The organism is Pseudomonas sp. Irchel s3h9 (assembly GCF_900187475.1).
GTDB lineage: Bacteria > Pseudomonadota > Gammaproteobacteria > Pseudomonadales > Pseudomonadaceae > Aquipseudomonas > Aquipseudomonas neuropathica.
On the sequence record NZ_FYDH01000004.1, the window covers coordinates 345,045 to 460,387 of the forward strand.

90 protein-coding genes, 1 tRNA gene and 1 pseudogene (2 of these 92 cut by a window edge) are annotated in these 115,343 nt (G+C 57.7%); 41 read left to right on the top strand and 51 right to left on the bottom strand.

The genetic code is table 11. The annotated features are described in order from the left end of the window. Positions 1-462 carry the 3' end of an ATP-binding protein gene (locus tag CKW26_RS09005; RefSeq protein ID WP_095048309.1) on the top strand. 942 nt of this gene lie to the left of the window's left edge, so 462 of the gene's 1,404 nt are visible here — the last part of the coding sequence; the start codon falls outside the window, past its left edge; the stop codon is at positions 460-462. A gap of 3 nt (positions 463-465) precedes the next feature. On the opposite strand, the gene CKW26_RS09010 is transcribed toward CKW26_RS09005, so the two are convergent. Beyond that, positions 466-1,791 carry an APC family permease gene (locus CKW26_RS09010; protein ID WP_095048310.1) on the bottom strand — a complete coding sequence of 442 codons (1,326 nt, stop codon included), beginning with the start codon at positions 1,789-1,791 and terminating at the stop codon, positions 466-468. A gap of 296 nt (positions 1,792-2,087) precedes the next feature. Further along, a complete protein-coding gene (locus CKW26_RS09015; RefSeq protein WP_095048311.1) occupies positions 2,088-2,909 on the bottom strand; it encodes a carbon-nitrogen hydrolase family protein in 822 nt (273 codons plus the stop codon). A gap of 125 nt (positions 2,910-3,034) precedes the next feature. On the opposite strand from CKW26_RS09015, the gene CKW26_RS09020 reads away from it, so the two are divergent. Continuing rightward, positions 3,035-3,835, top strand: coding sequence for a LuxR C-terminal-related transcriptional regulator (locus CKW26_RS09020; RefSeq protein ID WP_095048312.1), 801 nt, complete (start codon positions 3,035-3,037; stop codon positions 3,833-3,835). 171 nt (positions 3,836-4,006) lie between these two features. Beyond that, a complete protein-coding gene (locus CKW26_RS09025) occupies positions 4,007-5,626 on the top strand; it encodes an FMN-binding glutamate synthase family protein (RefSeq protein WP_095048313.1) in 1,620 nt (539 codons plus the stop codon). Here CKW26_RS09025 and CKW26_RS09030 read toward each other — a convergent pair. From CKW26_RS09030 to CKW26_RS09040, 3 genes are all read right to left on the bottom strand, one after another. Further along, on the bottom strand, positions 5,535-6,977 hold the full coding sequence (locus CKW26_RS09030; RefSeq protein ID WP_095048314.1) for a hypothetical protein: 1,443 nt from the start codon (positions 6,975-6,977) through the stop codon (positions 5,535-5,537). The two genes, CKW26_RS09025 and CKW26_RS09030, sit on opposite strands and share 92 nt — an antisense overlap. A 223-nt stretch (positions 6,978-7,200) precedes the next feature. Continuing rightward, positions 7,201-7,563 (bottom strand): GtrA family protein, encoded by a 363-nt coding sequence (locus CKW26_RS09035; protein WP_095048315.1) that lies wholly within the window; start codon positions 7,561-7,563, stop codon positions 7,201-7,203. 224 nt (positions 7,564-7,787) lie between these two features. Continuing rightward, the gene (locus CKW26_RS09040) at positions 7,788-9,209 is read right to left on the bottom strand and encodes an amino acid permease (protein ID WP_095048316.1); all 1,422 of its coding nucleotides are present in this window, start codon (positions 9,207-9,209) and stop codon (positions 7,788-7,790) included. Between the two features lie 526 nt (positions 9,210-9,735). Here CKW26_RS09040 and CKW26_RS09045 point away from each other — a divergent pair. Next, positions 9,736-12,879 carry a transglycosylase domain-containing protein gene (locus CKW26_RS09045; RefSeq protein ID WP_095048317.1) on the top strand — a complete coding sequence of 1,048 codons (3,144 nt, stop codon included), beginning with the start codon at positions 9,736-9,738 and terminating at the stop codon, positions 12,877-12,879. A gap of 192 nt (positions 12,880-13,071) precedes the next feature. Next, entirely contained in the window at positions 13,072-18,198 is a 5,127-nt protein-coding gene (locus CKW26_RS09050; protein ID WP_095048318.1) for a dermonecrotic toxin domain-containing protein, read from the top strand. Positions 18,199-18,308: 110 nt separating this feature from the next. On the opposite strand, the gene CKW26_RS09055 is transcribed toward CKW26_RS09050, so the two are convergent. The 5 genes from CKW26_RS09055 to CKW26_RS09075 form a co-directional block, all read right to left on the bottom strand. After that, entirely contained in the window at positions 18,309-18,812 is a 504-nt protein-coding gene (locus tag CKW26_RS09055; RefSeq protein WP_176471310.1) for a CS1 type fimbrial major subunit, read from the bottom strand. A gap of 33 nt (positions 18,813-18,845) precedes the next feature. After that, on the bottom strand, positions 18,846-19,589 hold the full coding sequence (locus CKW26_RS09060; protein WP_095048320.1) for a pilus assembly protein: 744 nt from the start codon (positions 19,587-19,589) through the stop codon (positions 18,846-18,848). A 44-nt stretch (positions 19,590-19,633) separates the two neighbouring features. Next, entirely contained in the window at positions 19,634-20,848 is a 1,215-nt protein-coding gene (locus CKW26_RS09065; RefSeq protein ID WP_095048321.1) for a hypothetical protein, read from the bottom strand. A 4-nt stretch (positions 20,849-20,852) separates the two neighbouring features. Next, positions 20,853-23,375 carry a CS1-pili formation C-terminal domain-containing protein gene (locus tag CKW26_RS09070; protein ID WP_095048322.1) on the bottom strand — a complete coding sequence of 841 codons (2,523 nt, stop codon included), beginning with the start codon at positions 23,373-23,375 and terminating at the stop codon, positions 20,853-20,855. Between the two features lie 123 nt (positions 23,376-23,498). After that, on the bottom strand, positions 23,499-23,978 hold the full coding sequence (locus CKW26_RS09075) for a CS1 type fimbrial major subunit (protein WP_095048323.1): 480 nt from the start codon (positions 23,976-23,978) through the stop codon (positions 23,499-23,501). A 499-nt stretch (positions 23,979-24,477) separates the two neighbouring features. Between CKW26_RS09075 and CKW26_RS09080 the strand changes: the two genes are divergently transcribed. Continuing rightward, positions 24,478-25,053: a PadR family transcriptional regulator gene (locus CKW26_RS09080; RefSeq protein ID WP_093430616.1), complete on the top strand. Its 576-nt coding sequence runs from the start codon at positions 24,478-24,480 to the stop codon at positions 25,051-25,053. Then, positions 25,050-25,838 (top strand): siderophore-interacting protein, encoded by a 789-nt coding sequence (locus tag CKW26_RS09085; RefSeq protein ID WP_095048324.1) that lies wholly within the window; start codon positions 25,050-25,052, stop codon positions 25,836-25,838. Before CKW26_RS09080 ends, CKW26_RS09085 begins: the two co-directional genes overlap by 4 nt. Positions 25,839-25,937: 99 nt before the next feature. Here CKW26_RS09085 and CKW26_RS09090 read toward each other — a convergent pair whose 3' ends face one another. Continuing rightward, on the bottom strand, positions 25,938-26,579 hold the full coding sequence (locus tag CKW26_RS09090; RefSeq protein WP_095048325.1) for a Pr6Pr family membrane protein: 642 nt from the start codon (positions 26,577-26,579) through the stop codon (positions 25,938-25,940). Position 26,580: 1 nt separating this feature from the next. Further along, positions 26,581-26,811, bottom strand: a complete 231-nt coding sequence (locus tag CKW26_RS09095; RefSeq protein WP_007916799.1) for a VF530 family DNA-binding protein — start codon at positions 26,809-26,811, stop codon at positions 26,581-26,583. 300 nt (positions 26,812-27,111) lie between these two features. Between CKW26_RS09095 and CKW26_RS09100 the strand changes: the two genes are divergently transcribed. The 10 genes from CKW26_RS09100 to cmoB all read left to right on the top strand — a co-directional run bounded on the left by CKW26_RS09100 (position 27,112) and on the right by cmoB (position 44,512). Then, entirely contained in the window at positions 27,112-28,473 is a 1,362-nt protein-coding gene (locus CKW26_RS09100) for a carbohydrate porin (RefSeq protein ID WP_095048326.1), read from the top strand. Between the two features lie 219 nt (positions 28,474-28,692). Then, positions 28,693-31,104 (top strand): glucose/quinate/shikimate family membrane-bound PQQ-dependent dehydrogenase, encoded by a 2,412-nt coding sequence (locus CKW26_RS09105; RefSeq protein ID WP_095048327.1) that lies wholly within the window; start codon positions 28,693-28,695, stop codon positions 31,102-31,104. Positions 31,105-31,630: 526 nt separating this feature from the next. After that, a complete protein-coding gene (locus tag CKW26_RS09110; RefSeq protein WP_095048328.1) occupies positions 31,631-32,005 on the top strand; it encodes a DUF6124 family protein in 375 nt (124 codons plus the stop codon). 243 nt (positions 32,006-32,248) lie between these two features. Continuing rightward, the gene (locus tag CKW26_RS09115; RefSeq protein ID WP_095048329.1) at positions 32,249-32,701 is read left to right on the top strand and encodes a hypothetical protein; all 453 of its coding nucleotides are present in this window, start codon (positions 32,249-32,251) and stop codon (positions 32,699-32,701) included. Between the two features lie 201 nt (positions 32,702-32,902). Further along, positions 32,903-38,629 (top strand): membrane-targeted effector domain-containing toxin, encoded by a 5,727-nt coding sequence (locus CKW26_RS09120; RefSeq protein WP_095048330.1) that lies wholly within the window; start codon positions 32,903-32,905, stop codon positions 38,627-38,629. 276 nt (positions 38,630-38,905) lie between these two features. Continuing rightward, a complete protein-coding gene (gene lon, locus CKW26_RS09125) occupies positions 38,906-41,323 on the top strand; it encodes an endopeptidase La (protein WP_095048331.1) in 2,418 nt (805 codons plus the stop codon). Positions 41,324-41,581: 258 nt separating this feature from the next. After that, positions 41,582-41,974, top strand: coding sequence for a protease inhibitor I42 family protein (locus CKW26_RS09130; protein WP_093430626.1), 393 nt, complete (start codon positions 41,582-41,584; stop codon positions 41,972-41,974). Positions 41,975-41,976: 2 nt separating this feature from the next. Continuing rightward, entirely contained in the window at positions 41,977-42,615 is a 639-nt protein-coding gene (locus CKW26_RS09135; RefSeq protein WP_177409236.1) for a lysoplasmalogenase, read from the top strand. A gap of 200 nt (positions 42,616-42,815) precedes the next feature. Beyond that, positions 42,816-43,559 carry a carboxy-S-adenosyl-L-methionine synthase CmoA gene (gene cmoA / locus CKW26_RS09140; RefSeq protein ID WP_007916813.1) on the top strand — a complete coding sequence of 248 codons (744 nt, stop codon included), beginning with the start codon at positions 42,816-42,818 and terminating at the stop codon, positions 43,557-43,559. Continuing rightward, positions 43,556-44,512, top strand: a complete 957-nt coding sequence (cmoB, locus tag CKW26_RS09145; protein WP_095048333.1) for a tRNA 5-methoxyuridine(34)/uridine 5-oxyacetic acid(34) synthase CmoB — start codon at positions 43,556-43,558, stop codon at positions 44,510-44,512. The genes cmoA and cmoB overlap by 4 nt, the downstream gene beginning before the upstream one ends. 474 nt (positions 44,513-44,986) lie before the next feature. Here cmoB and tadA read toward each other — a convergent pair whose 3' ends face one another. From tadA to treP, 7 genes and pseudogenes are all read right to left on the bottom strand, one after another. Next, a complete protein-coding gene (tadA, locus tag CKW26_RS09150; protein WP_095048334.1) occupies positions 44,987-45,487 on the bottom strand; it encodes a tRNA adenosine(34) deaminase TadA in 501 nt (166 codons plus the stop codon). Continuing rightward, positions 45,487-46,863, bottom strand: a complete 1,377-nt coding sequence (locus CKW26_RS09155; RefSeq protein ID WP_095048335.1) for a multicopper oxidase family protein — start codon at positions 46,861-46,863, stop codon at positions 45,487-45,489. Before CKW26_RS09155 ends, tadA begins: the two co-directional genes overlap by 1 nt. 117 nt (positions 46,864-46,980) lie before the next feature. After that, positions 46,981-47,271, bottom strand: coding sequence for a PTS transporter subunit EIIB (locus CKW26_RS09160; protein WP_095048336.1), 291 nt, complete (start codon positions 47,269-47,271; stop codon positions 46,981-46,983). Between the two features lie 2 nt (positions 47,272-47,273). Then, the gene (ptsP, locus tag CKW26_RS09165; protein ID WP_095048394.1) at positions 47,274-49,802 is read right to left on the bottom strand and encodes a phosphoenolpyruvate--protein phosphotransferase; all 2,529 of its coding nucleotides are present in this window, start codon (positions 49,800-49,802) and stop codon (positions 47,274-47,276) included. Between the two features lie 62 nt (positions 49,803-49,864). Continuing rightward, a complete protein-coding gene (locus tag CKW26_RS09170) occupies positions 49,865-51,088 on the bottom strand; it encodes a carbohydrate porin (RefSeq protein WP_095048337.1) in 1,224 nt (407 codons plus the stop codon). 105 nt (positions 51,089-51,193) lie between these two features. Further along, positions 51,194-52,843, bottom strand: a complete 1,650-nt coding sequence (gene treC / locus CKW26_RS09175) for an alpha,alpha-phosphotrehalase (RefSeq protein ID WP_095048338.1) — start codon at positions 52,841-52,843, stop codon at positions 51,194-51,196. 90 nt (positions 52,844-52,933) lie between these two features. Continuing rightward, positions 52,934-54,376 (bottom strand): annotated as a pseudogene (gene treP, locus CKW26_RS09180) (PTS system trehalose-specific EIIBC component). Between the two features lie 235 nt (positions 54,377-54,611). Between treP and treR the strand changes: the two are divergent. The 3 genes from treR to CKW26_RS09195 all read left to right on the top strand — a co-directional run bounded on the left by treR (position 54,612) and on the right by CKW26_RS09195 (position 61,899). Continuing rightward, complete coding sequence (treR, locus tag CKW26_RS09185) at positions 54,612-55,316, top strand: trehalose operon repressor (protein WP_095048339.1); 705 nt, start codon at positions 54,612-54,614, stop codon at positions 55,314-55,316. Between the two features lie 101 nt (positions 55,317-55,417). Continuing rightward, positions 55,418-58,504: a membrane-targeted effector domain-containing toxin gene (locus CKW26_RS09190; RefSeq protein ID WP_095048340.1), complete on the top strand. Its 3,087-nt coding sequence runs from the start codon at positions 55,418-55,420 to the stop codon at positions 58,502-58,504. 254 nt (positions 58,505-58,758) lie between these two features. Then, on the top strand, positions 58,759-61,899 hold the full coding sequence (locus tag CKW26_RS09195; RefSeq protein WP_095048341.1) for a membrane-targeted effector domain-containing toxin: 3,141 nt from the start codon (positions 58,759-58,761) through the stop codon (positions 61,897-61,899). A 76-nt stretch (positions 61,900-61,975) separates the two neighbouring features. Here CKW26_RS09195 and guaA read toward each other — a convergent pair whose 3' ends face one another. The 4 genes from guaA to CKW26_RS09215 form a co-directional block, all read right to left on the bottom strand. Further along, a complete protein-coding gene (guaA, locus tag CKW26_RS09200) occupies positions 61,976-63,553 on the bottom strand; it encodes a glutamine-hydrolyzing GMP synthase (RefSeq protein WP_095048342.1) in 1,578 nt (525 codons plus the stop codon). Positions 63,554-63,652: 99 nt separating this feature from the next. Next, the gene (gene guaB / locus CKW26_RS09205; protein ID WP_034156270.1) at positions 63,653-65,122 is read right to left on the bottom strand and encodes an IMP dehydrogenase; all 1,470 of its coding nucleotides are present in this window, start codon (positions 65,120-65,122) and stop codon (positions 63,653-63,655) included. Between the two features lie 116 nt (positions 65,123-65,238). After that, complete coding sequence (locus tag CKW26_RS09210) at positions 65,239-65,787, bottom strand: sugar ABC transporter ATPase (protein WP_095048343.1); 549 nt, start codon at positions 65,785-65,787, stop codon at positions 65,239-65,241. A 136-nt stretch (positions 65,788-65,923) separates the two neighbouring features. Beyond that, on the bottom strand, positions 65,924-66,691 hold the full coding sequence (locus tag CKW26_RS09215; protein ID WP_095048344.1) for a sulfite exporter TauE/SafE family protein: 768 nt from the start codon (positions 66,689-66,691) through the stop codon (positions 65,924-65,926). Between the two features lie 100 nt (positions 66,692-66,791). On the opposite strand from CKW26_RS09215, the gene CKW26_RS09220 reads away from it, so the two are divergent. The 4 genes from CKW26_RS09220 (at position 66,792) to leuA (ending at position 72,169) form a co-directional block, all read left to right on the top strand. Beyond that, entirely contained in the window at positions 66,792-67,736 is a 945-nt protein-coding gene (locus CKW26_RS09220; protein ID WP_095048345.1) for a LysR family transcriptional regulator, read from the top strand. Between the two features lie 85 nt (positions 67,737-67,821). Next, complete coding sequence (gene xseA, locus CKW26_RS09225; protein WP_016984362.1) at positions 67,822-69,201, top strand: exodeoxyribonuclease VII large subunit; 1,380 nt, start codon at positions 67,822-67,824, stop codon at positions 69,199-69,201. A 3-nt stretch (positions 69,202-69,204) separates the two neighbouring features. After that, entirely contained in the window at positions 69,205-70,026 is an 822-nt protein-coding gene (locus tag CKW26_RS09230) for a M23 family metallopeptidase (protein WP_095048346.1), read from the top strand. Positions 70,027-70,489: 463 nt separating this feature from the next. Then, positions 70,490-72,169 carry a 2-isopropylmalate synthase gene (gene leuA / locus CKW26_RS09240; protein ID WP_007916856.1) on the top strand — a complete coding sequence of 560 codons (1,680 nt, stop codon included), beginning with the start codon at positions 70,490-70,492 and terminating at the stop codon, positions 72,167-72,169. Between the two features lie 97 nt (positions 72,170-72,266). On the opposite strand, the gene CKW26_RS09245 is transcribed toward leuA, so the two are convergent. From CKW26_RS09245 to trmJ, 21 genes are all read right to left on the bottom strand, one after another. Next, a complete protein-coding gene (locus CKW26_RS09245) occupies positions 72,267-73,058 on the bottom strand; it encodes an amidohydrolase (protein WP_095048347.1) in 792 nt (263 codons plus the stop codon). Continuing rightward, entirely contained in the window at positions 73,046-74,194 is a 1,149-nt protein-coding gene (locus CKW26_RS09250) for a pyridoxal phosphate-dependent aminotransferase (RefSeq protein WP_095048348.1), read from the bottom strand. Before CKW26_RS09250 ends, CKW26_RS09245 begins: the two co-directional genes overlap by 13 nt. A 234-nt stretch (positions 74,195-74,428) precedes the next feature. Continuing rightward, positions 74,429-75,898 carry a ribosome biogenesis GTPase Der gene (gene der / locus CKW26_RS09255; RefSeq protein WP_095048349.1) on the bottom strand — a complete coding sequence of 490 codons (1,470 nt, stop codon included), beginning with the start codon at positions 75,896-75,898 and terminating at the stop codon, positions 74,429-74,431. A gap of 136 nt (positions 75,899-76,034) precedes the next feature. Continuing rightward, complete coding sequence (gene bamB / locus CKW26_RS09260; RefSeq protein ID WP_034156262.1) at positions 76,035-77,186, bottom strand: outer membrane protein assembly factor BamB; 1,152 nt, start codon at positions 77,184-77,186, stop codon at positions 76,035-76,037. Continuing rightward, positions 77,179-77,820 carry a tetratricopeptide repeat protein gene (locus CKW26_RS09265; protein ID WP_093430648.1) on the bottom strand — a complete coding sequence of 214 codons (642 nt, stop codon included), beginning with the start codon at positions 77,818-77,820 and terminating at the stop codon, positions 77,179-77,181. The genes bamB and CKW26_RS09265 overlap by 8 nt, the downstream gene beginning before the upstream one ends. 41 nt (positions 77,821-77,861) lie before the next feature. Next, positions 77,862-79,151 carry a histidine--tRNA ligase gene (gene hisS / locus CKW26_RS09270; protein ID WP_016984369.1) on the bottom strand — a complete coding sequence of 430 codons (1,290 nt, stop codon included), beginning with the start codon at positions 79,149-79,151 and terminating at the stop codon, positions 77,862-77,864. 37 nt (positions 79,152-79,188) lie between these two features. Next, positions 79,189-80,298 carry a flavodoxin-dependent (E)-4-hydroxy-3-methylbut-2-enyl-diphosphate synthase gene (gene ispG, locus CKW26_RS09275; RefSeq protein WP_003227888.1) on the bottom strand — a complete coding sequence of 370 codons (1,110 nt, stop codon included), beginning with the start codon at positions 80,296-80,298 and terminating at the stop codon, positions 79,189-79,191. Positions 80,299-80,301: 3 nt separating this feature from the next. Next, positions 80,302-81,345, bottom strand: a complete 1,044-nt coding sequence (locus CKW26_RS09280) for a RodZ family helix-turn-helix domain-containing protein (protein WP_095048350.1) — start codon at positions 81,343-81,345, stop codon at positions 80,302-80,304. After that, positions 81,345-82,103, bottom strand: a complete 759-nt coding sequence (pilW, locus tag CKW26_RS09285; protein ID WP_093430650.1) for a type IV pilus biogenesis/stability protein PilW — start codon at positions 82,101-82,103, stop codon at positions 81,345-81,347. Before pilW ends, CKW26_RS09280 begins: the two co-directional genes overlap by 1 nt. Positions 82,104-82,115: 12 nt before the next feature. After that, on the bottom strand, positions 82,116-83,264 hold the full coding sequence (rlmN, locus tag CKW26_RS09290; protein ID WP_016984373.1) for a 23S rRNA (adenine(2503)-C(2))-methyltransferase RlmN: 1,149 nt from the start codon (positions 83,262-83,264) through the stop codon (positions 82,116-82,118). Positions 83,265-83,292: 28 nt separating this feature from the next. Next, positions 83,293-83,718 (bottom strand): nucleoside-diphosphate kinase, encoded by a 426-nt coding sequence (ndk, locus tag CKW26_RS09295; RefSeq protein WP_007916882.1) that lies wholly within the window; start codon positions 83,716-83,718, stop codon positions 83,293-83,295. 88 nt (positions 83,719-83,806) lie between these two features. Then, positions 83,807-84,007, bottom strand: a complete 201-nt coding sequence (gene iscX, locus CKW26_RS09300; protein WP_008084655.1) for a Fe-S cluster assembly protein IscX — start codon at positions 84,005-84,007, stop codon at positions 83,807-83,809. A 14-nt stretch (positions 84,008-84,021) separates the two neighbouring features. Further along, positions 84,022-84,363 (bottom strand): ISC system 2Fe-2S type ferredoxin, encoded by a 342-nt coding sequence (gene fdx, locus CKW26_RS09305; RefSeq protein WP_007916885.1) that lies wholly within the window; start codon positions 84,361-84,363, stop codon positions 84,022-84,024. Next, entirely contained in the window at positions 84,363-86,228 is a 1,866-nt protein-coding gene (gene hscA, locus CKW26_RS09310; protein WP_093430652.1) for a Fe-S protein assembly chaperone HscA, read from the bottom strand. The genes fdx and hscA overlap by 1 nt, the downstream gene beginning before the upstream one ends. 51 nt (positions 86,229-86,279) lie before the next feature. After that, positions 86,280-86,801, bottom strand: a complete 522-nt coding sequence (hscB, locus tag CKW26_RS09315; RefSeq protein WP_095048351.1) for a co-chaperone HscB — start codon at positions 86,799-86,801, stop codon at positions 86,280-86,282. 8 nt (positions 86,802-86,809) lie between these two features. Beyond that, a complete protein-coding gene (iscA, locus tag CKW26_RS09320) occupies positions 86,810-87,133 on the bottom strand; it encodes an iron-sulfur cluster assembly protein IscA (RefSeq protein WP_003227904.1) in 324 nt (107 codons plus the stop codon). Positions 87,134-87,167: 34 nt separating this feature from the next. Beyond that, positions 87,168-87,554 carry a Fe-S cluster assembly scaffold IscU gene (gene iscU / locus CKW26_RS09325; RefSeq protein ID WP_007916892.1) on the bottom strand — a complete coding sequence of 129 codons (387 nt, stop codon included), beginning with the start codon at positions 87,552-87,554 and terminating at the stop codon, positions 87,168-87,170. 101 nt (positions 87,555-87,655) lie between these two features. Then, positions 87,656-88,870 carry an IscS subfamily cysteine desulfurase gene (locus tag CKW26_RS09330; protein WP_095048352.1) on the bottom strand — a complete coding sequence of 405 codons (1,215 nt, stop codon included), beginning with the start codon at positions 88,868-88,870 and terminating at the stop codon, positions 87,656-87,658. A 47-nt stretch (positions 88,871-88,917) separates the two neighbouring features. Continuing rightward, entirely contained in the window at positions 88,918-89,409 is a 492-nt protein-coding gene (iscR, locus tag CKW26_RS09335) for a Fe-S cluster assembly transcriptional regulator IscR (RefSeq protein WP_038362955.1), read from the bottom strand. Positions 89,410-89,575: 166 nt separating this feature from the next. Beyond that, entirely contained in the window at positions 89,576-90,352 is a 777-nt protein-coding gene (gene cysE, locus CKW26_RS09340; protein ID WP_007916901.1) for a serine O-acetyltransferase, read from the bottom strand. Between the two features lie 3 nt (positions 90,353-90,355). Continuing rightward, positions 90,356-91,126, bottom strand: coding sequence for a tRNA (cytosine(32)/uridine(32)-2'-O)-methyltransferase TrmJ (gene trmJ, locus CKW26_RS09345; RefSeq protein WP_007916903.1), 771 nt, complete (start codon positions 91,124-91,126; stop codon positions 90,356-90,358). Positions 91,127-91,271: 145 nt separating this feature from the next. Between trmJ and suhB the strand changes: the two genes are divergently transcribed. Next, positions 91,272-92,090 carry an inositol-phosphate phosphatase gene (gene suhB, locus CKW26_RS09350; protein WP_095048353.1) on the top strand — a complete coding sequence of 273 codons (819 nt, stop codon included), beginning with the start codon at positions 91,272-91,274 and terminating at the stop codon, positions 92,088-92,090. Positions 92,091-92,343: 253 nt separating this feature from the next. Here suhB and CKW26_RS09355 read toward each other — a convergent pair whose 3' ends face one another. From CKW26_RS09355 to queA, 6 genes are all read right to left on the bottom strand, one after another. Beyond that, positions 92,344-92,892, bottom strand: a complete 549-nt coding sequence (locus CKW26_RS09355) for a glycine zipper 2TM domain-containing protein (RefSeq protein ID WP_007916907.1) — start codon at positions 92,890-92,892, stop codon at positions 92,344-92,346. A 121-nt stretch (positions 92,893-93,013) separates the two neighbouring features. After that, positions 93,014-93,928, bottom strand: coding sequence for a protein translocase subunit SecF (gene secF, locus CKW26_RS09360; RefSeq protein ID WP_095048354.1), 915 nt, complete (start codon positions 93,926-93,928; stop codon positions 93,014-93,016). A 9-nt stretch (positions 93,929-93,937) separates the two neighbouring features. Continuing rightward, entirely contained in the window at positions 93,938-95,806 is a 1,869-nt protein-coding gene (gene secD / locus CKW26_RS09365) for a protein translocase subunit SecD (protein ID WP_095048355.1), read from the bottom strand. Positions 95,807-95,870: 64 nt separating this feature from the next. Further along, positions 95,871-96,209, bottom strand: coding sequence for a preprotein translocase subunit YajC (gene yajC / locus CKW26_RS09370; RefSeq protein ID WP_007916913.1), 339 nt, complete (start codon positions 96,207-96,209; stop codon positions 95,871-95,873). 43 nt (positions 96,210-96,252) lie between these two features. Further along, positions 96,253-97,368, bottom strand: a complete 1,116-nt coding sequence (gene tgt, locus CKW26_RS09375) for a tRNA guanosine(34) transglycosylase Tgt (RefSeq protein WP_163004798.1) — start codon at positions 97,366-97,368, stop codon at positions 96,253-96,255. Between the two features lie 14 nt (positions 97,369-97,382). Continuing rightward, positions 97,383-98,447 carry a tRNA preQ1(34) S-adenosylmethionine ribosyltransferase-isomerase QueA gene (queA, locus tag CKW26_RS09380; protein ID WP_095048356.1) on the bottom strand — a complete coding sequence of 355 codons (1,065 nt, stop codon included), beginning with the start codon at positions 98,445-98,447 and terminating at the stop codon, positions 97,383-97,385. A gap of 107 nt (positions 98,448-98,554) precedes the next feature. Here queA and CKW26_RS09385 point away from each other — a divergent pair. The 4 genes from CKW26_RS09385 to CKW26_RS09405 all read left to right on the top strand — a co-directional run bounded on the left by CKW26_RS09385 (position 98,555) and on the right by CKW26_RS09405 (position 102,297). Continuing rightward, positions 98,555-98,639 (top strand) — tRNA-Leu (locus CKW26_RS09385). Positions 98,640-98,804: 165 nt separating this feature from the next. Then, the gene (locus CKW26_RS09390) at positions 98,805-100,046 is read left to right on the top strand and encodes a tyrosine-type recombinase/integrase (protein WP_095048357.1); all 1,242 of its coding nucleotides are present in this window, start codon (positions 98,805-98,807) and stop codon (positions 100,044-100,046) included. A 264-nt stretch (positions 100,047-100,310) separates the two neighbouring features. Then, positions 100,311-101,189, top strand: a complete 879-nt coding sequence (locus tag CKW26_RS09400; RefSeq protein WP_095048359.1) for a hypothetical protein — start codon at positions 100,311-100,313, stop codon at positions 101,187-101,189. A 193-nt stretch (positions 101,190-101,382) separates the two neighbouring features. Further along, positions 101,383-102,297 (top strand): hypothetical protein, encoded by a 915-nt coding sequence (locus CKW26_RS09405; protein ID WP_256579888.1) that lies wholly within the window; start codon positions 101,383-101,385, stop codon positions 102,295-102,297. A 113-nt stretch (positions 102,298-102,410) separates the two neighbouring features. Here CKW26_RS09405 and CKW26_RS09410 read toward each other — a convergent pair whose 3' ends face one another. Next, positions 102,411-102,635, bottom strand: a complete 225-nt coding sequence (locus CKW26_RS09410; RefSeq protein ID WP_095048360.1) for a DUF2188 domain-containing protein — start codon at positions 102,633-102,635, stop codon at positions 102,411-102,413. Positions 102,636-102,978: 343 nt separating this feature from the next. Here CKW26_RS09410 and CKW26_RS09415 point away from each other — a divergent pair, with 343 nt between their 5' ends. From CKW26_RS09415 to CKW26_RS09470, 12 genes are all read left to right on the top strand, one after another. Beyond that, a complete protein-coding gene (locus CKW26_RS09415; protein WP_095048361.1) occupies positions 102,979-103,227 on the top strand; it encodes a helix-turn-helix domain-containing protein in 249 nt (82 codons plus the stop codon). Further along, entirely contained in the window at positions 103,224-103,493 is a 270-nt protein-coding gene (locus CKW26_RS09420) for an AlpA family transcriptional regulator (protein ID WP_095048362.1), read from the top strand. Before CKW26_RS09415 ends, CKW26_RS09420 begins: the two co-directional genes overlap by 4 nt. Beyond that, positions 103,490-103,795: a hypothetical protein gene (locus CKW26_RS09425; protein WP_095048363.1), complete on the top strand. Its 306-nt coding sequence runs from the start codon at positions 103,490-103,492 to the stop codon at positions 103,793-103,795. Before CKW26_RS09420 ends, CKW26_RS09425 begins: the two co-directional genes overlap by 4 nt. A 528-nt stretch (positions 103,796-104,323) precedes the next feature. Then, the gene (locus tag CKW26_RS09430; RefSeq protein WP_095048364.1) at positions 104,324-104,605 is read left to right on the top strand and encodes a hypothetical protein; all 282 of its coding nucleotides are present in this window, start codon (positions 104,324-104,326) and stop codon (positions 104,603-104,605) included. Next, complete coding sequence (locus CKW26_RS09435; protein ID WP_095048365.1) at positions 104,602-104,874, top strand: DUF3077 domain-containing protein; 273 nt, start codon at positions 104,602-104,604, stop codon at positions 104,872-104,874. Before CKW26_RS09430 ends, CKW26_RS09435 begins: the two co-directional genes overlap by 4 nt. Beyond that, positions 104,871-107,756 (top strand): DUF927 domain-containing protein, encoded by a 2,886-nt coding sequence (locus tag CKW26_RS09440; RefSeq protein WP_095048366.1) that lies wholly within the window; start codon positions 104,871-104,873, stop codon positions 107,754-107,756. Before CKW26_RS09435 ends, CKW26_RS09440 begins: the two co-directional genes overlap by 4 nt. A gap of 96 nt (positions 107,757-107,852) precedes the next feature. Further along, the gene (locus CKW26_RS09445; protein WP_095048367.1) at positions 107,853-108,707 is read left to right on the top strand and encodes a hypothetical protein; all 855 of its coding nucleotides are present in this window, start codon (positions 107,853-107,855) and stop codon (positions 108,705-108,707) included. A 662-nt stretch (positions 108,708-109,369) separates the two neighbouring features. Further along, complete coding sequence (locus CKW26_RS09450) at positions 109,370-112,687, top strand: hypothetical protein (protein ID WP_095048368.1); 3,318 nt, start codon at positions 109,370-109,372, stop codon at positions 112,685-112,687. Then, complete coding sequence (locus CKW26_RS09455) at positions 112,684-113,157, top strand: response regulator (protein WP_095048369.1); 474 nt, start codon at positions 112,684-112,686, stop codon at positions 113,155-113,157. The genes CKW26_RS09450 and CKW26_RS09455 overlap by 4 nt, the downstream gene beginning before the upstream one ends. Further along, positions 113,154-114,371: a response regulator gene (locus CKW26_RS09460; RefSeq protein WP_095048370.1), complete on the top strand. Its 1,218-nt coding sequence runs from the start codon at positions 113,154-113,156 to the stop codon at positions 114,369-114,371. The genes CKW26_RS09455 and CKW26_RS09460 overlap by 4 nt, the downstream gene beginning before the upstream one ends. Positions 114,372-114,635: 264 nt before the next feature. Further along, positions 114,636-114,866 carry a hypothetical protein gene (locus tag CKW26_RS09465; RefSeq protein WP_095048371.1) on the top strand — a complete coding sequence of 77 codons (231 nt, stop codon included), beginning with the start codon at positions 114,636-114,638 and terminating at the stop codon, positions 114,864-114,866. Then, on the top strand, positions 114,850-115,343 hold the 5' portion of the coding sequence (locus CKW26_RS09470) for a DUF2971 domain-containing protein (RefSeq protein ID WP_177409238.1). The gene runs 394 nt beyond the window's last position; the window shows 494 of its 888 coding nt (coding positions 1-494); the start codon lies at positions 114,850-114,852; its stop codon lies off the right edge, out of view. The genes CKW26_RS09465 and CKW26_RS09470 overlap by 17 nt, the downstream gene beginning before the upstream one ends.

Genomic DNA, 115,343 nt, shown 5'->3' on the forward strand with positions numbered 1-115,343 from the left:
TGGCAGTGGGCCAATCTGCAACAAGGCATCGAGTCGACCCTGAACATTGTCGCCAGTGAACTCAAGTACAAGGCCGACCTGATCAAGGAGTACCAGCCCCTGCCGGACATCGAATGCCTGCCGTCGCAAATCAATCAGGTGATCATGAATCTGGTGGTCAATGCGGCGCAGGCCATGGGCCCCGAACGCGGCACCATCACCTTGCGCACCGGGCAACAACAAGACACGGCGTGGGTGGAAGTCGCGGACACCGGCGCGGGGATTGCGCCGGAGATCCTGCAGAAAATCTTCGATCCGTTCTTCACCACCAAACCCGTCGGCCAGGGCACCGGGCTTGGCCTGTCCCTGTCCTACGGCATTGTGAAAAAGCACGGTGGCGACATTTCGGTACGCAGCAAACCGGGGGTGGGCACGACCTTTCGCATCGAGTTGCCGATGCGCCAGAACCGGCCCGCTGCCTGAGCCTCAAGTGGCTTCCTGAAAATCCATCTCCGGCGGCTGGCGACGGAAGCCACCGGTGAGCACGGCAAGATAAACCACGCCGATCGCCAGCCAGCTCAAGCCCAGATACACCGCCAAGTGATCAAGACTGACCATCAGCCATAAATCCGCCACCAGACCAATGAACGGGAAGAGCAAAAACAGCACCATCTCACGCAGTCCCTTTTTCTCGCCGCCGATCCAGTAATGAAAGATCACCGAGAGATTGACCAGGCTGAACGCCAGAAACGCGCCGAAGTTAATGAACGAGGTCGAGGTGGTCACGTCGAGTTTAAGTGCCAGTAACGCCACCACGGCGCAGAGCAGGATGCTGTTGACCGGTGTGCCGAAGCGCGCGTGCAAAGTGCCGAAGAACGACTTGGGCAACACGCCGTCGCGGCCCATGGCGAACAGCAGCCGAGAGCCACTGGCTTGCGCCGACAGCCCCGAGGCGAACTGACCGACAATCAGGCCGATGAGGAAGATCGAGACGAAAAGATCGCCGCCGATATTGCGCGCGATTTCATAGGCGGCGGAGTCGACGCTGTCGAACTGGAACGATGGATGGGCGATCTGCACAAAGTATGAAACGCCAACGAAGATCAGCCCGCCGATCAAGGTGATCAACATGATCGCGCGCGGGATGGTGCGGCGTGGATCGCGGGTTTCTTCGGTCAGCGTGCTGACCGCATCGAAGCCGAGGAACGAGTAGCAGGCGATGGCCGCGCCGCTCATGATCAGCGGCATCTGCATGTCGCCGTTGAAGAACGGTTTGATCGACCACAACGGCGTGTTCGCATCGCCACCGATGTAATGCACGCACAGCGCGACGAAAGCGATCAGCACCAGAAACTGCACCAGCATCAGCAAGGCGTTGATGCCGTTGGCCAGTTTCAGGCCAATGATATTGATCGCGCTGGTGATGCCGATGAAGGCCAGCACCCAGATCCATTGCGGGATCGACGGGAATGCCGAGGCCAGATACGCCGCACCGATCAGCCAGATCGCCATGGGCAGGAACAGGTAATCGAGCAACACCGCCCAACCGGCGATGAAGCCGAGTTTCGGGCTGATTGCCTTGCGCACGTAGCTATAGGCGGAACCGGCGACGGGGAATGCAGCGGCCATGCGCCCGTAACTCATAGCGGTGAAGAACATCGCCACCAGCGCCGCCAGATACGCGGCAGGCACCATGCCGGCGGTGGACTGGGCGAGGATGCCGAAGGTGCCGAGGACAATGATCGGCGTCATGTAGGCGATGCCGAACAGCACCACCGACCCTAATGAAAGGGTGCGTTGCAAACGAGCCATGGGCGACTTACTCCGAATGTTATTGGATTTATGGCAGAGCCGGGTTCGGCGAATGTTTTCGGGTGTGGCTGATCGTTCCCACGCTCTGCGTGGGAATGCCTCAATGGACGCTCTGCGTCCGCTCTTGGGACGCGGAGCGTCCCGGGCTGCATTCCCACGCAGAGCGTGGGAACGATCGGGTAAAACCTGAGTTCGACCCGTTGCTTCTGGTCGGCGTACCTCGAACAATCAACTCGGTCAGTCCCCTCTCCCTATGGGCGGTCCGACGTTTCGGGAGGGCTAGGGTGAGGCAGCGGTCAACGGCGTGGAATCAACAACTCACGAACACCATCGCCGCGCTCCACCACCTCCCCCGGCAACTTCAAACGCTGATCATCCAGATAGCGGTAATCCCTGCGCGCAATCTCCAACCGCGCGAAATCCAGCTCGACGCTGAACGTCCCTTCTTCCCGCCCGGCCTCGAACAACAGCGAGCCCAGCGGATCGACCAGCGCACTGCCACCGGCAAACATCAAGCCGTCGTCCCCCGCCTCCACGCGATTGACCATCAACGCAAAGGCCTGATTCTCCTGGGCACGGGCCATGATCGCGGTGCGGTGAGTCGGCGCGTACGGGTCCATGTTGCCGTTAGTCACGATCAGCAACTCGGCACCCAGTTGCGCCAAGGCACGGGCCGACTCCGGAAACTCGATGTCGTAGCAAATCAACAGGCCAATACGCACGCCGTTCCATTCGCAGGTGGTGTAACGGTCGCCGGCCTCGAACACGCCACGATCCGACGCCCACAGATGGGTCTTGCGGTATTTCAGGGCAATGCCTTCAGGGGTGATCAGCAACGTGGTGTTGTAGAAGCGACCGTTGTCGTTCTCGGCCATACCGATCACCACGGCGATGTTGTGTTCACGCGCGGCGGCCAGCACGGTGCTGACGGTCGGGCCGTCGAGCGGTTCGGCGGTTTGCGCCACGGTTTCGGCCGTCGGGAAGCCCATCAGGTGGGTTTCCGGGAACACGATCAATTGCGTGTCGGCCGCACACGCGGCAATCGCTGCCAGTGCGCGTTCGAGGTTGTAGACCGTGGCATTGTCACGGCCTGCCAATTGCGCGAGTTCGACTTTCATGGGAATTCCTTGTGATAAGCGGCGGGCGCTGAAAGATTGCCCGGTGGCTGTCTGTGGGCCAGTATGCGCAGCAAGCGAGCGGCCAGGGAATTACGCGGCCGGGGTAACCCGATAGGGGTAGATCGATGACACTTTCGTTTGACGACATCACCTGGCACCGCGCCGTCGGGCAATTGATCGACGCGCTCGACAAGCCGAATTTCTGGGCGCAACTGGTGCGACTGCTCGACCAATACGTGCCGTTCGATAGCTGGGTGGTGCTGCTGTTCAGCGCCGATCAACACCCGCAAGTCTTCGCCGAATGCCCGGGCGCAGACGGCAACCCTGACCCGTTGTTTCAGGATTACTTACGCGGCCTGTACCTGCTCGACCCGTTCTACATCGCCTGTCGCGAGCAAACGCGCACCGGTTTGTATCGCCTCTCGGAAGTGGCACCGGAGCATTTCGAACTGACCGAGTATTACCAGCGATACTTTCGTCTGAATGTCGTGGCCGACGAAATCCAGTTCAATTGTCAGCTCGAAGGCGATCGCACCTTGTGTCTGTCGCTGGGCAGTGAAAAACGTTTCACTGGCGAACATATCGCCTTGCTGTCATTGATCCAGCCTTGGGTGCTGGGCCTGCTGCGCCAGCGCCTGCCGTACGAGATCAACGAAACCGTGGCCCTCGCCGCCGCCCCTGTCCGGGCAGACTGGCGGGTGCAACTGGAGGCGTCGGTGCAGCAACTCAAGGGCGCGCAGCTGACTGCCCGGGAACTGGATGTCGGGCGTTTGATGCTCAGCGGTTGCTCCAGTAAAGAAATCGCCCGTAAGCTGGAAATCTCCGTAGAAACCGTGAAAGTCCATAAGAAACACATGTACAGCAAGCTGGGGATCAAATCCCAGTCCGAGCTGTTTTCGATTTTTCTTCAGGCACAAAACGCCTGATCGTTTGGTGAAGTTGCTTTTTGTGGGAGCGAGCCTGCTCGCGAATGTGTCGGATCAGACAATAATTTTTCTACTGACAGTTCGCTTTCGCGAGCAGGCTCGCTCCCACAGGGATTTTGTACATCCCTGAGCCTTTCGCCGAAATCTCTGAGTCCGAACCAAGGAAACCGTATGAGCCTGTCACTCCTGAGCCGCTACGCCTTCTTTGCCGTCTGTGTGATGTTCACCCTCGCCAGCCTGCCTTTCCTCGAACATGACTGGCTATGGCCAATCACCGCCGTCACCGGTGTACTGAGCCTGATCGGTCTGTTCGACCTGCTACAAAGCCCGCACGCGGTGCGCCGCAACTACCCGATCCTCGGCAATATCCGCTATCTGGTTGAAGGCATCCGCCCGGAGATCCGCCAGTACCTGCTGGAGTCCGACAGCGACGCCCTGCCCTTCTCCCGCGCGCAACGTTCGCTGGTTTATTCGCGAGCGAAAAACGAAACCGCCGACAAGCCGTTCGGTACGCTGATCGATGTCTATCAATCCGGATTCGAATTCATCGGCCACTCGATGCGTCCGGCGCCGCTGAGCGACCCGAGCAGTTTCCGCGTCACCGTCGGTGGCCCGCAGTGCAGTCAGCCGTACTCGGCCTCGGTATTCAACATCTCGGCGATGAGCTTCGGTTCGCTCAGCGCCAATGCCATTCGCGCGTTGAACCAAGGCGCGAAACTCGGCAACTTCGCCCACGACACCGGTGAAGGCAGCATCAGCCCGTATCACCGCGAACACGGCGGCGACCTGACCTGGGAACTGGGCAGCGGCTACTTCGGCTGCCGCACCAGCGACGGCCGTTTCGACCCGGAACGCTTCGCCACCCAGGCACAGAACCCGCAAGTGCGGATGATCGAAATCAAGATGAGCCAAGGCGCGAAACCCGGCCACGGCGGCATCCTGCCCAAACACAAAGTCACCAAGGAAATCGCCGAAACACGCGGCATCCTGATGGGCGAAGATTGCGTCTCGCCGTCACGTCACAGTGCGTTTTCCACGCCGATCGAAATGATGCAGTTCATCCAGCAACTGCGTGAACTGTCCGGCGGTAAACCGGTGGGCTTCAAGTTCTGCCTCGGCCATCCGTGGGAGTTCATGGGCATCGCCAAAGCCATGCTGGAAACCGGCATCCTCCCGGACTTTATCGTCGTCGACGGCAAGGAAGGTGGCACCGGCGCCGCACCGGTCGAGTTCACCGACCACATCGGCGTACCGATGCGCGAGGGCCTGCTGTTTGTCCACAACACCCTGGTCGGCCTGAACCTGCGCGACAAGATCAAACTCGGCGCCAGCGGCAAGATCGTCAGCGCCTTCGACATCGCCAGCGTACTGGCCATCGGTGCAGACTGGGCCAACTCCGCACGCGGCTTCATGTTCGCCATCGGCTGCATCCAGTCGCAAAGCTGCCACACCAACAAATGCCCGACCGGCGTGGCCACTCAGGATGCCTTGCGCCAACGCGCGCTGGTAGTGCCGGACAAGGCACAGCGCGTGTTCAACTTCCACCGCAATACCCTCAAGGCGCTGGCAGAAATGCTTGCCGCCGCCGGTCTTGAGCATCCGTCGCAACTGTCGGCCAAGCACTTGGTGCGGCGCATGTCGGCGACCGAGATCAAACTGTTCTCGCAGTTGCATGTGTTCCTGAAACCGGGGGAATTGCTCACCGGGGAAGTGAATGGCGAGTTCTATTCGCGGATGTGGCAGATGGCGCGGGCGGACAGTTTTGAGCCGCAGGAAGTGGCCGTGGCTTAAGTGTGCAATAGGTGCTGGCCTGCGCTGAAGCCGGCACCGAATCGGCAGTAAACAGATACGCAGAAATGTTTCCCCCGTGAATCGTCAACACGGGAGTCCGATCCTTTGCGAACTGTGGCCTGTCAGCATGCAAATCAGCATCTGTGATCCACCAGACTCTTTGGCTGCGGCAATCCAAAACCGTTATCCCATCAATATACATACTCGCTACGGGATCTTTGATCAGGCTCAAAAGACCACGACTGGTCAGCTTCAGGTAATCATCAATCGATGAGCGCACCTCAAACCGGGGATCAATACCAGTGGTGTCGTAATAAGTGAATGTCGGGTACCAGAACGGGTTAGCAATGATCACCTCATCACCTGGAAGGGCATTCTGATTGAGCCGCTTCACCAACTGACCAAACTCGGTATCTCTGCGGTAATTCGTTCCATTCAAGCCATCTGTCTGCCGGTAAACCGCAGTCAGACCATTTAATTGCACAACAACAAAAAGCAATAAACCAACAGTCGCCAACAACGCTCGACGTCTCCAGATGCCGTCAAGTGCCAACGCTGCAATCATCGCAATGGCGGGCGCCGAAAAAACCAGATATCTAGGAACGAATAGCGGAAGGAATAAGGCAAACACATAGAGCGTTGTCAGCGGAACAAAAAAATAACCAATCGGCAAAAAACGAAAAGGTCGCTTTAGGGAGTAGTCCGCGATGACTGTTGTGGCGCAGAACAGTAAAAGCGCCAGAGGCAGGAGATGCCACGCCGATGCTTGAAAAGCCCCATTTCCCATCAGCGTGAACTGCCAGACTAGCGACAACGCCTCCTGCAGCGTCACCGGTTTGATCCAACCCAAGCCCGTCGTATTCGCAAGTTGAGCAATCAGATGAGGTACCCAAGGCAAATACAGGACCACGATAGTCAGGTTAGCAAGTAGCCATTGCCCTAGGGTAATCGCCATCCCGGGACGGTTATTCCGGCTCAGCCACCAAAACAACCAATGCACCAGTACACACAAACCTGCGAAGTAGTGAGTGTAAAAAGCAGCGCTCATCAGGAGCACGTAGATCACCGCAAAACGGCCTTGCTCCGCAACCCTCGCCCAACAAACCAACGCAACAGTTGCAGCCATCAACCAGCACCCGAGCAGGCTGTACATCCTTACTTCCTGGCTATAGCGCACCGAAATCGGGAGTAACGCCAATAGCAGCGCGGCAATCCATGTCGCCCTGCGCGTTGAAATCAGGCTCATCAACTTGATACACAGTAAAAGAGTGCCGAGATCCGCGAGTGCACTCAAGGCCCGGGCAGACAACGCCGAGTCTCCCCACACCGACACCCAGTAGTGCAACAGCATGTAGTAAAGCGGTGGGTGCACATCCCGTGCCGTCAGCGCCCAGATGCGCTCCGGTGTTTCGCGTGCAAGCAGCAGACTATAGGCTTCATCGTTCCAGATGGCGGGTACTGAAATAGCGTAAACCGTACGAGTAGTGCGAGGATCAAAACGATAGCGAGCGCGAATCGATCAACGAGCACTGGCGTAAAGGCTCGTCTGACAAATGCAACGGCCGCAAAAGTCTTCATAGCCGTTGTCTGCGAAACAATACAAACCTGAAAAAGCTGTACCCCAGCAACAGATTCAGCAGTGTAAACACCGCCACCGTCAGCAATCCCGGCAGATCACGCGTATCGGCGATCGCACCGATGGCAAAACTGAGCGCGCCCATCACCACGATAAACAGCAGATAACCAAGCACCGACGTTCGGCTGTCAAAGGTGTACAGCATGTTCACGTAAAACGAGAACATGGCCGCTACGCAGAAAGCCGCGAAATTGCTGGCGGCTTGGGTCAGTTCGGCAGCCGTGCACAGGACGAAAAAGATCTGCCAATGGATCAATCCATCGGCGATTCCGATAACCGTCAATGCCGAGAATCCCTTCATGCCGGTGCCCCGCTCTTGCCACGTTTGGCGAAATTTCAACCTAGGCCAAGGCAGGTGCCAGGTCTACTGTCAGAAATTACAGGTGCGCGGCTACTTCCGACGAGTGGACATCACACTGCCGCTGCAGCAAGCGCAGGTGGCACAGCCTTGGAGACGATCCGCGGCACGGGCAATAAAAAGCCCCGGTCTCGCGACCGGGGCTTGGTTGATGCAGACGCTAAAACTTACGAAGCCGAACGCGCCGCACCTTGCGCCACGTTGCTCGGTTGCAGCTTGAACACGTAGAACAACACGGTCAGCAGCACCAGGAACGCAGGCCCCACATAGAGCGCCACGCGCGTGTCCGGGAAGTACGCCATCAGGCCGACCACCAGCACCAGAAACGCTAGCGCAAAGTACGAGCTGACCGGGTACAGCCACATCTTGTACTTGAGGCCGGCACGTTCGCTGGCGCTCAGGCCTTTGCGGAATTTCAGTTGCGCCAGCAGGATCATCACCCAGGTCCAGATCGCGCCGAAGGTGGCAATCGAGGTCACCCAGACAAAGACTTTTTCCGGCACCAGATAGTTGAGCAGCACGCCCAGCAACAACGCACCGATCGACAGCAACAGCGCTCGACGCGGTACACCGTTATTCGAAGTCTTGGCAAAACCGGCCGGCGCCTGGCCATTCTGCGCCAGGCTGTAGAGCATACGCCCGGTGCTGAAGATACCGCCGTTGCACGACGACAATGCTGCGGTAATCACCACGAAGTTGATGATGCCGGCGGCGGTCTTGATGCCCAGACGCTCAAAGGTCATCACGAACGGACTGCCCTGCGTGCCGATTTCGTTCCACGGGTAGATCGACAGAATCACGAACAGTGCGCCGACGTAGAACAGCAGAATCCGCCAGAACACCGAGCCGATCGCATCAGGAATGGTCTTCTGCGGGTTCTTCGCTTCACCGGCGGTCAGGCCGATCATCTCCACGCCGAGGTAGGCGAACATGACCATTTGCAGGGACATCAGCACGCCGGTCACGCCGTTGGGCATGAAGCCGCCGTGGGCCCACAGGTTGGAAATCCCCAGTGCCACGCCGTCATTGCCGAACCCGAAGGCGATGATGCCGACGCCGCCGATCACCATCGCAATGATGGTGACGATCTTGATCAGGGCGAACCAGAATTCGAACTCACCGAAGGCCTTTACCGCGATCAGATTGATCGAACCCATGCTGATCAGCGCCGCGAGGGCCCAGATCCAGCGCGGTACATCGGGAAACCAGATGCCCATGTACACGGCCACCGCGGTGATTTCCGCGACGCAGGTCACCAGCCACAGGAACCAGTAATTCCAGCCCGTGAGGAAGCCCGCCAACGGGCCGAGGTAGTCTTGCGCGTAACGGCTGAACGAGCCGGCGACCGGATTGTGCACGGCCATTTCGCCGAGAGCGCGCATGATCACCAGGATCGCCAGACCACCCAGAATGTACGACAGCATGATCGCCGGGCCGGCCATTTCGATGGCCTTGGCGGAACCTAAAAACAGACCGACGCCGATACAGGCACCGAGTGCCATCAGGCGAATATGCCGTTCGCCGAGTTCGCGTTTGAGCGGACCGCCCTGAGCGGTGTCGCCGTGAGGCAGTTGATTGCCGACTGGCATAGGGGTGCAACCTCGTCTTGTTATTGGATATGACCACCGAGTGTCGAAGCGTCGGCCGATAAGCCCTGGCTTGAAATGAAACCGCGCCTGCTTTGTGAGCAGACACGTCTTGCAGGACAGCCTGCAAGATCAGCGGGACGTGCAGTATAAAAAGCCTTTGGCAGGAGTTTTCACTCTATAAGCCACAACATTCAGCGACAACTCTCGGTAAAAGCCCGGTATGCCGAGAGGCATTCCCTGCTTTGCGTAGGAATATTCGCCGCCGAAAAAGCCGCCGAGTATTGCACAGCATTGGTGCATCGTCATGTGTCCGCTTGGTCAACTTTATTGCTGAACGGTTCTATTGCGGCCGCTCAGATCTCCCTCGCCGCAAAGTTTGCTTCAGGCTCATTTTCGCTCCGGCACCCGCCTTCCAGATTTATTCAGCAACTCCCCTCGCCCATCCCGCACATTTTTTTCACCAGCCCCAACCACCGTCTAAGCTTCAGACAAGTCCGATCAATCTGCGTGAATGGATCAATCGACTATGGGCGCTTTGTGGCAAACCGATTCGAGTAAAGCCGTGGTTCCGACTGAACGAGTGGATGAAGCGCCTGTCCCTGAAAAACCCCGCCGCAACCGGCATGGGTGGAAGGCTTTCTGGTTGTTGCTGGTGATTATCGCGATCGTCGTGGGGCTGGCTGCGTCCAAGGAAATGCGCACTTCGCGCTTCCAGGCGCGTGAGCTCAGCCAATACGCCGCGTCACTGACGTACACCCTCGAACCCGGCCCCAGCGAAGCCATTCGTTATCCGGGCAATGGCCCGTTCGATCTGCGCCTGGGTTACAGCTCGCTGGATGAATTCCTGCCGCGCCTGCTCAAACGCAACTACGTCATCACCGAACAGGCGCGGTTTTCCCCGGCACTGCTCAGCTACACCGACAAGGGCCTGTTCGTGCCGTATTCCGAAAAGATTCAGGCCGGGCTGTCGATCACCGATTGCCGGGCCGCACCGCTGTACAAGTACAACTACCCGCAACAGCTATATTCAAGCTTCGAATCCATCCCGCCAGTGGTGGTCAGCAGCCTGTTATTCATCGAAAACCGCTTCCTGCTCGACCCGAAACAGCCGCTGGCCAACCCGGCGGTGGACTGGCCGCGCTTCGGCATGGCCGCGTGGTCACAAGTGGCGAAATTGCTGCGCCTGCCGGGCCAGTCGGCGGGTGGCAGTACGTTAGCCACGCAATTAGAAAAGTACCGGCATTCCCCGGATGGCCTGACGGTGTCCGGTGCCGAGAAACTGCGGCAGATGATGTCGGCCAGCGTGCGTGCCTATCAGCCCGGCCCGCAAACCCTCGGGGCACGACAGAACATCGTGCGTGACTACCTCAACAGCGTGCCGCTGTCGGCGGTGCCAGGGCATGGCGAAGTACATGGCATGGCCGAAGGCCTGCGCGTCTGGTACGGCAGCGACTTCAACCAGGCCAACGAACAACTGAACAGCCCGGCCACCGATGCGAAGACCATGGCCGCCAAAGGCCTGGCCCTGCGCGAGATGTTGTCGCTGATGATCGCCCAGCGCCGCCCTTCGCGTTACCTGACCAAGGGCCGTGAAGAGCTTGCCGAGCTTACCGACAGCCATTTGCGCCTGCTCAAACAGAACGGTGTGATCGACAACGCGCTAGCCGATGCCGCCCTTGCCAGCAAAGTCACTTACCGCGACTGGCAGACCCAGCCGACCATTCAGCCGATCGAAACCAACAAGGGCATCAGCGTTGCCCGCAGTCGTCTGGCGAGCATGCTCAACCGGCCGCTGTACGACCTCGACCGCCTCGACCTCTCGGCCACCAGCACCCTGCAGGGCGAACTGCAAACCCAGGCCACCGCTTACCTGAAGAAACTCGCCGACCCGGCCTATGCCGCCGAAATCGGCTTGCTCGGTGAACGTTTGCTGACCCCGACCAGCACCACCCAAGTGCGCTACAGCTTTACCCTCTTCGAACTGACTCCGGACGGTTCCCGCGTGCGGGTGCAGACCGATAGCACTGACCAGCCGTTCGATATCAACGAAGGCAGCAAACTCGAACTCGGCTCCACCGCGAAAATGCGCGTGCTCACCACTTACCTGCAAATCATCGCCGAACTGCACGACAAGTACGGCGCCATGAGCGTGCCGGAACTGAAGAAAGTCGAAGTCCCCGATCAGGACCGCTTGAGCCAGTGGGTCATCGATTACCTGATCCAGAACAAGGATCACGACCTGTCGAAGACGCTCGGCGCAGCCCTCGACCGCAAATACTCGGCCAGCCCCGGCGAGGCGTTTTTCACCGGCGGCGGATTGCATACATTTCACAATTTTCGCAAAGAGGACAACGGTCGCATACCGACTCTGCGCGACGCCCTGCGCGAATCGATCAACCTGCCGTTTATTCGGCTGATGCGCGATGTGGTGCGTTATGTCACTTATTCAGGGCCCAATAGCAGTGCCGAACTGCTCAAGGACGATCGCGATCCGCGTCGGCAGGAATACCTGGCAAGTTTCGCCGACCGCGAAGGCACGGCGTTCCAGCTCAAGTTCTGGAAAAAATACAGGAACAAAGACACGCAGGCGCGTCTCGACACCTTCCTCGACAGCATGCGCCCGACGCCGATCCGCATGGCCGCCGTGCATCGCTACCTGCTACCCGATGCCAGCCAAGAAGACTTCAACACGTTCGTCCGCTCGCACCTTAAAGGCACCAAGCTCACCGAAAAACTCACTGATGATCGCCTGATCCGCCTCTACGATTCCTATGGTCCCGGCAGTTACGATTTGCCCGATCAAGGCTTCATCGCCAAGGTGCATCCGCTGGATCTGTGGATGATGGGCTACCTGTTGAACCACCCGGACGCGACCTTCAGCGAGATCGTCAAGGCCAGTCACTTCGAACGTCAGGAAGTCTACAGCTGGCTATTCAAGAGCAAGCACAAGGGCGCCCGCGACAGCCGTATTCGCACCATGCTCGAGATTGAAGCGTTCCTTGAAATTCACCAGCGCTGGCAGAAAGTCGGCTACCCGTTCGACCATCTGGTGCCGTCGCTGGCCACCGCGATTGGCAGCTCCGGTGACCGCCCTGCCGCTCTGGCCGAGTTGATCGGCACCATCCTCAATGACGGCGTGCGCATGCCGACGCTGCGCATCGACAGCCTGCATTTCGCCGCAGGCACGCCTTACGAAACGCAACTGGTCAATGACCCGCATGTCGGCAAACGGGTGATGCCGTCCGAGGTCGCCACAGCCATGCGCGAGGCACTGTCGCAAGTGGTCGACGCCGGCACGGCAAAACGTGTTTCCGGCAGTTTCAAACTGGCTGATGGCAGCCCACTGGCCATGGGTGGCAAAACCGGGACCGGCGACAACCGCATCGAAGCCATCGGTTCGGGCGGACGCATCCTCAGTTCGAAGTCGATCAACCGCACGGCGACGTTCGTTTTCTACATCGGCGATCACCACTTCGGCACCCTCACCGCGTTCGTTCCGGGGCGTTCGGCAGAGAACTTCAAGTTCACCTCGGCCCTGCCAGTGCAGGTGCTCAAGGGCATGGCGCCGATTCTGACGCCGTATCTGCAACCGGGCAGCGACTCACAGTGCAAACCGACGCAGACCGCCAGCGTGGCGATGCTCGAAGCGCTGCGCCCTACGGCGAGGTAACAAATCGTGTCGGGTTTTTCTGCATCAGGGTGACGAATTTTCAGTTTGGCGGGTGGTATTTATGTATTTTTCAGATTCGAATTTTCGTCGGGTTGGTGACCGGCAACGCGGTTTGCCTCCCGATCTTTGAACTTTTGTTTTGCCCTGCCCTGAGTAGGCTGATCACTCCTCAACAATCAAGGATGATTGGCCATGTCTCTCTCTCCCCTGCCTGCGGAAAACGCGGACAAAGGACGGCACTACGAATTCATCAAGTCCGCCGTCAACGACAATTTCAAAAGTGCCACCGTCAGCCGGAGCCTCGCCTTGGCAGCTTCGCCACTGAAGAATGAAGCCTGGTACACCAAAGCACCTTCCGCGTATCTGAACAAACTCGCTGCGGCCAACCTCAAGGCCTGGGGATCGCAGAACCAGGTTGATCATCTCTTGGCGAAAGTCGATCTCCATGCCTTCGCCGAGCCGCTGCTCAAGGCAAAAATCAAGGAGCGGCACGGCATCGAGCCGGACGTCAAAAGCACCTTTCTGCGCCTTTACCTGCCCAAGGACAAACCGTGGTACGCCATCGACCTTTCCGCAGGCGTCGTGACCCGCACCATCTCGCTGCTGGATGCCGCCCTGCACAATTTCGCCAGCAGTGAAACGGTCGGCCATGGCTCGGACTACATCAGCGAGCCCGATGAGCGCGGTCTGTTCGATGTCGTACCGATCAAAAGCGCCATGCCCATCAGCCAGTTTCAGGCGCTGTGCCGCGATCTGGATATCGGCGCGCAGTATAAAAAACACCTGGAAAGTTACCTGCTGCCCGGCGAACCGCTGGCCGAGAGCGTGCTGCAGTACAAGGTCAACCAGAGTCAGAAGGACGCCCTCGCCGTCGCCGCACATTTGGCGCTGATCAAGGACGATATCCAGTACGACGCCTACAAAATGCTCTTGAGCCTGACCGAGGAAAAACCGCAACTGCTGCTCAATGGCCGCGCGATGCAGTGCGCTGACCTGTCGCTGCTCGGCACCCGGCTGACCGGGATTCTGCTGCTGACGCACACGGCATCGGACAGCCGCGGTGTTCGACGCCTGATCGTCTACATTCCCCACGACCCGGATCACCCGGTCAAGGAGTACAACTCTCTGAAAGCCTTCCGGGAGGAGTTGGTGCGCCAGCTTCGTGAGGACCGATTCAGCGAGTGGACCGAACAGACCTACCGTCAGTTCTTCAGCCAGTTTGTCGACCATCAGCAGCGCGGGCATTTCTTTGCCGAGCTTGAGCAACGCCTGTTCATCGTCAGGTATCACCCGCGTCAGGATCCCACCGATCAGCAACCACCGTGGCGCAAGGACCCGCAGGACAATCCCAACCTACAGTTCGGTCGGGTGAAATTGCAGGGCGATTACTGGCGCCACGCCTATCAGCAAAAGCTCAACAAGATCCTCAACGACGCCCGGGAGATCGCCGTCTCCACCGCCGACACCGACAGCAAAGCGCGCTGGGCGTGGTGGGACAACTTCAAGAAAATCCTTTCGGACATTTTCAACGTGGCGCTGTTGATCGCCACACCATTCGTGCCGGGGCTGGGCGAACTGATGATGGCCTACACGGCCTACCAGCTAACCAGCGATGTGATCGAAGGCATCGTTGATCTGGCCGAAGGGCTTTGGCAGGACGCTGCCGGGCATGTCATCAGTGTGGTCACCGACATCATTCAGTTGGCCGCCTTCGCCGCCGGCGCGCAGATCGGCGAAACCTTTCGCGTCAAACTGTCGTCGCTGGTAGACGGCATGAAACCGGTCAAGCTGCCCAATGGCAAAAACAGCTTATGGCACCCGGACCTGAGTCCCTACGAACGTAACGAACTGATGCTCTCGCCCGGCGCCAAACCCGATCGCCATGGCCTGCATCAGTACCGCAACGAACACGTCCTGCCGCTGGAAGGCAAGCTGTACGTCGTCGAAAAGGCCACGACTGATGCGACGTCCAACACCCACCGCATCAAGCACCCGAGCCGCGCCAACGCCTACCGGCCGAAAATCGAACACAACGGCCACGGCGCCTGGGTGCATGAATCGGAGACCCCGCACAACTGGCCGAATGACGCGCTGATGCGACGACTGGGCCACAGCGTCGAACGCTTTTCGCCCGCGGAACTTGAGCAGATCCGCATCGGCAGCGGCACCGATCACGACGCCCTGCGTCAGATGCATATCGACAACAGCCCGCCTCCGCCGCTGTTGGCCGACACAGTCAAGCGCTTCAGCGCCTACGACGATGTACTCACGGCGACTGCCGACATCCGCGCGGGCCGCCCGATCGATCCACAGGCCGTCTGGCTGGAACCGGTGTTGACCGGTTTGCCGGGCTGGCCTTACAGCAAAGCGCTGGAGGTGTTTGCCGATGCCAGTCTGAGTGGTTACTCGCGCAAGTACGGCAATCCGCAGGCTGCGCCGGCGGAGACGTTGCGCATCAGCCTCAACGATCTGAATGCGGGACAGTTGCCGGATCGCGTGACGAACTTCCTCACCAATGAAGAATTCAACCACCTGCTGGGCCCGGAAATTCCTCGCGACGACCGTGCAGCGGTCTTGCGCAATCACCTCGCCAATGCCGTCGATGAACGTCGCGGGGACGTCTCCCGCCGTGTCTATCAAGCAGGGGAAAGAACCGACAAAACCGACATCAAAACCGTTAGACAGACCTTTCCCGATCTGCCGCTGCCGCTTGCCGAAAAACTCGTGGCCCAGGCCAGACCCGCCGAACTGCAAAGAATCGCCAAGGAAAAACGCCTACCGTTACGCCTCAAGGTCCAGGCCCGAGAACTGGATTTCGAAGCCTGCGCCGCCCGCGCCTATGAGGGTTTTTATCACGACGAATTGCTGACCGCGGACAGCGAACGCCTTGCGCTCAACACCCTCAAGCTCAACACCGACACCTTTGCCGATCTGCGTCTGGAGGTGCGCGATGGCACCTATGACGGCCCGCTGCGCTGCAGTGTCGGATCGGATGATGCAGCCGTCGTCAGGCGCCTGATCCGCGACGCACAGGGCCGCTATGAGGTGCTCGACGCAGGCAACCGCTCGCTGCATGACGCGGATGATTTCTATGAGTCGATTCTGCATGCCGTGCCTGCCGAAACACTGCCTGCCGTGGGTTACTCGCGCGGCCAGGGACGCCCGTTGAAACTGTGGATCATGGAAGAGGCCGCCGGCCCTGCGCAGCGCCGAACTGCGCTGGCAGAGCCGCCCATCCGTCCGGTGGCGACGATTGAAACCGAAACGCTGGTGCGCGGTTGGTCATGGCTTTGGGGTGAGCCGACGCTGGAAAAACGTATCGGCAAGCTCTACCCGAAAATGAATGAAAGGGAGGTGAACACGTTCATTGAAATATTGCAGCGCAAGAGCGAGGGCAATGCAGTCGATGCCATCGCAAAGCTGGAAAGCGAGCGCAAGGATTTGCACCGTAAATTACAGGCATCGCGTGAAAAACAACCCGCCGGCGTGGACGACGAGGGAAATCCGGGCTACGGAGCGTCCATGGATTACATGCAACTTGGCGGGAGGCACATAGAAGAAAGGTTAATTGAGTGTTTCGAGCGCAAAAGCGCTGGGTTCGACGAACAGATCCATCATCCAGAGCAAGGCTATACGCTGGACCTGACCACTGAGTTGAACCGATATGATCTCGAATACTGGTGGGAAGAATTGCGCAAGCAACCCGGCATGAAGCAACACCTTGATCAGATCACCGCACTTAGGCTCAACAAGACATCCCTCTCGGCAAATCGCGACGGACTGCTCGGCAGCTTCCCTCATCTGCGCCAATTGAGCGCCCGCCAGTGCAATCTGAAAGAAATACCCTCCAGCATCGGCCAGATGCGTCAACTTGAGGATCTGGATCTGGCCGATAACCGTATCGACTTGACGTATCGCTCCAGCAAACAACTCGACGCACTGGTACGTCTGCGCACGCTAAACCTGAACGGCAATCCCTTGCGCATACCCCCGGATGTCGGGCGAATGTACCGGCTGGAGGAGCTGAGCCTGGCCAATACCGGCATCCAGACCTGGCCCGAGGGACTGTTCAAGGTCGGCACAGCCAACCGACACCGGCCACGCAGTTTCATGCTCGACATGCGGGGGGCGCCGATCAATACCCTGCCCGAAGTCACGCCTGGCTCTGATCAGGCGTTTGTGCTCAGCCGCGCACGTTTCAGCCCGGAAAAACTGACCAATGAAGAGCGGGTGCGTTATGGCCAGTATCGAGAGTCTTCAGGCCTGGGTTTTGTGCAGGATTATTTTCCCGCCGCCAATGACGAACTCCGCCATTGGCAACTCGTTGCCGATGTACCCGGCGGTTTCGGCCCGTCTTCGGCACTGAGCAAATACCGCGAAGAAACCTGGCATGACCTGATGGCCGAGCCGGACTCCGCCGGTTTTTTCAGCGTGATTGCCAAACAAAGAGAAAGCGCCGACTACCGGACTGAGCCCGCACGCCGCAAGCTGACCCAACGTGTCTGGGAAATGGTCGAAGCCGCCGCCCTCGATTCGGAGCTGCGCGAAAAACTGTTCAAACAGATCGTGTCCCCGGAGGACTGCGGCGATCTCGGTGCGCAATTGTTCAATTCACTGGGAATGAAAGTGCTGGTGTCCAAAGCCTATACAGCGCCGACATCGGCCCAGGTTCTGGATAACACCCTCGTACGCCTGGCCCGCAGTGCTGCGCGGCTGGACTTGGTGAGCGACGAGGCTCGCGTGGAATACAGCCGTCAGGAACAACAGAACCTGATCGACCCGAACAACCTCGCTCCGGATGAGGTCGAGGTCCATCTGGCATTCGAAACCGGACTGGCTGAACGACTTGAACTGCCCTGGCAGTCTGAAGGCATGCGCTACCAGCCTCGTTCTGGTGTCAACGAAGCGGAGATCGAGTTGGCTTACAGGATGATCATGAGGCGGGAACAGGGCGACGGTCTGGTCAATGGAATGATCAATCTTCCTTCGGACAATTTCTGGGAGCGCCACCTGCGCAAGACTCACCCGACACAACACGAGCGCAATGATCATCTGTTTGAGAACAAACTCGAATGGGTCGAAGAATTGAAGGAAATAAAAGCGCAGTGGGCTGAACTCAAGGATCCGGGTCAGATAAAACCACTGACGCAAAAACTGGAAAGTCTTGCGAACCAACTCGGCATTTCCGTGGCCGATGTACTCAAGGATGAGCCCTTGAGCCAAAGGCTGTACCAGGACCTGCAGAAACAAATCGGTTATCAGCGCGATGACCTTTCCCGACAATTGACCCGGGAGGCCATGAGAATCGCGAACCTCTGACGGCAGGCTTGCAAACCGGTCAGACCATCAAGGACTGGCCGGCCCCTGCGACAGCTTTTCGCCCCCCCATAGGCCCGGGCTTGCGTGCTCTGGGTCAGGCCAAACCGCACTCATTCCGCCCCCGGTGCCCTGGCATTGAACATCAGCACGACACTGCCGTGGTAATCCCCGGAACGATAGCCGCCCTCCGGCTCGATCGGGTCGATTTTCAACGCCACGCGTTTGCCCCTGGCGGCTTCTTCCACGGACAACACCTGGCGCGGGGTGACGTGCGAACTCAGCTCGACATCATTGAAGGAGACCAGCAGATCGATCACTTCGCCGGGGCGGCCATTCTCCAGATAAGGATCGAACGCCAGACGCGCTTCAATCGCGCTACTGTCATGGTGCACATCGAAATTGCGCATCAGCCCGCTGAGGGTCGAGCGCTGATAGTCCCACTCAAGCCGCTGTGGCCGGTGAATCCAGTCCGGTTCTGCCGGAATGATATAGAACGGGCGGCTGGGAATGGTCAGGGACACTTCGAAGGTGTGCTCTTCGCGCGCGGCCCACGCCCCGGCGCCGGTCAGCGCAGTGGCGACCATCAGCGCGGCGGCGGTGCATTGCTTGATCATGTTGGTTACCCGATGGGTCAATGGAAAACAAACCTAGCGACTGGCGGTCTTCATGCTTTTTTTCTCGCTGCCTTCGATCAGGAAGAAGCGGTATTCGCGGCCCTTTTCCTTGTCGAAGGCAAAGGTCTTGCCCGCCAGCACGTGGTGTTTGGTGGTCGCGCCGCAGTCGCTTTCTTTGCTCAGTGAACAGCTCTTGAACTCATCGACAATCAGCACGGTGTTGCCATCGTTACGCAGTTCATAGCGTTTTTCGGTGTCATTGATGACGGTGGCAAAACGCGCGTCCTTCGGCCGCACAAAGAAGATCGTGCCGAACCCGGTCATTACGTTGACCCCGGCTGAAAGCGAGTTTTTGTAGTCTTCGCGCTCCTCGCTGCTGACCACGAATTCGTCTTCCTTTTCCGGTACCACCGGGACGAAGCGCACGCGGAAATAGCGCTCGCGATCGCGCTCGCCCATGTACAGCAAACGCGTACCCTGCATGCCCTGCGCCGGGACGATCAGCCGCGCCGGACTGGCCATCACGCCATTGCGTGAAGCACCGTCGGCAGCGCTTTGCACGGGCACTTCCTGCGGCACGCCATCGGCGCCGTAGATGATCTCAAGCACATTGACCTTGACGAAGGCCGTGGCATCGCCGCTGTTGAATACGCGTTTCAGGTAAGTACTTTTATCAGCGTCGAGATAGTCGTAGACGGTGCCGACATTGATTTGCGGGCCGGCCTGCGCCGTCAGGCAACACATGCTGAGCACGCCCAGCAGAAAACCACGTTTCATCGCGTTCAACTCCATGAAAATCGAAATGGGCCGGACTGGAGCGCTCACGCATCCGAGTCCCAGATAATGGTGATGTTGCCGCGTAGCCGGTCGTTCTTGCCGGGGCGCAGGAGGAAATCGATCGCAAACGGGTCCAGCTCGAAATGCAGCGCGCCGGGCTTGCGCTCGACATAGAGGCTGGGCTGGAACGGGCCGACCCAGTTGTTGAAGTCCAACGGCAATCTATTGACGGGGCCATTGCCGGCGCCGTCGATTCCCGCGGGCAAAGTCATCGAGACCTTGACCGATGTGGTGTCGCCCGAGGGGCTGCCAAGATTGCAGTACGGCCCGCCCTGGGAATTGCATAGCATCATCACCTTGAAGCGCGAAGATGCCGAGATGAAGAACGGTTGGTCGCGAAAGATCCGCTTCGGCTTACGCCCGCTGTCGATCCACTGCGCCCATCCGCCTTCGGGTTCCAGCGACACTTTGCTGCCACCCGGCGGGAGATCGACTTTGAGGGTGTGCTGTACGTCCAGTACGAAGTCGAGGGTCAGCCTGCCTTCGTCCGGCTGAAAAGCCGCGCCCATGTCAAAATCGCCACCGGGTCCCATCGAGTATTCGATGGATCCGGTATACAGACCGCTCGACATGCTCAACGGGTTGGGGGTTCTCAGCTCATACGCAAAATCGATCTTCTCGAAAGACATCGAGGGGATACGGAAAGCAGCGGTCTTGGTGCAGGGCGCTTGCACAGGCGTCTGCCAGAAAAAGCGATAGGTGCGAGCGCTGTACCCGGACACGCTAGTGCCTCTGCAAGGCGCGGGGGCGTAGAGCCAACCGCTAAGGGACGTCCAGAGGATGTCATGGCCTGTCGGGTGCTCCACCCCGGTCAGTTTTTCCACGGTATCGCTCAGGATATAGTTGGAGCCTATGCCGGTGATGCGCACCTCTACGGTTTCCGTTTCCTGAGTATCCTGATTAGTCACCGTCAACCGTTTCCAGTCGGCGGGGGCCTGCACTGAGACATCGTCACCCGGCATAAGCTCGCCGGTTGAGCTATAGCCGACAGGCAACTCGATGCTGAACATGTTGGCGCTGGCGCACTGCGCAGGGAAGTTCACGCAATAGCCGCTATTGGGCGTCTGGTTGACGAACAGGTTCTTGCCCGGTTGCGAAGAATCGGGTTGAAACAGCGCACGGATTTCCTGATTTATCGCCTGTGCCGTGGGCATGCTTAGCGCCAGCAGCAATGCACAACCACCTGTAAGTTTTTTCATAAGATCAACCTGCCTTCTGTTCGGTGGAGGTAGCGTCAGCGAGGGTGTCCGGCGTGCAGCGCAGATCGCCGATCATCAGCACATTGTTTTCGCTGCGATGGTCGGACTCGTTGAGGCGGAACTGGCAGAGCAACTGGTTGCCCTGACGCACTTCCAGGGTCGGTGAGCCGGCGTTCATTTCCATCGAGAAGAACCCGTCGACTTCGCTCACCCCACGGCTAGCGTGGTTGATCACGTGGTGGCCCTTGAGCGGCCGCCCCTGGCCATCCACCAGTCGGCCGAGCACGGTCATGGTTTTCATCACGCGGACCTTGCGGTACTCCACGCCGCCCTTGTTCAGGTGATAGCGGGTGCGCGGCGGTTCGATGGACGCGGCTGGCACGTGATTGCCCTCGAAGTCGAAACTCACCGAGCTGTTCTGGTACGCGGTGATCGGGATGAAATTGCGCCCCGGCTTCAACGCCGCACCGCCACCGCTGAAATCGTCGGCCCGCAGAACGATGTCCTCGATGTCCGACTCGACATCGACAATCAGCCCGGCGCCGCGCACTTCGGTCTGACTGGTCATGAGCATCTGCTGCGCACCGACCACCAGCGTGCTGTCGAGGTTGAGGCCACCGGTGAAATTGCCGTTGTAGGAGGAGCGCTGAATAAAGCCGTCACCATTGACCGCGTCGGTGCGGAAGTTGGCCAGGCTGGCGACGCCCACCCCGTAGGTGTCGGTGAGTGCCGTGACCGACACGTTCTGCAAGACGTGATCCCGGAAATCCTTGCGCCAGCCGAGCGAGGCGTTGTTGTCACGCGCACCGTCACGGGCCGTGCGTGAGCCGATACTGCCGCTGATCTGCTGACCGGGGGCGCCGAGCGCCATGTTGATGCTCAGGTCGACCCCGCGATTGCGCGCATCGCCGCTGCTGAAACTGCCGGGACGATCAAAAATCGACAGGCGCCAACTGGCATCGCTGCCCAGCACCATCGTGCGCTGGGTCCAGCCCAGATCGACGCCCATGCCTTCGACATTGCCCTCGCTGTGCGAGACCCGCGCGTTGACCGAACTCTTGCTGCTGAGGCGATGGTTGAGCGCCAGCGAGGAATTGCTGGTCTGGCCGATGAACACATTGCGCGGGCGCACCCGGGTGCCGTCCGGCAACGTGTCGTAGGTATTGGTGGTGTCGAGCCAGCTGCGGTTATGGCTGACGACAAGACTGCCGGCGCCGTAGTTGTAGAGGCTTTGCAGATCGAGACCGGTGCCGTAATCCTCGGTCTTGTAGACGTTGGCGTAGAGGCTGATGTGATTGGCCAAGGTCCAGTCGATGGACGTGCCGTATTGCAGCTTTTCGCGAATCTGCCGCGCCGACAGCCCGAGGATGACGCGCGGATGCAACAGGTAATTCACCGAAGCGCCCGCTGTCGGGCTGCCGCTGGCCTGGGTGTCCCAGTTGCTCAGCAGTTTCTGTTCTTCGCCGGCAAAGACGTTGTAGCGCCAGCGCTCGTCGAGGTTGCGCCAGTTGTTGGGCTTGTACACCAACTCCTGAGTAGTGGAGGTGATCTGGCCGTCTTCGATCAGCCGGACTTCCACCTCATAAATGCCACCGGGCAGCGGCCGGGTGTCGAGGGTCTGCAAACCGGCCGGCACCGATTGGGTATTGATCAGCAGGCCATCGCGCCAGATCTCGACGGAACCCTGGCGGTTGGCCGTGACATAGATCGGATAAACGCTGGGCATCGGGCTGTTGATGGCCAGGCTGTCGGAGCTGCCGTACATCACGCCGACGGCGGTGTCGGGACTGCTGCCGAACGTACGCGGCTGGCGTGTCAGCCCTTCGGAATTGGGGGTGAAATAGCCCAGGCGGAAAAAACTGCCTTGCAGTTCGCGCTGGGTGTGCAGCTCTTGAACGGCGTGATAAAGCTTGTCGTCCGGACCGCCGAGACGGGCCACTTGCAGATTCAGTGTCTGACTCCAACTGCCCAGACTTGAGCTGGCTTCGAGGCCGAAACGCCCGCCGAGATCCTGATCCTGGCCGCCATTGAGGTTGAGCTGGTTACGCACCATCAAGCCATGACTGCCACCATCAGGCTGTTCGAAGTAACGCTTGGCTTCAACGTCGCGTTCGGCATTTTCGGTGAGAATCGAGACCAGCGAGTTTTCCAGGTTGTAATGCACCGCCAGAAACTGGTCCGGGCAGGAACCGCTGCACGCGCCCAAGGGCACGCCGGGTTTCAGATAGCTCGCCCATTTTTCCCGCTCGGCGGGGCCAAAACGATTTTCGCTGGTGTCAGTGAATTCGAGCAGGGTGAGGCGATCGTCGCGGGACAACACCACCATGGCCTCACCCAGTGGTTGCTGATCGACTTCGACCCGTACCGCCAGCGGTACATCAAAGAAATGCTCCTCGAAATCCGCCGGCAAACCCTTGGCCTGCGCCAGCAGACTGCGTGGTGTGGTGCCGGTGGAGTTGGAAGCCACAGCTGCGCTGGCACAAAACAACAGCGCAAGCGCAGCCGCGATGGGTGTCATCGGGAACATGAACGCGTACTCGGATAACAAACAATGGAAGTCCGTCGAGGCAAACAAATCGTCAGCCCCGACGGTCAAGCGTCAACATTGAAGTTGGGCTTAGTGCCTGATCGATCGATCAAGTGACTGCTGTTATGGCGTCACGGCGTCGAAGATCATCGCCACGGCCCCGGTGTAATCACCAGGCTGGAAGTTGTTGCCCACCGCGCTAATGTTCAGCGGCGCACGGTAGTTGACGTCGGACTCGGCTTCACCCACGACCAGTTGCGGAGTCAGGGTCAGTTCCTTGTTGTTGAACAGCACGCGCAGTTCGATAGAAGTACTGCCCGAGACCAGTTTTGGCAGGCTCTCGAGGCTGGCGTGTACCGAGCCGTTATTGTTGCGCACGTCGAAGAAGCCATTGACGTCGCGCATCTTGCCGGTGGTTGGCTGATAGCTCATGTCCTGGTCCTTGTTGACCAGATCCGGATCGGTCGGCACCACATAGAAACCGTTGGTCGGCACATGCGCGACAAGGCTGATCGAGTGCGACGCTTCACCAGCGGCGAATGCGCCAGTGGAACCCAGTGCCAGAAGAGCCAGTGGAGCGGCGATTGCGAGTTTCTTGAACATCGTTATGTACCTGTTTTCTTGATAGGGGGATGAACATTGAAAGTTCAGGTAAATCATTGCCCGAGTTGAGCCAGATCAACTTGAACGTTCAACGCCTAGGCATCATCGACTGTTGCCTCTGGAAAGTAAGCAAGCAACTTCCGATAACCTCGTAGTTAAACAACCCCATGACTCGCCAGAAAAAAGAACAAAATAACGATATTCGAAACAGTAACTGTAAGTTATCCCCTACAGACAGTTTAAATTAAAAAACCATACAGCAACTTCGCCCTGATAGTGCGGTAACTCAGGGTCATTTAGAACATATACTCTACATCAAATAGAGTGATGACTTTAACTTTCAAGTTATCGCTGACTTACACCCCCCTGAAAAATCATCGCTTGCATTGGCGGGTGGGCTGCCGCTCGTCAGCCGAGGTCGCGACGCGGGGAAAAACGTCTTGCGCAGACATTAAGATATATCTTAAGTTGTATCTAAACACGACGAGAGATGACTGAAATGAGAGACCATCATTCCCCCCACCGCGAACACGGCGACGGCCGTGACGGCTTCGAGAAGCGCCCCGGACGTGAGCGCGGCGGCCGTGGCCCACGGGTATTCGCCCCCGGTGACCTGAAATTGCTGCTGCTGGCGCTGGTGGCCGAACAGCCGTGCCACGGCTACGACCTGATCCGCCAGATCGAAGGCATGTTCGACGGCGCGTACAGCCCCAGTCCCGGGGTGATCTACCCGACCCTGACCTTTCTCGAAGAGAGCGAACTGATCACTGGCGACGCCGAGGGCGGTAAAAAACGCTACAGCGTCACCGAGGCCGGTCGTTTATCTCTCAGTGAGCAAGCGGTCGCGCTGGACGGCGTGCGCATGCGGATCGATGTGAGCAAACGCTCACTACGTGGCCATGATCGGCCGCCGGAAATCCACGAAGCCGTGCACAACCTGCGCCATGCCCTGCAAATGCACCACGGCCGCTGGAGCGCCGCAGAAATCCTGCGCGTGCGTGACCTGCTTAACGACACCGCCAAAGCCATCGTCGACGGCCCTGCCGTTCAACCTGCCCCGGAGAAAGCCGAATGACTGCAGTCGATACCCAAACCATTCACCGTGTGATGCACGAAATCAAACGCCGCAAGCTTGAGGTGTTGCGCGTGGTCGACCTGACCCCGCGCATGCGCCGCATTACCCTCGGCGGGCCGGAGCTGGCCGGGTTTATCAGCCTGGGCACTGACGATCACGTCAAACTGCTGTTCCCGCAGAACGCCGAACAAGCCGCCGCGCTGGAGACCATGGTGCTCGGCGCCGGCAAGGACGATGGACCAAAACCGGAAATGCGTGATTACACGCCGCGTCGCTACGACCTCGATGCGCTGGAACTGGACATCGATTTTGTCCTGCACGGTGACGGCCCTGCGTCGACCTGGGCCGAGCAAGCGCAACCCGGGCAATACCTGCACATCGGCGGCCCGCGCGGCTCGATGATCGTCCCGGATATTTTCGACAGCTACTTGCTGATCGGCGACGAAACCGCCCTGCCCGCCATCGCCCGCCGCCTCGAAGGCCTGGCGACCAATCGCAAGGCCTTGGTGGTGATCGAAGTGGAAAACGGCGCCGAACAGCAAGTGCTCGAAAGCGCGGCGCAGGTCAATGTGATCTGGGTGTTACGCGAGGGTAGCAAGGACAACCTGCTGGCGACGGTGAAGCAACTGCAGGTGCCTAAAGGCAATCTGTATGCGTGGGTGGCGACCGAAACGAAAGTTTCACGGCAGATTCGCCGGGTGCTGATCGATGAGCATGGGCTGGATGAACAGCTCATCAAAGCCGTCGGCTACTGGCGCGCTGAAGGCACCTCCGAAGAAGAGTGATATCCCTTGTAGGAGCTGCCGCAGGCTGCGATCTTTTGATCTTGTTTTTGAAAAAGCAAAGTCAAAAGATCGCAGCCTGCGGCAGCTCCTACAGGTGCTTTAACTTCGTGCAAGCCTCCAGCGGTCGAGGCCAATGACCAGCAAGCCAATCCCCACAAACCCCAGCAATATCCCCCCGGCATTGAGCAGCACCTGTGGATAACCCAACAGCGCCACATCAATGAACGGATACGCATACGCGCCGAGCAAATGCCCGCGCAGCAAGGCGTAGATGAAATACACCAGCGGATAGATCAGCCACACCGGCAGATGCCACAAACGCAGCGTGCCTTTCGGTACGCAGAGCCACCAATAGCCAAGAAACAGCAGCGGCATCACGTCGTGCAGCAACTCGTCAGCAATAAATTGCCAGCCTTCCGGGTGCCACAAATGCCGCAGCAAAAGGCTATAGGCAAGCCCCACCACAGCAATGCTCACGGCAATGCCACTGCTGACCCACGGCTGCAAAAACCAGCGGCGCGCGGCGGATTCGCGAGCGGTCACGGCACAGGTCAGCACCGTCGCCACCAGCGTGTTGGTCAGAATCGTGAAGTAGCTGAAAAAGCTCACCAGCCCGCCCAACAGGCTGGCGCCGACGCTTAAACGCGCAAAGAAAATCAGATAAAGCTGAATGCCCAACCCCGCCCAGCCCAATATGGCTGCGCAGGTGATCAGGCGGCGGCGCCAACAACCGGTATGCATTTCAGAGCGGTCGCTTGGTGCGCATCAATTTCACGTACAGACGCTCGACCTTTTCGCGCGCCCATGGCGTTTTACGCAGGAACGTCAGGCTCGACTTGATGCTCGGATCACTCTTGAAGCAGCGAATATCGATGCGCTCGGCCAATCCCGACCATTCGTAATGGCTCACCAGTGCATTGAGGATCTGTTCAAGGGTGACGCCGTGCAGCGGATCGGGAGTTTGTTCGTTCATGCCAGGCCTATGGGCGAAGTGAAAATGCGGAAGCCGCGCACCTTAGCCGAGGGGCTGACTGGGTGGAAGGCCTGACTTTAAATGTAGGCCAACCCGGAAAGATCGCAGGCCACGATCCGGCCGACAATGCGCCCGTTTGCCGCACTGTTACCGAATCCGAAACGCTGCATGTTCACAAAAGGCCTTTGTCTTTTTGTAACAGATCTTTATCCTGCCGCCCTTCCGCTGAATCGCTTCACTGCCTGCGACATATTGAAGCGCTCGAATTGCACCCCGAAAACACCAAAAAAAGACTGAGCCATGCCCGATTTTTCCTTCTCCCGAGACAGCGCTATCTCAACCCTGCGCACCCTTGGCGGCTTTACCGCCCTCGGCCTCGCCACTTGCGTTCAAGCGGCGCCCGCGTTCGACAGTGAATCACCGTACATGCTCGGTGACTGGAACGGCACGCGCACCGAACTCTCGGAAAAAGGCTACGACTTCAAGCTCGATTACACCGGCGAAATGGGCAGCAACCTGCACGGCGGCTACGACCACGACCGCACTGCGCGCTATAGCGATCAGTTCGGTCTGGGCACACACCTCGACCTGCAAAAGATCCTCGGCTGGGACGACGCCGAGTTTCAACTGACCATCACCAAACGCAGCGGCAACAACATCAGCAATGACCGCATCAACGATCCGCGCGTTGGCGGCTTCACCTCGGCCCAGGAAGTCTGGGGCCGTGGCCAGACCACGCGCCTGACACAGATGTGGTACCAGCAGAAATTCTTCGATCAGAAACTCGACATCAAGGTCGGCCGTTTCGGCGAAGGCGAAGACTTCAACAGCTTTCCGTGCGACTTCCAGAACCTCGCGTTCTGCGGTTCGCAGGTCGGCAACTGGGTCGGCGGCATCTGGTACAACTGGCCGGTCAGCCAGTGGGCGCTGCGCGTCAAATATCACCTCACCCCGGAACTGTACGCACAGGTCGGCGCTTACGAGCAGAACCCGTCGAACCTCGATCGCGGCAACGGTTTCAAACTCAGCGGCAGCGGCACCCAGGGCGCGATCCTGCCGATCGAACTGGTGTGGACGCCGAAACTCAACGGCCTGCCGGGCGAATACCGCGCCGGTTATTACTACAGCAACGCGAAGGCCAGCGACGTCTATAAAGACAGCCAAGGCCAGCCGGCAGCGCTGAGCGGTGAAGCCTATCGCAGCGCGTCGAGCAAACACGGCGTATGGCTGGGCATCCAGCAGCAGATCACCAGCATGGCCAGCGATAACAGTCGCGGCTTGAGCGTGTTCGCCAACGGCACGATGCACGACAAGAAAACCAACGCGATCGACAACTACGTGCAGGCCGGCATCACCTACAAAGGCCCGCTCGATGCGCGCGCCAAGGATGACATCGGTTTCGCCCTCGCCCGCGTGCACGTCAACCCGGCCTTCCGCAAAAATGCCGAAGCCAGCAACCGCGCCAACGCCGTGTACGACTACGACGATCCGTCCTTCCTGCCGCCGCAAGACACCGAATACAGCGCCGAGCTGTACTACGGCGTGCACGTGACCAACTGGCTGACCGTACGCCCGAACCTGCAATACATCCGCCACCCCGGTGGCGTGAACGACGTCGACGACGCCCTGATCGGCGGGATCAAGATCCAGTCCTCGTTCTAAAGATTTACGTAAATCCATTGTAGGAGTGAGCCTGCTCGCGATAGCGGTGTTTCAGGCGACATCTCCAGTGACTGAAACACCGCCATCGCGAGCAGGCTCACTCCTACAAAAAAGAAATTCGTTAGCTAGACAAGTTTTTATCTGAACCATGCCTGTGCCAAATCGTCATCTAAAGTGACTACAGCGCGGGACTACATAAACGTCACGGAGAATCACACTATGAGCACCGAAAGTGCTTCGAGTCGGGGCCGTCTGCTACCGAGCCTGCTCGGCATTCTGCTTCTACTGATGGGCCTGGCCATGTTGGCCGGTGGGGTCAAGCTGAGCATGCTCGGCGGCTCGCTGTACTACCTGCTGGCCGGTATCGGCATCGCGCTGTCCGGCATTCTGATGCTGATGCGCCGTCGCGCGGCGCTGGGCCTGTACGCCATCGTTCTGTTTGCCAGCACCGTTTGGGCGCTGTGGGAAGTCGGTCTGGACTGGTGGCAACTGGTGCCACGCCTGGCCCTGTGGTTTGTCCTCGGCTTCGTCATGCTGCTGCCGTGGTTCCGTCGTCCGCTGCTGCTTGACGGCCCGGCGCCGATGGGCACTGGCGGTCTGACCGTCGCTGTGGTGCTGGCCGGCGTCACCGCTCTGGCCAGCCTGTTCACCCACCCGGGCGAAACCTTCGGCGAACTGGGCCGCGACACCGCGGACACCACCAGCACCGCGCCAGCCATGCCCGATGGCGACTGGCAGGCCTACGGCCGCACCGAATTCGGTGACCGCTACTCGCCACTGAAGCAGATCACTCCGGCCAACGTCGGCAAGTTGCAAGAAGCCTGGCGCATCCAGACCGGTGACTTGCCGACCGCTGATGACCCGGTCGAGCTGACCAACGAAAACACTCCGCTGAAAGCCAACGGCATGATCTATGCCTGCACCGCGCACAGCAAAGTGTTGGCCCTGGACCCGGACACCGGCAAAGAACTGTGGCGCTTCGACCCACAGATCAAGAGCCCGGTCGGCTTCAAAGGCTTCGCCCACATGACTTGCCGTGGCGTGTCGTACTACGACGAAGCCGCTTACGCGAAAACTGAAAACGCAGCTTCGGCGGTGATTTCCGAAGCTGGCAAAGCCGTTGCTCAGGCTTGCCCGCGTCGTCTGTACCTGCCCACCGCTGATGCCCGCCTGATCGCCCTGAACGCCGACACCGGCAAGATCTGCGAAGGCTTCGGCAACAACGGTGTGGTTGACCTGACCCAAGGCATCGGCCCGTTCACCGCTGGCGGCTACTATTCCACCTCGCCGGCCGCGATCACTCGTGATCTGGTGATCATGGGCGGTCACGTGACCGACAACGAATCGACCAACGAGCCATCGGGCGTGATCCGCGCTTTCGACGTGCGCGACGGTCACCTCGTATGGAACTGGGACAGCGACAAGCCAGACGCCACCGAGCCTTTGGCACCGGGCGAAACCTACAGCCGCAACTCGGCGAACATGTGGTCGCTGGCCAGTGTCGACGAAAAACTCGGCATGGTTTACCTGCCACTGGGCAACCAGACCCCAGACCAGTGGGGCGCTGATCGCACCCCGGGCGCCGAGAAATTCAGCGCCGGCATCGTGGCTCTGGACCTGGCCACCGGTAAAGTGCGCTGGAACTACCAGTTCACCCACCACGACCTGTGGGACATGGACGTTGGCAGCCAGCCAACCCTGCTCGACATGAAAACCGCCGACGGCGTGAAACCGGCGCTGATCGCTCCGACCAAACAGGGCAGCCTGTACGTCCTCGACCGTCGTGACGGCACGCCGATCATTCCGATCAAGGAAATCCCGGTCCCGCAAGGCGCCGTCAAAGGCGACCACACCGCACCGACCCAGGCCCGCTCGGACCTCAACCTGCTGGCCCCGGAACTCACCGAAAAAGCCATGTGGGGCGCGAGCCCGTTCGACCAGATGCTGTGCCGCATCCAGTTCAAGGAACTGCGTTATGAAGGCCAGTACACCCCGCCGTCGGAACAGGGCAGCCTGATCTACCCGGGTAACGTCGGCGTGTTCAACTGGGGCGGCGTCTCGGTCGATCCGGTTCGGCAAATGCTGTTCACCAGCCCGAACTACATGGCCTTCGTTTCGAAAATGGTGCCACGCGAGCAAGTCGCCGCCGGCAGCAAACGCGAAAGCGAAACCGCTGGTGTGCAGCCAAACACCGGCGCGCCATACGCGGTGATCATGCACCCGTTCATGTCGCCATTCGGTGTACCGTGCCAGGCTCCGGCCTGGGGCTACGTTGCCGGTATCGACCTGACCACCAGCAAAGTCGTGTGGAAACGTAAAAACGGCACCAGCCGCGACAGCTCGCCCATCCCGATCGGTTTCACCCTGGGTGTGCCGAGCATGGGCGGTTCGATGGTCACGGCTGGCGGCGTCGGCTTCCTCAGCGGCACCCTCGACCAGTACCTGCGCGCGTACGACGTGAACAGCGGTAAAGAGCTGTGGAAATCGCGTCTGCCGGCGGGTGGTCAAGCGACACCGATGACCTACACCGGCAAGGACGGCAAGCAATACGTGCTGCTGGTTGTCGGCGGTCACGGCTCGCTGGGCACCAAGATGGGTGACTATGTGATTGCGTACAAACTGCCGGAATAAGTTTTAGCGGCGGTAAAACAAAGGCGATGCCCCGCAAGGGACATCGCCTTTTTTGTGCCTGCCAATTTTGAATCCTCTGGAGAAACCTGTGGGAGCTGGCTTGCCAGCGATAGCGTCGGGTCAGCCGGCACATATGCCGGCTGGAAGAACGCCATCGCTGGCAAGCCAGCTCCCACAGTTTGATCAGCGTTGGTTGTAGGAATTGTTCTTGTACTACAGATGCTGGGAGTTGCAGGGAGATTTCCGACAAGTCGTGTCGGTTGTGCCTCGGAAATCGGCTGGATAGGCTCGGGGGGGCGCTGCAAATTCAGCGAACGGGCGTCGCGGCCCGATAACTGATGCATAATCGCCAACCTGACGGCACCTCGGTGCTGTTTGTCTGTGTCATGGCGGCTGTGCGCGGGATACCTTCTTGGAGGTATGCCGATTTCTCAGTTATCGGTCCGCGAACCCGCGTACAGCTGCCACCTCAGATTGCGTCGCGGCAATCGAAGGCAGCTCCACTTTCACCAACTGAGTATTCACCATGAAAAAGCCAACACCCAATCCGCCCGAAACCGAAGACACCACCCCCTACGAATTCCCCGGCTCGAAGCGATTCCACGAAGCCGCCGAACGCGCCCTCGACCACGACCTCAAACCCAACGCCCTGACCCTGCGCTTTCACAAACCCAGCACCATGTTCCAGGTCGCCCCCGAACAGGACAGCGAAAGCCTGCTGGTCCACGCCTGCGAATCGCTGGCCCAGGCCAGCCTCATGACCAGCGACATCGCCGCTAACATCGACCTGCCGCAGCGGCGCACGACTCTGGCCATCCAGCAAATCATCATGCTCGCCGAACTGGCGGTGAACCGCGTGCTGGATAACCACGAAATCCCCCAATCCCCATCACACAGCTAACCCTCTGTGGGAGCGAGCCTGCTCGCGAAGGCGTCAGCGCATTCGGCAGTTGGACTGACTGACGCAGTGCTTTCGCGAGCAAGCCTGCCCCGCACTTGATCAACACTGTGCCTGCCATATAACTCCTATCAAGAAGGCTCATCGCGAACACGTATAAAAACCTGTCAGATATGACAGTTCACTGTCTTCACCCGCCCAATCAGACTTCCTTCTCCAACCAAAATCAGGCACAGGAAGCACCCCATGACCCATCCAAAGGCATCCCCAGCAGTTTGGGTAAACGGTATTCTCAACGTTAATGTAAAAGGCACCATTGGCGGTACGCCGGTTAATCTGACCAGCTTCACGACAACCAGCATTTCCACCTCTGTAAACCAGCTCGGCGGTTACAATTTTTCTTTCGAAGATAACCACGGTTCATCGAGCCTACGAGCCATCTCCATCTCGCTTCGCAAGCTGCTGGATCCTGCAATCGCTGGCTACCTTGAATATGTCGTGACCGAACGAGGTATTCAGCCTTATGACTATGAAGTGACATCCTCTTCCGACATTTCTGTAAGTCAACTCAATAGCGGCCTGTACTTATACTCCCTCGATAATTTGCAACTTTCCGGTAAGGCACGCCACGGTGATGAAACACGTGAACTCACCGGTAGCGGATACTTTTTTCTCCAAGAGCTGACTTCCCCTATCTAACAAACAGATCAGGGTTTCACTCGTCGGGTTAAACGTGCGTCTGCCGCTCCATCACAGGTAAAGGCCAGACGCATGCCGACGTGAAATATCGAACCCAAGCTCTACATCGACAGACCAATAACCCCCTATACATATATACCACCTGCCCCCCACTGCCCCTCGCCATGCTGGCCGCTCACCCTCAGCATGGAAAAAATGCCCATGAACCTCGCCACAACCCCCACCGCCGAAGAGGTCAAAAACGATCTCAACGCGATCGCCCATCACCTGTTCAATACATCAACCCCACTGCTTCCCGAACAAAAACCGAGTACCGAACAGGCCTTTCTGAAACGCCTCGACGAACAACTGAAAACCTATCGCACCAGCTACCTGCAACGCAGCCGCGAGCTGTATCAGGCGCTGGAAAACAGCGATCTGCAAAGCGACGAAGGCAAACAACTGATCGCCACCCTGAAAGTCAGGCTGGCCACCCAACTGATCAACATGGATCAGCGCGACCGGATCGACGATAAACCAGCGAAAACCTTCCTCAAATATGACGCAGGCTTCACCGCCATCGGCCACGAAGCCAGACAGGCCGTCACCAACCGCCTGCTGCACCCGCAAGCCGGCGAACTGCTGCAAAAACTCGATGCGGTGCCGATGCTGCGTCCGGCCATGTACGCGCTGCAGTTCAGCTATCAAGACACCACCGTTGAGCTGGCCGGCGCCTTTGTGGTCACGGAAAAAGACACTCGCCGCGTCAAGGACCTGCAGACCGACCAGAGCATGGGTTTCGCCCTGCTGTTTACCCCCGCAAGAGGCATCGAATTCTTCAACTCCCTTGCTGATCTCGACAGCCAACTGCGAACATCGCTGAACCACGCCAGCGGTAGCGAGGAGTTCATGTCCATGTTGCCGACGCGCTATCACGCCGTGGGCGCAGCAGGGATCTGGCCGCTGCTGCTCGCGCCAATCGACAGCAGACCGTTGTTCGAACACACCTACGACGCGCTGATCGAAAAACGCACGCAGGATATCGAGCGCGCCTTGAGCTTCGCCGAAAACCCTCAGCAAGACCCCAGGCAATTGCTCACCGCGCTGGACCGCGCCATTGCCGCTGCCCTGCCGGATCTCACGCCGCGTCTGGAATTACGCGCGCAAACCTTGTTCGAGCGCCACCTGCACTACAGCGCACCGGACTGGTTTCGAAGCGCCAGCACCGCGCAAAAAGACGCACTGGCGCAGCATCTGCGCAACTACCAGCAGGCGCGGCAAGACCTGCTCGACTTGATGGAGCCGGCTGGCAGTCTGACGGCACTGGCCCGCCAGCAATGGCTGGAGCGCCTGAGCGAAGACCTGGAAATCGACGACCTCGAGCCGGCAAAGTTAAGCCTTTCGACCGATCGCCGAGTGCCGGGCTACGGCGTTTATGTGCATCAATCCAGTCTGCTCGAGCTGTCCTTGCGCGGCCCGCACACCGGCGATGAATTACCGGGCTCGGAGTTTTTGAAGTACACCACCCTCACCTACGATGACGCGCCTTTGCCGCCAGCCTACGCTGACGTGACGCCGGCGTGGCTGATCAGGCAAGCCGTGGAGTTGCAGCCTCGGATTGACTTCAATCACTTGCAAAATGAGCTGCAGGCCAGGCCCGCAATCAAACCTGCCATCGAGCAGATGCTCGATAAACGTATCCTCGCCCTCGCTCACACGGCGGTGCTGCAAGGGCACTTGCTCGACAGTGACTTGCAACTGATCCAGCGCCTGCGTGACGGTAGCGATGCGCGCCTGCGCGCCGCCACCCTGTCGCTGCACGGCGCCCAGTTGCAGGATTTGTGGGTGCTGCGCCAGAACGATGACCGCGGCGCGCTCAAACGGCTGTTGCTGTGCACACCACAGGCGCCGCGAACGCAACAATTCCAGGCCTTCGACAGTGAGCGCGAATGCCAGACCCACCTGCTGGGCTGGGCCAAACACAGTGATGCCGCCGACAGCATGGCCGGCTACCTGATCAGCCGTGCGCCCATGCGCTTTCGCGCAAAGCTGCGCCACGTGTTGGCCGGGCTGAGTTTCAAACCTGAGGCGCTGGAGCATCAAAAGGTCACGTTCGCTCACACCGGCAGTCATCCCGATTGCCTGCGCGCGATGGCTGAACATGTGCTCGCCACACGGATCGACGACTATGACTTCAGTACACCGCTGTGGTATCGCTCCACCACGGCTGCCAACCGCCGAAAGCTGACGACCCTGAGTGAAGACGCCGAAGGCGCCTTGCGCGCGTTCAACAAGCATGCCTTGTCGGGCAGTCGCTTTCCGGCGTTTGATGACTACGTGCACGAGCAAGCCAAAATCAGCTTGAACCGCTTGCTCAAGCGCACCACCAACGATGTCGATCCGGATACCGTCTGGGCTTACTCGCCGACCGCCATCGTGCGCTCGTGGACGCCAAAACCTCTGAACTACACCACGCTGTATCGCGATGGCTACGCCGACGGCGTCGGTTTTCTCGATGAGAAATTTTCCCGCTCGGCGCGCTTCAGAGGCCCGCAGGGCATCGATATCAGCAGTCTGACCGCACAGAATGTCGCACGCTCGGTCACCGGTGTCTGGATCGGCCAACGCTACATCGACAAGGTCAAGGCTGAACTGCAAAGTTCGACGAGCGAAGGCTATGACTTCCGGCGCAACACGACCCTGGCCATTACCCAGCGCCAGATGAAAAACGCCGCGCTGGAATGCCAGCTGCAGGGCCATATCGCCAGCCATGATCTGCAATGGCTGGAGCAGAGTATCGACAGCATGGCTGAAACTTCCGGCTCCATGCGCACGACCTATCCGCTCCACCGTTTGATGATCGACGGCGAATGGGTGCTCGATGCGTGGCTGTTCAGCCATGGCGCCAACCCGGTTCTGCTCTACACCCCCGAGGCGCCCGACGGCGTCGCTTTCCGCGAAGCGCGGCTGTTCAATTACCTGCTTCAGCAGCAGTCCGGCATGCTCGAATACCTGACGTTGCGCGTCGACGTCAGCGCCCGGACCCGGGTTCGCACATACCTTGAAAACATCAAGAAAGGGCTGCCCAAAGACCTCAATAAAACCACACCCAGCCCTGCACGCTACGACTCGACCCGCGCGGTCGCGGCGGTCAGTGACCTGCGCACTGTCCTTTACGACATGAAGTTGCAACGTCGTATCGACGACGTTAACGCCACCACCACCAGCCGTGCCGAGATGATCGCCGGTCTGGTCTGGAACAGTATCGAATGGATCACCGCCATTGCCACGGCGCCGTTCCCGCTGCTGAGCCTGAGCACCGGCCTGCTCCTGGCGTTCAAGGACGCCATGCTCGTGCTGCATGCGTACCGTCAGGGTGACCACGGCGAAGCGTTCCAGCACCTGGTCGGTTATCTGTTCAACAGTGTCGGCGCGTTGCTGACCGACCTGCGTCCGGCGCTGCGTTCGCTCAAAACTGTGCGCCGGCCTTTGCGACAGAGCATCGCCAGCGCCCTCAACGAACAACGCGATGTCATGACCGTGATCGAACAAGTGGAACCTGGCCCCAAGCGGAATGAAATGAGTGCGGTGTTTTTCAGAGGTCAGGTGTACTACATCCGGGAAAATGCCGACTTACTCGGTCGTCATGTGCTCTATCTGAACAACCCGGAATTCGGCGCCCCCCTCTCGAGCGGCATTCTCGCCGTGCGCAATTCCGACGGAGTGATGGTGCGCGCCGGCGTGTCCGGCGGTGCGCCGAAGTACGAGGCCGTGCCAGAGCCAGACGGTCCGCACAAGATCTATGGCGTCGAGCCCGAATACCGCCAGCGCATCGAAACGGTGATGAATCCGCAAACCCGGGAAAACACCCTCCTTAGCAGTCAAGACTACATGGGCACCGATCCCCGCTTGATCCTTGTCGGGGTCGTGGAACGCCTCGCCTCGACACGCACCGCCTACCTGAAACAGGTCGAAAAGCTCAGCAAAGACGCCGCCGCGCATTTCGCTGACCTTACCGCGCTGCCAGCCCGCGCCCAAGTCCCGCCGATCGCCGACGACTTGTCATTTACACAGTTGATCGCCAGTGACGCGGTCAAAGGGAAAAATCTGGTGATCGGCGCCCAGCCCGGTTCGATCGCCAGCAAACAACTGCTGATCAATCATCTGGACACCCTCGTTGAAAGTGGCTTCAAGCGACTTTACGTGGAATACCTGGCAGCGGATGTCTTCAAGGCGAAGCTGGAAAAAATGAACAAGGGAAAATCCTGGAAACACATCGAAAAACATCTTGAAGCCGTCGACCGTGCGCTGGGCCATGAGCAGGACGCGCCATTTTCCTATCTGGCACTGGTGCGTACCGCTCGCGAAAAGGGCCTGAAAATCCATGCGCTGGATGCTTCGACCAGCTACAAACTGGAAGGCGCGCTGGTACTGGACGAGGTCTCGCCATTGACCCCTCGCAGCAACAGCCTGAGGAATTTCTATTCGCACAAGACGCTGGCCGCCGATATCGCCGACGCGCCTGATGAGCGCTGGGTGATCCTCACCGAACAATCACGCATGTCCACCTTCGACAACACCCCCGGCCTGGCCGACTTGCACGCGGCTGTCGCCGTGCGCGTGGAGGATGTCGCAGAGGGTCAGGCGGCACGTATCGGCCTCGATTCAGCCGGGGCAATCGCCGGGGATTCGGCCGCCAAGGGCGATTATCGTGTGCAATGGCCGACGGCGTACAAGGCGCCTCAGCCCGTCTCCAGGCCAGCAGCGATTACCCCCGTTGTCGAGCATTTCAGCGAGTACGATATCCCGCCCTCGATGCGCGACGATATTGCGCAAATGTTGCATCAACCCTACGCCATGGATTCACGCTACAGCCCGACCGTACCGAGTGAAAAAAAGGCGTTCGACGCGTTCATCGCCCACCGCAAACGTCTGGAGAAAAAGGCCAGGGACGCATTTACTTACTACACGCCCCCCGAAGCGGCCACGCTGCCGACGCTCACCTCAGACACCACGTTTGAGGCGTTTTTGCAGCTGCTGGCCGACGGCCGCTTGAACCTGCTGATCGGTGAGGCCCATAGCCACGTATCGAGCAAAGCGCTGCTGAAAAAGTACATGAAGGCGCTCAAGCAAGCCGGGTATGACACGCTCTACGTGGAACATCTGTTCACCGATTTGCACCAGGCCGATCTGGATACTTTTTTTCGGACACAGCGCATGCCGGACAGACTGAAGAATTACCTGCGCGTTCAGGACCTTGGCCAAATGCCGACCTATAACGGTAACGATACCTACACAGAGGTCCTCCAGGCGGCGGCCAAGTACAAAGTCCGTATCAGGGCCCTCGATTGCACGGCGTCTTACCACCTCAAGGGTGTGTTTAACGAAGATATCTCGCGAAACGAGATGTTCAGCTATTTCGCCACCCATGTGATCGATGCCGACCAACTGGCACATGGGCCGCACAAGTGGGTGGCCCTCATCGGCAATGCCCACACCAACTACAACCTGGGTGTGCCGGGTCTGGCGGATACGCTCTCGGCGGTCAGTCTCCACGTACGCGACACCGCTCCGGAACTGGCCAGAGATATCCATCGCGGGACCTGGAGAGCGGTGGCCAGCGAGCGCGGAACCAATAGCCGGGCCTTGCGCAGCGATTTCCTGTTGGAAGTGGCCGTCGCCGGAAAGAAAAAACCAGCCCTGACGCCGGCCGTCGAGCGCAGCAAACTGACCCGACCCGGGATGTTCATGATCGAAAATACGGATACGGGCGAGCTCCGTCTGGTGCATAAATCCAGGTCCGGCGACATCGTTGAGACACCGATTCAGGTCAATGACCACGGCTTGTTTTTCATTGATCGCTGGGAGAAAAAAGATGAGCGTTTCAAATATCTGGGGACCTTGATCGATATGCTGGTCAGTGATCTGAAATTGACCGAGGTGAAATAACCGTCAGGTCTGACCTGCGCATTGCCAACCACCACCGGGCTTGACGGCCCGGTGGTTTTTTATAGCCCGGATGCCACCGCTCTGCGCCTTACAGCAATAGCGCAGGCCAATGTCTCAGCGAGCGTGTTTCGGGTGGCGTTCAGATGGAAACAACGATCGCCAAGTGCAGAGAAACCCTGTCAAAACCCTGAACACACAAGCAGAAACATCGCCCCCCATTGAAACCACCCAAGGCCTGCCCCATCTAAGACCCATACTCCATTGCGCAGGTGCCCCATGAGCGACCAGCAAGAATTCCCGGAAAACCCCGACGACTACACCGAAGCCGAACACATCGAACACACGTCTTCCGGCAAAGGCCTTGCCCTGCCCGGCCAGAACCTGCCGGACAAGGTCTACATCATCCCGATCCACAATCGCCCGTTCTTCCCGGCGCAAGTCCTGCCAGTCATCGTCAACGAAGAGCCCTGGGCTGAAACCCTCGAACTGGTCAGCAAATCCGAACACCATTCCCTGGCCCTGTTCTTCATGGACACGCCCCAGGAAGACCCGCGCCACTTCGACACCGGCGCCCTGCCGCAATACGGCACCCTGGTCAAAGTCCATCACGCCAGTCGCGAGAACGGCAAACTGCAATTCGTCGCCCAAGGCCTGAGCCGCGTGCGCATCAAGACCTGGCTGAAACACCACCGCCCGCCGTATCTGGTGGAGGTTGAATACCCGCACCAGCCCACCGAGCCCACCGACGAGGTCAAGGCTTACGGCATGGCGCTGATCAACGCGATCAAAGAACTGCTGCCGCTCAACCCGCTGTACAGCGAAGAGCTGAAGAACTACCTCAACCGCTTCAGCCCCAACGACCCGTCGCCGCTGACCGACTTCGCCGCCGCGCTGACCTCGGCCACCGGCCCCGAACTGCAAGAAGTACTCGACTGCGTGCCGATGCTCAAGCGCATGGAAAAAGTCCTGCCGATGCTGCGCAAGGAAGTCGAAGTCGCGCGCCTGCAAAAAGAGATTTCGGCGGAAGTTAACCGCAAGATCGGCGAGCATCAGCGCGAGTTCTTCCTCAAGGAACAACTCAAGGTCATTCAGCAGGAACTTGGCTTGACCAAGGACGACCGCAGCGCCGATCTTGAACAGTTCGAGCAACGCCTGGAAGGCAAAGTCCTGCCAGCGCAAGTGCAGAAGCGCCTCGAAGAGGAAATGAACAAGCTGTCGATCCTCGAGACCGGTTCGCCCGAGTACGCGGTCACCCGTAATTACCTCGACTGGGCGACGTCAGTGCCGTGGGGCGTCTACGGCGAGGACAAACTCGACCTCAAGCACGCGCGCAAAATCCTCGACAAACACCACGCTGGCCTCGACGACATCAAGGATCGCATCCTCGAGTTCCTCGCCGTGGGTGCTTATAAAGGCGAGATCAGCGGCTCCATCGTGCTGCTGGTCGGCCCGCCAGGCGTGGGTAAAACCAGCGTCGGTAAATCCATCGCTGAATCACTCGGCCGGCCGTTCTACCGCTTCAGCCTCGGCGGCATGCGCGACGAAGCCGAGATCAAGGGCCACCGCCGCACCTACATCGGCGCGCAGCCGGGCAAACTGGTGCAGGCGTTGAAAGACGTCGAGGTGATGAACCCGGTGATCATGCTCGATGAAATCGACAAGATGGGCCAGAGCTACCAGGGCGACCCGGCCTCGGCGCTGCTGGAAACCCTCGACCCGGAGCAGAACGTCGAATTCCTCGACCACTACCTCGACCTGCGCATGGACCTGTCGAAAGTCCTCTTCGTGTGCACCGCCAACACTCTGGATTCAATCCCCGGCCCATTGCTTGACCGCATGGAAGTGATTCGCCTGTCGGGCTACATCACTGAAGAAAAAGTCGCCATCGCCAAGCGTCACCTGTGGCCGAAACTGCTGGAAAAGGCCGGCGTGTCCAAGGGCAGCCTGAGCATCAGCGACACCGCGCTCAAAGCCTTGATCGACGGTTACGCCCGTGAAGCCGGCGTGCGTCAGCTGGAAAAGCAAATGGGCAAACTGGTGCGCAAAGCGGTGATGAAGCTGATCGACGAGCCGAAAGCGGTGATCAAACTCGGGCCGAAAGACCTCGAAGCGTCACTCGGCCATCCCGTGTTTCGCAACGAACAAGTGCTGTCCGGTACTGGCGTGATTACCGGTCTGGCATGGACCAGCATGGGCGGCGCGACGTTGCCGATCGAAGCCACGCGGATTCATACGCTTAACCGTGGCTTCAAACTCACCGGGCAACTGGGTGATGTGATGAAGGAGTCGGCGGAGATCGCCTACAGCTACGTCAGCTCGCACCTGAAACAATTCGGCGGCGACGCGAAGTTCTTCGACGAAGCCTTCGTCCACCTGCACGTACCGGAAGGCGCGACACCCAAGGACGGTCCGAGCGCCGGCGTGACCATGGCCAGCGCCCTGCTCTCGCTCGCACGCAATCAGCCGCCGAAGAAAGGTGTAGCGATGACCGGCGAATTGACCCTGACTGGGCATGTGCTGCCGATTGGCGGGGTGCGCGAGAAGGTGATTGCGGCGCGCCGGCAGAAGATTTTCGAGTTGATTCTGCCGGAGCCGAACCGGGGCAATTTTGAGGAATTGCCGGATTATCTGAAGGAAGGCATTACGGTGCATTTCGCGAAGAAGTTTGCCGATGTAGCGAAGGTATTGTTCTGACAGAAAACCCCTCACCCCAACCCTCTCCCGGAGGGAGAAGGAGCTAATTGCGGAATATTGCAGAGTTACACCGACCTGAAAGTACTTCGCTGAATCCATAATCGACTCGGTCTTTCAGGTCGATGTATGACACAAGACACCTCGGTCAGTCCCCTCTCCCTCTGGGAGAGGGTTAGGGTGAGGGCTTGGCGTTGTCACACTTTGTCTCATCTTCAGTTATGCTCGCCGTTCGTCGTAAACGCCGGAGCCTCTGACCTTATGTCCCCCACTCGCCTGTTTGTCCCCCTCGCCCTTTCGTTGCTGGCCGCCTGCGCCACACAACCGAAACACAACGTGACCGTGGAAAAACAAAGCGAATGCCCCGTACGGCTGACTAACGGGCAAAACCTCATCATCATGCTGCCAAGCAACCCGACCACCGGCTATCGCTGGGCCATTCAGGATTCGGCTGGCGGCGTATTGCGTGCACTCAGCCCCGAGGTCTACAGCAATCCGGAAGACGCCGGCGTCGTCGGCGCGGCGGGCGTATCGACCTGGCGCTTTCAAGCATTTGCCCCCGGCACCGGGCGTCTGCGCCTGACCTCGCAACAGCCATGGGCACCGGAAGTGCTGCCCGTGGAAACCTTTGACTGCGCCATTTCGGTGAACTGATCGTGGGCTGGCTGATTCTGGCGCTGATGGGCGCGGTGACGTTTCTCTACGGTGTCAGCACCCACGCGGCGTTACTGTGTCTGTTGGTCAAACCGTTGCCGGTGCTGGCGCTGCTCGGCTGGCTGCACGATGCGCCACTTAGCGACTATCGGCGCTGGATCAGTCTCGGCCTGATTTTCTCGTTGCTGGGTGATGTGTTGCTCGCTTGGCCGGGGGATTTGTTCGTGTTTGGCCTCGGTGCGTTTCTGGTCGCACACCTGGCTTATCTGAAGGCTTATCTGAGTGACTGCAAGCGTCTGGCGGTGTTGCCGCTGGTGCTTGCTCTCGGTGTTGGCGCGGTGTTGCTGGGGATGCTCATTTCCAGCGGACTCGGGCCGTTGCTAGTACCGGTGATTGTCTATGGCACGGCAATCAGCGCGATGCTCTGGCGCGCGCTTGCTCGTCTCGGCACCGATGTGCCGAAACGTTCGGCGTTGCTGGCGGCGGGCGGTGCAGTGGCGTTTGTGTTCTCTGACAGCGTGATTGGCATCGATCGCTTTGTATCGCCATTCCACGCCGCGCCGTACGTCATCATCCTCAGCTACTGGCTGGGCCAATGGGGCATCGCCGCCTCCGCTTTCTCCCAGACTAAACGAATCTGATCGTTCCCACGCTCCGCGTGGGAATGCATCCTGTGACGCTCTGCGTCATTTGCGCAGGGACGCGGAGCGTCCGGGGCGGCATTCCCACGCAGAGCGTGGGAACGATCACCGGCAAAAAAACGCTTTATCAGACAACCCAAGCATCCCCGCGCCCTTTTGGCTAAAATGCCGGCCTTTCCATTTACACCGCCGGAACCGCCGTGAGCAAAGAACCCGATCGTATTTTCGCCAAGCCTTTGGCCCAGGTGCCCGACTTCGCCTTCAATGAAGACGTGGTGCGGGTGTTCCCGGACATGATCAAGCGCTCGGTGCCGGGTTACCCGACCATCGTCGAAAACCTCGGCGTGCTCGCCGCGCAGTTCGCCCAGCCGAACAGCGTGCTCTACGACCTCGGCTCGTCCTTGGGCGCTGTCACTCAAGCCCTGCGTCGCCACGTGCGCACCGACGGTTGCCGGGTAATCGCTGTGGATAACTCGGCAGCGATGGTTGAGCGCTGCCGCGAATACCTCAACGGTCAGGACTCGATGTTCCAGGAGTTGCTGCCGGTCGAAGTGATCGAAGGCGACATTCTCGCCCTCGACTTCCAGCCCGCCTCGGTGGTGGCGCTGAACTTCACCCTGCAATTCATCGCCCCCGATCAGCGCACGGCGTTGCTCTCGCGCATTCGCCAATCGCTGCTGCCGGGCGGCGCGCTGATCCTCTCGGAGAAGCTGCGCTTCAACGATGCCGAAGAACACGCGCTGCTCACCGATCTGCATGTCGCCTTCAAACGCGCCAACGGCTACAGCGAACTGGAAATCGCCCAGAAGCGCAGCGCCATCGAAAACGTCATGAAGCCCGACAGCCTCGAAGAACACCGCGAACGCCTGCTGGCCGCCGGGTTCTCGAAAGTCGTGCCGTGGTTCCAGTGTCTTAACTTTGCCTCGTTGATTGCCTTGCCATGATTGATCTGTCTCCCCTCGCCCGCCGTCTGGCCGGCACACCGCTGGCCGAATGGGCCAACACTCTGCAAGCGCAACTCGACAAGAAAATGGAGAAAGGTCACGGCGACCTGGAGCGCTGGCAAAGTGCGCTGGATGCCCTGCCGAAAATCCAGCCGAGCGAAGTCGACCTGCTCAACGGTCTGAAACTCGACACCGATTGCGACGATGAAACCCGCGCGCAGATGCACACCGCATTGATGGGCCTGTCGCCGTGGCGCAAAGGGCCGTTCGACTTGTTTGGTGTGCACGTCGACACCGAATGGCGTTCGGACTGGAAGTGGTCGCGTGTCTCTCCGCACCTCGACTTGAAGGGCAAACGCATCCTCGATGTCGGTTGCGGCAACGGTTATTACATGTGGCGCATGCTCGGTGCCGGCGCGAACAGTGTGATCGGTGTTGACCCGAACTGGCTGTTCTTCTGCCAGTTCCAGGCCGTGCAGCGTTATCTGTCAGAACCCAATGCCTGGCACCTGCCCTTTCCGTTCGAAGACCTGCCGCCAAACCTAGAAGGCTTCGACACGGTGTTTTCCATGGGCGTGTTCTACCACCGTCGCTCGCCGATCGAGCATTTGCTGGCGCTGAAGGATTGCCTGGTCAAGGGTGGCGAACTGGTGCTGGAAACGCTAGTGGTCGAAGGCGACAAGCATCAGGTGCTGGTGCCGGAAGACCGTTATGCGCAGATGCGTAATGTGTGGTTCCTGCCGTCGGTGCCGGCGCTGGAGTTGTGGCTGCGCCGTGCCGGGTTCACCGATATTCGCTGCGTGGACGTGAGCACAACCACGGTTGAAGAACAGCGCGGGACTGAGTGGATGAAGTATCAGTCGCTGAGCGACTTCCTTGATCCCGAAGACCACAGCAAAACCATCGAAGGCTTGCCGGCGCCGATGCGGGCGGTGATTGTCGCCCGTAAATAATCCAATCGCCCAAACACCGCGGTGAGCCCACCCCTCACCCCAGCCCTCTCCCCAGGGAGAGGGAGCTGATCTTTGGGCTTTTCAAAACTTGAGTTCGACTCGATAACTCAGGTAGGTGCACCTCGCCCATCCAATCCGGTCAGTCCCCTCTCACTGTGGGAGAGGGAGCTGATCTTTGGGCTTTTCAAAACTTGAGTTCGACTCGATAACTCAGGTCGGTGCACCTCGCCCATCCAATCCGGTCAGTCCCCTCACACTGTGGGAGAGGGAGCTGATCTTTGGGCTTTTCAAAACTTGAGTTCGACTTGGTATGTCAGGTCGACGGACTTGGCCCATCCAGCTCGGTCAGCCCCATCCCCCCAAGGAGAGGGGGCTGATCGTTGAGCTTTTCAAGACTTGAGTTCGACTCGATAACTCAGGTCGGCGCAGATCGCCCATTCAACCCGGTCAGTCCCCTCTCCCTCCGGGAGAGGGTTAGGGTGAGGGGCTTTTTGCTCTTCGGGCGCGAAAGAATTCGGTCAACACCGCGCCACACTCCTCCGCCAACACCCCACCCTCATACAACACCCGGTGATTCAAAAAGCCCTGAGTGAAGAACTGCCCCTGACTCTGCACAATCCCCGCTTTCGGTTCCAGCGCGCCATACACCACCCGAGCCACCCGCGAATGCACGATCAAACCGGCGCACATGCTGCACGGCTCCAGCGTCACATACAGCGTGCTACCCGGCAGACGATAGTTATCCACCGCCTGCGCGGCCTCGCGAATGGCGACCATTTCCGCGTGGGCACTCGGGTCGCTGGTGCTGATCGGGCAATTGAAACCGCGACCGATAATCTCGCCGTCCTGCACCAGCACCGCGCCCACCGGCACTTCGCCGAGGGCTGCGCCTTGTGCGGCGAGGAGCAGCGCTTCGCGCATGAAATCGCGATCACGGCTGCGGTCGATAATTGCCGCAGGGCGAATCTGGCGCATCACTTCACCTCGATGGCGGCCATCAGGCCGGTTTCCATGTGATCGATCACGTGGCAGTGGAACATCCACACCCCCGGATTATCGGCCACCAGCGCCACTTGCGCGCGCTCGTTCTTGCCCAGCAGATAGGTGTCGGTGAAATACGGAATGATCTTGTGCCGGTTCGACGCAATCACCTTGAAACTCATGCCGTGCAGGTGGATCGGGTGCTGATACTGGGTCATGTTCTTCAATTCGAAGATGTAGCTCTGCCCCAGTTTCAGACTGGCAATCGGCCGGTCGGCGCAGGTCTTGTCGGTGATGTCCCAGGCCTTGCCGTTGATCTGCCACAGGCTCGGCGGCCTGCCGTTGTCGACGTTGACCGATACCGAACCGACCCACTCGAAATTGAAGTTGAGTTTCTCGGCATTGGCCAGGTCCGGCTCCGCCACCGGATTGGCCGGCAGCGCTTTCGGCCAGTCAGTCGGCGCATCGTTATTGGCCACTGAACGCAGCGTGCCCAGACGCACCGGGCCGTTGCGCAGCGACAATTCTTCACCCGCTGCCGGCGCCTTGATCGCCAGACAGATACGCATGCCCGGGCCCAGCCAGTATTCCTTGCCCAGCGGCCGCGGTTCGACCGGGTTGCCGTCCAGCGCATAGATCTGCGCTTCGACGCCGGGAATGTTGATGCGGTAAGTCAACGTGTTGTCGAGGTTGAGCAAGCGCACCCGGGTGATCTGCCCGGCCGGCAGTTCGATCACCGGGTTCGGCACGCCGTTGATGGTCGACAACCGCCCCGCCGTACCGCCACGAGCCGCTTCACGGGGAATACTGAACTCGACGAAATTGCCTTCGTCATCGATGTGCCAGTTTTTCAGACTCAGGGTCTTTTCGTACTTGAAACCGGTCGGCTCGCGCTCTTCGATGATCAATGGCCCGACCAAGCCGCGCCCGAGCTCTTCGCTGCTGCTGACATGCGGGTGATACCAGTAGCTACCGGCATCCGGCACGCGGAATTTGTAATCGAAGTACTCGCCCGGCAACACCGGCAGCTGCGAAACGTACGGCACACCGTCCATTTCCAGCGGCAGACGAATGCCATGCCAGTGAATGGTCGTCGCCACCGGCAAGTGGTTGATGAAACGCACCCGCAGCCATTCACCCTGACGCACCCGCAACTCGGTGCCCGGCGCCGACGGACCAAATGCCCAGGCCTCGGTCTTGTGCCCCGGCACCAGCTCGACGTCCAGCGGTGCGGCGATCAGCTCATAGTCGTGGCCCGCTTCGGCGTCGGCCATTTTTCCCAGCCAATACCGCGACGCGCCCCCCGCACCGACACCAACGACAACAAGACCGGCCAGGCCACCGAGGATTTGGCGACGGGTAAAGGACATGAACTCAACTACCTCACGTATCAGCGACAGGCCCTGAAAGCCTGCAAAAGGCGAATACGATACACCTGCGGTTGAGAAACAGTAAGGGCGACCTGAGGCCGCATGCCCTTGACCGGCTTAAGGTCGCAGCCCGGTAATCAGGTGCACGACACCATCCTCCAAGGGCATCACGCCCGCGACCCCGGCGGCGCTCAACGCCTGTTGATCGATACCCGACACATCACGCAATACTACCCGCACCCGCGTCAACGCCAGCGGTTGCTGTGACTGGAGATTATCCACACCGCCCAGCGCCGCGACGATGGCGGCGCTCAATCCGGCGCACGGCTCGGCGGGGACTTCGGGTGTGTCCACCACCAGATCCGGGGTCAGGGCTTTCCAGAATGCCTTCTGCAATTTATCCAACATCTTCAGTTCTCCAGAACCCGTAAAGTATCGACGGTTGCCTCGTGAAAGAGCTGCAACGCCTCGCGCACCTGCCCGGCACTTTCCAGCCCCAGCACCTGTTGGGCGATGATCTGACAATCGGCCAGCTCGAGTTCGCGCACCGTCGCCTTTACCGGTGCAATCATCGGCACGCTCACCGACAGTTCATCCACGCCCAACCCCAGCAACAACGGCACCGCCAGACGTTCCGAGGCCATTGCCCCGCAGACTCCGACCCATTTGCCATGGGCGTGCGCGGCCTTGACGGTCATGGCGATCAGGCGCAATACCGAGGGATGAAAACTGTCCGCCTGACTGGCCAGACGCGGGTGATCGCGATCCATCGCCAGGGTGTATTGCGTCAGGTCATTGGTGCCGATCGAGAAAAAATCCACCAGCGGCGCAAACAGGTCCGCCATCAGCGCCGCGGCCGGCACCTCGATCATGATCCCCAGTTTCGGCCGTTGCGTTAGCCCCAGCGCGAGGATTTCCTCGTCGAGCATTTGCCGCGCCAGACGCAGCTCCGACAGTTGTGTGACCATCGGCAACATGATGTGCAAACGTGTCAGCTCGCAGCAGCCGAGCATGGCCCGGAACTGCTCACGCAATAACTGCGGGCGCTCCAGGCACAAACGAATGCCGCGCACGCCAAGGAACGGGTTGGTTTCGCTGTCCATCGGCACGTAGGCCAGCGGTTTGTCACCACCGACATCAAGGGTGCGCACCACCAGATTGTGCGCAGGTCCCACGCAGCGAGCGATGGCGCTGTAGGTCGCAGCCTGTTCGTCATGGCTCGGCGCATGATTACGGTCCAGGTAGAGAAACTCCGAACGCAGCAGGCCGACGCCCGCACCGCCGAGGGCCATGGCCTGCTCGGTTTCCGCTAACGAGGCGACGTTGGCCGACACCTCGATGTGATGGCCGTCACGGGTCCGCGCCGCGAGCGTTGCGCTGGCCAACTCATGCTCATGGCGTTGACGCTGTTGTGCGTGCCGCGCCTGCCATTGACTGACGGCCGCAGGATCGGGACGCACATGCAATTCGCCCTTGTCGGCATCGAGCAACACCGGGGTGCCGTTACTCAACGCCAACATCTGCACCGGCACCCCGCAGATCGACGGCAGACCACAGGCGCGCGCAAGAATCGCCACGTGACTGGTTGCGCCGCCGCCGACCGTGGCAAAACCCAGCACCTTGCTGGTATCGATGCCGGCGGTCTGCGACGGGGTCAGTTGATCGGCAATCAGAATGCTTCCATGCGGCAGCTCCATCGCCTGCTCGCCTATCCCCAGCAATAGCTTGAGCACGCGGCGCCCGACATCGGTCAGGTCCGCCGCCCGTTCAGCCAGCAACGCACTGCCCAGTTGGCGAAACATCGCCGCGGTTTCTTCAGTGGCCGCGCGCCAGGCAAACGCCGCGCTTTTGCCTTCACTGATCAATGCCTGGGCCTGATCGAGCAGCCCCGGATCTTCGAGCAGTTCCTGATGCGCCTTGAAGATCTCGGCCTCGGCCTCGCCAGCGGCGGTGTCGCGCAAATGCTGTAAGGCCAGATCGGCTTCGATCAGGGCATTGGCGAGGGCCTCGCGCTCGCCGTCTGCTCCGCCGCCGAACTCGCTGACGTCGAACACCGGCTCGCTGATCTGCACCACTTGGCCCAACGCCGAACCGGGTGACGCGCAGACGCCACGCAGCAGGGTCAGAACCTCGGTTTCGACCAGCTCGACAGGCGCCACCGCCGTCACCGTTTCACCACAGCCTTCAATCAGTAATCGAGTCAGCGCCTCGATTGCCGCGTCAGCATCTTCGCCCACCGCACTGACCTGCACGCTGTCGCCGCACGCGGTCTGCAACGCCATGATCGCCACCAGGGATTTGGCGTTGGCCTGAGCCTGCTGTTTATGCAGGTAAATCTTTGCCGCGAAGCCCTTTGCCGCTTGCGCGAACACCGCTGCCGGGCGCGCGTGCAATCCGTTGGGATTGGGCAGTTTCAACGTTTGAGAGAACACGGCCTGACCTTCTGCCGCGCCAGCATCCACGCCACAAGCCTGAGTACGGGCGAGCTCAAGCAACGGCTGACCGGTTTCGACCCATCCGCTCGACGCGACCCGCCAGGTGAACGGCTCTGCGCTGACCACCAGCATCAACGTCATCAGGCTGCGCGCATGCCGGGCAATGTAATCGGCGTCGAATTCGATCAACGCTTGTCCGGCGGCAACCCGTTGCCCCTCTTCAACGAGGCGGGTGAAGCCTTGCCCGCCGAGGTTCACGGTATCAAGGCCGATGTGCATCAACACTTGTACGCCATGGTCATCGGTGATGCTCACGGCATGCCCGCTGGCCTGCACGTTGCTGATGACGCCGGCCATGGGCGCACACAGGGTCGATGAAGTCGGGTCGATGCACAGACCGTCGCCGATCACGCGCCCGGAAAACACCGGATCGGGCACCTGCTCAAGCGCGATCAGGACACCGGACAAGGGAGCCAGCAATTGCAATGGTTGGGGTGTGGCCATGACGTCACCTGCAGTTTTGTTCTTTGAAGTGCCCATGGAGCGCGACGCTCCATCAGCATCGCTTATTTCCACCAGTATTCGACCTGCAATCCGACATTCGCACCGTGGCGAGCGCTACCGAAGGCGCCGGTGTCGGAGAGTGCCGCGCCTTTGGCCAGTTCGTTGGCCGCGCGTTTGGCCGCCTCGTTCCAGGTTGCGTACGTGTAATACAGCCGCACCTCGGGACGCGCCCAGAACTCCGGGCCTTTCGGCGACCAGGTCGGGGCAAAGGTAAATTTGCTCAGTTTGCGCGTACCCCCCGGAGCTTCGACTTGATCGTGACCCAGTTCGGTGACCAGTTTGAAGTGTTCGCTGAGCGCATAAGTCGGTCGCACCCCCAGCGAGATCCAGTTCTGGTCGACACCGTCCGGGCGGATGTCTTTCTGGTACACCGCTTCAATCTGGCCACCGAAGCGCGGCGTCACCTGCCAGTCGAAAAACTCGACGACTCGATAACTTTTATTGCTGTCGTCCAGTTTGACGTTGCCGGTATAACCCAGTCCGGTGCCCGGCCCTTCACCGTATTGCAGCGCCAGTTTGTTTTTGCCGCCGAGAAAATCCGTCTGCACATGTTGCGTGGTGATCGCCCAGCCCCGGTGGGCATCGCGGCTGTCGGGTTTGTCGATATAACTCAAGCCGAACTCCAGCTCACCGCCAGGATTGGTCTTGAAACCGGCGATGTTGAAATCGTGCCGATTGATGTAGTCCTTCTGGTACAGGTTGTCCTTGCGCGAGAAGGCGTAGCTGTATTTCAGATCGCCGATCAACACGTCTTCGACCCCGCCCCCCGTGGCGCTCTGGTTCCAGTAGTAGAAGTCGGAAATATGGATGTCATTGCGCTTGTAGTAACGGCGTCCGGCCCACAATGAACCACCGTTGAGCGCGGGCATCGCCGACCACTGTGCGTAGGCCTGCGGCAAGCGGATCGAACCATTGTCGTCTTTGAACGTGGGGCTGCGGTCGTAACGGTTATACAGCGAGGCCATCCCGTCGACACTCAGTACCGAACCGTCGTCAAGGGTGTACAGGTCCTGCCGCAACTCGAGTTCGCCGTACTGCTCGCATTCGTTACCCAAGCGATATTTGGTCTGCGCACCCGGTAACTGGAAGCACGACTGACCGCTGCTGTTGACTGACGTGCCGACACCGCTGCGCAGGTAGCCGCCAAACTCCAGCGCTTGTGACGTTGGCGGTAAGGCCAGGCAAAAACCTGCGACTGCAAGGCTGCGATTTATTGTTGTTTTCATAAGCCACCCCATTGTTTTTATTGTCTGGTTGCATGAATTCGGCGCGCAGAAATCCTCCGCGCAGTGCTCTGCGTGTTTTTTGAACGTTGTTTTTTTAGTTAAAGGTCAGGGATCGATCAGGTGCAGGACGAAGGACTCGTAAGGTCGCAACGTCACCTGGCGCTTGCGCAACGCGCCCTCTGGATAATTGCTGATCAACTGGCGCTGGCTCATCGATTCACTGATGACCGTCGCCGGTAATTCCACTTCACAGGTTGTCCCGTAGAAGTTGTTCACCACCAACAAACGCTCGGCGTCACCTTCACGCACATACGCCCAGACCTGCGGATGTTCGGGCAGTAATTGTTGGTACAGCCCGTCGGTGATCAACGGTTCACTGCGGCGCAGCGCGATCAGACGGCGGTAGTGATGCAACACCGAGTCCGGGTCGTCGAGCTGGTTTGCGACGTTGATCTGCGCAGCATTGGCCGGCACTCCGATCCACGGTTCGACACGGCTGAAACCGGCGTTTGGCCCGGCGTCCCAGTGCATCGGCGTGCGCCCGTTATCGCGGGACTTCTGCATGATCGCCGCCATGTTGTCGGTATCGCTGCTGCCGGCCTCGCGCTTGAGGCGAAAAATGTTCAGCGTCTCGACATCGCGATAATGCTCGATCGATTCGAACCCCGGATTGGTCATGCCCAACTCTTCGCCCTGATAGACGAACGGCGTGCCCTGCAGAAAGTGCAGTGCGGTGCCGAGCATCTTCGCCGAGCATTCGCGGTACTCGCCGTCGTTGCCGAAGCGCGAGACCACGCGCGGCTGATCGTGGTTGCACCAGAACAGCGCGTTCCAGCCGCCACCCGCCTGCATGCCGGTCTGCCAGTCGGACAGAATTTTCTTTAGCTGAAGGAAATCGAAGTCGGCGCGTACCCACTTCTGCAGGTTTGGATAATCGACTTTCAGGTGATGAAAGTTGAAGGTCATCGACAACTCTTTCGACTGCGGATTCGAATAGCGAATGCAGTGTTCGAGGCTGGTCGATGACATCTCGCCGACATTGATCAGGTCGTGCCCTTCGAAGACTTCGCGGTGCATCTGCTGCAAGTACGCGTGGACATTCGGCCCGTCGGTATAAAAGCGTCGGCCATCGCTGTCGTCTTCGGGGAAGTCCGCAGGCTTGGAGATCAGATTGATCACGTCCAGGCGAAAACCGCCGACGCCCTTGTCTCGCCAGAATTGCATCATCCGGAATACTTCAGCGCGCACCTTGGGATTGTCCCAATTCAGGTCGGCCTGGGTGTGGTCGAACAGGTGCAGGTAATACTGACCGGTCTGGGCTTCGTACTCCCAGGCGGAACCGCCGAACTTGGATTCCCAGTTGTTCGGCTGATCACGCCAGATGTAGAAGTCACGGTACGGGTTGTCGAGGCTGCTGCGCGCCTGTTGAAACCAGACGTGTTCGATCGAGGTGTGATTGACCACGATGTCGAGCATCAGCTTGATCCCGCGCTTGCTCGCCTCGGCGATCAGCAATTCGCAGTCGGCCATGCTGCCGTAGCTCGGGTCGATGGCGTAGTAATCGCTGATGTCATAGCCGTTATCGCGTTGCGGCGAACGCAGAAATGGCGTTATCCATAAACAGTCGACGCCCAGCCACTTCAGGTAATCGAGTTTGGCGACGATACCGAGCAGATCACCCGTCGGGTTGCCGGCGTGACTATGAAAACTCTTCGGATAGATCTGGTAGATCACCGAACGCTGCCAGTCTTGCATGGCACAACTCCTTCAATAAGTCCGTGCGGCTCGCGCCCAGATTGAAATGCAATCAACTGTGGGAGCGAGCCTGCTCGCGAAAGCGATTGTTCAGGCAACCCGATAACCGGGCCGGACGATCTTCATGCTCAATGCACAGGTCAAAACAAACGGCACGAGCATGGCAATCAGCATCCCCAGCACAAACATCGGGATGTACTGCGGGATGATCGAGATGAACCCCGGCAGTCCGCCGACGCCGATGGCCGAGGCCTGAACCTAGTTCAGCGACAGGAACACGCAGCCCAGTGCCGAACCGGTCAGCGCGGCATAAAACGGAAACTTGTAGCGCAGGTTGACGCCGAACATCGCCGGCTCGGTGATACCGAAGTAGGCAGAGATTGCCGAAGTCGACGCCATGCTCTTGTCCCGTGCATTACGGGTCATCCAGAACACCGCCAGGGCGGCACTGCCCTGAGCAAGGTTGGACATGACGATCATCGGCCAGATGAAGGTACCGCCCTGGGTCGAGATCAATTGCAGGTCGACCGCGAGAAACATGTGGTGCATGCCGGTGATCACCAGCGGCGCATACAGCAGACCGAAAATGGCGCCACCCACCATTGGTGCCAGGTCAAACAGCATGACCAGCCCTTCGGTGATGAAGATGCCGATGTGGCGGGTTACCGGGCCAATCACGGCCAGCGCCAATACGCCGGTAACGACGATGGTGGTGATCGGTACCACGAGTAACTGAATGGCGTTGGGCACGCGCGCGCGCAGCCATTTTTCGATGACGCTCATTACGTAAGCGGCCAGCAGAATCGGCAAGATCTGCCCCTGATAGCCGACCTTTTCCACCTGAAACAATCCGAGAATGTCGAAGTACGGCAACTGCTGCCCGTCCAGCCCGGCCACGGCCTTGCCGTAGTTCCAGGCGTTGAGTAGATCCGGGTGCACCAGCATCAGACCGAGCACGATGCCAAGGATCTCGCTGCCGCCAAAGCGCTTGGCCGCCGACCAGCCCACCAGCGCTGGCAGAAACACGAACGAGGTGTTGGCCATCAGATTGATCAGGCTCCATAGCCCATCGAGTTTCGGGTAGGCATCGAGCAGGGTCTGCCCGTCGATGAACATGCCTTTGGCACCCAGCAGATTGTTGATGCCCATCAGCAGGCCGGCAATGATCAGTGCCGGCAGAATCGGCATGAACACGTCGGAAAACACCCGCACCAGACGCTGCATGGCGTTGATTTTTTCAGTGCTTTTCTGTTTGACGTCAGCGATCGTCGACGCCGCGAGACCGGTCTGACGACGCAGTTCGGCATAGACCTTTTCCACTTCGCCCGGACCGATCACCACCTGATACAGGCCACCGGTAAAGAACGAGCCTTTGACCAGGTCGATCTGGTTGAGCATGGCACTGTCGACCAGGCCCGGATCTTTCAGGGCCAGCCGCAACCGCGTGACGCAATGGGCGGCCTGTTCGAGGTTGTCGCTGCCGCCGAGGCTTTGCAGCAATTGCCTGGTGATGTTCGGATAGTCGTGGCTCATGCTAGTTCTTCCGCTATGGATTGTTGTTATTGGCAGCACGCCGAAGCGAAAAATACTCGTCTGTACGAGTTAATGCAACAACTCGTACAGACGAGTTTGTTTATGTATGTTCCTGCCAGACCGAAGGCGAATTTTCCTACCCTGCCTTAGGGTGATTTCCATCGCCCACATGGACAAAGCCCTACCCTGGCCTTAAGGTTCGAAGCTTTGAGCACAGTCGGCACCGAGCCTACCCATGAGCAAATACAACCAGATCTATAGCGATCTGCTGGCCAGCATCACGACTGAACGCCTGGAGCGCGGCGCCCGCCTGCCTTCCGAAACCGAACTGATGGACAGCTATCAGGCCAGCCGAGGCACGGTGCGCAAAGCCATTGAACTGCTTCAGGAGCGCGGCTTTGCGCAGAAAATCCACGGCAAGGGCACCTTTGTGCTTTCGACCAACCCGATCGAATTTCAGCTCGGCGGCATCGTCAGTTTCCAGGAAACCTATCCGCGCCTGGGCAAAGATGTCAGCACCGAAGTGGTCGAGCTGAGCCAGATCCCGCTCGAAGGTGCCCTGCTCGAGCACATCCATGCCGAACCCGGCAGCCTCATCACCCGAATCAAACGTGTGCGGCGGATCGACGGTAAACGCGTGATCCTCGACATCAACCACTTCGTCAGCGAAGTGATTCCCGGCCTGTCCCTCGACATCGCCGAGCAATCGATCTACGCCCATATCGAGCAGACCCTGCAGCTACAGATTGCCTACGCCCAACGCACCATCGAAGCGGTGCCGCGCAGCAAGGATGATCAACTGCACCTGGACCTCGATGGCCAGAGCCATGTGATCGTGGTCAGCAACCAGACCTTCCTCCAGGACGGGCGTCAGTTCGAGTACACCGAATCCCGCCACACCCTCGACAAATTCTACTTTTCCGACGTGGCACGGCGCTGACCCCGACACGTTTCCAACGATCATGTGCGGTATATATGTAGTGCACTCCTCTTGAGCGAATCGGCCATGCTCGGCCTTCATTTCTCAAGGATGGAGAAAGCATGTACGCCACCCAACAAAGCCTTCTGCCTAACGCGGCAGACAAGGCAGCTCTGAAGCGAATCGCCTATACCGTCGTGCACAATTGCCCCGGACTGCAGGACGCTGCCCATGAAGCCGCCCGTGATCTGCTGGAAGCAAAAGGCCTGTCGAGCCTCGACCCGGATGAGGTTTATTTCCATCGATTCAAGACGGCCCAGAGCAGCACTCGCTCGTTTACCGGCTGGGAGCACATCCGCGAGAAACCCTACGAATCGATGACCCTGACACAGCTGGTCATTCATCGTTTTCGTGCCACCGACCAGGACAACGCCGACCTGCTCGATCTGTACGGTGGCTTCTACAGCGAAGGTCCGCAGGGCGAAAATTTCGACGAAAAAAACCAGGTGTGCCTGCACGGCAACGAGGTCTTGAAGGCGTTCTGGAGCCTCGATTTCAGTGGGTACTACAGCGCCACGCTGACGGACTTCTGGAACAGCCACGGCGAGGATTTCCGCACCTTGGCCAAGTGCAATTTCCTTAGCCGTGCAGTGCAGGCGTTGGACCTTGGGCAACTCACCCGCAGTGACTTTCAATGGCTGGTGGACTCAGTGGTGGGACCGGTTAGCTGGCCGGTCACCCTGAGCATGTTGCAATCAAGCCACACGACAACGGGGGATGTGTTCGCCTTCGACATTGACGGGCATATCTCCACGCAATTGCTACGCTTCGTCGATTCTGCCGGTCGGCAGATTATCTATCTGCCGAGTGCGACCGCAGCGTTCGTGGTCAAGGAAACGCCGGCAGACCTGCATTGGTGGGTTCTGGATCAACTGAACGACGCCAAACGCCGCGCGACCTTCCTGGAGCATTTTGCCCTCGCCGATCGTCAGCACATGAGCGAGAACATGCCCGATCTGATGAATCGGTTGGTGGCCACCTGGGGCCGGGCCGACCATCACCTGATCAACCGCACAAACCAGGAACTGAGCGATGATGCATTCAGTTGGCTGCGCGACTCGACACGTCAGGCGATGTTTGCTGAAGCCCACCTGTCTCTGACATCCAATGGCGATCTGCGCAAGAAACTGTGGATCGGCTATCTGAGTGCGGGCCTCAAGGTATTTGGTCCGATGGCCACTGTCGGTTGGCCACTGGCGCTACCGGTGATTGGCGCCACCCTTGCCAGCATGGGTCTGAATATCGATCAGGCGCAAAACGGCAAGACAAGGGCCGAACGCAAGGCCGGCGTGCTGGGTGCGGTTTTGAGTGGTATCAATCTGTTATTCAACCTTCCATTGTTGATCGGCACCGGGCCGATGCTGGAGGTTGGCGCCGAGGTCGAGGCTGCAGAAGCCGCCGAGATGGCTGAGTACAGCGAAACCTGGAATGCCTCTGCCAAAGCCGATTACCAAGAGCCGATCATGGTGCCGGACGATGCCGACATCACTCTGCCAAATGTCGATGAAACGACGCTAATTCCGGCGCAAAACGCCCTACCGCCTCCGGTGCCCGAACGTTACCAATGCAACGAGCTGCTTGATGGCACAGCACTCGGCGAAGAGTCCGGGAAGTTCCACGGTGTCTACCGCCTCGACTCGGATCCGCCCTATGCCATTCTGATGAATGACACGCCGTACTATGTGCGCTACTTCGCCAACGCTCACGGCAACGGCGACTGGGCGATCGTCGACCCTGAGCGCCCAAACCAGCTTGTCCACGCGCTGCCTGTCCGTCTCAATGGCGAAGGAGAATGGGAGCGCATGCCAGCCTTGGGTCTCAAGGGTGGCGGCCAGTGCATGGGCAAACAATGCACTCCGGATCTCGAACTCGACACCTTCGAACCTGCCTCGCCCGAAACGCCCGTGCAACCGGCAGAAGAACCGCAACCCTCGACATCGAGGCCCCCACGCCCGGTGACCAGTGCCTTTGACATCGAACCGTCGGTACGCCGTTCGATAAAAGCCTGGGCGTTAAACCTCAACGAAACCCATGCCCGGTTGCAGCCCGACGGTGCCGGCGGTTTCGCCATGGACGATCCGTTCGAGTTGTATGCCGCCGGCAAACGCCAACTTCTGCAAAGTTCAGCCCGAGGTTTTTTCAAGAACCTGCCGTGGGTCATCCAGCCCCCGCGCCCGGTGATACCCGAGATCAACCGGCTGATGCCACTGACCGATCTAGTCGATGGCGTTTTTGAAAGTGCCTCCGGACTGGTGGTCGGAGAAACCCTCGATCGCATTGCCAGCATGGGTTTTCTGATCGAAAACATGCCGGCGCTGGCCCGACACGTGAAAACCCTCTACCTGCGCGGCCTGCTCAGTGACTTCGCTCAAGTGGAACTGAACCGCTACTTCACCAGCGGCAATATGACTGCGGATTTACACACTTACTTGAACAGTCTGGGCACCGATCCCGCCGGTCGATTCAACCCACTGGAACTGGTCCAGGTCGCGCGAGCGAACGGGGTTCGGATTCAGGCGATCGATTGCGCCGCCAGCTACAAAATGAAAACACCGCTGCCGTCCGTCGACGAGCAAATGATGAACACCTTCCTGACCAACGACATCATGACCGGTGACGTCTACCTCAACAGCCCGGGAAAATGGATCGTAGTAACCGATGCTCACAGCACCAATACCTTCAGAGGACTGCTGGGCATCAGTGAACTGAAGGGGGGAATAGGCTTGCGAATCGATGAAGTCGGCGCCGGTGAAGAGCTGGGCGTGGATGTCGATCCGGGTATTGAAGTACCACGCGGCAGCTCGCCCGGCGGCACTGTCAGACAAGGAAATCCAGACTTTCTTCGCGCCGATCTGCGCTTGAAAATGCCCGCACCCGAGGTGACCTGGACCGAAGAAACGCTGGAGAATCTGTTGTACAGGCGCGGCATGTATCTGTTCGAAAAAACAGGTGAGCGCTACACGCTGATCCACCGCAGCAAACAAGGCATGCTGCAACGCACACCGATCACTCGATCGAGTGACGGCAAGGTCTCCCTCCACCGACCTGCGTGGCAGCGGGTGAATGACATCGCATTCGCCAACCTGAAGGACATGTCTCAACGGTTGTCCGATACCGGGCTGATATTGCGTAGCCGGATCCCTGATTGAGGCTCTCCGGTTAAAACTGAGCAAGGAAGGCCCGACAACGAAAAATGCCAGTCAGCAAAACTGACTGGCATTTTTCATCAACCTTCCTCTGCACTTGCGAATCCAGCTAGCGCCTGGAGGACGCCGGACAAACAGCCCTCCTCCATCACCCCACTCTATTATCAATAGGGGAGCAATATGCGGTAGCCGGGTAGTGCACTGCCCTTGAGCGAATCGGTCATGCTCAGTCTTTGTTTCTCAAGGATGATGAACGCATGACCTCCCCCGAACGACGTCTCCTGCCAAACGCTGAGGACAAAACTGCCCTCAAAGCCATTGCTGCGACGATCGTGCAGACCTGCCCGAGTCTGCTCGACGCTGCCCATCAAGTTGCCAACGAAATACTGGCGGACAACGGACTGTCCGGCCTCGATTCCGACCGTGTTTACTTCCACCGTTTCAACACGGCGCAGAGCAGCACGCTGACCTTCACGGGTTGGGAACATTTGCTGGAAAAGCCTTACGAAACGCTCACCCTCACACAGTTGGTGATCCATCGCTTTCGCGCGACTGATCAAGACAACGCAGATCTGCTTGGTCTTTACTGCGGGTTCTACTCGGATGGCCCGGAGGCAGAAAACTTCAATCAGAGCAATGAAGTCCGGTTGCTGGGCAGTGATGTGCTGAAGGCGTTCTGGGACGTCGACTTCAGCGCGCGCTACATAGGCCAACTGACGACTTTCTGGCAAACCTCGTCGGATAACTTCCGAGCCCTGGCAAAGTGCAACTTTCTCAGCCTGGCGGTGCAGGCGCTGCAACAGGGTGACCTTGACGGAACTGACTTTCAGCGCGTCGTCGTCTCGGTAATCGGGCCCGTTACCTGGCCCGTTACCTTGCCAATGCTGCAAGCGTTACACCCGGTCGGTGCTGAAGTGCGGGGGCTGGATCTCGATGGCCACGTAGCCTCCAATGCACTGCGTCTGGTGGAAGACAGTGGCCGCCAGACCCTTTACTTGCCAGGCGAAGCCCAGACATTCCTCTTGATGGAGAATGAAGCGGATCTGCATTGGTGGATGCTGGAGCAGATGAATTCAGAGGACAAGCGCACGGCTTTTCTCAAGCATTTCCCGCTGGCTGACCGCAATCACTTGACCGAAAACCTCACCGATCTGATGAACCGCCTGGTGAGCACTTGGGGTCACAGCGATCATCAAATGATCAATCGCAGCAACGTCGCGATCAGCGGTGACGCATTCACTTGGTTGAGCGAGTCGACACGTACGGCCATGGTTGCCGAGGCGCACCTTGTACTCACTTCCAACAGTCAATTACGCAAAAAACTCTGGATCGGTTATTTGAGTGCCGGTCTGAAAGTATTCGGCCCTATGGCAGCGGTGGGCTGGCCTTTGGCGTTGCCTTTGATTGGCGCCAGCATCGCGAACATGGGATTGAACATTGATCAGGCCATCAACGGCACTACGCCAACCGAACGCAAAGCCGGTGTTACCGGAGCAGCGCTGAATGCGATCGACATTGTGTTCAACATTCCGTTTCTGATCAGCACGGGCGCGCAACTTGAAGTGGGCCCGCAGGTGGAGTTTGCCGAAGCGCAAGAAATGCTCGGGTTGGTCGAGTTCACTGCGCCTGACGCACCCTTCTTGCCGCCTGTGGATCAACCGCCAGTCGCGACGATTGATCCACAGGCGACCGTTGAGCTGGCAAACGAAATCGCCACCGGGACCACCATCGCATCCACCCGGCAGTTGGCCACGGCGGCTGCGCGCCAAGGTTGGTCTGTTCCAAAGATTCCTGCCAAATATCGATGCAACGAGCTACTTGCCCAGCGTTCTGCAGAGGCAGCTCCAGGCAAATATGAGGGCATTTACCGCCTGGACAAGGAGCCGGGCTATGCCATCGAAATGGAGGGTGCGGCTTACTACGTGCGCTACTTTGCCGACTCCGAAGACACTGGCCACTGGGCCATCGTCAATCCCGAGCGACCCAATCAGTTCGCTTACTCGTTGCCAGTACGCTTGAGTAGTAGCGGCAAGTGGGAACGCATACCCGCGTTGCGCCTCAGGGGAGGCGGCCAATGCGTGGGCAAGGCCTGTTTACTGGGCATTGACCTGCCCTCGTCCTCATCCTCGGCCCCAGCCTCATCAACCCCGTCAGCGGAGCTTCCCCTCGTTGAACCGGTTTCACCGGTTGCGCGACCACTGCGCCTGGTTACGCCCCTGAACGACATCGTAGGAATGGACATTGCGAAAATGAAAAGATGGGCAATGAACCTGCCCGAGACTTTCGCCGAGCTCTCCAGCGCAAACCGTGGTAACCCATCAACTGCCGATACGTACGCGGCCTATTTTCGCGAAAAACGCTCGTTCCTGCTAAACGAGGCCAAAGAGTATTACTCAGAGCTGAACTGGACCAACCTGCCCGCACGGCCAGTCATCCCGCCAATCGATGCCGAGATGCAGACGGCTGAGTTGATTGATCGCATCTTTGCCAATACCGATGGACTGGTCGTCGGCGAAACCCTTGATCGCATCGCCAGCATGCGTTTCATGATCGAAAACATGCCGGCGTTCGCACGGCATATCGACACACTTTATGTACGTGGTTTGCTGAGCGATTTTGCCCAGGCAGACCTCAACGACTTTTACCTGTCGGGAGAGATGTCAGAGGATCTTCGCGGCTACTTGTCCAGCCTAAGTACCGACCCTGATGACCGATTCAACATGCTTGAACTGATCAAGGCTGCCCTAGCCAATGGCATCCGCAGCCATGGTCTTGAAGTCGCACACAGTTACAAACTGAAAATACCGCTGACTTCGATCGAAGAGCAGATGATCCACGCCCGGCTCGCCTCTCAAATCATGTGGGGTGACGAGCTCCTTAACAGACCCGGAAAATGGGTTGCCCTGGTCGAGGCAACGAACACCAACGCTTTCAGAAATCTGCCAGGCATAAGCGAACTCAGGGGCGGCATCGGTTTACGTATTGAAGAAGCGGTGCCCAGCGAAGTGCCCGGAGTCAGTATCGACCCGGGACTGAAAGTCACTCGGGGCCCGTTTGATAACGGGGCAACGACGCGCAACTCATCCGATATTCTATTCGCCGATCTGCGCTTGCAGATCGAAACACCTATGCCGCAATGGACTGAGGCAGCAGAGAACACACTCCTCAATCGCAACGGCATGTTCATGCTCAAAAAAATGCAAAATACCTACATGCTCGTGCGTCGCGACAGCTCCAGCAATATCGTTCGAACAATAGTAAATTGCAGGAATGGTCAGTTTTACATCTGGGCACAGTCGATGCCCCGGATCAGCGGCATCATGTTCCGTAACCTCGGCGCTTTATCCCAGCGCCTGATAGAGATCGGCTTGACCCTGCAAAGTCGCTTACCCAACTAACCCGTTTTCAAGGCATGAAACGAAAAAACCCTTGGCTTCAGGCCAAGGGTTTTTCGTTAATCAACGAGTAGTGAGATCATTCCCACTCAATCGTCGCCGGCGGCTTGCTCGACACGTCGTAAGTGACGCGGGAGATGCCTTCGATTTCATTGATGATGCGGCCGGATACGGTTTCCAGCAGTTCGTAAGGCAGGTGAGCCCAACGCGCGGTCATGAAGTCGATGGTTTCTACAGCACGCAGGGCCACAACCCAGGCGTAACGACGGCCGTCGCCAACAACGCCAACCGATTTCACTGGCTGGAACACGACGAAGGCCTGGCTGACCTTGTGGTACCAGTCGGCTTTGCGCAGTTCTTCGGTGAAGATGTGGTCAGCGCGACGCAGCAGGTCGGCGTATTCCTTCTTCACTTCACCGAGGATGCGCACGCCCAGACCCGGGCCAGGGAACGGGTGACGGTAGACCATGTCGTACGGCAGGCCCAGCTCCAGACCCAGACGACGAACTTCGTCCTTGAACAGTTCGCGCAGTGGCTCGACCAGTTTCAGGTTCATCTCTTCCGGCAGGCCGCCCACGTTGTGGTGCGACTTGATCACGTGGGCCTTGCCGCTTTTCGCGCCAGCCGATTCGATCACGTCCGGGTAGATGGTGCCCTGAGCGAGGTACTTGATGTTTTCCAGTTTGTTCGACTGGGCATCGAATACGTCGATGAAGGTGCGACCGATGATCTTGCGCTTCTTTTCCGGGTCAGCTTCGCCGGCCAGGTTGTTGAGGAACTGCTCTTCAGCGTTGGCGCGGATCACCTTGACGCCCATGTTCTCGGCGAACATGGCCATCACTTGCTCGCCTTCGTGCAGACGCAGCAGGCCATTGTCGACGAAGACGCAGGTCAGTTGGTCGCCGATGGCTTTGTGCAGCAGCGCGGCAACTACCGAGGAGTCAACGCCGCCGGACAGACCCAGCAATACGTTGTCGGTGCCGACTTGGGCGCGGATGTTGGCAATGGCGTCTTCAGCGATCTTCGACGGCGTCCACAGGGCTTCACAGCCGCAGATGTCGAGGACAAAACGCGACAGGATGCGACCGCCCTGCTTGGTGTGGGTTACTTCCGGGTGGAACTGCACGCCGTAGTAGCCACGGTCGTCGTTGAACATACCGGCGATCGGGCAGCTCGGGGTGCTGGCGAGGATGTGGAAGTCTTCCGGCATTTTGGTGACCTTGTCACCGTGGCTCATCCATACGTCGAGGCCGAACAGGCCGTCAGCGTCGATGTGGTCTTCGATGCCGTCGAGCAGACGGCTCTTGCCGACCACGTCAACGCGGGCGTAACCGAACTCACGCAGTTCGGAACCTTCAACCTTGCCACCCAGTTGCTCGGCCATGGTCTGCATGCCGTAGCAGATACCGAAGACCGGTACGCCCAGGTCAAATACTGCCTGTGGGCAACGCGGGCTGTCGGCGACGTGCACGGACTCGGGGCCGCCGGCGAGGATGACGCCTTTAGGAGCGAATTCGCGGATCGCATCTTCGTCCATGTCGAACGGGTGCAGTTCGCAGTACACACCGATTTCGCGCACACGGCGGGCGATCAGTTGAGTGTATTGCGAGCCGAAGTCGAGGATCAGGATGCGGTGAGCGTGAATATCGAGGGCCATGATTCAGTCTCGTCTAAGTCGTTCAGAAACAGTCGTGATTCAGAAACAACTCGGGGCTGAATCAAACAGCCCCGGTTGCTTTGCTTGTTGCTTGAAGGCTCAACCTACGCGGTAGTTTGGCGCTTCTTTGGTGATCTGCACGTCGTGAACGTGGGATTCGGCCATGCCAGCGCCGGTGATCCGCACGAACTCAGGCTTGGTGCGCATTTCTTCGATGTTGGCGCTACCGGTGTAGCCCATCGAGGAACGCAGACCGCCCATCAACTGGTGAATGATCGCGCTCAGGGTGCCTTTGTAAGGCACACGGCCTTCGATGCCTTCCGGAACGAGTTTCTCGGCACCTGCCGAGGAGTCCTGGAAGTAACGGTCGGAGGAACCTTGAGCCTGGGACATGGCGCCCAGCGAACCCATGCCGCGATACGCCTTGTACGAACGGCCCTGGAACAGTTCGATTTCGCCCGGCGCTTCTTCAGTACCGGCGAACATCGAGCCCATCATCACGCAGGAAGCACCGGCTACGATGGCCTTGGACAGGTCACCGGAGAAACGGATACCGCCGTCGGCGATCAACGGTACGCCAGTGCCTTCAAGGGCAGCGGCGACGTTGGCGATGGCACTGATTTGCGGGACGCCGACACCGGCGACGATACGGGTGGTGCAGATCGAGCCTGGGCCGATACCGACCTTGACCGCATCAGCGCCAGCTTCGGCCAGAGCCTTGGCTGCGGCGCCGGTGGCGATGTTGCCGCCGATCACCTGCACTTCAGGGAAATTCTCTTTAACCCAGCGAACGCGGTCGATCACGCCTTTGGAGTGACCGTGCGCGGTGTCGACTACCACGACGTCCACGCCAGCGTTGACCAGAGCCGCTACACGGTCACCGGTGTCTTTACCCGTACCGACCGCAGCGCCAACGCGCAGACGACCTTGATCGTCCTTGCTGGCCAGCGGGTAGGCTTTGGCTTTTTCGATGTCTTTGACGGTCATCATGCCTTTGAGGGCAAACTTGTCATCGACGATCAGAACTTTTTCCAGACGGTGCTTGTGCAGCAGCTCGCGGACTTCGTTCTTGTCGGCGCCTTCACGCACGGTGACCAGACGCTCTTTAGGCGTCATCACTTCACGTACGGTGGCTTCCAGACGGGTTTCGAAACGCACGTCACGGGAAGTGACGATGCCGACCAGGTCGCCATCGTGCAGGACCGGAACGCCGGAAATGTTGTGCATGCGGGTCAATTCGAACAGGTCACGTACCGTGGCATCAGCCTCGATGGTGATCGGATCCTTGACGACGCCGGCTTCGAACTTCTTGACCTTACGCACTTCGGCAGCTTGCTGCTCGATGGTCATGTTCTTGTGGATAATGCCGATGCCACCTTCCTGAGCCATGGCGATTGCCAAACGGGCTTCAGTGACGGTGTCCATTGCAGCAGAAACCAGAGGAATGTTCAGCTCGATGCCACGGGTAAGGCGGGTCTTGAGACTGACTTCGTTAGGAAGCACCTCGGAATAACCAGGCACTAAGAGAATGTCGTCGAATGTCAGAGCTTCTTGGCTGATACGCAGCATCGCGGGGGCTCCCGAGCGGGAAAATGGAAGCGCGCCATTATAGTCATCCACCCCCTGCTGTTCAATGTAAAACTCAGCTTAATATCAATGTTGCTGATATACGGAGACCCCCGCCGCTACAGCTCCACCTTGACCCAAGAGACAGGTTGATCGAGCCAATCGGCGAACTCATCGATAAAGCTCTGCTTGAAGCCCGCCTCCAGCCAGTTATTGAAGATGAAGCCGAGGTTGGAAAACCCGCACTCCTGCAGGTACAGGAAGCCGTTGATGTCGTCTTCGTGACCGCATTCAGGGCAGGTGAAGTTGTCGGTGCGCCCCGGCATCCAGTCTTCGAGGCTTTCAAACAGCGCTTCGCCGATCTCGCGACGACACTCGGCACAACCAGCCTCTTCGAGAAAGCCCTTGGCCGGCGTGTAGATGCAGCGTTTGGTGACGATCTCCAGCCCGTTGATCGGCTCACCAAATGGCAGCGCTTGCGGGTGCAGGACCACGGCGCGGGCGCCATCGGCAATCGCGTAAGCCATGCGGTTGCCGGTGCGGCCACAGGTTGTCAGCTCTTCTTTGATGATGTTCTTGCGCACCAGCCAGCGCACGATCGCCCGGGCCCGGGGTTCGTGGACCGGCAGGGTGGAGATTTTCGGGACGATGATGCTTTGCGAATTCATGGGAAATCCTGCGGTGTGACTTCTGACGCCTTCGCGAGCAGGCTCGCTCCCACAATGGAATGCAGTTCCCTGTGGGAGCGAGCCTGCTCGCGAAGAGGCCCTAAAGGCCGGCAGCTTAATCCCTGACAAAATCCGGTCAAGTGCTGAGGTAGCGTCCGATCAACGCCAGCCCGCTCGCCAGCACCAGCCATGTCACTAGCCGCACAAACGCCTCGCGCGACAACTTCATGGTCAAGCGCCGCCCGATCCACAACCCCAGCACCATGGCCGGCAACAAACACAAGGCCAGCATCAATAAGGGTAGCTCGGCATACACACCGGCGATGGCAAACAGGCTCAAACGCACCACCGTGCTGCAACTGATCAGCGCACTTTGCGTCGCCCGCGCAGCGTCTTTCGGCAGTCGACTGTTGAGATAAATCGCGTATAGAAAGCCACCACTGCCAAACAGCGCGCCGAACAACCCGCCCACCGTGCCCATCGGCACTGCCCAGGCCGCCGACAATTGCGCCGGCCGGGCTTTGACCCACAGGCTGTAAACCGCATAAGCGCTGATAAACAGGCCCATCAACAACAGCAACAGATCGGATTTCAGATTAAGCAGGAAAATCACTCCCAGCGTGCAGCCCAGCGCCATGCACGGCAGTAGCCGCAACAACTCCGGCTTGGCCACATCCCGCCGCGACGGCAGCAGGTTGCCGAACGCTGCAACGAAATCCAGTAGCACCAACAGAGGCACAATCTTCGACAACGGCATGAACAGAAGCAGAATCGGCCCCGCCACCAGTGCGGTGCCAAATCCGGCAATGCCGAACACGATGTAAGCCGATGCGATGCCCAACCCAATCACAGCCCAGCCGCCAGCGCCCCACGCCCATTCACTCAACAACCCCGCCACACTCATCGATCCGCTTCCTTAATAAGCCTGAGATGACTTTAGCCAGCGCCGAGGGTTGCGACTAATATCTTCAAAGTCGATCACCCATCTCAAAAAGGCATAACTGGTGCTTTCAACCCGTCAATTGCGTTACTTCGTCGAAATTGCCGAATGTGGCAGTTTCAGTGCTGCGGCTGAACGTTTGTTCGTTGCGCAATCGGCGCTGAGCCGGCAAATCAAGGACATGGAAACGCGCCTGCAAACCCCGCTTTTCGAGCGCACCGCGCGCCAGCCTCGCCTCACAGCAGCGGGCGAAGCGTTTTTGCCGCGAGCAAAAAATTTGCTCAATGAGCTGAGCAAGGCTAGCGCCATGGCCACCGAAGTCGGCAATGGCCAGTTCGGCACCTTGCGCCTCAGTCACTCCAGCACTGTGTCTATCAGTGGCCGGCTGCTCAGTGATCTCGGCGCTTATCTGCAGCAACAGCCTGGCGTTTCACTGGATATCGGCAAACTCTCTTCGGAAGCGCAACTGGAAGAACTCGTCGAAGGACGCCTCGATGTCGGCCTGCTGCGCCTGCCAGTGTTGCGCCAGCGCGAAGGTATTCAGATTGTGCCGCTGTTTACTGAACGGTTGCTGTTGGCAGTGCCGATGAATCATCGATTGGCCGAGGCTGAGCGTGTCGACCTGGCCCAACTGAAGGACGAGGCATTCATCTCGATCCCGCATCCGCAACGCGGCGGTCTGAGTTATCTGTGTGCTGAATTGTGCATGCGTCAGGGCTTCTTTCCGCGAGCGGCGCGGGTCATGTCGCGCAAGACCACCCAGCTCCAGCTGATTCAGGCCGGATTCGGCATCGCCCTGCTGCCGGAATCGATGCAGGACATCGCCCCAAGCGGCGTACGATTTCTGCCGCTGACCGATCCCGATTGCCAAAGCACCGTCGCCCTCGCCTACCGGCAGAATCCGACCCCGCTGATCCAACACTTCCTCCAGACCCTCACCAATCCCCCTCGTGGGAGCGAGCCTGCTCGCGAAAGCGGACTGTCAGCCACTGAAGATGTCGAAGGATAAGAAGCTTTCGCGAGCAGGCTCGCTCCCACAGGGTTTTGTGCGGTGTCATGGTGATTCGACGGCAAATGCCTTTAAACTGCGCCCCATGATTAAAGATCCCTTTGCAAGACTTGGCCTGGACCGTGAGGTCCTGACCGTCAGCCAGCTCAACGGCCGCGCGCGGGTGTTGCTCGAAGACGTGTTCAGCAACATCTGGGTCGAAGGCGAAATCTCCAACCTCGCGCGCCCGGCGTCCGGCCACATCTATTTCACCCTCAAGGACAGCGGCGCGCAGGTGCGTTGCGCGCTGTTCCGGCAGAACGCTGCGCGAGTGCGTCAGGCGTTGAAGGACGGCCTGGCGGTGAAGGTGCGTGGCAAGGTTTCGCTGTTCGAAGGCCGTGGCGACTATCAGTTGATTCTCGACACTGTCGAACCTGCCGGTGACGGTGCACTGCGTCTGGCCTTCGATGCGCTGAAGGAAAAGCTCAGCGCCGAAGGTCTGTTCAGTGCCGAACGCAAAGTGCCGTTGCCCGCGCATCCGCAGCGCATCGGCATCATCAGCTCGCCAACCGGCGCGGTGATTCGCGACATCATCAGCGTATTCCGCCGCCGTGCGCCGCAGGTGCAACTGACGCTGATTCCGACTGCCGTACAAGGCCGGGAAGCCACCGCGCAAATCGTCCGCGCGCTGAAAATGGCCGATGCCCGTGGTTTCGACGCACTGATCCTCGCCCGTGGCGGCGGCTCGCTGGAGGACCTCTGGTGCTTCAACGAAGAAGCTGTAGCCCGTGCCGTTGATGCCTGCGTGACGCCGATTGTCAGCGCCGTCGGCCATGAAACCGATGTGTCGATCAGCGACTTTGTTGCCGACGTGCGCGCACCGACGCCGTCTGCGGCTGCCGAATTACTCGCGCCCGATTCCAGTCATCTGATCCGTCAGGTCGAAAGCCTGCATCGGCGCTTGGTGATGCGCATGCGCGACCGTTTGATGCGTGATCGTCTGCGCTTGGAAGGCATGGCCCGTCGCTTGCGCCATCCCGGCGAACGTCTGCGCCAACAGGCTCAGCGCCTGGATGATCTGGACATGCGCATGCGTCGGGCGTTCGAGCGCCATCTCAATACCCGTCGCGAGCGCCTGATCCGCCTGGAAACACGCCTCGCCGGCCAGCATCCGGGGCGGCAATTGGCGATGTTGCGCCAGCGACTCGACAGCCTCGCCGAACGCTTGCCTCGCGCCATGCGCGAAGGTCTAAAAAACCGGCGCCTGCAATTGCACAGTCAGATGCAGACGCTGCACGTGGTCAGCCCATTGGCGACGCTCGGTCGCGGTTACAGCATTTTGCTCGATGAGCGTGGCCATGCGATTCGCAACGCTGCACAGACCCACACCGGCCAGCGCCTCAAAGCCAAACTCGGCGAAGGCGAACTGCAAGTGCGCGTCGAGGACAATCACCTGACGCCTGTCACTCTCTCTTTACTGGACTGATCCATGCCGCGCTTTCTCGCTCCACTGTTTTTGCTCTGCCTGACCTTCAATGCCCACGCCGACAGTTACATCACCCGGCTACTGAACAAACCGGTGCCGGGCGGTGTGGCGGTGGTTGATCTGGGCACCGCCGCGCAGGCACCGAAAGCCACGTATCAGGGCAAACCGGTGCTGGTGGTGAAAGAGCAGAACAACTGGCTGGCGATTGTCGGCGTGCCGTTGACGGTGAAGCCGGGCGCGCAGCAGATCAGCAGCGGCGGGCGCAATCTGCCATTCACCGTGGGCAACAAGAAATACCCGGAACAGCGCATCACCCTGAAGAACAAACAGCAAGTAAACCCGGATCAGTCGAACCTCAAACGCATCGAGGGTGAACTGGCCGAGCAGATCAAGGCGTATCGCAGCTTCAGCCCGAACACGCCGAGCAATCTGCTGTTGGACAAACCGGTGAACGGCCCGTTGTCGAGCAAGTTTGGTGTGCGCCGTTTCTTTAATGGTGAAGAACGCAATCCCCACGCAGGCCTCGACTTCGCGGTGCCGGCGGGCACGCCGATCAAGACCCCGGCGGCGGGCAAGGTGATCCTCACCGGCAATTACTTCTTCAACGGCAACACCGTGTTTGTCGACCATGGGCAGGGCTTTATCAGCATGTTCTGCCATATGTCGAAGATTGATGTGAAAGTCGGTGATCAACTGGCGCGGGGCGCGGTGGTTGGCAAAGTCGGCTCGACGGGCCGGGCAACCGGGCCGCACATGCACTGGAATGTCAGCCTGAATGATGCGCGGGTGGATCCGGCGATTTTCATTGGCGCCTTTCAACCTTAAATATGTGTTGAGGCGACCGGCCTCTTCGCGAGCAGGCTCGCTCCCACACTGGATCTTATTCACAACAAAGATCCCCTGTGGGAGCGAGCCTGCTCGCGAAGGCGGCCTATAAAACACCGCCACACTCAATGAATCTTCAAAAACTCAATTGCGCCCCAATCTAACCGCACGCAAACATCAATAAGATCCACCGCCTTAAGCGCAATAAAATCCTGCATAGCCTCGCTTTCCGAGTATTCCTCTCAATTTTTTCCGACTGCTTGCCAACCTCTCCCCCCGCGGTTAGGGTTGAAGGCATGAAAACCTCTCACACCCTCATTCAGCTTCGCCAGCACCGCAGCCTGTGCCTTGTCAGCGCACGACTGCCAGGCTGAATCGCGGCACCTCGTCCCACGCTTTTCCAAGAACATTCGTAACACCGGCAGGCCGCCTCTTTTCGGCCCAGACAATAAGGAATTTCCCGATGAGCATGCTCAAAGATCCGTCTTCGAAATACCGCGCGTTTCCCGTCATCAACTTGCCGGATCGCACCTGGCCGTCGAAAACCATCGACACCGCGCCGATCTGGTGCAGTTCCGACCTGCGTGACGGCAACCAGTCGCTGATCGAACCGATGGACGCGGTGAAAAAGCTGCGCTTCTGGAAAACCCTGGTGCAGGTCGGTGTAAAGGAAATCGAAGCCTCGTTCCCGGCCGCTTCGCAAACCGACTTCGACTTCGTGCGTACCCTGATCGAAGAAGGCCACATCCCGGACGACACCACCATTCAGGTGCTGACCCAGGGCCGTGAAGATTTGATCGAGCGTACTTTCGAATCCCTGCGCGGTGCGAAAAAAGCCATCGTTCACTTGTACAACGCCACCTCGCCTTCTTTCCGTCGCATCGTCTTCAACCAGGACAAGGACGGTATCAAGGCCATCGCCGTGAACGCGGCCAAGCTGTTCGTCAAATACGCGGCGATGCAGCCGGACACCGAGTGGACCTTCGAATACTCGCCGGAAACCTTCAGCGCTACCGAGCTGGAATTCGCCAAGGAAGTCTGTGACGCGGTGATCGAGGTGTGGAACCCGACGCCTGAGCACAAGATGATCCTCAACCTGCCGGCTACCGTTGAGTGCGCGACCCCGAACGTCTACGCCGACCAGATCGAGTGGTTCGGCCGCAACATCAACCGTCGTGACAGCGTGATCATCAGCCTGCACACCCACAACGACCGTGGCACCGGCGTCGCCGCTACCGAGCTGGGCCTGATGGCCGGCGCCGATCGCGTCGAAGGCTGCCTGTTCGGCAACGGCGAGCGTACCGGTAACGTTGACCTCGTCACCGTCGCTCTGAACATGTACACCCAGGGTCTTGACCCGCAGCTGGACTTCTCCGACATCGACGGCGTGCGCAAAGTGGTCGAAGAGTGCAACCAGATTCAGGTTCACCCGCGTCACCCGTACGTTGGTGACCTGGTACACACTGCGTTCTCCGGCTCGCACCAGGATGCGATCCGTAAAGGCTTCTCCCAGCAGAAACCGGATGCACTGTGGGAAGTGCCGTACTTGCCGATCGACCCGGCCGACATCGGCCGCAGCTACGAGGCGGTGATTCGCGTCAACAGCCAGTCGGGCAAGGGCGGCATCGCCTACTTGCTGGAGCAGGAGTACGGCATCAGCCTGCCACGTCGCATGCAGATCGAATTCAGCCAGGTTGTGCAGCGTGAAACCGATCGTCTGGGCCTGGAGATGACCGCCAAACAGATTCACTCGTTGTTGATCAGCGAATACCTGCAAGCCAACACCCCGTATGCGCTGGTCAGCCATCGCCTGCAGGAAGAAAACGGCAACAGCGCCGTCGAAGTGGAAGTGGCAAGCAAAGGTCAGGGCGAAACCAACCTGCACTGGCGCGGCAAGGGCAACGGTGCACTGGAAGCACTCGTCGCTGGCCTGCCGATTCCGGTGGAGATCATGGACTACAACGAACACGCGATCGGCGCAGGCACCAACGCCAAAGCAGCGGCGTACATCGAGCTGCGTGTGAACGGCGAACGTGCAGTGCACGGCGTGGGCATCGATGAAAACATCACCACGGCCAGCTTCAAGGCCCTGTTCAGCGCGCTGAACCGCTCACTGAGCCAGCCTGAGGCGAAAGCGGCGTAATCGATCGCTGAAATGCAAAAGGCCCCGGCGTGCAAACTCCGGGGCCTTTTTTTGCTTGCGATCGTTCCCACGCTCTGCGTGGGAACGATCAGTTACCTCAGGTGAACTCGAAGGTGTCGGCATCCAGATTCGCCGGAAAGCGCTCGCGATACGCCGCCAGTGACGTCGCCTCCAAAACCACCTTGAACACCCCGTCCGCCTCCCCCGCCGCCAGCAAGGTTTCCCCCTGGAAATCCAGCACCTGACTGTCACCGGTGTAGGCGAAGCCCTTACCGTCCGTGCCGACGCGATTCACCGCCGCCACATAGCAAAGGTTTTCGATGGCTCGCGCCGGCAACAGGCGATTCCAGTGCAGACGCCGCGCGCCCGGCCAGTTGGCGGTGTACAGCAACAGATCAGTGTCGTGCGCATCGCGGCTCCACACCGGGAAGCGCAGGTCGTAGCAGATCAGCGGACGGATGCGCCAGCCCTTGAGTTCGAACTGCACCTGACGTTCGCCGGGGGTGTAGTGATTGTGCTCGCCGGCCATGCGGAACAGGTGACGCTTGTCGTAATGCAACACTTCACCGTCCGGTCGCGCCCATAGAAGGCGATTGCGATGGCTGCCGTCGGCGGCCTGAATGATCACGCTGCCGGTAATGACTGCATCGAGCTTTGCCGCCTGAACCCGCAGCCATTTGCTGGTCGGGCCATTCTCGGCTTCGGCAAGGGTTTCGGATTCCATGGAGAATCCAGTGGTGAACATTTCCGGCAGGATGATCAGATCCGCCCCCCACGCCTGCTCCAGCAACACCTCGAAATGTTCAAGGTTGGCCTGGCGGTCATGCCAGGCCAGGCTGGTCTGGATCAGCGCCAGGTTCAGATCAGGTAACGCACTCAGATCACGCATAGTTTTGCCGCCGCTTCACGCAACGTCTCCTCGCGTTTGGCAAAACACAGGCGCACCAGGCGCTGGCCTTGCGGTGGGTTCTGGTAGAACACCGACACCGGAATACTCGCCACGCCGTGTTCGCGGGTCATCCACATGGCCATCTCGACGTCATTCAGGTCAGGACGGATCTGCGAGTAATCGACCAACTGGAAGTAGGTGCCAGTGACTCGGGTGAAGGTGAAGCGCGACGGCGCCAGCAGATCGCAGAACAGATCGCGCTTAGCCTGATAGAAACCCGGCAACTCTTCGACGTGTTCCGGGTGCTCGGCCATGTAATCGGCCAGCGCATATTGCAACGGCGTGACGCCGCAGAAACTGACGTACTGGTGGACCTTGCGCAGTTCGGTGGTCAGCGCTGGCGGCGCGACGACGTAACCGGTTTTCCAGCCGGTGACGTGATAGGTCTTGCCGAACGAGCTGACCACGAATGCGCGCTGATACAGCTCTTCATGGGCCAGCACGCTGACGTGCGGCACGCCGTCGAACACCAGGTGTTCGTAGACTTCATCGCTGATCAGGTAGATGTCGCGACCACGGATCAACTCTGCCAGTTGATCGAGTTCGGCACGACTGATCAGCGCGCCGCTCGGGTTGTGCGGGGTGTTGATGACGATCATTTTCGTGCGCGGACTCAGGGCAGTAGCGAGTTGATCGAAATCGATGGAGAAGTCGTTCGGATTCAGTTGTACATGTACGCAACGACCGCCCGCCAACTCCGTCGCCGGTTCGTAGCTGTCGTAGCACGGATCGAACACGATGACTTCGTCGCCGCTGTGGATAACCGCCTGAATCGCACAGAAGATTGCCTGGGTCGCGCCCGGCGTGACCGTCACTTCACTGTCGGCATTGACTTGCACGCCATAGCTGCGAGCGATTTTCGCCGCAATCTGCTCGCGCAGCGCCGGCAGGCCAGTCATCGGTGAATACTGGTTGTGGCCACTGGCGATGTGCCGACCGACCGCATCACGCAGGGACTGCGGGCCGTCGAAGTCAGGAAAACCCTGGGACAGGTTGATCGCTCCGGTCTGGGCCGCGAGCTGAGACATCTGCGTGAAAATAGTGATGCCGACATTCGGCAGCTTACTGGTGATCATCGGGGGTTCCCTGCTCAACACCCGGCTCTGACGACGGCGCGGGAGAGCCCGAGGATAGCCCATCCGGCGCCCATAAAAAAAGGGCGCCGGATGGCACCCTTCTCTCATGTTGATCGTTCCTACGCTCTGCGTGGGAATGCAGCCTTGGACGCTCTGCGTCCACCGCTTATGTGACGCAGAGCGTCACGGGATACATTCCCACGCGGAGCATGGGAACGATCAACGAGCCGCACCTTACTTCTTGTCGCGGCGCTTCTTGCTGGCTTTCTTGTTGTGCGACATCAAGCGACGCTTCTTGTTGACCTGGCGGTCGGTCAGCGTGTTCTTGTTGCCTTCGTACGGGTTCTCGCCGCCCTTGAACTCGATGCGGATCGGCGTACCGACCAGCTTCAGCACACGGCGGTAAGTGTTCTCCAGATAGCGCACGTACGACTTCGGCACTTTCTCAATCTGGTTACCATGGATCACGATGATCGGCGGGTTCGCACCACCCAAGTGGGCGTAGCGCAGCTTGATCCGGCGGTTGTTGACCATCGGTGGCGCGTGCTCGCCCACCGCGTCTTCCAGAATCTGGGTCAGACGGTTGGTCGGCCAGCGGGTGACCGCCGACTTGAACGAGTTCTGTACGGACGCGTAGAGGTTACCCACGCCAGTGCCGTGCAGGGCCGAGATGAAGTGGATGTCGGCGTAGTCAACGAAGAACAGGCGACGTTGCAGCTCGACCTTGACGAAGTCGCGCTCGCTCGGCGTCATGCCGTCCCACTTGTTGATCGCGATCACCAGTGCACGACCGGATTCGATGGCGAAGCCCAGCAGGTTGAGGTCGTGATCGACCACGCCTTCGCGGGCGTCCATCACGAAGATCACCACGTTGGCGTCTTTGATCGCCTGCAGGGTTTTCACCACGGAGAATTTTTCGACTTCTTCGTGGATCTTGCCGCGCTTGCGCACACCGGCGGTGTCGATCAGCGTGTACTTCTCTTCATTCCGTTCAAACGGGATGTAGATACTGTCGCGGGTGGTGCCCGGCTGGTCATAGACGATAACCCGGTCTTCACCGAGCATGCGGTTGACCAGCGTCGACTTGCCTACGTTCGGGCGGCCGATGATGGCGATCTTGATCCCGTCTTTTTCGCTCGGGCCAGGAATGCGCTTGGCTTCCTCGCCTTCGGCAACGATCTCTTCCTCGCCTTCTTCTGGCTCTTCTTCGTCTCTCGGGAAATCACCCAGGGCGATTTCCAGCATCTGGGTGATGCCGCGACCGTGAGCACCGGCGATCGGGATCGCGTGGCCCATGCCCAGAGGGGCGAATTCAGCGCGGGCCATTTCCGGGTCGATGTTGTCGACCTTGTTGGCGACCACGTAGGAACGCTTGTTACGTTTGCGCAGGTGTTCGGCGATCATCTGGTCGGCGGCGGTGAAACCGGCCTTGGCATCTACCAGGAACAACACTACATCTGCTTCTTCAATGGCCAGCAGCGACTGCTCGGCCATTTTTTCGTCCATACCGTGCTCGTCACCGGAGATACCACCGGTGTCGACCAGAATGTAGGAACGCCCTTGCCACTTGGCCTCACCGTACTGGCGATCACGGGTCAGACCGGACAAGTCGCCGACGATGGCGTCGCGAGTCCTGGTCAGGCGGTTGAACAAGGTGGACTTGCCGACGTTCGGTCGGCCCACCAGGGCGATTACGGGAACCATGCGGCTCTCCACTTCGTTATTTCAGAAAATACAAAAGCCGCTGCGAGGCAGCGGCTGGTGCTCGGGGCAACGCCTGTTAGCGCTGCAAGCCCCATGAATCCGGGGCCGCCTGGGGGTTTAACCCCAAGCATAGTTGTTACTTGATGGTCAGGGCTTCCAGTTTGCCGCTGTTGCCATAGACATAAATCGTGTCACCCACCACCAGCGGACGGGCACGCAGGCCGTCGCTGTCGATGCGCTCACGGCCGACGAAACGACCGTCAACCTGGCTCAGCAGGTGCAGATAACCTTCCAGGTCACCGACTGCAACATAGCTGGAGAACACTTCCGGAGCCGACAGTTGACGACGAGCCAGCGAATCGTTGCTCCACAATGCTGTGGTGGAACGTTCGTCGACGCCTTCAACGGTGCCCGAGGACAGGCTCACGTAAACGCTACCGAAACCCTGAGCGATACCGGCGTAGCTCGACGCATCGCGCTGCCAGAGTTGACGACCGCTTTCCAGATCCAGTGCCGCCACGCGACCCTGATAGCTGGCAACGTACAGCGTACCGCCGGACAACAGCAGACCGCCGTCGATGTCGACTACGCGCTCCAGTTCCGAACGACCTTGTGGAATCGCGATCCGTTGTTCCCAGACCGGCACGCCGTTGGAAATGTCCAGAGCGACCACTTTACCGGTCGACAGGCCAGCCACCGCGAGGCGGTTGGTAACCAGCGGTGCGCTGGTGCCACGCAGGGTCAACACGGCCGGGGTGCTGTCATACACCCAGCGCTGAGTACCGGTGGAAGCATCCAGACCGATCAGACGATCGTCCTGAGTCTGTACCACCACCACGTCGCCGTTGTTGGCTGGCGGCGCGAGGACTTCGCTGTTCACACGAGCGCGCCACTTCTCTTCACCGTTGCTGGTGTCCAGAGCAACGACTTCGCCGCGCAGCGTACCGATCAGAACCAGACCGTAACCCACGCCAACGGCGCCGGAGACAGGCAGGTCAAGATCCTGCTTCCATTTCACGTCGCCATTGCCGCGATCCATGGCCATCACCACGCCGGTTACATCGGCGGCGTAGATGGTGTCACCGTCGATCGCCGGCACCAGCATGTTGTAGGTTTCGCCCTGACCGTCACCGATCGAACGACTCCACTGCTTGTGCAGAACCACTTCTTCTTTGAAGTCGGTCAGTTCAGCCGGTGGCAATTCTTTCTTGCTGTTGCTGCTGCAACCCGCGGCCAGAAGGGCCAGAGCCAGCAATGCTGCATGCTTCCAACGGATCACGTCACGCATCCCCTTTGGCCAGGTCGTCGAGCTTGATTTGAAGGCCACCGACCGCCGCTTCATCCGACAGTGCCGCCTTGGCTTTTTGATACGCCTTGTTCGCGTCATCGGTACGGCCCAGCTGTACCAGCAGGTCGCCCTTGAGTTCTTCGCGAGTGGCCAGGAATGCTTTGTCGGCATCACCGTCGAGCAGTTTCAGGGCATCTTCAGCCTTGTTCTGCGCGCCGAGTACCTGCGCCAGACGCTGACGGGCGATTTCGCCCAGCGCCGGGTTGGCCGGTTTGTCGACAATGGCTTTCAGTTCGGCCGCGGCGTCATCCAGCTTGCCGCTGTCGACCGCCACTTTGGCGACGAACAGGCTGCCGTACTGCGCGTAGGCGGAACCGCTGAATTCGCTGTTGAGCTTGCCGGCCAGATCCGCAACGCGGGCCGCATCAGGCTTGCCGTCAGGCGTCAGCGTGGTTTCCAGCAGTTGCTGATAGAGCACCGAGGCGCCTTGCGACTGGTTGCTCTGATACTTGTGATAAGCCTGCCAGCCGAACACGATGACCAGCGCCAACAGGCCGCCAGTGACCAGAGGTTTGCCGTTGCGTGTCCACCAGTCCTTCAAATCCGCCAACTGTTCGTCTTCGGTACTCGACACCCCAATACTCCTTAATCGCTAAATCGGCTGTTTGGACAGCTTCAACCCTGCACGACGCAGGTGGCCAGGTGAGCGGCGAGCGCATCCCAGGCAATGCTTTGTTGTTCGCCCTGGCCACGCAGGGGTTTGAAACCTACCACTTGCTGGGCCATTTCGTCGTCACCGAGGATCAGTGCGTACAGCGCACCGCTCTTGTCGGCCTTCTTGAACTGGCTTTTGAAGCTGCCGGCGCCGGCATTGACTTGCAGACGCAGGTTTGGAAGTTGATCACGAACACGTTCAGCCAGAGCCAGACCGGCCAGCTCGGCTTCTTCACCGAAGGCGCACAGATAGACATCGACCTGACGGGAGATTTCTTCCGGGATCTGCTCCAGGGTTTCCAGCATCAGCACCAGACGTTCGATGCCCATGGCGAAACCGACGCCGGTGGTCGGCTTGCCACCCATTTGCTCGACCAGACCGTCGTAACGACCGCCCGCGCAAACAGTGCCCTGGGCGCCGAGTTTGTCGGTGACCCATTCGAATACGGTTTTGCTGTAGTAATCGAGGCCGCGCACCAGTTTCGGGTTGAGCACGTAAGGAATGCCGACGGCATCCAGACGCGCTTTCAAACCTTCAAAGTGCGCACGGGATTCGTCGTCGAGGTAATCGGCCATTTTCGGCGCATCGACCAGCACCGCTTGAGTGTCGGCATTTTTCGTGTCGAGCACGCGCAGCGGGTTGGTTTTCAGGCGACGCTGGCTGTCTTCGTCGAGTTTGTCGTGGTGCGCCGAGAGGTACTCGACCAGCGCTTCACGATAACGCCCACGGGACTCGCTGGTGCCGAGGCTGTTGAGCTCGAGCTTGACCGCATCACGAATGCCCAGCTCGCCCCACAGACGCCAGGTCATGGTGATCAGCTCGGCGTCGATGTCCGGGCCGTCGAGGTTGAACACTTCCAGACCGATCTGGTGGAACTGACGATAACGGCCTTTCTGCGGACGCTCGTGGCGGAACATCGGGCCGATGTACCAGAGTTTCTGCACTTGGCCACCGCCGGTGATGCCGTGCTCGAGTACGGCACGCACGCACGCCGCGGTGCCTTCCGGACGCAGGGTCAGGGAGTCGCCGTTGCGGTCTTCGAAGGTGTACATCTCTTTTTCGACGATGTCGGTCACTTCACCGATCGAGCGCTTGAATAGCTCGGTGAATTCAACGATCGGCATGCGAATCTGCTTGTAACCGTAGTTATCCAGCAAACGCGCAACGGTGCCCTCGAAATAACGCCACAGCGGGGTCTGTTCGGGCAGGATGTCGTTCATGCCACGAATGGCTTGCAGAGACTTGCTCACTTTAAATCCTTAAATTCGTTCGGCGCTTCAATCAGGCTCAGCCGCGCGCAATAACCGCAGCGTCAGCTTCGACCTTTTCGGCCGCTTTCTGGCGGATCAGCTTTTCCAGCTCGTCCACCAGATTGTCATTCGTCAGTTTCTGCGACGGCTTGCCGTCGATGTAAATCAGGTTTGGCGTGCCGCCGGTCAAGCCGATATGGGCTTCCTTGGCTTCGCCGGGGCCGTTGACCACACAACCGATCACCGCGACATCCAGCGGCACCAGCAGGTCTTCAAGGCGCCCTTCCAGCTCGTTCATGGTTTTCACCACATCGAAGTTCTGCCGCGAGCAGCTCGGGCAGGCGATGAAGTTGATGCCACGGGAACGCAGATGCAAAGACTTGAGAATGTCGTAACCGACCTTCACTTCCTCGACCGGGTCGGCCGCCAGCGAGATGCGGATAGTATCGCCAATCCCCTCGGCGAGCAGCATACCTAGGCCCACGGCGGATTTCACTGTGCCCGAACGCAATCCACCGGCTTCGGTGATGCCCAGGTGCAGCGGCTGAACGATTTCTTTCGCCAGCAAGCGGTAGGCTTCGACGGCCATGAACACGTCAGAGGCCTTAACGCTGACCTTGAAGTCCTGGAAATTCAGGCGTTCGAGGTGCTCAACGTGACGCAAAGCAGATTCGACCAGCGCAGCAGGGGTCGGCTCGCCGTATTTCTTCTGCAGGTCTTTTTCCAGCGAGCCGGCGTTGACGCCGATGCGGATCGGAATGCCGCGATCACGCGCTGCATCGACCACCGCCCGAACACGGTCTTCACGACCGATGTTGCCCGGGTTGATACGCAGGCAGTCCACGCCCAGTTCGGCCACGCGCAGAGCGATCTTGTAGTCGAAGTGGATGTCGGCAACCAACGGCACTTTGACCAGTTGCTTGATCTTGCCGAACGCCTCGGCGGCGTCCATGTCCGGCACCGAGACGCGGACGATGTCGACGCCAGCGGCTTCCAGACGGTTGATTTGCGCAACAGTGGCGGCAACGTCATTGGTGTCGCTGTTGGTCATGCTCTGTACCGCGATCGGCGCATCGCCGCCCACCGGTACGTTGCCGACCCAGATCTTGCGCGAAACGCGACGTTTGATTGGAGATTCGCCGTGCATGACTTATTGACCCAACTTCAGGCGAGCAGTCTCGCCACTGGTGAACGGAGCGATATCGACCGGCTGGCCGTTGTAGCTGACCTGCGCGGCGCGGGCAACGCCCAGACGTACGTTAAGCGGCGGCTTGCCGGAAACGGTGACGCTATCGCCTTTATGCTTCAGACCACTGAAAATCACTTTGCCACGGCCATCGGTCACTTGTGCCCAGCAATCGGCACTGAACTGCAGTTGTACCTGACCATCGCCAACCACCGGAGCAGCCGCTTCTGCGGTAGCTGCTGATGCCGCAGGGGCTACCGGAGCAGTGACGGTCGGCGCTGGAGTGACCGGAGTGTTTGGCGCTGGAGTGGCCGGGTTAGCGACAACTGGCGCTGGGGTGTGAACCGGAGCAGTTGGCGTGGTGGCCGGAGCGACTGGAGCTGCTGGAGCAGTCGCTGGCGCAGCAGCTTCGGCACCGGTGGACTCAGCGGTGGTTTCAGACTGAGGCAGCGCCAACGCCGTTGAAGTATCGGCCTGGTTTTCCTCGACAGCCTGATCTTCCGGCTCGTCAATCGGGTGAATCTGGGTGGTGCCGTCAGCACCTTCGACTTCAACGTGCTCAGGCGCCAGCGACGTCAGGTCCTTGGTGCGCTGGGATGTCTGATCCTGCCACCAGACGAAACCGCCGCCGATGACCGCGATCAGCAACAGCAGGCTGACAATACGCAAAATGGTGTGGGAAACCCGCACAGGCTCTTCGATACGGCCAAGGGCATGCACGTTGCTGCCCTGGGAGTCGGTACCGGTGGACTGGTCGAACTGCTGAACCAGAACGGTCTGGTCCATGCCGAGCAATTTGGCATAAGCGCGAATGTAACCGCGAGCGAAGGTATGCCCCGGCAGCTTGTCGAAAGCGCCGGCTTCAAGATTGCTCAGGGAAGTCACGGTGAGGTTGAGCTTGAGGGCCACTTCGGCCAGCGACCAGCCATTGCTTTCGCGGGCCTGGCGCAGGGTCTCACCGGGGTTAACGCGATTCGCTGCTACAACTTCGGGATGCGCCGCTTTCATCATTGCTCCGACAGGTATTGCTGATATTCCGGCGTACCGGGATAGAGTCGTTTTAATTGCAGGCCATAACTGGCGGCCTTGTCGCGATCTTCAAACACTTTTGCCAGCCGAACGCCGAGCAATAGACTACGTGCATTTTGTTCGGTCAACTGGCTGAAACGGTCGTAATAGTCTCGCGCGGGCACATAATGCCTGTCTTCGAAGGACAACTCAGCCATTTCCAGCAACGCGCGTGGTTGTTGACGGTTCAAACGCAGTGCTTTTTCCAGCTGTTGCTGCGCCAGATCACGCTGACCGAGCTTCGCCGCCGTCATGCCGAGGTTCTCGAACACACGCGAACGCTCAGGATACAGGGTATCGGCGGCGGCCTGTTCAAAACGCTCGTAGGCTTCTTTATAACGCTGTTGTTCGTAGAGAAAACTGCCGTAATTGTTGAGGATGCGCGCATCGGCAGGACGGGAGGACAAAGCCTTGCGGAAGTGTTCGTCGGCCAGCTCAGGCTCCATTTCGGACTGAAACACCAACCCGAGGGCAGCGTTGGCGTCAGGATCGGAACCGTCGATTTCCAGCGCCTTCTTCAGCGGCACCTTGGCACGCTCGGTCATGCCTTGCTGCAAGTATCCCAGCCCCAACTGCACGTAGGCAGCCCGCGCTTCATCGCGGCCCTTGCTGGTCTTCATCGGGTTGTAGTCACCCGACAGGACACAACCAGCACACAGGCTGGCCAACAGCAACAGCAGCGCAAAGCGCAGGGACATAGAGATCCTCTCTTAATTTGTGTTCGCGGCGTTCTGTGCCAGATCGCTGTCGGCGCTCAACTCGCGCACGGCGATGTAACGTTCGCTGCGACGGGTGCGATCCAGCACCTGCCCTACCAATTGACCACATGCAGCGTCGATGTCTTCACCACGGGTGGTGCGGACGGTGACGTTGAAACCGGCCTGATGCAACTGATCCTGGAAACGACGGATCGCGTTGTTGCTTGGCCGCTCGTACCCGGAATGCGGGAACGGGTTGAACGGAATCAGGTTGATCTTGCACGGAATATTCTTCAGTAGCTCGATCATCTCGACGGCGTGTTCAACCTTGTCGTTGATGTCCTTGAGCAAGGTGTACTCGATGGTCAGCACACGTTTCTCGCCAAGGGCGGACATGTAGCGCTGGCACGACTCGAGCAGCATCTTAAGCGGATACTTCTTGTTGATCGGCACCAATTGGTTACGCAATGCGTCATTCGGTGCGTGCAGGGACAACGCCAGGGAAACGTCGATGTGCTTGGCCAGCTCATCGATCATCGGCACCACACCCGAGGTGGACAGGGTCACGCGGCGCTTGGAGATCCCGTAGCCGAGGTCATCCATCATCAGATGCATGGCGGCGACGACGTTGTCGAAGTTCAGCAATGGCTCACCCATGCCCATCATCACCACGTTGGTGATGGCACGGTCGACGGTTGCCGGGACACTGCCGAAAGATTTGTTGGCAATCCACACCTGACCGATGACTTCGGCGGCGGTGAGGTTGCTATTGAAGCCTTGCTTGCCGGTGGAGCAGAAACTGCAATCCAGGGCACAGCCTGCCTGGGACGAAACGCACAGAGTGCCGCGTTTGCCCTGGGGAATGTACACGGTCTCGACGCAGCTGCCGGACGCCACGCGCACCACCCACTTACGGGTGCCGTCGCTGGAGATGTCCTCGCTGACCACTTCCGGACCACGGACCTCAGCAATGGCCTTGAGCTTGTCGCGCAAGGCCTTGCTGACGTTCGTCATGGCGTCGAAATCATCGACACCAAAGTGGTGAATCCATTTCATTACCTGACCGGCACGGAAACGCTTCTCCCCGATTGAGTCGAAGAATTTTTCCATTTCCTGTTGAGTCAGACCCAGCAGGTTGGTTTTTACAGTCGATGTAGTCATGGATTCACCTTCACTCTTAAGCCAATGCTTAGCGAGTGGTTACTTCAGTAGCTGCGAAGAAGTACGAGATTTCACGAGCAGCTGCGGCTTCGGAGTCCGAACCGTGAACAGCGTTGGCGTCGATGGAATCAGCGAAGTCAGCGCGGATGGTGCCGGCAGCAGCTTCTTTAGGGTTGGTAGCGCCCATCAGCTCACGGTTCAGAGCGATAGCGTTTTCGCCTTCCAGAACCTGAACAACAACAGGACCGGAGATCATGAAAGCAACCAGGTCGCCGAAGAAACCACGAGCGCTGTGCTCAGCGTAGAAGCCTTCAGCTTCAGCTTTGGACAGTTGCTTCAGTTTCGAAGCTACAACGCGCAGGCCGGCTTTTTCGAAACGAGTGGTGATTTCGCCGATGACGTTTTTTGCAACAGCGTCAGGCTTGATGATGGAGAAAGTGCGTTGAACAGCCATGGTGTAACTCCAGAAACGGTAATTTGCGAAAAATTAAACCCGCGAATTATACGCGGGTTCTTGGGTATTGCCTAACCTGCGAGGACGATCAGTCCAATTCTTCAGCCCAGAGCGTCTGAACCGCTTCCAACACCTTCTCGCCAACACGACCAGAGGTATTGTCAAAATCCGGCAGCTCTTTGATCCATTGCTGCAGATCGACGAAATTGACAGAAAACGGGTCTACGCCCGGTTTGGCCTCGGCCAATTCTTCTGCAATACGTTGAACATCATTCCAACCGTAGCTCATGACAGTCTTACCAGTCAGTGCGGCGCTTCAGCCGCATGGTTAAGCGAATATTTCGGAATTTCGACGGTGATGTCTTCTTCACCGACGATCGCCTGGCAAGCCAGACGCGATTGCGCTTCCAGGCCCCAGGCGCGATCGAGGAAGTCTTCTTCCAGCTCGTCAGCCTCTTCCATCGAGTCGAAACCCTCGCGGATGATGCAGTGGCAAGTGGTGCAAGCACAGACGCCGCCGCAGGCGCTTTCCATCTCGATGTGGTGTTCGTGGGCCAGTTCGAGAATCGAGGTGCCGGGCGCAGCCTCGACCACCATGCCTTCAGGGCAGAACTTCTCGTGGGGCAGAAAAATGACCTGCGGCATCAGATATCCTCGATTTCATTCAGATTGCGCCCCGACAGAGCGGCTTTCACCGTCAGATCCATGCGGCGGGCAGCAAAAGCATCGGTCACTTGCGACAGACGCTTGGTCTGCTGCTCGATGGCGTAACCATCAGTGCCTTTCATCAGTTCGGCCAGTTCCTGCAACTGCAGATCGATGACCATGCGCTCTTCGGCGTCGAGCAAACGCTCGCCATCGGCCTCCAGAGCGCCCTGCACCGCTTCGATCAAGCGTTGGGCATCGACTTGCTGCTCACGCAGAACGCGGGCGACTTTGTCGTCATTGGCATGCTGGAACGAATCCTTGAGCATCTTGGCGATTTCGCCGTCGGTCAGACCGTAGGACGGCTTGACCTGAATGCTTGCCTCAACGCCTGAACCCAACTCACGGGCGGAAACGCTGAGCAGACCGTCGGCATCGACCTGGAAGGTCACACGAATCTTCGCCGCACCGGCGACCATCGCTGGAATGCCGCGCAATTCGAAGCGCGCCAGCGAGCGGCAGTCACTGATCAGCTCACGCTCGCCCTGCAATACGTGGATCGCCATGGCCGACTGGCCATCTTTATAAGTAGTGAAATCTTGTGCGCGAGCGACGGGGATGGTGGTGTTGCGCGGAATCACCTTCTCCATCAGGCCGCCCATGGTTTCCAGCCCCAGGGACAGTGGAATCACGTCGAGCAGCAGCAGTTCGCCACCATCGCGTTTGTTGCCAGCCAAGGTGTCGGCCTGGATCGCGGCACCGATGGCCACCACTTGATCCGGATCGATTTCGGTCAGCGGCTGACGACCGAAGGCTTCGGCAACGGCTTCGCGAACACGCGGAACGCGCGTCGAACCGCCAACCATGACCACGGCGTGCACGTCTTCCAGCTCAATACCGGAATCACGGACAGCGCGGCGGCAGGCTTTCAGGCTGCGAGCGACCATTGGCTCGATCAGCGCATCGAAGGCTTCACGGGTCAGCTGTGCTTTCCAGTCGCCATAGGCCACTTCAACGCTGGCCGCATCGGTCAGGGCTTCTTTGGCCGCGCAAGCGGTTTGCAGCAGATTGCGTTGTGCGCCCGGATCGAGATCGGCAGACAGGCCCGCGCTCTCGATGATCCAGCCGGCAATCGCGTGATCGAAGTCATCGCCACCCAGCGCGCTGTCGCCGCCAGTGGCCAGAACTTCAAAAACACCGCCGGTCAGACGCAGAATCGAAATATCGAAAGTACCGCCGCCGAGGTCATAAATCGCGACCAGGCCTTCAGCATGCTGATCCAGACCGTACGCCACAGCGGCAGCGGTCGGCTCGTTGAGCAGGCGCAGCACGTTCAGACCGGCGAGTTTCGCCGCATCCTTGGTGGCTTGGCGCTGAGCATCATCGAAGTAAGCAGGAACGGTGATCACCGCACCAACCAGCTCACCTCCCAAGGTCGCTTCAGCGCGCTGACGCAGCACCTTGAGGATATCGGCGGAGACTTCGACCGGGCTTTTCGGGCCCTGCACGGTATCGATGAACGGCATGTGCGATTCGCCACCGACAAAGCGGTATGGCAGTTGCTCGCCCAATTGCTTGACGTCGGACAGACCACGACCCATCAAGCGCTTGACCGACAGCACGGTGTTCAAAGGATCGGAAGCGGCGGCCAGTTTGGCCGACTCGCCGACTTCGACGTGATCGGCGTGGTAACGCACAGCGGACGGCAGGATGACCTGCCCGTTTGCGTCGGCCAACGGCTCGGAAAGACCACTGCGCAACGCAGCGACCAGCGAATTGGTAGTGCCCAAGTCGATCCCCACAGCCAGACGACGCTGGTGCGGTTGAGGACTTTGGCCGGGTTCGGCGATCTGCAGTAGGGCCATCGTGATCAGGACTTATCTGTATATCAGGCGTGCGACCGGAGCGGCACTGGGTTAATCGTCGAGGCGCTCTTCTAACTGGCGCACTTCGTAGGTGAGCTTGTCGAGGAACTGCATGCGCCGCATCAGGCGTTCGGCCTGTTCGCGTTGCGCCGCATCATCCCAACAGGCTGCGAAGCTTTCATTGAGTTCTTCCTGAGCCACTTTCAGGCGCCGCTTGAACACCGCGACACCTTCGAGGTCAGCACTGTCCTGGAGGTCTTCGAGCTCTTCGCGCCATTGCATCTGCTGCAGAAGAAACTCGGGATCATGGACCGTGACTTCCATCGGCACTTCATGCCCGCTGATGGTCAGCAGGTAGCGTGCGCGCTGGGCCGGACTCTTGAGCGTCTGATAGGCGTCGTTGAGCCGCGCAGACTGCTCGAGTGCCGACCGCTGCTCACGCTCGGAAGCGTCGGCAAAGCGATCAGGATGAACGCCGCGCGCCAACTCACGATAGCGCGTAGCCAACTGCTCGAGATCCAGACGGAAACCCGGTTGCAGCTCGAATAAAGCGAAATGACAAGGAATACCCACGACAAGCCTCAGATGTTGAAGCTTTCGCCGCAGCCACATTCACCGCGTACGTTGGGGTTGTTGAACTTGAAGCCTTCGTTCAACCCTTCCTTGACGAAATCGAGCTCGGTGCCGTCCAGGTAGGCCAGGCTTTTCGGGTCGATGATCACTTTTTCGCCGTGACTCTCGAACACCTGATCCTCTGCAACCACCTCGTCGACAAACTCCAGCACGTAGGCAAGGCCGGAACAGCCTGTGGTGCGAACACCCAGACGAATCCCTTCACCTTTGCCGCGCCCGTCGAGGGAGCGCCGCACGTGTCGAGCAGCCGCTTCTGTCATGCTGATAGCCATCGGTGACTCCTTACTCGTCGCCAAATCCAGAAAGTCAGATCAAGCCTTTCTTCTGCTTGTAATCGCGAACAGCCGCTTTGATAGCGTCTTCAGCCAGTACCGAGCAGTGAATTTTCACTGGCGGCAGGGCCAGTTCTTCGGCCAGCTGAGTGTTCTTGATGGTTTCGGCTTCGTCCAGGGTCTTGCCCTTCATCCACTCGGTGGCGAGGGAGCTGGAAGCGATGGCCGAACCGCAGCCGTAGGTCTTGAACTTGGCATCTTCGATGATGCCAGCGTCGTTGACCTTGATTTGCAGACGCATCACGTCGCCGCACGCCGGAGCGCCGACCATGCCGGTGCCGACATCAGGATCTTCCGCGTTCATCTTGCCGACGTTGCGCGGGTTTTCGTAGTGGTCGATGACCTTTTCGCTGTAAGCCATGATTCTCAATCCTCACTCATCAGGGCCGCTCTTGAGACCCTGCAACTGCGCTGCGTAAACCGCCGCGTCGCTACAGGATCTGTATCTGGCGGCTTCTATATTTAGTGTGCCGCCCACTCGATTTTCGAGATATCGACGCCGTCTTTGTACATGTCCCACAGCGGCGACAAAGCGCGCAGCTTGGTAACGGCCTCGCAGACTTTCTGCGCGGCGTAGTCGATTTCTTCTTCGGTGGTGAAACGGCCGAAGGTGAAGCGGATCGAGCTGTGTGCCAGTTCGTCGTTGCGGCCCAGGGCGCGCAGTACGTACGAAGGCTCCAGCGACGCCGAGGTGCAGGCCGAACCGGACGATACCGCCAGATCCTTGAGCGCCATGATCAGCGACTCGCCTTCAACGTAGTTGAAGCTCAGGTTCAGGTTGTGCGGAACGCGGGCGGTCAGGCTGCCGTTGACGTACAGCTCTTCCAGATGCTCGACCTGCTTGTAGAAGCGGTCGCTCAAGGCTTTGATACGGACGTTTTCAGCAGCCATGTCTTCTTTGGCTACGCGGAACGCTTCACCCATACCGACGATCTGGTGGGTCGCCAGGGTGCCGGAACGCATGCCGCGCTCGTGACCGCCGCCGTGCATGGTCGCTTCGATGCGTACACGCGGCTTGCGGCTGACGTACAGCGCGCCGATGCCTTTAGGGCCGTAGGTTTTGTGGGCGGAGAACGACATCATGTCGACTTTCAGTTTCTGCAGGTCAATCTCGACCTTGCCAGTGGACTGAGCGGCGTCGACGTGGAACAGAACGCCCTTGGCGCGCAGCATTTCGCCGATCGCGGCGATGTCGTTAACGGTGCCGATTTCGTTGTTCACGTGCATTACGGAGACCAAAATGGTGTCTTCGCGCAGTGCAGCTTCAATCATGGACGGGGTGATCAGACCGTCTTCGGTCGGCTCGAGGTAAGTAACCTCGAAACCTTCACGCTCCAGTTGGCGCATGGTGTCGAGGACAGCCTTGTGCTCAATCTTGGAGGTGATCAGGTGCTTGCCCTTGGAGCCGTAGAAATGTGCCGCGCCCTTGATTGCCAGGTTGTCGGACTCGGTAGCACCGGAAGTCCAGACGATTTCGCGCGGATCAGCGTTGACCAGATCGGCCACCTGACGACGGGCGTTTTCAACGGACTCTTCAGCCTTCCAGCCGAACACGTGGGAACGGGACGCCGGGTTACCGAAGTTTCCGTCGACCAGCAGGCATTCACTCATTTTTTGCGCAACACGCGGATCAACCGGGGTGGTCGCAGAGTAATCAAGGTAAATCGGCAATTTCATGGACTATCTCCTAAATCAGGGCTGGCGTGCCGCTAGCTCTCTGGCTGTCATTCGACGGCGGACGCTTCAATCTTGTCCAGGCGTGGCGCCTTGCTGTTGCAACGGCGCTGGTCCTGACGCTGGGCTACTTCTTGCACCTCACGGCGAGTCACAAGATCAGCCAAGCTGATACCACTTAGAAATTCGTGAATCTGCAGGCTCAAATCGCACCACAGATGATGGGTCAGGCAGGTGTCGCCGGAATGGCAATCGCCCTGGCCCTGGCATTTGGTGGCATCGACCGATTCATTTACTGCATCGATCACCTGGGCGACCTGGATACCCTGCATCTCGCGGGACAACTGGTAGCCACCACCCGGGCCGCGAACACTGGAAACCAGGTTACTGCGGCGCAGCTTGGCGAACAGCTGTTCGAGGTAGGACAGGGAGATGCCTTGGCGCTCGGAGATATCGGCCAGGGACACGGGCCCGTGCTGCGCGTGCAACGCCAGGTCGAGCATGGCGGTCACGGCGTATCGGCCTTTTGTAGTCAGTCGCATGGACAGTTACCACGGAGTTCAGAATGGGGCGAGTATGCAATTCCCGAGTATTTAAGTCAACTTTAAGACCTAGTACTTTAGTCAGGTTTACCCGCAAAAGAGCGCGCGAATGATAGCAGGGTCTGCGGCCTAATGGCACACCGGTTGACGCAAGCCTCTGTAGGAGCTAGCTGGCTTTGGACTCGTCTTTGCCTTTGACGCAGGCGAAGTCTTCTTCACGCAGTTCAGGCAGATCTTTCGCACAGTAATTGCTACCCAGATCCTTCAGCGCGCCGCACATCCCCTCCAGCCGCCCGTCCACCGCTTGCAGGTGATCGAGCAACTGACCAATGGCGCGCGCCACCGGGTCAGGCATGTCTTCGCTGACGCCGTAGGCATCGAAACCGATCTTCTCGGCCATGGCCTTGCGCTTGGCATCCTGCTCTTCATCGGACTTGACGATGATGCGCCCGGGAATACCGACAACAGTGGCGCCCGGCGGCACTTCTTTGGTCACCACGGCGTTGGAACCAACCTTGGCACCAGCGCCGACGGTGAACGGGCCGAGCACCTTGGCGCCCGCGCCCACGACCACACCATCACCCAGCGTCGGGTGGCGTTTGCCCTTATTCCAGCTAGTGCCGCCGAGGGTCACGCCCTGATAAATAGTCACGTCATCGCCAATCTCGGCGGTTTCACCGATGACGATACCCATGCCATGGTCGATAAAGAAACGACGACCGACCTTGGCCCCCGGATGAATCTCGATCCCGGTCAGCCAGCGACCGAAGTTCGACACCAGCCGCGCCAGCCATTTCAGCTCGTTGCGCCAGAGCATGCCGGCCAATCGATGGATCCAGATCGCATGCATGCCGGGGTAGCAGGTCAGGACTTCAAAAGCGTTACGCGCCGCCGGGTCTCGATGGAATACGCTCTGGATATCTTCACGCAAACGCTCAAACATCATTTAGTCCTTCCGCTTAAGAAGCTCACCACGGGCCGCTTTCTGGGTTTCCGTGAGGATGCCACGCAAAATATTCATTTCCGCCCGGCTGACCGAGCTGCGTCCGTACAACCGACGCAGGCGCGCCATCAAGTGCCGTGGTTTCTCGGGATCGAGGAATTCGATGGCGACCAGTGTCTGCTCCAGATGCTCATAGAAGCGTTCCAATTCATCCATGGTCGCCAGCTCGGCGCTTTTCACCGAAGCCACTTCTTCTTTCTCGATCTTGCTCGGCTGGCCTTGGGCGGCCAGCCAGGCCATGCGCACCTCATAGCTCAACACCTGCACCGCCGCGCCGAGGTTCAGCGAACTGAACTCAGGGTCGGAGGGGATATGCACGTGAAAGTGACATCGCTGCAGCTCTTCGTTGGTCAGACCGGAATCTTCACGACCGAATACCAGAGCGATTTCGGCGCCCTGCCCGGCTTCCTCGACTACTTTGGTGCCGCACTCGCGCGGATCCAGCAGTGGCCAGGGAATGCGGCGGTCACGGGCGCTGGTGCCAAGCACCAGATTGCAGCCGACCAAGGCATCTTCCAAGGTGGCGACGACTTGCGCATTTTCAAGGATGTCACCGGCACCGGAAGCACGAGCATCGGCTTCGTGGTGCGGGAAGACCCGCGGTTCGACCAGCACCAATCGCGACAGACCCATGTTTTTCATGGCGCGCGCGGCCCCGCCGATGTTGCCGGGGTGGCTGGTATTGACCAGGACGACACGAATGTTCTGCAGCAAGGGAGGCGCTCTCGGACACAGGAAAGGGGTGCAAATCTTACAGAACAGCCTACCGTTAAGCTATGAAAGCGAACAGCGTCCTTCACCTGAAGAAAAGTTCTGATAGAATGCGCGGCTTTCTTTAACAACCTTAGGTGACACATCCATGCAGCCCATGCTGAATATCGCGCTGCGCGCCGCCCGCAGCGCCAGTGAACTGATCTTCCGCTCCATCGAGCGCCTGGATACCATCAAGGTCGACGAAAAAGACGCCAAGGATTATGTATCCGAGGTCGATCGCGCCGCTGAACAGAAAATCATCGACGCCCTGCGCAAGGCATACCCGAATCACTCGATCCAGGGTGAAGAGACCGGCATGCACGCCGGCACCGGTATCGAAGGCGAAGAGTACCTGTGGATCATCGATCCACTGGACGGCACCACCAACTTCCTGCGTGGCATTCCTCACTTCGCTGTCAGCATTGCCTGTAAGTACCGTGGCCGCCTGGAGCACGCAGTGGTTCTGGACCCGGTTCGCCAGGAAGAATTCACCGCCAGCCGTGGTCGCGGCGCTCAACTGAACGGTCGTCGCCTGCGCGTCAGCGGTCGTACCAGCCTTGACGGCGCCCTGCTGGGTACCGGTTTCCCGTTCCGTGACGACCAGATGGACAACCTCGACAACTACCTGGGCATGTTCCGCGCCCTGGTTGGCCAGACTGCCGGCATCCGCCGTGCCGGTTCGGCAAGCCTGGACCTGGCTTATGTCGCTGCCGGTCGTTTCGACGCGTTCTGGGAATCGGGTCTGTCCGAGTGGGACATGGCTGCAGGCGCCCTGCTGATTCAAGAAGCTGGCGGCCTGGTGAGCGACTTCACCGGCGGTCACGACTTCCTTGAAAAAGGCCACATCGTTGCCGGCAACACCAAATGCTTCAAGGCAGTACTGACGGCGATCCAGCCGCACCTGCCGGCTTCGCTGAAGCGCTAAGCTTCACGCGAAAGGAAAAAAGCACCCTTCGGGGTGCTTTTTTTATGCCTGGAATTCGATCTTCAGACCACCAAAATCTTCATGTGGGAGCGAGCCTGCTCGCGAATGCATTCTGACAATCAACATTGATGCCCGCTGGCACACCGCATTCGCGAGCAGGCTCGCTCCCACAGGGGGGGGGCACGGTTTAGCCAAAAACTGCGGGCACAAAAAAAGCACCCCGCAGGGTGCTTCTTGTTAAAACAGTCGGTACTTACTGAGCCGGCTCATTCTGCGACAGAATCAGCTTGCCTTCCTTGTCGACCGGAATCTGGTTGCCCGGATCACGATCCATCCGCACCTTGCCCTCCTTGCCATCGAGCGAGTAACGCACGTCGTAACCGACGACCTTGTCGCTGATGTCGTTGACCGTGTTGCAGCGGGTTTGCGTGGTGGTGTAGGTGTCACGCTCTTGCATGCCTTCCTGCACCTTGTTACCCGCATAACCGCCACCGACCGCACCGGCCACCGTGGCAATTTTCTTGCCGGTGCCGCCGCCAATCTGATTACCCAGCAAACCACCTGCCAGCGCACCGACGACGGTACCGGCAATCTGGTGTTGATCTTTTACCGGTGCCTGACGAGTCACTGTCACGTCCTTGCACACTTCACGTGGAGTCTTGATCTGTGTTTTAACCGGTTCAACGGCCAATACTTGCGCATACTCAGGGCCGCTTTTAACCAGGCTGTAGGTGGCAACAGCACCCCCGGCAGTTACACCGACAGCACCCAATACCGCACCAACCAGCAACGACTTGTTCACATGAACCTCCTGACCATCACATGCGGGACGCGCCCGCGCTTCTCCCAGCCTTGGAGCATAAAAAAAGGCGCGAGTTCAACTCGCGCCTTTCTTGGGCTGACAGCCGGGAAAACGATGGCCGTTATGGACGGTCGTCGACTTCCTTCTCGGTGTTGGCCGGAGGAATCAGATCCTCGGTAGTCAGATTCAACCAGATCAGCACCACGTTAGCGATGTAGATCGACGAGTAAGTACCCGCCAGAACCCCGATAAACAGCGCGATCGAGAAGCCGAACAGGTTGTCACCGCCGAAGAACAGCAGTGCCGCGATCGCCAGCAAAGTCGAGATCGACGTTGCCATGGTGCGCAGCAGGGTTTGCGTGGTCGAGATGTTGATGTTCTCGATCAGCGTTGCCTTGCGCAGGACACGGAAGTTCTCACGAACCCGGTCGAATACCACGATGGTGTCGTTCAGAGAGTAGCCGATGATCGCCAGCACCGCCGCCAGCACGGTCAGATCGAAAGTGATCTGGAAGTACGACAGGATACCGATGGTTACGATCACGTCGTGAATCAGCGAAACGATGGCGCCGACCGCGAATTTCCACTGAAAGCGGAAAGCCAGGTAGATCAGGATGCCGCCGAGCGCCAGCAGCATGCCGAGGCCGCCCTGGTCACGCAGCTCTTCACCGACCTGCGGGCCGACGAACTCGACACGCTTGACCGTTGCCGGGTTGTCGCCGCCGACCTTCAGCAGCGCTTCCGCCACCTGATGGCCCAGTTGCGGGTCTTCACCCGGCATCCGCACCAGCAGATCGGTAGTCGCACCGAAGCTCTGCACGATGGCTTCGTGGTAACCCGACGTCACCAGCTGCTCACGCACCTTGGTAACGTCGGCCGGACGCTCGTAGGTCAGCTCGATGAGCGTACCGCCGGTGAAGTCCAGACCCCAGTTCATGCCCTTGGTAGCGACACTGAACATAGCCAGCAACGTGAGGAATACTGTGACGCCGAACGCGAAGTTGCGAACGCCCATGAAGTTGATTGTACGTAACATGGCAGCCCCTTAAATCCACAACTTCTTGAAGTCACGCCCGCCGAAGATCAGGTTGACCATTGCGCGGGTCACCATGATGGCCGTGAACATCGAGGTAAAGATCCCGAGGGACATGGTCACTGCGAAACCTTTGACCGGGCCGGTGCCCATGGCAAATAGAATCCCGCCGACCAACAAGGTAGTCAGGTTGGCGTCGAGAATCGCGGTGAATGCCCGGCCGAAGCCTTCGTTGATTGCACGCTGCACAGTCATGCCGGCGGCGATCTCCTCACGGATCCGCGAGAAGATCAGCACGTTGGCGTCGACCGCCATACCCATGGTCAGCACGATACCGGCGATACCTGGCAGGGTCAGCGTTGCACCCAGCAGCGACATCAAGGCCAGCAGCAGCACCATGTTCACCGCCAGTGCGACGGTGGCGATGATGCCGAAGAAGCGGTAGATGGCGATGATGAACAGCGACACGAACAGCATGCCCCACAGCGACGCATCGATACCTTTGGTGATGTTGTCCGCACCCAGGCTCGGGCCGATGGTGCGCTCTTCAGCGAAGTACATCGGAGCAGCCAGACCACCGGCACGCAACAGCAGCGCCAGTTCGGACGATTCGCCCTGACCGTTCAGGCCAGTGATGCGGAACTGAGCACCCAGCGGCGACTGAATGGTCGCCAGACTGATGATCTTCTTCTCTTCCTTGAACGTTTGCACCGCAACGTCTTTCTCGACGCCATCAACCACTTGCTTGGTGTAAGTGGTGACCGGACGCTGTTCGATGAAGATCACCGCCATGCTGCGACCGACGTTAGAACGGGTGGCGCGGCTCATCAGCTCACCACCGTGACCATCCAGACGGATGTTCACTTCTGGTGTGCCGTGCTCGCCAAAACCAGCCTTGGCATCGGTAACCTGGTCACCGGTGATGATCAGGCCACGCTCGATCTGCGCTGGCGGACGATTGCCTTCACGGAACTCAAAAGATTCGGAGGTGGCTTTCGAAGCACCCGGCTCAGCAGCCAGACGGAACTCAAGGTTGGCCGTCTTGCCGAGAATACGCTTGGCTTCGGCAGTGTCCTGCACGCCCGGCAGCTCAACCACGATGCGGTTGGCGCCCTGACGCTGAACGATTGGTTCGGCAACACCCAGCTCGTTGACGCGGTTACGTACCGTGGTCAAGTTCTGCTTGATGGAGTATTCACGGATTTCCGCCAGCTTGGCCGGGGTCATCGCCAGACGCAGCACCGGTTGACCGTTGAGGTCGGCCGGAACAATGTCGAAATCGTTGAAGTTCTTGCGGATCAGTGCACGGGCCTGTTCGCGGGAGTCTTCATCGCTGAAGCCCAACTGAATGGCACCGCCCAGTTGCGGCAGGCTGCGATAGCGCAGCTTCTCTTTGCGCAGCAGGCTCTTGACGTCGCCTTCGTAGACTTTCAGGCGTGCATCGAGGGCTTTGTCCATGTCCACTTCCAGCAGGAAGTGCACACCACCGGACAAGTCCAGACCCAGCTTCATCGGGTGCGCGCCCAGGTTGCGCAGCCATTGCGGGGTGGTCTGTGCCAGGTTCAGCGCGACAACGTAGTCGTCACCCAATGCCTTGCGCACAACGTCTTTGGCCGGCAGTTGGTCTTCAGCCTTGCTCAGACGGATCAGACCGCCCTTGCCGTTGGCTGCCAGCGTGGCGGCCTTGACGTTGATCCCGGATTCCTTGAGCGCAGTGCTCACACGGTCCAGATCAGCCTGATTGACCTGCAGCGCAGTGCTTGCACCGCTGACCTGAATGGCCGGGTCATCAGGATAAAGATTGGGAGCGGAATAAATCAGACCGACCGCCAGCACCGCCAGGATCAGAATGTATTTCCACAGAGGATATTTGTTCAGCATCACGCCGCCCGTTATGAACGCGGGGCGCCTTGCGCGCCCCGTCGATTGAGTAGAAGTTGTTGCTTCAGATCGCTTTCAGCGTGCCTTTTGGCAGCGTGGCGGCGATGGCGCCTTTCTGGAACTTCATTTCCACGGTGTCGGAAACTTCCAGAACCACGAAGTCATCGGCAACTTTAGTGATCTTGCCGGCGATGCCGCCAGTGGTCACAACTTCGTCACCTTTCTGCAGGCTGCTCAGCAGGTTCTTCTGCTCTTTGGCGCGCTTGGCCTGTGGACGCCAGATCATCAGGTAGAAGATGACCAGGAAGCCGACCAGGAAAATCCACTCGAAACCGCCGCCCATTGGGCCGGCAGCAGCCGGTGCAGCCGCGTCAGCCATGGCGTTAGAGATAAAAAAGCTCATTTAGCACTCCAGTTGCAAATGTTGAATCTTGGGGTCAGAAAACTCAGTCCAAAGGCGGAACGGGGAGCCCGCGTTTGGCGTAGAAGGCATCGACAAAGGCGGCCAATGTACCCTGTTGAATAGCCTCGCGCAAACCAGCCATCAGCACCTGATAATGGCGCAAGTTGTGGATGGTATTGAGCATGCTTCCCAGCATTTCGCCGCACTTGTCCAGGTGATGCAGATAAGCGCGGGAGAAGTTCTGGCAGGTATAGCAATCGCAGGTCGGATCCAGCGGCGATTCATCATGGCGATGGAACGCGTTACGGATCTTCAGCACGCCTGTATCAATGAACAGATGCCCATTGCGGGCATTACGGGTTGGCATCACGCAATCGAACATGTCCACACCGCGGCGCACACCCTCAACCAGATCTTCCGGTTTGCCAACGCCCATAAGGTAACGAGGTTTGTCAGCCGGCATCATGCCCGGCAGATAATCCAATACTTTGATCATCTCGTGCTTCGGCTCGCCCACCGACAGACCGCCAATGGCCAGGCCATCAAAGCCGATCTTGTCGAGGCCTTCCAGCGAGCGCATGCGCAGATCCTGGTGCATGCCACCCTGCACGATACCGAACAGCGCCGCGGTGTTTTCACCGTGGGCATTTTTCGAGCGCTGAGCCCAGCGCAGCGACAATTCCATCGAAACGCGCGCGACGTCTTCGTCAGCCGGGTACGGCGTGCATTCGTCGAAGATCATCACGATGTCGGAGCCGAGATCGCGCTGCACCTGCATCGACTCTTCCGGGCCCATGAACACTTTGGCGCCGTCGACCGGGGAGGCGAAGGTCACGCCCTCCTCCTTGATCTTGCGCATCGCGCCAAGGCTGAACACCTGGAAACCGCCGGAGTCAGTGAGGATCGGGCCTTTCCACTGCATGAAATCATGCAGGTCGCCGTGTTCCTTGATCACTTGGGTGCCAGGGCGCAGCCACAGGTGGAAGGTGTTGCCCAGAATGATTTCTGCGCCGGTGGCAACGATGTCACGCGGCAACATGCCCTTGACCGTGCCGTAAGTGCCCACCGGCATGAACGCCGGGGTCTCGACGGTTCCACGCGGGAAGGTCAGACGACCACGACGGGCCTTGCCATCGGTGGCCAGAAGTTCAAAGGACATGCGACATTCGCGACTCATTCTGTTTCCTCTGGGCCGGTTTCTTTAGGGGCAGTAGGTGCGGGATTACGGGTGATGAACATCGCATCACCGTAGCTGAAAAAGCGGTAACCGTTGTCGACGGCGGACTTGTAGGCAGCCATGGTCTCGGGATAACCGGCAAATGCCGAAACCAGCATCAACAGCGTGGATTCCGGCAAATGGAAATTGGTCACCAGGGCATCGACCACATGGAACGGTCGGCCCGGGAAGATAAAGATATCGGTGTCGCCACTGAACGGCTTGAGCACGCCATCGCGCGCGGCACTTTCCAGCGAACGCACGCTGGTGGTGCCGACAGCAATCACCCGACCACCGCGCGCACGGCACGCTGCGACCGCATCGACCACATCCTGGCCGACTTCCAGCCACTCGGTGTGCATGTGGTGATCTTCAAGCTTCTCGACGCGCACCGGCTGGAACGTCCCCGCGCCCACGTGCAGCGTGACGAAAGTGGTCTCAACGCCCTTGGCCGCAATCGCTTCCATCAGCGACTGATCGAAATGCAGCCCCGCCGTCGGCGCCGCCACCGCACCGAGTTTCTCGGCGTACACGGTCTGATAACGCTCGCGATCCGAGCCTTCGTCCGGGCGGTCTATATAAGGAGGCAACGGCATGTGCCCGACACGGTCGAGCAACGGCAACACTTCTTCAGCGAAGCCCAGCTCGAACAACGCATCGTGACGCGCAAGCATTTCTGCCTCGCCACCGCCGTCGATAAGGATCTTCGAACCCGGCTTCGGCGACTTGCTGGAACGCACATGGGCCAGCACGCGATGCGTATCGAGCACCCGCTCAACGAGGATTTCCAGCTTGCCGCCGGACGCTTTCTGCCCGAACAGTCGCGCCGGAATCACCCGGGTATTGTTGAACACCATCAAATCGCCCGGGCGCAAATGCTCAAGCAAATCAGTGAATTGACGGTGTGCAAGGGCGCCGCTCGGCCCGTCAAGGGTCAGCAGGCGACTACCGCGACGCTCGGCCAAAGGGTGGCGGGCGATCAGCGAATCAGGGAGCTCGAAAGTAAAGTCAGCAACGCGCATGATGGGGTTCGTCTAGCAGGGCCGGAAAGTCTAGCGGAAATATCGAAAATTCTCTATGTACCTGATTGACCGACGGTAATCTCATCTCTATACTTCGCCGCCATTGAGCCCTGATGGCGGAATTGGTAGACGCGGCGGATTCAAAATCCGTTTTCGAAAGGAGTGGGAGTTCGAGTCTCCCTCGGGGCACCACATAGCAGTATCTGAGAGTCTCTACCAGCCTCTCAGACCCAGAGAAACCGGCCACTAGGCCGGTTTTTTTTGTGTCTGCCTGTTTACCCTTGTCTCCCCTTATCCGTTGTATCCCTGTATCCCTCCTTGTATCCTGAGAAAAATACCGAACTTTGGGATACAAGGATGAAGCGCGCAGACATCAAGCGCCGCCCTCTCGCTGACACGACACTTGCGGGATTGGAGCCGGAATCAAAGGAATACCGAGAGCTGGATGGGAACGGCTTATATTTCCGGGTCAAACCGGATGGGGGCAAGTCATGGCAACTCCGGTACAAGCGGCCTGCAGGTAACTGGGCATGGATGGGCCTCGGCGGCTATCCAGAAGTCAGCGGCGCACTTGCCCGCGAAAAGGCAGCCGATCTACGAAAGGTTGTCAGTAGCGGTGCCGACCCTCTTGAACGAAAGCGCTCGGCAAAAGCCGCAATCGATGCAGCTCGAACTCGAACCTTTAGAGCGGCTGCGGAAGCTTGGCTGAAGGCAAAGGAGGAAAAAGGTCTCGCTCCCTCCACCCTCAATAAAATCCGCACCTATCTCGACAAGGACATTCTTCCAGCGCTTGGTGATAAACCTCTGGACGAAATAACCCGAACCGATTGTGCAAATCTCCAGGCCTCCCTCGAAGATCGAGAGGCGCATAACGTTGCTGAAAAATGTAGGACGTGGGTCAATCAGATCTTCGGCAGAGCAATCGGCTTGGGACTGACAGAAAACGATCCAGGTAGCCGTCTACGCGACATCGCAGCTCGAGCACCGAAGACTCAACAACACCCTCATTTGCTAGAGCCCGAACTCGGCGAGTTTCTCACCGCTTTAAAGAATACCCCCAGCAGACTGACTGCACGAACGGCGGCATGGCTCTGCATATGGACAGCCTCAAGGCCCGGCATGGTTCGTCTAGCGGAGTGGAAAGAGTTTGATCTAGATAAAGCTCTTTGGACTACACCTTCATCGAAAATGAAGATGCGCCGAGACTTCGTGTGCCCCCTTCCCAGCCAAGCGTTGGTCGCACTCAAAGAGCTGCACGCTTTGACCGGTCGCAGCCGTTGGCTGTTTCCTGGAGTTGGCGCAAAGAATCCGACTATCAGTGAAAACACAATCAATAAGGTATTCGCAACGATTGGCTACAAAGGACGTCTTGTTGGCCACGGCACACGGCACACGGCTAGCACGCTGCTTCGTGAGCACGGATGGCCTAAAGAACATGTGGAAGCGCAATTGGCCCACAAAGAAGAGGGAATCTCGGGGGTCTATAACAAAGCCCAGTACCTCGAACAACGGAAAACCATGATGCAGTGGTACGCCGATCATCTGGACAAGTTACAGAATGGGAACGTCGTGCCGGGTGAGTTGAAGCAGGCGATTTGACTATGCAAATCCTGAGTCCTCAAAAAATCGGTGTTCCGCGTGTTCCATGTGTTCCGATACAGCTTAAAGCCTCTCATTTCGCGGCTTTCAAGCATGGAACACAACTAGTGCTCAAATGGAACACATGGCCGATGGCACACAAAAGGTGTTCCAGAATCGCCGACACTTTCCTGGAAAATATCATCTCCTCACTGGCGGTTACCAAGGTTTGCCGGGAGCAGATGCTCGCGGTTTTTAGGTCACGTAAACGGGGCGGGGGGATGAATGGTGAGTAAAAAATTTTACTTGGGTGCTCCCCTCGACATTGAAGGCTGGGAGGTTGTCGAGACGCTTGAGCGATTCACACTGTACGACGAATTTGTAGACCGCATTGATGATGCTCTTGAAGTAATCCGACAGGGCCAGGAGCATTGGTTGAGTCATCAGACAAATGGAAAATGGTCGGTTGAATCCGTTCGTGTCCTGGCTAATGTAAGACCACTTTCCTACAACATACTCAAACAATTTGAACGCTTCACGGACGACTTACCCCGCTGCGTTCGCTGGACATTAGGGGAGTCTTCCAATTCGGCTATCACCGATAGCCAGTACATTGCCGCGCTGGCGATTGATCAAGCTTGCCGTGTCATTGAGACGCTGGAGAGGTGGTTGCGTGGCTTCGATGAGGATCTATGTGCGGGAAACATTGAGAATCTGACGGCTCTGATTGCCGGTGCGTCAGACGACATTACGGATTTTGTGGAAGAGGTACGCCGCGAGAAACCGCATCTGGAAATCGAAGCACGTGAGGCGGTCGCGGATCTGATGGGTACAGCCCGGTATTACATGACCTTAGCGAACGTTTACGCCTCTCCGCTTTTGAGCAGCGCAGATAAGATCCGGATTAGTGCAACTGCGCGCAAAGCGGGCAACAGCTCGGTAGCCATACGCCGTGAAGCCTCGATAGATCGCAATGAGAGCATTTGCTCCCACGCTAAGCGGCTGCTCAATGATGGGCGGCCAGAAAGGGAGATTGTTGGCATTATTGTTGGCACCGACTCTGCGCTAAAAATGCCAGGAGGGACCGCCAAGCTTTCCACAAAACAAATTCGCAATATTCTAGTCGCCGGTGGAATATTTCGTGCGGACAAAGATAACCGTTAAAATAAAACCGACTGTCTACTTAGCATAAAAATATTTGGGAGCAAGAGAGTTGTTTAATCGCTTTTTGATTTGGACGGGCATATTGCGACCGGTAGAATCGTTCGCGGACATAGTCTTAAATAACAGGAGAGCTAGGAGTTTTGCAATCGCAACCAGCGCGCTTGCACTGATCTCTATTGGGATTAATTACGCCATGTGGATTTTCCCCATATTCGAAGACCCAGACTTTGGAAACACAGCAGTAAGAAGCTATCTTTCTACTGACTTCTATAAGACCGAGTCCGAAGAAGCGGTAAGACAACTGGGGCTTTACAACGAAGGAAATATAAACGGAAGGGCAATCGACCTTAAATTTTTCTACCCTTTCCGAGGGGTAACAGTAAAACACGAAATGACCCTGGTTCCACGCGAAGAAAAAAAACCAGACGGGGGGAGTAAGTATAAATTTGAAAATTCTTTTAAAATCTCACTAAACCTACTTGATCTAATGCTTTTCATCCTCCTACTCGGAGGCCTGTTAGCGGTCGGCGTTTTTGCGATATTAAATCGACCGCCAAAGGCGTTAGTTGAACGCGAAGAGTCTATTTTAAAGGATTTTTTCTCTATTGATGACAAAAGCCCGCCCACTGAAGATCTAGAAGACACGGACCGTTTTACATTAGTTGAAAAAATCTGCGCTCGCTTCCATCTCGTGGTGAAACAATTGCAATCTCGTCACGGAGGGCGCGACGGCCTAGAAATTAACGATGAGTACGACACCCAGGATCTACTGCACGCACTTCTGCATATCCATTTTGACGATATCAGACCTGAAGAGTGGACGCCTAGTTATGCAGGCGGTGGATCTAGAGTAGACTTCTTGTTAAAAGACGAAAAGATTATTATTGAAATAAAAAAGACTAGACCTACTTTAAAAGGCAAGGATGTAGGCGCAGAACTAATCGTCGACTCACAGAGATACAAGGCACATCCAGATTGCAAAAAACTTCTTTGCTTTGTATACGATCCGGAGGGATGGATTTCCAATCCCAGAGGCCTGGAAAATGATCTTAACAAAAAGGAAGAAAACTTCGAATTAAAGGTGTTAATCATACCGAAAGGCCATTAAAGCCTCAACCACACTAGCCAACTCGGAAGCAAGGCTAAATGAATATTTTAATTTTAAATATAACATTTAGCCCGCCCCCCACACTACAAAAACTGAAAACCAATTTAATACAATTAACCTTTCGAGTCTTTCGGATCATCTTTCCGCTGATAGGTTCGCTCCTCCTGAAACTTTCCATCCTCTTTGTGTATTTTCACCGACCCCGTTTTATCAGACATGAACTCTCTTGTTTTTTCGATAATCTGCTGTTTGGTTTCAGCACTTTTTGACGGACGCTCGTTTCCCTCTTTGGTTAAATTCCACTTGTCTCCATTTTTTGTGATGTGATAATTATCCATATAACCTCCGTTCTCTATTAGCCGGGATTCAGTGAAAACCACACAATCCGAGAAGCAGATAAAACGTTAGTAGATGAACGAGCGATTGTCCAATCCCAACATACTGGCTAAGTTATTTCTCTCGCTCATGACCTATGGATGGAGTCGGACGCTAAGTGCGGCGGCTAATGTTCACATAATTATTTTTTCCAGTGTTCACTAGTTTCGACCGATCAACGAGAGGAACCGTCCGCGTCGGCTTTCTGATCAATTCGCATGTTTAAACGGAAGTGAACCCCCGTTCATTTCCCTTTCCCCACTTAGCGTTAGCCCTGTAACCCTCTACGACTACAGGAAACGCTCAATGACTGGCACGACGCTTCAATCCATCATCCCGCTTTCACCCTCCGCCACTGATTTACTCACCCCCGATCAAGTGGCAGCCACTCTGGGTCTTTCGCATCGCACGCTCGCCGCTTGGCGCAGTTCGCGCCGCAATCCGCTGCCGTATGTAAAAGTCGGAAGCCGCGTGCGTTATCGACCTAAGGATGTATCTGCGTGGCTCGATAGCCGCACGCGTAGCGCTGATGGAAGTGTGAGAAACGTGCAATGAAAACCTCTCGCCTCCACTCCTCTGCAAACGACTCCACACCAAGCGACCCATCGCTGACGCTCATCCGAATCGCCGAGGTCATGGCCATCGTCGGTCTCGCACGCCCCACCATCTACAAGCTCATGAATGAGCCTGAAAGTGGCTTTCCTAAAACCGTAAAGCTCACCAACAGCAACGCCCGTGGCGCCCCGGTCGCCTGGGTTTTGTCGGAAGTTCAAGCGTGGGCACGTGGTCGCATTGAAGCACGTGATGAGGTGGCCGCATGAGCCGCTCGATTGCCAATCAAGCCTTGATGCATCCCTTTTCAGTGCTACGCCGCATCGGCTTTTCAGCCGCCACGATGCAGCGCCTCGAGCGCTATCGCGGACGACAAGACAGACAGGGTCGCGTGGTCAGCGTACTTAGCTGGGCCGACGGTACATGGTGCGCCCTCGCGCTTCATTGCGAAAAATTTGGTGCGGTGATCGTTGATGAAGGCCAGCAAACGGAAGCCTACGAAGACGCCCGCTCCATGATCCATGACGGCTTCCTCCCCCTGCTCAACCTGCGCTGGGAAGCCCACGCCTGAAACGAAAACGCCCCCGGCGGCAACCGGGGGCGTTTGAGGTCAATCTGTATGCCCGGTCAATTTATGTCGCATCAAAAAAATGCGCAAGGCTTCGTGCCGGTTGCGCTAATAAAATCTCGGGGTTATTCTGCCGGTGTCGCTGCAAATTCAGTGACCGGGTTTGGCGACCCGAGATACTTGGCGCACAGGCGCCCCATACGACAGCAGGCGCTTTTTTTGTGCCCGCCGTTTCGTGTTATGGCAGCTGTGCGTGGGAGACCTTCGGGTCTGCCGGGTTCCAAGTTCCCGGTTCGCCAACCTGCGCACAGCTGCCACCTTAAATCGTTTGGCGACGATCAGTGGCAGCTCCATCTTCAAACTTGGAGCTACACCTATGCACGCCCTCATTCCGTCCAAAAATCGCGCCGCTGCACACCGTGCAATGGCTCTCGCCGCTCTACACGCCAACTCCAGTCTTGCTACACGTCTCGCCCGCTACAACGCACACATGGCCAAAGCTCGCGCTCTCGAAGCCGCAGGCGGTGCCCAATGAACAACGCCCTGAGTTTTGCCCTGCCCGAAGACATTCTCAGCGTCAGTCAGCGCGCCGGGGCTGGTGTGCCGATTGACGCTATCGCCTGCGCAATTGAGCGCGCGGACTCGGTGCTGACGTTGCTCAAAGACCACTTTGAAGGTGAGTCGCGCCTCTCCAACCGTGTTATTGCCGCCGTCATTTGGGATGTTCGCGGCACCCTCGGCTTGATCAAAACCCTCGCTCTGCACGGTGATACCACTTCCGTTCCAGTGGAGCACGAAGGCGGTGCGCTATGAACGCGTTGACCACGATTGGCCGCACGGATTTTTCGCCTGCTAATGCCAGCGGCTTGAAATTATTTCGCGTCAACGCAGGCATCCCCATCGAAGATGCTCTGGAGCTAGCCTCTCAGTTGCAAGACCACGTGAACCTGCTGAACCGCGACGCCGCCATGAGCGATCAATGCGAACGGTTTAGTTGGCCTGCTCTTTATCTAGGTGAAATGGCAAAAGCGCTGCTTGATGACGTGGCTGACACCCTGTTCTCGCCGAGGGCCGACACATGAGCCAGCACCAGAGCAGCAAAACGAAACGTCCGAGCTTCGCCGACGTAAAAGCTGCCTCGCAGAAGGACATTGAACGTGTCCTCGCGCACTGGCTGCCCAACGGAAAGCGTGTAGACGGCGGCAAGGAATACACCGCCCCCAATCCGACTCGCACCGATAAGCGCGCCGGCTCGCTCAAGGTCAATTTGAACAAAGGCACCTGGGCTGACTTCGCTACTGGAGACAAAGGCGGCGACCTGATTGATTTAGTCCGCTACTTGGACGGCGGCACCGATGTCGAGGCGTGCGCGAAGCTCACCGAACTGCTGAGCGTGAGTGTCGGTGCTGCGCGGTCGGCTCCAACTCAAGGTAAAACCAAAGCGCCAACATGGACCGCCATACAGCCGATCCCGGCCGAAGCGATGCAACGTTGCCCGGTCCGCCATCGAGATCACGGTGCTCCGTCGAAGGTCTGGATCTACCGTGACGCTAGCGGTCAGCCACTCATGGCGCTTTACCGCTTTGATCTCGGTCCAGATGAAGACGGCAAGCCTAAAAAAGTCTTCGCTCCACTGACTTGGTGCCAGCGCTCCAACAGCGAAACCACGCAATGGCGATGGCAGGGATTGCCTGACCCCCGTCCGCTCCTGCGCTTGGAAGAATTGGCACTGCGCGATTCTGCACCTGTCGTGTTGTGCGAGGGCGAAAAAGCCGCCGATGCGGCAAGCGAATTGATGCCGGACTTCGTGGCCACGTGCTGGCCGAACGGGTCTAACTCTTGGCACAAGGCAGACCTGGCACCACTCAAAGGACGTCATGTTGTGCTTTGGCCGGACAACGACAGCAGCGGCTCAGCGTGCATGGAAGAGGTCGCCAAAAAGCTGCTCGAGATCGGTGCCGAATCGGTGCGATTCGTTGAACTGGCTACGTTCAAGCGCAAACCCACGCTAAAGGATGGTCTAGCCGCGTTTGCCAAAGGTGGTAAGTGGGACGAAGGCGACGATGCCGCCGACGCGCTGGCCAAAGGTTGGACGGCAGCACACGTCGCCGAGCTGGAGCGCAGCGGTGAGTTTTTCGTCTCCCTCAAACACGAGCAGTCCGACGAACCTGTAGAGCCAAAAGCAGCAGCCAAACAACCGGCAAAATCGAAAACAGATTTGCTGCCCGGTGGATTTCGACTGGCCCCCGAAGGCGTGTTCTATACCGGCGATGATGGTGAGTCGCGGCCAGTGTGTTCCTCCTTGGAGATTCTTGCCCGCACTCGCGATGACAAGGGTCACAACTGGGGTTTGCTGGTTGAGTTCGACGATCCAGACGGCGCTAAAAAGCGCTGGAACATTCCCGCTCGTAACATGACCGGTGACTTCGGCAAAGACGTATTAGGGCCGCTGGTAGATATGGGATTGCGCTTACCTGGAACGCGCTCAGGTCGCAATGCGCGCAACGATCTTCAAAGTTATCTGCAAGGGTTCGACAGCAACGAGCGGGCACGTTTGGTCACTCGCCTTGGATGGCATGGGCCTGCATACCTGCTGCCTGATCAACAGATTGGTAACAGCCATGAGCACTTATTCTTCTGCGATTCCGGGGCGCAGCTGCCACCTATCAGCGAGGCAGGGACGCTAGAGCAATGGCAGCAGCAAATCGGTGCTCTGTGTGCTGGCAATCACCGCTTGGCGTTTGTTGTGAGCGTGGCCTTTGCCGGGCCGCTGCTGCACTTGTTAGGGCATGAATCAGGTGGCTTCCATCTGTATGGCGACAGCTCCGGCGGCAAGACGACTCATTTACAAGTTGCCGCGTCGGTCTACGGCGGGCCGAGATTGGTCCGGTCGTGGCGCTCTACCGACAACGCGTTGGAGTCGATTGCCGCCGCACATTCGGACGGCGTCTTGGTACTCGACGAAATCGGTATGTGTGATCCGCGCATCATCGGTGAAACGGTGTACATGCTCGGCAACGGCACGGGCAAAGCTCGCGCCAATGATCGAGGGCTAGCGGGCCGTCAGGTGCAAGAGTGGCGTTTGCTGTTTCTTTCGACCGGCGAAAAGACACTGGCGCAGCACATGGCCGACGCGAACAAAGAGCTAAAGGCAGGGATGGAAATCCGCATGCTGGCGGTGCCTGCGGATGCGAGCAAAGGCCTGGGCATGTTCGACGTGCTGAACGGGTTCGAAGACGCCGCCGCCCTGTCGGACGCACTCAAAGCACGAGTAGGCAAATACTACGGTACGCCGCTTACCGCATTCCTGTCAGCGCTGTGCAAGCCCGGTGAAATGCTCGGCTGGACAGCCATGCTGCGGCGCACGGTAGAGCGCTTTATCGCCAAAGCGCTTCCTGCATCCGCCAGCGGACAGGCGCATCGAGCCGCTGCTCGCTTCGGTCTCGCCGCTGCTGCCGGTGAACTGGCGACGGCACTTGGTGTTACTGGCTGGCCGGAAGGTACTGCGACCACAGCGGCGCAGGTTTGCCTCAATGCTTGGCTCGAAGAGCGCGGCGGTGCCGGGAACATGGAAGGCGACGCCATTGTGAGTCGATTGCAGCAGGTCATCGAGCGATTCGGTGAAAGCCGCTTCACCCGCTGGGACGGTCTTGCCGCCAAAACAGACGATCACGCACCACGGACCACCGACCGCCTCGGCTTCCGGCGCACAGTTGAACACGGCATGGGCGATGGCGTTTACACGTTAGTCACCTACTACTTCTTGCCCACCGCGTGGAGGGCGGAAGTGTTCAAAGGCATGAGCCTCACCTTGGTCAACCGGGAACTAATCGAGCGCGGGATTCTGGAAGCCAGCGCGGAAGGTCGTGCTGCGCAATCGGTGCGGCTCCCCGGGCTCGCCAAAACGAGAGCGTACGTGGTGCATGCCAACGCCCTCCTCTCCTCTGAAACCGAAGCCGCGTGAAGTTGGCCGATCGAGGAGAGCTGCCGGCCGCCTCGGGTCTGGCCCGCCCGGAATAATGCGTACAAACACCACAAATTTTGATATGGAAGAATTCTCATGAGCGAACTTCAAAAGCAACTCAAGCACCATCAAGCGGAACTGGAACGTCTCAAAAAGGCGCTACCGAATCTTAGCGCGGCGGCAAAGGAGGCCAAACGCTTCCACGCAAACAACCGCATCAATAGAGCGCCTTATCCTCGCGAAATCACTGATGCGTTTGATAACGCTAAATCTGCTATCGAGGGTCACGCTTCCGAGATCAAGCGTATTCAAAGGCTGGTCGACTGGGAAGATGGCACCCGGTTCGCGAGCGCCAACATCAAAAAGGCTCAGAAAGAAATCGGTCAGGTACAGAGCGACCTGCAAAAGCTGCAGGACAAACGCCTAAAACTATCGACCAAACTGCAAAAGCTAGAGGATGAGAAACGAGCCGAAGTCGAGAAGGCCCAATATGCAGAGAAACAAGCCGCGGCGAGTTATGCGGTAGCTCTCAGTGACGGAGACGACGCAGATGAGCAGCGTGCGGAGAAGGTGCTGCGTCTCGCCTCCGAAGCACTGGCAATGGTGACACGTGGCAAGCGAGGATTGGCAGCGACCGCGCAGGCCTTGAAAAACGAAGTCGAGAAGCTCGATGTGGAAATTGCAGAGATCAGAGAGGTTTTGAAAGATCTTCGTCAGCGCCAGCTACGCGTAGCGCGGATCATGTGGGCTGACCGCATGGACAAGGCCGCTCAGGAGTTCGCCACCGTTGCGGCACACTTGGAAGCCACCGAGAAAGCCTTGGGATGGACAAGCTCGTTGAGTGAGCTCTATGTGCCCTTGCAAACCCCGCATGGGGCTTCGTGCATCAGCGAGAAGACAATCAAAGATAAAGCCTATGCACTGTCCATGGAGCAGTTGCTAGCCGCATGACTCACCGCATCGCCGATACCTACGGTGTTGCTTTCCACCCTTAACCGGATCACCAAATCGCGGAACACCAAACGTGTTCCGCGTAACTGGTGTTCCGGTTATTCGTATTTGGTGTTCCGCCTCTGAAAGCCCCGTATTTCGTGGCCTCCGACGTTTCTGGAACACATGGAACACGTGGAACACTGCCTTTTCGCTACCTACGGATTAGCTTTCCCCTCGCCCCTTTTCACGGCGTGAACCTTCAGCGCTAATGGACGCGACGGATAGCTCCGGTTCTGCCGATTGCTGTGTGCGACTAGTCCCAGGCGAAGAGCCGTAGCGGCAGATTTTACGGGTCCTCCTGAAGGGGGGCCACCTACACGGGTTATCAGACTCGCAGATTTCCTCCAGCTAAGATTTCTGTAAGGATGTCCGTCTTTCTTCCACTTCGGACAAAAATGTGAACACATGACAACGTTGAAGATGGAGGACCGCCGCGCTCGAACAGAACCTTGAGCTATTAGCATGGGTTTTTTGTAACCGCTAGCAGTGTAGAGTCTGAACGTCGCAACATATTTTGAGCTGATTGAATCGCCCAAAATGAGCTCATTTAAAAACCGTTTTTCCGATTACAAAAAAAGCAATTATTAACTTCGATGAACTCACACTAGTCAAGGAATGGCATGAACGGGAAAACCAAAGAAAACAGTCAACCACTGCGCAACGTACAAGGCTTGATACTAAAACAAAAGATCCCTTCATTGAGTACCGCACGAAGCCAAGCACAACTTAAAGACTTCGACAGTCTTTTAAAATGGGCTGCCACCGCCAAAAAAAAAGGAAAATACATTTTCCAAGAGCGTCTAAAAGCACTATTCCCGAGGACATTTAAAAGACTAAAAAGTGACTTAATCTTAAAGGATTCGAATGTAATTTGCGAAACAGCATGGGCATGCTCGCTTATAAAAAACAAAAGCTCTCATATAAAAGAATTTTTAAAAATGAGTAGCGAATTGGAGCTAGCATACTGGAAAGGAGATTTCGAAAGCTGCAACACAACCTTAAAAAATATCGAGGACAAATTTGGTGTATCGCTGTGGCTGATCGAAGTAAAAATGGCGATACTTCAAGCCTCAAAAGGTCTAGTTGAACAGAAAAAATATTTATCAGAAATAAAGAAAACAGCAGGAAAGCATGTAAGTTATTACGGTTGGAATTTTAGTTTTAGAAATGAAGAAGCTGTAACTCCTGCCCGTTACATCAAACACATCCGCAGCGCTTCACGTGAACTAGAAAAATCTGGACAACAGACTTCCATTCTCTACAAAACTTTACCCACAGAAGTAACAAGCGAATGGGAACTACAAGTAATCCTTCAATTCGAAAGCAACTCCAGCATCATAGATTTATATTCAACATTTATAGAGCTTGGCATTGACTTCGAAACATCTAAATCTTCAAACTTAAAGGATCTGCAAGCGATATTTAACACAAAGCTATTAGAAATACTTCCACTTACAGAAGACAAAAGACTATTCAACTTACTCAAACCAAAATCAGATATTCCAAAAAATACTGAATGGGAAGATCTAATCAAGCTGTTTCTAACCGGACAGTGGGAAAAGTGCCTGGACATAATAAGCAAAAACAAAACATTCTCCAACTCTCCCCAAACAATAAGTATCGAAGCTGATTGCAGAATCTTTTTAAATCTCACATCAACATTTGACGTCAAATCAAAGCCTAGAGCTGCCATCCTAAATGCGTTGATTGACATCAAAAGAAATGGAAATGCGGCGGAAAAATCTCTTGGCTATCTATTCAAACTCAGGCTCAATCTTCGACGCTTTGATTTTGCCTCAATAATTGATAAATGGCTAGATGACGTATTCTTTCCATGGACAGCCAACGACAAACATAATAGAGCATCACTCCACATCTATAGTAAAGACCTACCTTTCGACTTATTTGATCACAAACCAAACGACGACTGGAATAAATACTTCACACTACAAGTAAAACTGAAAACTCTTTCAGAAAACAAAGATTTTCATGAAGTCATAAAAGAGACAAACGAATGGAGATCCATAGAATGCTTCCAGACAAAAAAAGTAGCGATACTCTATCGACAACATGCCTTATTGAGTCAGAAAAACTACAAACTTGGCATTCAAGAAGCCTCTTTACTATTAATTGAAAACTCCTCACTAATAACTCACATACCAATGAAAGAGTACGTGAATGCTCTAGATAAAGACCTGAGAAAAGAACTTGCAGGAGAAATATCTGTCCCCATCCTGCTCCACATCGCATCGAAGAAAATCAACAAAAGCTATGAAAAAATAAGCTCATATGCTTATGAAGATTTCCTGCTTTCACATAAACATAGGAAACCCTCGGACCTAGCAAAAAATTTGAAAGATCATTGTCAGACCTCTTTAATCTACTATTTAAAGTTTATATGCAAAGCTGAAACCATGAAAGTGTCTAGAGTATTTAAAAGCTCGCTCGACTTACAAAACGAAAGACTTCTTGTATGTCTAATGCTTATTAAGCTAGACCATGAAAACAAAGACCCCTATGAGACAGAAGTCCGCGAGATAACTCGCGCTCAAACAGTTTTCGAAGGAGTTAGGCATGTTGAAAAAAGCAAAATATCTATTGACTCTGCAGGATTAAAACGCTGGGCTGACGCTAACCTTAGCGAAGACTTCAATAGATTAAAAGGCTTATTGCTAATCGAGGGCGAATCAAAGAAATTCAATACGGACACAGACGACAAGGAGCTTATTAGCTTCGTATCTTCGAGCAACAATAAAGATGAACTCTTTTTTCCCGATAACGAATCGAGATTTTCTCTAATCGAGCTTTACTGGTTACTACTCGTAGAATTTTTATTCAACTCCGAATATGGCCTTGATTGCTACTTAAGCATGAGGATACGACATGGTGTGCTAAGCGGTCAGCTTAGGGGGGCGCTCGAAAACCAAAAGATCCTAACGAAACGCTCATCTGATGGTAAAACATACTTAAGCAACAAGCACTGGACCAAAACACTATCAGAAGAAAATTATAAAAAAACTGAAGAAGTAGACGAATTATTAAAATCCTTTTCTAAAGAGCTAGACGACTCAATCTTCCATTTAGTTAACGAAAAAATACAAATAGAAGACGCAGAAAAGCCGGAAGGTTGGTTCAAAAAGTCCTTTACCTCGGCAGATTTATCGGTACTTCACAAAATTGTCCGGGAAAAAGAATTCAACTTCGCCAACTTCTTCGAGGCGAGCACTCACATTTTTTGGCGCGGGATTAACAAAAGCTTAAAAGAAATAAATCAGCATCTAGAAATTGACACGAAGAAACACGCCACTGAAATATTTGAACGCCTCAGCAAGTCCATCTTGGATCTAGATCCGAACGAGCCGCCACTCGGCCTCATGCGTGCAATTACGGAGGCGAAAACATCGTACTACCAGTCACTAAATGTTGTAAAAGAATGGTTCAGCCTGCCATCACCATATGAACCGCCCGTATTCTCCTTCGAACAGCTCGTAAGAGTAGGGCTAGAATGTGTTAAAAAAATAAAACCTGGGTTCGAGCCGACAATAACGATTACAGGAGCCAGTTTAAACATAACAAGCATGCTCACGTACTTCTCAGACATATTCTACGTCATATTCAACAACATAGAAGAATACTCACTCATAGAAAACCCAAAAGTTAATGTTGAATCAACCCTATCAGGAGACATATTAGCTGTAAGAATTATCAATGAAATATCCCCGAGCGCGAAAGATGATTGCAGCATTGAGCGTGTAGAGGAAGCAAAAGATCTAATAAGATCTGGTGATTATCGAAAAAAAGTAAATGAGGAAGACCTCAGCGGCTTTAGCAAAATAAAAAATATAATCGGGGAAGATAATTCTTTAACTTTTGACTTCATTGACACCTCCAGCTTCTCAGTTCAGTTCACAACGCCGGTTAGAAGGATTACGACATGAAAATTCTTATCGTGGAGGACGACGAAAACAAAAGAAGCCAACTAAATGACTTTCTCGAAACTAGTTTTCCAGATCTCACAATAGTAAATGCATTTTCAATCCAAAAAGGATTGGACTATGTATTTGACGACAATATTGACTTAATAGTTCTCGACATGACATTACCTACATACGATGTCACGCCAGACGAACCAGGAGGTGGTACGAATATTTTCGGAGGCTGTGACTTCTTATCCCAACTGGATAGATTCGATATAAAGACACCGGCAATCGTAGTCACACAATTCGAAATTTTTGGATCTGGATCAAAGACGATGACTCTCGAGGGGCTCAGAACGCTTCTAGAAACAGAGCACTCAGAGAATTGCTACGGCTTAGTTTATTACAATGCATCAAGTGAAACATGGATCAAGGAGTTAGACACTCTCTTGAAATCTCTTGTGAAGAAAATAGGGACTGATAAAAAGTGAGCGCAAAAATAATATTAGTAGACGACAACCAAGAAAAAGTAAAAAATATACTTCGAAGTATAGACGGGGTACCAGGTTACTCATCAAGAGATATAGATGTTGCAAGAACGATAAACGAAGCCCGAGAGCTTTTGGAGCACAACGACTATGAGTTGATGATTCTTGATCTTTCACTTCCAGAACGACTAGATTGCGACCCTCACGCAAGTGGCGGCGTAGATTTACTTATGGAAATTGAAGAGCGGGCTATATATAGCTCTCCTCGGGAAGTAATAGGACTCACCGCGTTCACAGCAATTAAATCAGACCACCAAAGCTTTTTCGACAAACGCTTGTGGAGCGTTATGATGTATGAGGAGGGATCTGAAAAGTGGGTCGGACAGCTTCAACAAAAGCTTAAACAAATTAAAACCTCGCTTTCAGTGAGAAACACAACAAAAAATTATGATTCCGAGATCTGTGTAATTGCTGCATTGAGCAAACCAGAACTCAGCGCACTGCTTAATGTAAAAAGTTGGAACTGGAGCGATTACGAAATCGCGAACGACCCTACCAATTACTACAAGGGTAGCTTAAAAGACGGAAAAGATATTTACGCCGCAGCCTCTCCAAGAATGGGGCTACCCGCAGCGGCTGTGCTGGCACATAAGATGATCAATAGATTTCGGCCGAAATATCTAGTAATGATCGGTATCGCTGCAGGAATCGAAAATAAAATCAACATCGGAGATGTTATTGTTGCTGATCCTGGCTGGGACTATGGAAGCGGAAAGATCACAATTGACGACGATGGTGTCTCAGTATTTGAGCCTTCTCCTCATCAAATCGCTTTAGATCCTATTGTAAAAAAACAATTTGAACGGATTGAGAAGGACCACATTGCACTATCTACAGTATATGCTGAATGCCCTACTCATAAACCTGACACACACCTTAAAGTCCATATAGGCCCTTTCGCGTCAGGCGCTTCAGTTATTGCTGACCCAGCAGTAACAATCAAACTGAAAGAACAACATCGTAAAATTATTGGATTCGACATGGAAAGTTACGGAGTGATGACTGCCGCCAATGACTGCGATGAGCCAAAGCCGAAAGTCATAATAATTAAATCTGTGTGTGACTTTGGAAACTCGCATAAAGATGATTTGTTCCAGCCATACGCTTCTTACACAAGTGTTGCCTTGTTTAAAATCTGGGCGGAAACCTATTTGTAAGTCATTACTTTTTCAGACAAGAGCATGCAGTTTATCTGCATGCTCGTACACTTCGTTGTGACGTGACGAACACAGCCCTAGAACACTAACTGTAAGTTATGGCACCTCCCACTACAACGGTCCGGCGGGTTTCCGACCCCGTATAGAAGGAATACTCCCAGGGTCCCCAGCGGTATTGAGACCTGCTCGAGCATCACAGCACCAGCACACGGTCGGTTAGTTCAAATGTATACTCGCTGCTGGCCAGAAAGGTTGGAGTGAATCATGGAAGACAAAGTCTTATTAGTTTCAGTACTTAAACGTATCAACGAGAACCAGCTTGCGTTAGGTGCAGCCGTAGAGGAGCTTTCAAACTGGGTAGAGCAACGAGGCTCAGTAGACGTGGCCGATAACGTTCGAGGCGCCCTAGCTGCACTGGATAGGAATGAAGGGTTTCTCACTCTCGCACTCATCTCACTTTCTGCTGAGGCCGGCTCTGATGGAAAATTCGAATAACCAGGACGTTACGTCCAGAAATCCACCCTCGACGCTCTTCAAATATTTGCATCCCGACCGGATCGATGTGTTGGAGGCGTGCAAAATTTGCTTTGCCTCTCCACTCAACCTCAACGACCCATTTGAGTTAAAACCACCTATCCGCCTGTATGAGACAGAAGAGACGATGTGGGCAACACTCGACCTATTACTCCCCAAAATGGTCGAAGAAACGTTTGCAGGATTGCCACCAGCCGCAAGAGCCTTGATAACCAAAGAGCAAATCGAGTCCCGAGCGCGCTCTCAAATGCTGTCTAAAAATGGTGGAATCGTCAGCATCCTCAGGGACTTAACACCTGCCCTCCACTCTCGATTCAAAGAAGAAATGGAAAAGAAGGTCGGCATACTCTGTCTGACTGAGACACCTGACGACCTTCTGATGTGGGCGCACTACGCTTGCTCCCATGAAGGGTTCGTAATCGAATTCGACACTGAGTC

What these genes read in the sequence shown, in the direction of transcription:
- CKW26_RS09130 (WP_093430626.1), top strand. Translation starts at nt 41,582, where the DNA reads ATGTCCCCCACTCGCCTGTTTGTCCCCCTCGCCCTTTCGTTGCTGGCC.
- CKW26_RS09025 (WP_095048313.1), top strand. Translation starts at nt 4,007, where the DNA reads ATGAGCCTGTCACTCCTGAGCCGCTACGCCTTCTTTGCCGTCTGTGTG.
- CKW26_RS09090 (WP_095048325.1), bottom strand. Translation starts at nt 26,579, where the DNA reads ATGCATACCGGTTGTTGGCGCCGCCGCCTGATCACCTGCGCAGCCATA.
- treC (WP_095048338.1), bottom strand. Translation starts at nt 52,843, where the DNA reads ATGCAAGACTGGCAGCGTTCGGTGATCTACCAGATCTATCCGAAGAGT.
- CKW26_RS09120 (WP_095048330.1), top strand. Translation starts at nt 32,903, where the DNA reads ATGAACCTCGCCACAACCCCCACCGCCGAAGAGGTCAAAAACGATCTC.
- CKW26_RS09095 (WP_007916799.1), bottom strand. Translation starts at nt 26,811, where the DNA reads ATGAACGAACAAACTCCCGATCCGCTGCACGGCGTCACCCTTGAACAG.
- suhB (WP_095048353.1), top strand. Translation starts at nt 91,272, where the DNA reads ATGCAGCCCATGCTGAATATCGCGCTGCGCGCCGCCCGCAGCGCCAGT.
- lon (WP_095048331.1), top strand. Translation starts at nt 38,906, where the DNA reads ATGAGCGACCAGCAAGAATTCCCGGAAAACCCCGACGACTACACCGAA.
- fdx (WP_007916885.1), bottom strand. Translation starts at nt 84,363, where the DNA reads ATGCCGCAGGTCATTTTTCTGCCCCACGAGAAGTTCTGCCCTGAAGGC.
- CKW26_RS09420 (WP_095048362.1), top strand. Translation starts at nt 103,224, where the DNA reads ATGAAAACCTCTCGCCTCCACTCCTCTGCAAACGACTCCACACCAAGC.
- guaA (WP_095048342.1), bottom strand. Translation starts at nt 63,553, where the DNA reads ATGGCCCTCGATATTCACGCTCACCGCATCCTGATCCTCGACTTCGGC.
- xseA (WP_016984362.1), top strand. Translation starts at nt 67,822, where the DNA reads ATGATTAAAGATCCCTTTGCAAGACTTGGCCTGGACCGTGAGGTCCTG.
- CKW26_RS09040 (WP_095048316.1), bottom strand. Translation starts at nt 9,209, where the DNA reads ATGCCAGTCGGCAATCAACTGCCTCACGGCGACACCGCTCAGGGCGGT.
- queA (WP_095048356.1), bottom strand. Translation starts at nt 98,447, where the DNA reads ATGCGCGTTGCTGACTTTACTTTCGAGCTCCCTGATTCGCTGATCGCC.
- CKW26_RS09405 (WP_256579888.1), top strand. Translation starts at nt 101,383, where the DNA reads ATGTGGATTTTCCCCATATTCGAAGACCCAGACTTTGGAAACACAGCA.
- ispG (WP_003227888.1), bottom strand. Translation starts at nt 80,298, where the DNA reads ATGCACGGCGAATCTCCAATCAAACGTCGCGTTTCGCGCAAGATCTGG.
- CKW26_RS09330 (WP_095048352.1), bottom strand. Translation starts at nt 88,870, where the DNA reads ATGAAATTGCCGATTTACCTTGATTACTCTGCGACCACCCCGGTTGAT.
- CKW26_RS09110 (WP_095048328.1), top strand. Translation starts at nt 31,631, where the DNA reads ATGAAAAAGCCAACACCCAATCCGCCCGAAACCGAAGACACCACCCCC.
- CKW26_RS09115 (WP_095048329.1), top strand. Translation starts at nt 32,249, where the DNA reads ATGACCCATCCAAAGGCATCCCCAGCAGTTTGGGTAAACGGTATTCTC.
- iscU (WP_007916892.1), bottom strand. Translation starts at nt 87,554, where the DNA reads ATGGCTTACAGCGAAAAGGTCATCGACCACTACGAAAACCCGCGCAAC.
- CKW26_RS09195 (WP_095048341.1), top strand. Translation starts at nt 58,759, where the DNA reads ATGACCTCCCCCGAACGACGTCTCCTGCCAAACGCTGAGGACAAAACT.
- CKW26_RS09160 (WP_095048336.1), bottom strand. Translation starts at nt 47,271, where the DNA reads ATGTTGGATAAATTGCAGAAGGCATTCTGGAAAGCCCTGACCCCGGAT.
- bamB (WP_034156262.1), bottom strand. Translation starts at nt 77,186, where the DNA reads ATGCGTGACGTGATCCGTTGGAAGCATGCAGCATTGCTGGCTCTGGCC.
- CKW26_RS09250 (WP_095048348.1), bottom strand. Translation starts at nt 74,194, where the DNA reads ATGATCACCAGTAAGCTGCCGAATGTCGGCATCACTATTTTCACGCAG.
- der (WP_095048349.1), bottom strand. Translation starts at nt 75,898, where the DNA reads ATGGTTCCCGTAATCGCCCTGGTGGGCCGACCGAACGTCGGCAAGTCC.
- CKW26_RS09455 (WP_095048369.1), top strand. Translation starts at nt 112,684, where the DNA reads ATGAAAATTCTTATCGTGGAGGACGACGAAAACAAAAGAAGCCAACTA.
- CKW26_RS09155 (WP_095048335.1), bottom strand. Translation starts at nt 46,863, where the DNA reads ATGTCCTTTACCCGTCGCCAAATCCTCGGTGGCCTGGCCGGTCTTGTT.
- leuA (WP_007916856.1), top strand. Translation starts at nt 70,490, where the DNA reads ATGAGCATGCTCAAAGATCCGTCTTCGAAATACCGCGCGTTTCCCGTC.
- tadA (WP_095048334.1), bottom strand. Translation starts at nt 45,487, where the DNA reads ATGCGCCAGATTCGCCCTGCGGCAATTATCGACCGCAGCCGTGATCGC.
- CKW26_RS09410 (WP_095048360.1), bottom strand. Translation starts at nt 102,635, where the DNA reads ATGGATAATTATCACATCACAAAAAATGGAGACAAGTGGAATTTAACC.
- iscX (WP_008084655.1), bottom strand. Translation starts at nt 84,007, where the DNA reads ATGAGCTACGGTTGGAATGATGTTCAACGTATTGCAGAAGAATTGGCC.
- cysE (WP_007916901.1), bottom strand. Translation starts at nt 90,352, where the DNA reads ATGTTTGAGCGTTTGCGTGAAGATATCCAGAGCGTATTCCATCGAGAC.
- CKW26_RS09435 (WP_095048365.1), top strand. Translation starts at nt 104,602, where the DNA reads ATGAACGCGTTGACCACGATTGGCCGCACGGATTTTTCGCCTGCTAAT.
- CKW26_RS09035 (WP_095048315.1), bottom strand. Translation starts at nt 7,563, where the DNA reads ATGAAGGGATTCTCGGCATTGACGGTTATCGGAATCGCCGATGGATTG.
- CKW26_RS09430 (WP_095048364.1), top strand. Translation starts at nt 104,324, where the DNA reads ATGAACAACGCCCTGAGTTTTGCCCTGCCCGAAGACATTCTCAGCGTC.
- CKW26_RS09230 (WP_095048346.1), top strand. Translation starts at nt 69,205, where the DNA reads ATGCCGCGCTTTCTCGCTCCACTGTTTTTGCTCTGCCTGACCTTCAAT.
- CKW26_RS09070 (WP_095048322.1), bottom strand. Translation starts at nt 23,375, where the DNA reads ATGTTCCCGATGACACCCATCGCGGCTGCGCTTGCGCTGTTGTTTTGT.
- CKW26_RS09050 (WP_095048318.1), top strand. Translation starts at nt 13,072, where the DNA reads ATGTCTCTCTCTCCCCTGCCTGCGGAAAACGCGGACAAAGGACGGCAC.
- CKW26_RS09060 (WP_095048320.1), bottom strand. Translation starts at nt 19,589, where the DNA reads ATGAAACGTGGTTTTCTGCTGGGCGTGCTCAGCATGTGTTGCCTGACG.
- rlmN (WP_016984373.1), bottom strand. Translation starts at nt 83,264, where the DNA reads ATGACTACATCGACTGTAAAAACCAACCTGCTGGGTCTGACTCAACAG.
- secD (WP_095048355.1), bottom strand. Translation starts at nt 95,806, where the DNA reads ATGCTGAACAAATATCCTCTGTGGAAATACATTCTGATCCTGGCGGTG.
- iscR (WP_038362955.1), bottom strand. Translation starts at nt 89,409, where the DNA reads ATGCGACTGACTACAAAAGGCCGATACGCCGTGACCGCCATGCTCGAC.
- CKW26_RS09190 (WP_095048340.1), top strand. Translation starts at nt 55,418, where the DNA reads ATGTACGCCACCCAACAAAGCCTTCTGCCTAACGCGGCAGACAAGGCA.
- CKW26_RS09440 (WP_095048366.1), top strand. Translation starts at nt 104,871, where the DNA reads ATGAGCCAGCACCAGAGCAGCAAAACGAAACGTCCGAGCTTCGCCGAC.
- CKW26_RS09065 (WP_095048321.1), bottom strand. Translation starts at nt 20,848, where the DNA reads ATGAAAAAACTTACAGGTGGTTGTGCATTGCTGCTGGCGCTAAGCATG.
- CKW26_RS09450 (WP_095048368.1), top strand. Translation starts at nt 109,370, where the DNA reads ATGAACGGGAAAACCAAAGAAAACAGTCAACCACTGCGCAACGTACAA.
- hscA (WP_093430652.1), bottom strand. Translation starts at nt 86,228, where the DNA reads ATGGCCCTACTGCAGATCGCCGAACCCGGCCAAAGTCCTCAACCGCAC.
- pilW (WP_093430650.1), bottom strand. Translation starts at nt 82,103, where the DNA reads ATGTCCCTGCGCTTTGCGCTGCTGTTGCTGTTGGCCAGCCTGTGTGCT.
- CKW26_RS09400 (WP_095048359.1), top strand. Translation starts at nt 100,311, where the DNA reads ATGGTGAGTAAAAAATTTTACTTGGGTGCTCCCCTCGACATTGAAGGC.
- CKW26_RS09015 (WP_095048311.1), bottom strand. Translation starts at nt 2,909, where the DNA reads ATGAAAGTCGAACTCGCGCAATTGGCAGGCCGTGACAATGCCACGGTC.
- CKW26_RS09075 (WP_095048323.1), bottom strand. Translation starts at nt 23,978, where the DNA reads ATGTTCAAGAAACTCGCAATCGCCGCTCCACTGGCTCTTCTGGCACTG.
- CKW26_RS09215 (WP_095048344.1), bottom strand. Translation starts at nt 66,691, where the DNA reads ATGAGTGTGGCGGGGTTGTTGAGTGAATGGGCGTGGGGCGCTGGCGGC.
- CKW26_RS09085 (WP_095048324.1), top strand. Translation starts at nt 25,050, where the DNA reads ATGACTGCAGTCGATACCCAAACCATTCACCGTGTGATGCACGAAATC.
- cmoB (WP_095048333.1), top strand. Translation starts at nt 43,556, where the DNA reads ATGATTGATCTGTCTCCCCTCGCCCGCCGTCTGGCCGGCACACCGCTG.
- CKW26_RS09465 (WP_095048371.1), top strand. Translation starts at nt 114,636, where the DNA reads ATGGAAGACAAAGTCTTATTAGTTTCAGTACTTAAACGTATCAACGAG.
- CKW26_RS09170 (WP_095048337.1), bottom strand. Translation starts at nt 51,088, where the DNA reads ATGAAAACAACAATAAATCGCAGCCTTGCAGTCGCAGGTTTTTGCCTG.
- ptsP (WP_095048394.1), bottom strand. Translation starts at nt 49,802, where the DNA reads ATGGCCACACCCCAACCATTGCAATTGCTGGCTCCCTTGTCCGGTGTC.
- ndk (WP_007916882.1), bottom strand. Translation starts at nt 83,718, where the DNA reads ATGGCTGTTCAACGCACTTTCTCCATCATCAAGCCTGACGCTGTTGCA.
- CKW26_RS09445 (WP_095048367.1), top strand. Translation starts at nt 107,853, where the DNA reads ATGAGCGAACTTCAAAAGCAACTCAAGCACCATCAAGCGGAACTGGAA.
- CKW26_RS09210 (WP_095048343.1), bottom strand. Translation starts at nt 65,787, where the DNA reads ATGAATTCGCAAAGCATCATCGTCCCGAAAATCTCCACCCTGCCGGTC.
- CKW26_RS09415 (WP_095048361.1), top strand. Translation starts at nt 102,979, where the DNA reads ATGACTGGCACGACGCTTCAATCCATCATCCCGCTTTCACCCTCCGCC.
- CKW26_RS09030 (WP_095048314.1), bottom strand. Translation starts at nt 6,977, where the DNA reads ATGCTGTTGCACTACTGGGTGTCGGTGTGGGGAGACTCGGCGTTGTCT.
- guaB (WP_034156270.1), bottom strand. Translation starts at nt 65,122, where the DNA reads ATGCTGCGTATCAGCCAAGAAGCTCTGACATTCGACGACATTCTCTTA.
- CKW26_RS09100 (WP_095048326.1), top strand. Translation starts at nt 27,112, where the DNA reads ATGCCCGATTTTTCCTTCTCCCGAGACAGCGCTATCTCAACCCTGCGC.
- treR (WP_095048339.1), top strand. Translation starts at nt 54,612, where the DNA reads ATGAGCAAATACAACCAGATCTATAGCGATCTGCTGGCCAGCATCACG.
- CKW26_RS09105 (WP_095048327.1), top strand. Translation starts at nt 28,693, where the DNA reads ATGAGCACCGAAAGTGCTTCGAGTCGGGGCCGTCTGCTACCGAGCCTG.
- iscA (WP_003227904.1), bottom strand. Translation starts at nt 87,133, where the DNA reads ATGGCTATCAGCATGACAGAAGCGGCTGCTCGACACGTGCGGCGCTCC.
- CKW26_RS09055 (WP_176471310.1), bottom strand. Translation starts at nt 18,812, where the DNA reads ATGATCAAGCAATGCACCGCCGCCGCGCTGATGGTCGCCACTGCGCTG.
- tgt (WP_163004798.1), bottom strand. Translation starts at nt 97,368, where the DNA reads ATGTCCTTTGAACTTCTGGCCACCGATGGCAAGGCCCGTCGTGGTCGT.
- CKW26_RS09045 (WP_095048317.1), top strand. Translation starts at nt 9,736, where the DNA reads ATGGGCGCTTTGTGGCAAACCGATTCGAGTAAAGCCGTGGTTCCGACT.
- CKW26_RS09010 (WP_095048310.1), bottom strand. Translation starts at nt 1,791, where the DNA reads ATGGCTCGTTTGCAACGCACCCTTTCATTAGGGTCGGTGGTGCTGTTC.
- CKW26_RS09390 (WP_095048357.1), top strand. Translation starts at nt 98,805, where the DNA reads ATGAAGCGCGCAGACATCAAGCGCCGCCCTCTCGCTGACACGACACTT.
- CKW26_RS09245 (WP_095048347.1), bottom strand. Translation starts at nt 73,058, where the DNA reads ATGCGTGATCTGAGTGCGTTACCTGATCTGAACCTGGCGCTGATCCAG.
- CKW26_RS09080 (WP_093430616.1), top strand. Translation starts at nt 24,478, where the DNA reads ATGAGAGACCATCATTCCCCCCACCGCGAACACGGCGACGGCCGTGAC.
- CKW26_RS09425 (WP_095048363.1), top strand. Translation starts at nt 103,490, where the DNA reads ATGAGCCGCTCGATTGCCAATCAAGCCTTGATGCATCCCTTTTCAGTG.
- yajC (WP_007916913.1), bottom strand. Translation starts at nt 96,209, where the DNA reads ATGAGCTTTTTTATCTCTAACGCCATGGCTGACGCGGCTGCACCGGCT.
- CKW26_RS09020 (WP_095048312.1), top strand. Translation starts at nt 3,035, where the DNA reads ATGACACTTTCGTTTGACGACATCACCTGGCACCGCGCCGTCGGGCAA.
- CKW26_RS09280 (WP_095048350.1), bottom strand. Translation starts at nt 81,345, where the DNA reads ATGAAAGCGGCGCATCCCGAAGTTGTAGCAGCGAATCGCGTTAACCCC.
- secF (WP_095048354.1), bottom strand. Translation starts at nt 93,928, where the DNA reads ATGTTACGTACAATCAACTTCATGGGCGTTCGCAACTTCGCGTTCGGC.